This is a genomic window from Streptomyces sp. NPDC001634 (assembly GCF_040298185.1).
Taxonomy (GTDB): Bacteria; Actinomycetota; Actinomycetes; order Streptomycetales; family Streptomycetaceae; genus Streptomyces.
On record NZ_JBEOZU010000023.1, the window covers coordinates 1 to 113,801 of the forward strand.

Sequence of the window (113,801 nt, forward strand, 5' to 3'; positions counted from 1 at the left end):
GGGTCTGGCTCGGGGCAGCCGGAGCCGACGGCGGTGCCGTGAACTCGGGCGCACCCGGGGCCGGAGTCACCGGGGCGGGACGCGGCGCGGGCTTCGGGCCCGGCGTCGGACGCGGACCCGGGGTCGGGGCCGCAGCCGCGGGCCGCTCGGCCACGGGAGGCTTGGGCGCCGGCGGGCGCGGGGCAGCCGGACGTGCGGCCTGCGCCGGGGAGGGCGCGGCCGGCTTCGCCGGTGCGGCCTTGCGCGGGGCGGCGGACTTCGCGCCACCGCCGCTGCCCTGCTGCAGGGCGTCAGTCAGCTTGCGTACTACGGGCGCCTCAATCGTGGAGGACGCCGAACGGACGAATTCACCGAGTTCCTGGAGCTTGGCCATGACGACCTTGCTCTCCACACCGAACTCCTTGGCGAGTTCGTAGACCCGGACCTTAGCCACTTCGCTCCTTTGAGGTCCGGGTTGCGGCCGGACCGTCGCTAGTTCATGGGCGTACTCATCGCGTACTCATCGAGTGCTCATCGCAATCTCGACCTGCTTTCGACTCGCGAGGTACCAGGCCGCACGGAGTTCCGTACGGCGCTTCTTACGGTGTTGCCTGCTCAGCAAGGTGCTGTTCAGCGACGTGCTGTTCAGCCACCTTCTGTCTGCTCGACGTACTGGCGCAACGCCTTTGTGTCGAGCGGTCCCGGGGCGCGCAACGCCCGTGGGAACGCCCGGCGGCGTACCGCCAGGTCAAGACAGGCCGACGCGGGGTGTACATACGCACCCCGGCCGGGCAGCGTACCGCGAGGGTCGGGGACGCAGGCGTCCTCGACCGCCACAGTGCGCAGCAGTTCGATCTTGGCCGCTCGCTCCCGGCACCCCACACAGGTGCGTTCAGGGCATACCCGGGCATGCGTCCGGCCAGACACGGTTAAGTCTACCTCCCCGCAGCGACCTCACCCCTTTGGGGCAAGAATCGAACAGTTGCTGCGCATAAAACTGTCGTGATCTCAGCACCGCCCGGCCGGGATCTATTCCCCGCCGAGGTCAGAGCCGAGCTCGGATGCCTCAGTCCCGCTTCTCGGCGGGCTGCTCGGTGTCGGGACGGATGTCGATCCGCCAGCCGGTCAGCCGGGCCGCAAGACGGGCATTCTGCCCCTCCTTGCCGATCGCCAGCGACAGCTGGTAGTCGGGCACCGTCACGCGCGCTGAGCGGGCCGCGAGGTCCACGACCTCCACCTTGGAGACGCGGGCCGGGGAGAGTGCGTTCGCCACCATCTCGGCCGGGTCGTCCGACCAGTCGACGATGTCGATCTTCTCGCCGTTCAGCTCGCCCATGACGTTGCGCACCCGGCCGCCCATCGGCCCGATGCACGCACCCTTGGCATTCAGACCCGATCGGGTGGATCGCACTGCGATCTTCGTACGGTGACCGGCCTCGCGGGCGATCGCGGCGATCTCCACGGAGCCGTCGGCGATCTCCGGCACCTCCAGCGCGAAGAGCTTCTTCACCAGATTGGGGTGGGTACGCGAAAGAGTGACGGACGGACCGCGCACACCCTTCGCCACCCGAACGACGTACGAGCGGATCCGCTTGCCGTGCTCATACGTCTCGCCCGGCACCTGCTCCTGCACCGGCAGGATGGCCTCCAGCTTGCCGATGTCCACGAGCACGTTCTTCGGGTCCCGGCCCTGCTGGACCACACCGGTGACGATGTCGCCCTCACGGCCCGCGTACTCGCCGAGGGTCGCGTCGTCCTCGGCGTCGCGCAGGCGCTGCAGGATGACCTGCTTGGCGGTGGTGGCGGCGATCCGCCCGAAGCCCGACGGGGTGTCGTCGAACTCGCGCGGCTCCTGCCCCTCCTCCAGGTCCTCGGGGTCCTCCTTCGCCCACACAGTCACATGGCCGGTCTCCCGGTTGAGCTCCACGCGCGCGTGGCGGCGGCTTCCCTCGGTGCGGTGGTAGGCGATGAGGAGGGCCGACTCGATCGCCTCGACCAGCAGGTCGAAGGAGATCTCCTTCTCCCGTACCAAACCCCGCAGGGCGCTCATGTCGATGTCCACGGCTACGCCTCCTCTTCCTTCTCGTCCTTCTTGTCCTTACGGCTGAACTCGACCTGGACGCGCGCCCTGGCGATGTCCGGGAAGACGAGTCTGCGGGCGGTGGCCTTGCGGCCCTTCACACCGGGCACTTCCAGGTCGAGGCCTTCGTCGTCGGCCTTCAGGATCCTGGCGACCAGTTCGCCGCCCTCGGCCAGCTGGAACTTCACCAGCCGGCCCGTGGCCCGAACGTAGTGCCGGTGTTCCTTGAGGAGGCGCTCCGCGCCCGGGGTGCCGACCTCCAGGTCGTACGCGCCCTCGCCCATCGCGTCCGTCTCGTCGAGCTTCGCCGAGAGCGCGCGGCTCACATCGGCGATCTGGTCCAGATCGGCACCGGTGTCGGAATCGACGACGACGCGCAGCACCCGCTTGCGTCCGACGGAGTCCACCGCGATCTCTTCGAGATCGAGTCCCTGGGAGTTGACGAGCGGTTCCAGCAGTTCTCGCAGCCTGTCGCTCTGGGTGGTGCTCATCCGGGTGACTCCTCGGCCGCGTGTGCTGTTGTGGTTGGGTCGCGTGTCAGGTCAAAGGGTATCCGGTCCCGGGGTGTGTTGCCGTCCACCTGCGCCGCCTTGCGGGGGACGTGCGATCGGCCGAGCCGATGGCGGGTGCCGGGGTGGCGCGCGGGTACGGTGATCACGGACGAGCCGCCCATGTGTTCGCCCATCCTTTCGTACGAAGTCTTCGAGGACGTCTGCCGTGCCGTTCCCCCCGCACCCGCGCAACCTCCTGCGCAGAAGGAGCCTGCTCGCCTCGGCCGCGGGTGCCGCGCTGCTCGCGGGCTGCTCCGGCGCCTCCGACTCGACCGCCACGGGCGGCAGCCCCTCGGCCGCCGACCGGGCACGCGCGCGTGCGGCCCGCGACAGTGAGGCGCTGGCCGAGCGGTACACGGCCGTGATCGCCACCCATCCCGCGCTTGCGGCGCGGCTGCAGCCGCTGCGGGCGGAGGTCGTCCGGCATGTGGAGGCGTTCGGCGGCGGCTCCGGTGCCACGGCGTCCCGTACGGCCTCGCCGTCCCCCTCGGCCTCGGCGTCGGCCTCCCCCAGTGCGTCTCCCGTGCCCACGGACCCCAAGGCCGCCCTCGCCGGCCTGGCCACCGCCGAGCGGACCCTGGCCGACCGGCGGGCCAGGGCGCTGCTGGACGTGCCCGGCGAGCTGGCGCGGCTGATGGCGTCCGTGGCGGCGGCCGGGGCCGCGCACGCATACCTGCTGACGGAAGGCGAGAAGTGAGCACGACCACCGGCACTCCGGGCACGACCACCGGCACTCCGGGCACGGCCGGCAGCACACCGTCACCGATGGCTCGGAGCAGCGAGCTGGCGGCCCTGCAGGCCGCGCTGCGTGCCGAGCACGCGGCGGTGTACGGCTACGGCGTCGTCGGCGGGCGGATCCAGCCGGACCGGCAGGAGGAGGCGCGGGCCGCGTACGACGCCCACCGCGCCCGCCGGGACGAACTGGCCCGGGCCGTACGGGACCTGGGCGGCACGCCGGACGCCGCCGCGGCCGCGTACGTGCTGCCCTTCTCCGTCCCGGACTCCGCCACCGCCGTGCGGCTCGCCGCCGAACTGGAGGAGCGGGTGGCGGGGGTGTACTCCGATCTCGTACGGGCCTCGACGGGCGAGCGGCGGGGCTTCGCCGCCGGGGCGCTGCGGGAAGCGGCGGTGCGTGCGGTGCGCTGGAGCGGCGAGAGCGTAGCCTTCCCTGGTCTCGCAGAGCGGGCGGCGGCCACCCCCACCGCGTCGGCGACACCGCGGATCTGAGTCGTACGCGCACACCGCACGCGTGCGAAGCCGACCTGGAAGGGAACAACTCGCGCATGGCTTTCGAACCGCCGCAGCGCCTCGTACGGGCACTTGGCGAGACGCAGCGGGACGGTGGCGCCGAGTGGCTGGACACGCTCTCCGGGCTGGCCCGACAAGCCCTTGATCTACGCGAGTTGACCGTGGAACGGGTCCAGGCGCCGGGCGGCCGCAGCAGCCTGGTGCTGCTCGTGCGGCAGGCCGACGGCACGCCCGCCGTGCTGAAGCTCGTGCCGCCCTGGGCCCGGCCCGAGGGCGAGCGGGCGGCCCTGGTGCACTGGGGCGGCTCCGGCGCCGTACGGCTTCTGGACGCGGATGCCGAGCACGGGGTGCTGCTGCTTGAGCGACTGCACCCGGAGATGTCCGTGCGCTCGTTGCCGGAGGCGAAGGCCCTGCTGGAGGCGGCCGACACACTGCGGCGGCTGTGGGTCGAGCCCCCTGCCGGTGCTGCCTTCGAGACGGTGGCCGCGCGGACCGGGCGGCAGGCCCGGGCGATGCGGGCGGGCGCGGAGACGGACCCCGAGGCCGCACCGCTGGTCGATGCGGCGCTGGCGGCCCGCGAGGAACTGCTCGCGTCCCCGCCCGAGGAGCGTCTGCTGCACGGCACCCTGCGGCAGAGCAAGATCCTCGCCGGCGAGCGGATGCCGTGGCTGGCCGTGGGGCCCGACCCGGTGGTCGGGGAGTGCGCCTTCGACCTGGCGCGGCTGGTGCGCGACCGGGTGGAGGACCTGATCGCGTCGCCCTCCGGTGCGTCGATCACCCGCCGCCGGGTGAAGCGGCTCGCGGAGTCACTCGACCTGGACCAGGAGCGGCTGCGCGGCTGGACGCTGTTCCGGGCGGTGGAGTCCGGCGTACGGGCCCGCCGGGTCGGCCGCCCGCAGGATGCCGAGCTGCTGCTGGAGTTCGCTACCTGGCTGTAGCGGTCTGTCCGGGACCGGCACGATGCCGTCTGCTGCCGGTGGCTGGTCGCGCCCACGCGGCGGAGCCGCATGATGCCTCAGCCTCGCGCCCCTGATGGGGCGCCGTCGCGCCTCCGGGGCGTGCGCGAGTAGCCGCCCCGCCGCCAGCGGCGGGCGGTCGTGCCGGATGTCGCCAGGCCGCCGCTGCGGATGCCGACCGTGGCGTACGAGCCCTGCGCGGGAGTCTCGTCCACCTGACCCGTGACGTCCTGGACGCGGACGCGCCAGCCGCCCGCCGGGGACTCCTGCATCGTGCCGATCAGCGCGAACACCCCGGCGGCCGCCGACAGCGTGATCGCCGCCGCGGCGGCCGCCGTACGCCGTGCTCCTCTGCGGACCGCTGCCGCGGCGCCTCGTTCCCTGGTTGTCATGACCGTTCCCCTCCGCAGTGACGCTCTGTCACGCCCTACGGTCGGGGAACGGCCTGAGAGAAGTCTGTGAGGCGCCCATACGCCTCGACAGAAGCCTCTGAGAGGTGCCTTTAATTACGCCGTCGGGCGAGTTGTCACGCCGTCAGGCGGGCGATCGCCTCGTCCACCGTCAGCTCCTCGCGCTCGCCGGTCTTGCGGTCCTTCAGCTCCAGTACGCCCTCGGCGGAGCGGCGGCCCGCCACCAGGATCTGCGGCACACCGATGAGCTCGGCGTCGGTGAACTTCACGCCCGGCGAGACGCCGGCCCGGTCGTCCACCAGGACGCGCACGCCGGCCGCGGCCAGCTTCTGGGAGACATCCAGGGCCAGCTCGGTCTGCAGGGCCTTGCCCGCCGCCACCACATGCACATCGGCCGGGGCGACCTCCTTGGGCCAGACGAGCCCGTGCTCGTCGGCGGTCTGCTCGGCGAGCGCGGCGACCGCGCGGGAGACACCGATGCCGTAGGAGCCCATGGTCACGCGGACCGGCTTGCCGTTCTGGCCGAGGACGTCGAGCTTGAGGGCGTCGGTGTACTTGCGGCCCAGCTGGAAGATGTGGCCGATCTCGATGGCGCGGTCGAGCTTGAGGCCCGTGCCGCACTTCGGGCAGGGGTCGCCCTCCTGCACCACCACGACGTCCACGTACTGGTCCACCTCGAAGTCGCGGCCCACGACGACGTTCTTGGCGTGCATGCCGTTCTTGTTGGCACCGGTGATCCAGGAGGTGCCGGGGGCCACGCGCGGATCGGCGATGTACTTGACCTTCTCCAGGCCCTGCGGGCCGACGTAGCCGCGGACCAGGTCCGGGCGGCCCGCGAAGTCGGCCTCGGTGACCATCTCGACGACCGCCGGGGCGAAGTGCGTCTCGACCTTGTCCATGTCGACCTCGCGGTCGCCGGGCACGCCCACGGCGACGATCTCGCCGTCGACCTTGACGAGGAGGTTCTTCAGGGTGGCGGAGGCCGGGACACCGAGGTGGGCTGCGAGGGTCTCGATGGTCGGGGTGTCCGGGGTCGGGATCTCCTCGAGCGCGGGCACGTCCGAGCCGTCGACCGGCTTCAGCTCGTACGAGATCGCCTCGGTGTTGGCCGCGAAGTCGCAGTTCGGGCAGTCCGCGAACGTGTCCTCGCCGGCTTCGGCCGGGGCGAGGAACTCCTCGGACTTGGAGCCGCCCATCGCGCCCGCGGTCGCGGCGACGATCCGGTAGTCGAAGCCGAGGCGCTCGAAGACGCGCTGGTAGGCCTGGCGGTGCAGGGCGTAGGACTGGGCGAGGCCCTCGTCCTCCAGATCGAAGGAGTACGAGTCCTTCATCAGGAACTCGCGGCCGCGCAGGATGCCCGCGCGGGGCCGGGCCTCGTCACGGAACTTGGTCTGGATCTGGTAGAGGATGACCGGCAGGTCCTTGTAGGAGGACGCCTGGTCCTTCACCAGCAGGGTGAAGATCTCCTCGTGGGTGGGGCCGAGGAGGTAGTCGCCGCCCTTGCGGTCCTGGAGACGGAACAGCTCCTGGCCGTACTCGTCCCACCGGCCGGTCGCCTCGTACGGCTCACGCGGCAGCAGGGCGGGGAGCAGCACCTCCTGGGCGCCGATCGCGTCCATCTCCTCGCGGACGATCCGCTCGACGTTGGCCAGCACCTTCTTGCCGAGGGGCAGCCAGGACCAGATTCCGGCCGCCGTACGGCGGACGTAGCCGGCGCGGACGAGGAGCTTGTGGCTGAGGACCTCGGCGTCCGCCGGGTCGTCACGCAGCGTCTTCGCCATCAACTGGGACATGCGCTGGACCGTTGCGTTCGCCATGATTCTCGTACTCCTGCTGCGTAAGGATGATGGCTAGGAGGTTAGCCGGGCAGCCTGTGCGGGCGGAAATTCATTCAGCGTCTGCGCAGGGGCAGCGGGGCACCCATCACGGCGTACGGCTTGGGTGCGCTGGGGAAGAGCACCTGCCGCGCCAGGTCCATATAGCCCAGTGAGCGGTACAGACCCCGGGCCGGGCTGTCGGTGTCGATCGCCGAGAGGATCGAGCGCGGTTCGGATGCGCCGTCGGTGATGGTCGTGATCAGGGAGCGGCCGATGCCCCGGTTCTGGTAGCGCGGATGGACGTGCAGCTCGGTGATCACGAAGGAGTTGTCCAGCCAGGCGTCGTGGCCCTGGGCCCGCAGATACGGTTCGACAACGGTGGACCACCAGTGGGCACGGTCGTTGGGCATGCCGTAGACGAACCCGACGAGCCGTCCGTCGGAGGTGGTGGCGCCGAATGCTCGGGCTCCCGGGAAGGTCATGTGCCGCAGGACGATCTGGCGGCGTACGGCGATCTCGTCGGCGCCGAGCCCGAACGCGACGGCCTGGACGGCGAGAGCCTCGTCGACGCGGGCGGGCAGGTCCAGAGGGCCGATCACGACGTCGTCGGCGTGGCGGTGACCGTGACCGGGAAAGCGCAGCATGTCCGGGAGCCTACCGGGGCGCTTCGCCGGATGACTCCGGGGAAGGCGGTCGTCAGAACAGCACGCTCATGAACGCGCCGATCTCCTGGAAGCCCACCCTGTGGTAGGTCCGCCTCGCGGCGGTGTTGAAATCGTTGACGTACAGGCTCACCAGCGGTGCCACGTCCGCCAGCGCATACCGCAGTACCGCTGCCATGCCGGGGGCCGCGATGCCCCGGCCGCGGTACTCGGGGGCCACCCACACCCCCTGGATCTGGCAGGCGAGCGGTGTCGCCGCGCCGATCTCCGCCTTGAAGACGACCTTGCCGCTGTCGTCGAGGCGGGCGAACGAGCGGCCGGAGCCGACGAGTTCGGCGACCCGGGCCTGGTAGAGGAGGCCGCCGTCGCCTGCCATCGGGGAGACGCCGACCTCCTCGGTGAACATCGCCACGCACGCCGGCATGATCGTCTCCATCTCGTCCTTGCGAATGCGGCGGACGTACGGATCCGGGGCGATGTCGGCGGGCATGTGGTCGGTGACCATGAGCGGCTGGTGGGCGCGGATCTCGCGGGCCGGTCCCCAGCTCGGCTCCAGCAGCCGCCACAGCTGGGCGGTGGCCTCGGCCGGGCCGACGATCGAGGAGCAGCGGCGGCCAGCCCGCCGGGCACGGTCGGCGAAGGCCCGCACGGCGCGCGGGTTCGCACAGATCGGGACGAGGTTGGCGCCCGCGTAGCAGAGCGAGGTCAGCATGCCGTCCTCGTACCAGCCCCACATCTCGCCGCCCAGACGCCAGGGGTCGAGGCCCGCGACCTGGACGCGGGACGTCACGAAGGCGTTCGTGACCGGCTCGCGGTCGAGGACGGCGAGCGCGGCGTCCAGGTCACTCGGTTCGAGGACCCGGGTGGTGGTCTGCGTCAACACGTGCGGGAACCTCACCCTGCGGTCTGCTGATCTCCGCACTGTACCTGGCGTGCCTTTGGCTCGCCGCCCGGCATCTCGGACCGTGGGTACGCCATCACTCAGGGTTGCCGGGTGGCGAACCCTATGAATGCGGTCCAGGCGGCGGGCGGGAGTGTGAGGGTGGGGCCGGTTCCGGGGGCTTGCTTGGAGTCGCGGACGTGGATGGTGGTCGGGGCGGTGGCGACCTCGACACATTCGCCGCCGTCCCCGCTGCTGTAGCTGGACTTGCGCCAGGTGAGGGCTACTTCGACGCACTGGCCTCCCTGTCCATCGCTATAGCTGCTCTTGAACCACTTCAGCTCGGACGGTTCTTGGAGGTTCATGTCTCTCCCAGCAACTTTTCGACGAAGGCTAGCGATTCGCGGGGCGTCAAGGCTTGGGCACGCAGGACGCCGTACTGCTCCTCAAGTTCTCTGACCGTCCCGCGATCGGTGAACAGGCGGCTGTGCTTATACGCCTCCACGTAGGCGATCCTGCGCCCTTCTTTCGTCTCGATCAAGGTGAAGGGACCGGTGAGCGCGGCGTGTTCTTCACGGTCCGTCGGCATGACCTGAATCTCAACGTGCCGCCGCTGGCCGATGAGCAGAATCTGCTCCAACTGCCCCCGGGTGACCGTCCGCCCACCGAGACGCCTACGTAGGACCGACTCCTCGATGACAAAGCTGGTGGTAGGCAACGGCTTCCTGGAGAAGAACTGTTGTCGGGCCAGGCGAGCTGCTACGCGCTGTTCAATCGTCTCCTCGTCCAGCACAGGGCGGTACATCGTGAACACCGCCCGCGCGTAGTCCTCCGTCTGCAAGAGCCCGTTGACGACTCGAGCGTCGTACACGTGCCACTCCACCGCCTCCTTCTCCAACTTCGCCGCATCCTGGAAGAACGCCGGATACTGCGCCCTCTCCATCTCCTCGACCAGCTCCAGCAACACACCATGCCCCCCGAGCAGTTCATCCGCCCGCCCGATGAACCCGGCCGACGGAATCCGTCGCCCCTGCTCGAACGACGCAATCGTCGACTCGGAGTACCCCGTATGCGAGCCGAGTTCCCCCCGCCCCATCCCCGCCACCGTCCGCAACCTCTTCAACTGCCGCCCGAAAATGTGCGGTACACCCGTCGCCTGATCCTCGCTCATACACCCCTCACCGCTCTCGCGCAGCCTCGGTTACGGCTCACCCCACGTACAAACGCATCCCGACCACGTACAACGTGCCGCCGTCCCGGCTGAGCCCCTGGTCAACGCTACGCAGAGTGCGCGACCGTGAGCGATATGAAGTCGGCAATCCCATCCAACTGGCATATGCAGAAGCGCACCGCGCCCGCACACGAGTTCGCCATGCGTTTCACTTCCACCCCACGCGGCGCACGGCTCGCCAGGCGTCTCGTCTCCCACCGCCTCCATGAATGGGGCCACCCCTACGACGGCCCCCTCAACGAAGCCGTCACCCTCATCGCCGCCGAGCTGGCCGCCAATGCCGTACGGCACGGGCACGTACCGGGGCGCGACTTCCACCTCCGGCTCACCGAGACCCCGGAAACCGTGCGGCTCGAAGTCTCCGACACCCGTACCGAACGGCTTCCCGAGCCCCGGCCCCCGCAGGACCCGGCGGACGACGAGTCCGGGCGCGGGCTGTTACTGGTCGAGGCGCTGGCCGACCGGTGGGGCGTCGAGCCGCGCAGCCCCGGCAAATGCGTATGGGCGGAAGTGCGCACGAACGACCGAGTCCCGCCACCGACAGGTGACGGGACTCTCGAAAAGGTGCGCGGAAGCGGACCGGATCAGCCGGCGACCGCGACCGACGGCTCGCCGGAGGCGACGCCCTCGGCCTCCATCTGCTCGGCCAGCTTCATGGCCTCCTCGATGAGGGTCTCCACGATCTTCGACTCGGGCACGGTCTTGATGACCTCGCCCTTGACGAAGATCTGACCCTTGCCGTTGCCGGAGGCGACGCCGAGGTCGGCCTCGCGGGCCTCGCCGGGGCCGTTGACGACGCAGCCCATGACCGCGACGCGCAGCGGGACCTCCATGCCCGTGAGGCCCGCCGTGACCTCCTCGGCCAGCTTGTAGACGTCGACCTGGGCGCGTCCGCAGGACGGGCAGGAGACGATCTCCAGGCCGCGCTGCTTCAGGTTCAGCGACTCCAGGATCTGGTTGCCGACCTTGACCTCCTCCACCGGAGGCGCGGACAGCGAGACGCGGATGGTGTCGCCGATGCCCTGGGAGAGCAGCGCGCCGAAGGCCACCGCCGACTTGATCGTGCCCTGGAAGGCGGGACCGGCCTCCGTGACGCCCAGGTGGAGCGGGTAGTCGCACTGGGCGGCCAGCTGGCGGTAGGCCTCGATCATCACGACCGGGTCGTTGTGCTTGACCGAGATCTTGATGTCGCGAAAGTCGTGCTCCTCGAAGAGGGAGGCCTCCCAGAGGGCCGACTCGACGAGTGCCTCCGGGGTCGCCTTGCCGTACTTCTGGAGCAGCCGACGGTCCAGCGAGCCCGCGTTGACGCCGATACGGATCGGGGTGCCGTGATCCCTGGCCGCCTGCGCGATCTCCTTGACCTTGTCGTCGAACTGCTTGATGTTGCCGGGGTTCACCCGGACGGCCGCGCAGCCCGCCTCGATCGCCGCGAACACGTACTTCGGCTGGAAGTGGATGTCCGCGATCACCGGGATCTGCGACTTCTTCGCGATCGTCGCGAGCGCGTCGGCGTCGTCCTGCGTGGGGCAGGCGACGCGGACGATCTGGCAGCCCGACGCCGTCAGCTCCGCGATCTGCTGGAGCGTCGCGCCGACGTCCGACGTACGCGTGGTCGTCATCGACTGCACGGAGACCGGGGCGTCTCCGCCCACTGCCACGGTTCCGACCTGGATCTGCCGGCTCTTCCGGCGCTCGGCGAGCTTGGTCGGAACGGACGGCATGCCGAGTGAAATCGCAGTCATCTGCTGTGCAACCCCAAGTTGTGGATCAAGGTCCGGTCCCGGAACGGCGGGCTCCAAGCCTTGAGATTACGCCACGGGCGTGGACCCCAGCACATCACCGTCCGTAAACCCACCCGATAGGGCGGCGGCCGGGAAGCAGTCTCCCCGGCCGCCGCCAACGCCTTATGGCTACGAGATTTTCACGGGGTTAACGACGTCCGCGATCAGGACCAAGATCGTAAAGCAGATGAACACACTGGCCACCACGTACGCCACCGGCATCAGCTTCGCCACATCGAACGGACCCGGGTCCGGGCGGCGCAGCACCTTGGCCACAGCGCGGCGCAGCGATTCCCACAGGGCGCCCGCGATGTGCCCGCCGTCGAGCGGAAGCAGCGGAAGCATGTTGAACAGGAACAGGGACAGGTTGAAGCCCGCGACGAGCAGCAGCATCATCGCGATCTGCTGGGACGGCGGGATGTCGAGGGTGAAGACCTCACCGCCGACCCGGGCGGCGCCGACCACGCCCATCGGGGAGTCGGGCCGGCGCGGGGCGTTGTCGAAGGCCGCGTCCCACAGGGCGGGGATCTTGCCGGGCAGGGAGACCAGCGACTCGATGCCGCTCTGCATCATGTCGCCCATGCGCTGCACGGACTGGTCGAAGGACTGCTGGACGATGCCGGTGGCGGGTGTGAAGCCGAGGAAGCCGGCGTACACGTACTTGCCCTCGACATAGCCGCCGTTGCCGTCCGTCTTGCTCACCTGGTTCTTGATCAGGTGGGCGTGCAGGTCGACCTGCTGCCCCTTGCGCTCGACGGTGATCGTGACGTCCTTGCCGGGGTTGGCGCGGATGTCGGACTGGAGGGCGGACCAGTCCTTCACCTGCGTCCCGTCGAACGCGACGATCTTGTCGCCCGGCTTGAGGCCGGCGGCCTGGGCGGGCGCGACCGGGTCGCCCTTCTCGCACCTCGCACGGTTGTCACTCTGCTGGATGACGCAGTCGGAGACCTTGCTGACCGTGGTGGTCTGGGACTGGACGCCGAAGCTCATCATCACACCGAGGAAGATCGCCACGGCGAGGACCAGGTTCATGAAGGGGCCCGCGAACATGACGATGACCCGCTTCCACGGCTTGCGCGTGTAGAAGAGGCGGTCCTCGTCACCCGGCTGCAGTTCCTCGAAGGACTGCGCCCGGGCGTCCTCGATCATCCCGCGCCACGGCGAGGTGGAGCGGGCCTCGATACGGCCGTCCGGGCCCGGCGGGAACATGCCGATCATGCGGATGTAGCCGCCGAGCGGGACCGCCTTGATGCCGTACTCGGTCTCGCCCTTCTTGCGCGACCAGATGGTCGGGCCGAAGCCGACCATGTACTGCGGCACCCGGATGCCGAAGAGCTTGGCCGTCGACAGATGCCCCAGCTCGTGCCACGCGATCGAGACAAGCAGGCCGAACACGAAGACGACTATGCCGAGGATCATCATCAAGGTCGTCATGCACGAGCCTCCGCGATTGCCGTCTGCGCCGTCTGCGCCGTAAGTTCCCTGGCCCGGGCGCGCGCCCAGGTCTCTGCTTCGAGGACGTCCGCGACGGTCAGGGAAGTTCCCGTACGGGGGGTGCCGTGCTCCTCAACCACCCGTGTGACCGTATCCATGATCCCGTTGAACGGCAGCGCGCCGTTCAGGAACGCGTCGACGCACTCCTCGTTGGCGGCATTGAACACCGCCGGGGCCGTGCCCGCGAGCTGCCCCACATGCCGGGCGAGTCCGACCGACGGGAACGCCTCGTTGTCGAGCGGGAAGAACTCCCAGGTCGACGCCGTGCTCCAGTCGAAGGCGGGCGCCGCGTCGGGCACCCGCTCGGGCCAGCCGAGTCCGATGGCGATCGGCCCCCGCATGTCGGGGGGCGTCGCCTGCGCCAGTGTCGATCCATCCGTGAATTCCACCATCGAGTGGACATACGACTGCGGATGCACGACGACCTCAATGCGATCGAAGGGAATGTCGTACAGCAGGTGCGCCTCGATCACTTCCAGGCCCTTGTTGACCAGGGTGGCGGAGTTGATCGTGATGACCGGGCCCATGGCCCAGGTGGGGTGCGCGAGGGCGTCCTTGGGTGTGACGTCCGCCAGCTCCGCCTTCGTACGGCCGCGGAAGGGCCCGCCGGAGGCGGTGACGACAAGTTTGCGCACATCGGCGCGGGTGCCGGAGGCGAGAGCCTGGAACAGGGCGGCGTGCTCGGAGTCGACCGGGATGATCTGGCCGGGCTTGGCCAGGGCCTTCACCAGCGGGCCGCCGACGATGAGCGACTCCTTGTTGGCGAGCGCGAGCGTACGGCCCGCCTCCAGGGCGGCGAGGGTGGGCGCGAGGCCGATGGATCCGGTGATGCCGTTGAGGACGGTGTGGCAGTCGGAGGCGGCGAGGCGGGTGGCCGCTTCGGGTCCGGCGAGTATCTCGGGCAGGGCCTCGCCGGGGCCGTACTGCGCGGTGAGCGCCTCCCGCAGGGCCGGTACGACGTCCTCGCGCGCGACCGCGACCGTGCGCACCCGCAGGCGACGGGCCTGCTCGGCGAGCAGTCCGACCCGGCCGCCGGCCGCGGAGAGACCGGTGACCTTGAACCGGTCGGGGTTGCGCAGCACGAGGTCGATGGCCTGGGTGCCGATCGAGCCGGTGGAGCCGAGGATCACGACGTCCCGCACTCCGTCCACGGGGTCGAAGACGAGATGGGGGTCGGCAAGAGGGGCTGGACTGTCGCTCATCCCTCCATTGTGGCCGTACGGCTCCGCCGCGAGGACAGGGTGTCGCTTTCCTCTCCGGCGGGTCGTTCCACAGGCTTGGATGTACAGGTCTCAACAGGAGCTCACCGCGAAGGGGCGGCACCGCCCGGCGGGCGCGGTCGACCTGCTCGTCGCCGCGCCCGCCGGGCTCCGGGGTCTCACAGCCTGTAGGTGCGGTTCACCGGATCGGCCGGTGGACGTTCTCCCGCCGGCTCGCACCCGGCGTCGCGTCCGCGATCCAAGGACCTTCGCCGGACGGGTCCACGACCCCCTGCTCCAGCCATTCGTAGGTGCCGGACAGGATGCCCTTGACCACCTTGCGGTCGAGGTCGTCGGTGTTGGTCCACAGCCTGCCGAACAGCTCGTCGACGCGGACGCGGGACTGCCTGCAGAAGACGTCGGCCAGCTGGTACGCCTCGCGTCCGTGCTCTCCGGTCCTGCGCAGGTGCTCGGCGCGCACGCAGGCCGCGCTCATCGCGAACAGTTCGGCGCCGATGTCCACGATCCGCCCCAGGAAGCCCTGTTTGGTCTCCATACGGCCCTGCCAGCGGGACATGCCGTAGAAGGTGGACCGGGCGAGCTTGCGGGCGCTCCGCTCCACGTACCGCAGATGCGCAGAGAGGTCGATCTCCTGGTGGAACTCGCCGTAGGCGCCCGGGATCCGGCCCGGTCCGGCGACCAGCTTCGGCAGCCACTTGGCGTAGAAGACACCGGCGTTCGCACCCGCCTTCGCCTTGTCGGCCAGGGACTTGTCCGGATCGATCAGGTCACCGGCCACGGACAGGTGGGCGTCCACCGCCTCGCGCGCGATCAGCAGGTGCATGATCTCCGTGGAGCCCTCGAAGATGCGGTTGATGCGCAGATCGCGCAGCATCTGCTCGGCCGGTACCGCCCGTTCGCCGCGGGCCTTGAGGGACTCGGCGGTCTCGAAGCCGCGGCCGCCGCGGATCTGGACCAGTTCGTCGGCCATCAGCCAGGCCATCTCGGAGCCGTACAGCTTGGCGAGCGCGGCCTCGATACGGATGTCGTTGCGGTCCTCGTCGGCCATCTGCGACGACAGGTCGACGACCGCTTCCAGGGCGAAGGTCGTCGCCGCGATGAAGGAGATCTTCGAACCGACCGCCTCGTGCAGCGCGACCGGCTTGCCCCACTGCTCACGGGCGCCCGTCCACTCGCGGGCGATCTTCAGACACCACTTGCCCGCACCCACGCACATCGCGGGCAGGGACAGGCGGCCGGTGTTCAGTGTGGTCAGGGCGATCTTCAGGCCCGCGCCCTCGGGGCCGATGCGGTTGGCCGCCGGTACGCGGACGCGGTGGAAGCGGGTGACGCCGTTCTCGAGGCCGCGCAGGCCCATGAAGGCGTTGCGGTTCTCGACGGTGATGCCTTCGGAGGCCGCTTCGACGACGAACGCCGTGATGCCGCCCTTGTGGCCCTCGGACTTGGGGACCCGCGCCATGACGACGAGCAGATCGGCGACCACGCCGTTCGTGGTCCACAGCTTCACCCCGTCGAGGACGTAGTCGTCGCCGTCCGGTACGGCCGTGGTGGCCAGACGGGCCGGGTCGGAGCCCACGTCCGGCTCGGTGAGCAGGAACGCGGAGATGTCGGTACGGGCGCAGCGCGGCAGGAACGTGTCCTTCTGCTCCTGGGTGCCGAAAAGTTTCAGCGGCTGCGGTACTCCGATCGACTGATGCGCGGACAGCAGCGCGCCGATGGCGGGGCTCGCCGAGCCGACCATGGCGAGCGCCTTGTTGTAGTACACCTGGGTGAGGCCGAGACCGCCGTACTTCGTGTCGATCTTCATGCCGAAGGCACCGAGGTCCTTGAGGCCGTTGATCGTCTCGTCGGGGATCTGCGCCTCGCGCTCGATGAGGGCGCCGTCGATCCGCGTCTCGCAGAAGTCGCGCAGCTTGGCGAGGAACTCCTCACCGCGCTGTACGTCCTCGTCGGCGGGCAACGGGTGCGGGTGGATCAGGTCGAGCCGGAAACGGCCGAGGAACAGTTCCTTGGCGAAGCTGGGCTTGCGCCAGTCATGCTCACGTGCGGCCTCCGCGACCTGGCGGGCCTCACGCTCGGTGACGGTGGGCTTGGGAGTCGGTGCTGGTGATGCGGGCATGAGGCTCACCTCGCCGCGAATCGGGATCTTTTGGATCGTACGCCGTTCAAGCGTTCCGTACAGCGATCAAGCATGTTGTACGGCGATCTTGCGGGCGTACGTTACTGATCGGTGCTACTCGATCGTTCGTACCCGATTCAGGGCGAGGTCACCAGTCCTCGCGCAGTCACCCGCGCGCCAAAAAACCTCAGCCGATGTCCACCGAGTACGCCTTCGTGTCAAGTCGGCCCGTGCCCTCGAAGACCTCGGTGCCCGACTCGATGCCGGAGACGTACTTGTCGTTGCTCAACAGCTTGCGGCGGACCAGGGCCTGGGTGAAGTCGTCCAGGTTGAGGGTGACCTTGGTGGTGTTGGCGCGCCGGACGAAGGAGTACACCTTCCAGCCGATGTCACCCTGGTAGATGTCCCACATGGCGCCGTCGAGGCTCGCCGTGAAGCGGAGCCGCACTGCACGAACACGTGTCCCATTGGTCGCTGAAGATGACTACGCTGCCACAAGCGGAACCTGGCAGCGGGTAGCGTCGTCACGTCAGTCCGCGAGCCCCTTGAAGGCACGAACCGGCGGAGGCCGGGGACACGGTTGTACGTGGCGTCGACCGGACTGTCGTCATCGGGTGCTGCCCGATGTGGGTGCCTGTCACCGTACCCGCACCTCCTGACTCGGGGGGGGTGGATGCGACCCGTGACCGTCCTGCCGTAGGGGGCAGTCGGGAGCGCGACGAGGTGTGAACAGCCGAGCCGACAAGCTCAGCCGTTCGCGGCCGAGAAGGTGACGTAGTACTTGCCGAGTGCGGCGAAGACCGTGCCCTTCTCGCTGCCCTCGTCGGCCTGCGCGACGGTGACGCCCGTGGCGGCCGAGGAAGCGACAAGCGTGATCGCCTACTGCGACAGGCGCGGTCGGCGGTGTTGCATCGGGGGTCCTTCCGGGGGGACGGTTCGTGTACGCCCCTCAGTGGCCGCCGGGCGCCCGGACGGTTGCCGTGCGCCGGAAATCCCCGAAGGACGCCTGGGCGGACCTCAAGAGGAACTTGATTGTCGAAGCGCTTCGACAACCTATGGACAGCCCTCCCCCGCCAAGCTACTGTCGAGCCACCCTCACACGCCCCTGTTCCGCAACGCGCGCACTGTCGAAGCGCTTCACTCACGCTTGGAGAGCTGGATGGTCACCCTCGCCGAGGTCGCCCAGCACGCCGGAGTGTCGGCGAGCACGGTGAGCTATGTCCTCAGCGGCAAGCGGTCCATCTCCGCGACCACCCGGCAGCGGGTCGAGCGGAGCATCCGGGAGCTCGGCTACCACCCCAACGCCGGGGCCCGCGCCCTGGCGAGCAACAAGTCGAACATCATCGCGCTGATGATCCCGCTGCGCACCGACATGTACGTGCCGGTGATGATGGAGATCGCCATCGCCGTGGCGACCACCGCGCGCACCCACGGGTACGACGTCCTGCTGCTCACCGGCGAGGAGGGTCCCGACGCCGTGCGCCGGGTCACGGGCAGCGGGCTCGCCGACGCGATGATCCTGATGGACGTCGAACTCGACGACGAGCGGCTGCCGTTGCTGCGCGAGACCGACCAGCCGTCGGTGCTCATCGGACTGCCCGCCAGCACCTCCGGACTGACCTGCGTAGATCTCGACTTCGCCGCCACGGGCGCGCTGTGCGCCGAGCACCTCGCGGTCCTGGGTCACCGTGACATCGCTGTCATCGGCGAGGCTCCCGCCGTCTACGAACGGCACACGGGCTTCGCGGAACGCACGCTCGACGGCCTCAGGTCCCGCTCGCGGGAGCTGGGGCTGAGGGTGCTGCACCGTCCCTGCGAGGGCGGGTACGACGTGATGGCCCTGACCCTGGCCCGGATCTTCGACGAGCGGCCGGGCACCACGGGATTCGTCGTGCAGAACGAGTCCGCGGTCGAGCCGCTGCTCGCGCTGCTGCGCCAGCAGGGCCGGGCCGTACCCGAGGACATCTCCGTGATCGCCGTCTGCCCGGACCAGGTCGCCACTCAGGCGTCGGTGCGGCTGACGTCCGTCGCCATCCCCGCTCAGGAGATGGGGCGGCGCGCCGTCGAGCTTCTCGTCGCGAAGCTGGAGGGCCGCGGGGCGGACGAAGTGGTGCTGCTCGCACCGGAGCTGACGCTCCGCGCGAGCACCGGTCCTGCTCCGTCCGCGGCCTGAGCCGGGGCTTCGGGCCGGTCCGCGGCGCCCCGCAGGGGCCCGCGCCCGCACTCCTCCAGGCACCTTCCCGTCTGCACTTTTCCAGGCACCTTCCTGTCTGCACTCCTCCAGGAGCACCCGTCGTGAACCAGCCTGCCGAAAACCAGTCCCAGGTCAGCCTCGCCCAGTCCTCCCCCACCGTGGGCACGTTCCGCGAGCGTGACGGCGCGCTGGAGTGGAGCGGCCGTCAGGAGACCGTACGGATCGAGCCGTGGGGGCCGGACGCCGTCCGGGTACGGGCCCGGCTCGGCGGCCCGGTCCTCGACGGACTGCCGGGCGCCCTGCTCGACGATCCGCCGGGCGCCGGGAGCACCGTCAAGATCGAGGAGGGGCGCGGCCGGCTGACGGTCGGCGCGCTCACCGTCGACGTGGACGCCGAGGGGCTGATCCGCTTCCTGCGGACCTCGGACGGTGGTGAACTGCTGGCCGAGGAACGCGCCCACTTCTGGTGGCCCGGCCCGCGCCTGTACACCGCGGTCGGCAACGGCCACCACCGTCTGGAGCAGCGCTTCGCCGCGTACGACGACGAGAAGCTGTACGGCCTCGGCCAGCACCAGCACGGGCGGTTCGACCAGAAGGGCACCGTTCTCGATCTGGTCCAGCGCAACGCCGAGGTCTCCATCCCGGTGCTCACCTCCAGCCGGGGCTACACGCTGCTGTGGAACAACCCGGCGATCGGCCGTGTGGAGCTGGCGGGCAACGGCACCCGCTGGGTGGCGGACTCGGCCCGGCAGATCGACTACTGGATCACCGCGGGCACCCCGGCCGACGGCCAGCGCCGCTACAGCGCGGTCACCGGCCGGGCGCCGATGCTGCCGGAGTGGGCGGCCGGCTTCTGGCAGTGCAAGCTGCGCTACCGCACGCAGGACGAACTCCTCGCGGTGGCACGGGAGTACAAGCGCCGGGGCCTGCCCATCTCCGCGATCGTCTGCGACTTCTTCCACTGGACGCACCTGGGCGACTGGAAGTTCGACCCGAAGGAGTGGCCGGACCCGGCGGCGATGGTGCGCGAGCTGGAGGAACTCGGCATCAAGCTGGTCGTGTCCGTGTGGCCGTCGGTGTCGCCGCTGTCGGAGAACCACCCGCTCATGGAGCAGCGCGGCTATTTCATCGGCACCCAGTACGGACCGATGGCGCACGCGGACTGGCCCGACAAGGAGGTCGCCTCCACCGTCCAGGTCGCCTTCTACGACGCCACGAACCCCGAGGCACGGGACTTCGTGTGGTCGCGGGTCAGGGAGAACTACCTGGACGCGTACGGCATCAGGGCCTTCTGGCTGGACGCCTGCGAGCCGGAGCTGAAGCCGGGCTTCCAGGAGAACCTCCGCTATTACGCGGGCCCGGGCCTGGAGGTCGGCAACCTCTACCCGCGCGAGAACGCCCGCACGTTCCACGAGGGCATGCTCGCAGCAGGCGAGACGGAAGTGGTGACCCTCAACCGCTCGGCGTGGGCGGGCAGTCAGCGCCATGGAGCCGCCCTGTGGTCCGGGGACATCGGCACCGACTTCGCGACCCTGCGCCGGCAGATCGCGGCCGGCCTCAACACGGCGCTGTCCGGCATCCCCTGGTGGAACACGGACATCGGCGGCTTCCACGGCGGCGACCCGGACGACCCGGCCTACCGCGAAGTCATGGTCCGCTGGTTCCAGTTCGGCACACTGTCCCCACTGATGCGTCTGCACGGCTTCCGTGACCCGGGCATGCCGCTCGGCCCGGCGATGACGGGCGGTCCCAACGAGGTCTGGTCGTACGGGGAGGAGGCCGGCGCGGTCCTGGAGAAGTACCTGCGGCTGCGCGAGCGCCTGAAGCCGTACGTCCTGAAGGTCATGCGGGAGGCCCACGAGGAGGGCCTGCCGGTGATGCGCCCGCTGTTCCTGGAGTTCCCGGAGGACCGGGCGGCCTGGGAGGTGGACGACGCGTACCTCTTCGGCCCCGATCTGCTGGTCGCGCCGGTACTCACCGCGGGCGCGACGGCCCGCACGACATACCTCCCGGCCGGCACGTGGTGGACGGACGCATGGACCGGTGACACATACGAGGGCGGTACGGCAGTGACGGTCGACGCCCCGTTGGACCGCATCCCGCTGTTCCTGCGGGACGAGGCGAAGCTGCCGATCACCGAGTAGCCGTGCGCGGCCGACCCCTCGCAAGGACCGGCCGCCGGATGAGTTCGACGAGGTGCCGATTCCTGCGCGGAACCGGCGCCTCGTCACGGCCGGGTCAGCTTCCGCAGACCGAGCGCAGGGACCTGGCCAGCGCCTTGGTGTGCAGATGATCCAGATCCCTCTGGTAGTGGACCTGGACGGCGGCGAGGACGAGTTCCGGCACACAGATGACCGCGGAGCGGTCCGTCGCCGTGTCGGCGAGGGCCTGGACGAGCGCCGCGTTGATGCGGTTGATCTCCTTGCGGATCACGCTCAGGTCCGGCCGGCTGGTCGGCGCCTGGTCCGGGTGGTCGGTCCACCACTGGAACAGGGCGCGCTGCACGGTCTTGTTCGCCTCGATCTGGTCGCGGAAGATCCGCCGGGCCTCGTCCGGGTCGGCGCCGAGCTGCTGCGCCTGGGCGGCCACCGAGTCGAGGACCTGCTGCTCGCGGGCGGGATCGTCGATGGGGCTGTCGGTGCCCCACTTCGCAGCGGCCACCAGGTCGGCGGTGGCCAGCCGCTCGGCGGACAGTTCGACGATCGGGTGCAGAGCCGTCGGATCGGGAGCGGATGCGGTGATCCGTGCGGCGGCGGGCCCGGAAACGGGAACCGCGACCGCGGTGCCCGTCGCCGTGAGGACGACGGCCGCGGTCGCGGTCAGGGTGGTCAGTATGCGGCGCAGCGGGGTGGCGTTGTTCGGCATGCCCGCCATGAAACCGCACACCTTCCGGTCAACTGCTGCTGACACTCTCACTGTTGGTGGTGAAGTTCAGACCGCCGGACGAGGACGTGATCTCGAACCCGAACTGGAAGTCGGCGATGGTCACGTTGCCGAACCAACCCTTGGTGTCCTTGATCCACTTGAGGATCGGCAGGACGTTGACGGTGCCGGAGGTCGAGTTCGAGGTGCGCACGAACGAGAAGACGTTGTTCGAGCCGTTGTTGCCCTTGTAGACGGTCCAGGTGGAGCCGCCGAGCGTCAGGGTGCCCTGGGAGGTGCCGAGGGGGCCCACGGCTCCGGTCTTGTTGACCCAGAGCATGATCTCGTAGGCGTGGTTGCTGTCCCAGATGTCGTACGACGTGTTGTACGAGCCGGAGGACGGCACCGTAACGTTGTAGCTGCTGGTGAGCGAGGAGAGGGAGGTGATCGACTTGTTGATCACCTTCTTGGCGTTGGGGTAGGACTTGATGCCGCCGGTGTTGGGGTGGTTGGCCCAGACCCCCCAGTTGGTGCCGGAGTTGGCCCAGATGCACTGGCTGCCGGCGCCGGAACCCCAGATGTTGTTGTAGAGGGTGTAGCCGTTCAGGGTGGTGTTGCCGTACTGGTCGCAGGAGTCCCAGACGGCGGCCTGGGCGGGCGCGGAGGCGAGGCCGACGGTGGCGCCGAGGGCGAGGGCGGGGGCGATCAGCGCCTTGGTGATCCTCTTCAGGGTGCGTGTTGCCATGGTGTCCCTTCCATGGGTGGGGGGAGTTGCACGATCTCCTGCGCCCCCAGGGTGAGGACGCAGTCTTCTCCGGCGACGAGGTCGAGCGGTCGTGCGCCGGCGGAAGTCCTGAGCTCGATACGGCAGTCGCGGGCCGGCCGGACGACGGCTCTTGCCTCTTGGGGACTCCAGGTGAGATCGACCTCGGCGCCGAACCGTGTGCGGATGCCCATGAGCCGGCCCTTCGGGTACGCCGCCGGCAGCGCGGGCAGCAGGACGAGCCGGCCGGGGGTCGACTGGACGAGCGCCTCGATGACCACGGCGGGGAGCGCGTGGGCCGCGTCGGCGTTGTAGACGTCCCGGTTCGGGTAGTGCGCACTCATCAGGGAGGCGTGGAAGTAGTCGCCTTCCAGGACCTGGCCGAGGGCGTGCGTGACCCCCCCGGCGTCACGCAGGCGGGCGGCGATGAGCGCGTGGTGGAGGTGCCCGTGCGCTGAGTCGTTCTCGGCGCCGCGCAGCTCGAGGGCCCGGTGGGCGGCCTTGGCGAGGTCCGGGGTGTCGTAGGGGTTGATCTCGTCGAGCGGCCACACGCCGTAGAGGTGGCTGAGGTGCCGGTGGTCGTAGGTGTCGTCGAGCCCCGGCCACGCCCATTCGGCGAGGGCGCCGTCGGCATTGACGCGGTGCGGCGGGAGGCGGTCGGCGAGGGCCCGCCAGCGGTCTGCCCGTTCCGGGTGGTAGGCGGCGGCCGTGAGCAGGGCGTGCCGGGCCGCCGAGAGGTCCATGGCGGCGTTGATGGCGCCCCAGCTTGCGTTCGCGGGCCGGTTCTCGGGCGAGTAGGAGGGGACGACGACCAGCCGGCCGTCGCGGTCGGTGCGGGTGAGGAAGTCCTCGTAGAAAAGGGCGACGTCGGCGAGTGCCGCGGCGGTGCGCGGGTCGTGTTCGCCGTGGGTCTCGTCGTGGTCGACGAGCGGTTTGAGGAGCCAGTCGGCGCCCGCGGTCCACAGCTGGTGCGGGTACTCGCGGTTGAAGTGGTAGGTGTACCCGGACTCCCCGTCGGTGTGCGTGGGCGCGACGACGCCCCGGGCGCCGAAGACGGCGCGGGCGTTCTCGCGCCAGTCGTCCAGCTGACGGTCCATCAGAGTGGCTTGCGCCGCGGTGACTTCGGGAAGGGCGGCGGCCACGGCTGAGGCGGTCTGGAGGTTGAGGTTGGCGTTGGTGGTGAACGCACCGGACCACGCCGTGTTCCAGTCGCCGGTCCACAGACCGGTCAGCCGGGGCGGAAGCATGCCGCTGGAGCCGAGGAGGTGGTAGCGGCCCGCGGCGAAGAGCCGCTCCAGGAGGGCGGGGCTCTTGGTGCGGCGCAGCAGCTCGGAGCCGGGCAGGGCGCGTTCGGTGTCGTCGGCGTCGAGGGTCAGGGTGGCGCGGAGGTAGGCGGGGCGGTGCAGAGTCAGATGACGGTCGAGCAGTCGGGCGTAGGGCTCCTCGCCGTCCGTCGTCAGCAGCGTGCGCAGGGCGCGCGCCTCCGCGAGGGGGTCCGGCTCACTTGTGTGACGGCGCACCCGGGTCAGCAGCAGCACCGACTCGGCGTCCGTGACGCGCACCCCCTGCGGGCACAGTGCCGTCCGGCCGCCGGTGGCCACCACCAGCGTCACACCGGTGTACCCGCTGTCGTGGTCCGGATAGCGGGCGCGCAGGGTCAGCAGGACGCCCTCGGTGGTGAGGGCCGCGCCCTGTCCGACGGCCAGATCCCGTGGGGCGCCGGGAAGCCTGTGGTCGAGGGACAGGTCGAGCATGCGGCCCGGAGACGTCACGTACTGCACGATCACGTCGTCCGCGCGTGAGACGAAGACGCGGCTGCTCCAGTCCGCGCAGAGCGCCGTGACGACTCCCGTGGTGAAGTCCACCGATCGCCGGTAGTGCCGCCGCTCCTCGGCCGGCCGCCGCAGCCGTATCTCGAACGCGGGGTGGAAGGGCTGCACCCACTGCAGCTCGCGCCCGTCGGTGAAACCCTCGGCAGCCGTGGTCTCGCCCGCGAGCAACCGGTCCTGTACGTCGGCGAGCCGGTCGGCCAGCTCCGGCGGCCGGGCGTGTTCGCTGCCGTTGGGGCGTACAAGGGTGTGGTGATTGACGATGATGCGATCAGTGTTCGGATCTCCGAACACCATGGCGCCATGGCGGCCGTTGCCGCTCAGGAAGGCGTCCTCCCAGCGGGTGGCCGGAAGCGGCTCCCAACTCCCGTGCACGGGACCGTTGTTCATGGCCGCAGCACCGCCACTCCGTACCGGCCGAGGAGGAGGTTGTCCGTGACCGTCTCGCCGGTGAGCAGGTTGCGGTGCGTGCCCGGCACCGCGACGGCGGCCGGCTCGCGCCCGTGGTTGAGCACGAAGAGCAGGTCGCCGCGCCGGACCGCCTCGACCCCGGTGGGCAGACCGTCGAGCACCGGCCCTGCGCCCGCGTCGGAGGCGATGCCCGAAAGCAGTTCGCGCAGCGCGTCCGGCTCGGGGAGTGTGGAGAAGTACCAGGCCCGGCCCCTCCTCAGCACCGCCGGGTAGCCGTCGAGCTCACCGCCCTTGTAGCGGGCTGCCATCGCTTCGGGCTCGGCCTCCAGTTCCTCGGACCACAGGGTGCCCCGGAAGCCGCTGCGGGGACCGTCGCACTCGACGGTCTCCCCCGCGGCCAGCGGCCACCACTCGTGCAGCGTGCGGATGCCGAAGAGGTCGCGCAGCCGCCCGTCCATGCCGCCTGGACGCACCCGGTCGTCCTGGTCCGCGACGCCGGTCAGGAAGCCGCAGACGAGGGTGCCGCCGCCACGGACGTACGCGAGGAGGTTCTCGATCGCCGCGTCGGTGAGCACGTACAGCTGCGGGACGACGACGAGCCGGTACGCCGAGAGGTCGTGCTCGGGGTGGGCGAAGTCGGTGGTGAGGTGGGCCTCCCACAGGGCGCGGTGCCAGGAGTGGAGGACGGCGGGGTGGTCGACCTCGGTGGAGGGGCGGCCGTCCTGGGTGGCGGCCCACCAGGAATGCCAGTCGTGCAGGATCGCGACATCCGCGCTGATGCGACTGCCCGTCACTTCCGCGCCGATCCGCGCGAGTTCCGCGCCGATCTGCTTGATCTCCTGGAAGGTACGGCCCTGCTCCCCCGCGTGGCCGACCATGCCGGAGTGGAATTTTTCCGCGCCCTGACGGGACTGGCGCCACTGGAAGTAGCAGACCGCGTCCGCGCCGCGGGCCACGGCCTGGAGGGACCAGAGGCGGCCCAGGCCGCGCGGCTTGGGGTGGTTCACACCGCGCCAGTTGACCGGACCGGCCGCCTGTTCCATGAGCATCCAGGGGCCGCGCGCCTGGGAGCGGGTCATGTCCTGGATGAGGGCGCCGTGCTGGGCGCCGAGGGGATCGCGCGGGTCGGGGTAGAGGTCGACGGAGACGACGTCCTCCTCCTCGGCCCAGCGCCAGGCGTCCTGGCCGATCCACAGCGGCATGAAATTGGTGGTGACCGGGATGTGCGGGGTGTACCGGCGGATGATGTCGCGCTCGGCGGTGCAGCACTCCAGGAGCATGTCCGAGGTGAAGCGCCGGAAGTCGAGCACCTGGGTGGGGTTCTTCAGGTAGTGGGCATGACGCGGCGGCAGGATGCCGTCCCAGCTGTCGTAGCCCTGGCTCCAGAAGGCCGTGCCCCAGGCGTTGTTGAGCGCGTCGAGCGTGCCGTACTTCTCGCGGAGCCAGCGGCGGAACGCGGCCGCCGCCTCGTCGCCGTAGTCGAAGGTGCAGTACTCGTTGTTGATGTGCCACAGAGTGAGGGCCGGATGGGCGGCGTAGCGGGCGGCCAGGTCCTCGGTGATGGCGGCGGCACAGCGGCGATAGGTGGCGCTGGAGTGCGAGAAGTGCTGGCGGCCGCCCCACCACTCGGTGCGGCCGTCCTCGTCGCGGGGCAGGGTGTCCGGGTGCAGTCGGCCCATCCAGGGGGGCGGTGAGGAGGTGGGGGTGGCGAGGACGACGCCGATGCCTCCCTCGTGCATCAGGTCCATCAGCCGGTCCAGCCAGCCGAACTCCCGTGCGCCCGGGTGCGGTTCGAGCTTCGCCCAGGAGAAGACACCGAGGGTCACGGAGTTGACGCCGGCGTCCTTCATCAGCCGGACGTCCTCGTACCAGGTCTCCTCCGGCCACTGCTCGGGGTTGTAGTCGCCGCCGAAGAGGATGCGGCCTCGGGTGGCGTCGGCGAGGGCCGGTGATGCGGGTACGGCCATCAGACCGGCTCCCCGTAATGGATGCCCTGGGCGGTGCCCCCAGCGGTGGTCCCGCCCGGCGTCACCGGCGTGACCTCGGTCCACGTGTCTTCCGCTGTACGCAGCTTGTGCACACTGCCGGTGGACTGGCCGTTGGGCCCGGGCGCGTCGGCGTACGTCACATACAACTCGCGGGCGCGGCGGTCGTACGCGGCCCTGATCGGGACCTTGGCCGATGCGCCGGAGGGCTGCCCGGGGACGGCCTGCCAGCTCGTGCCGTCCGTGGTCCGGTAGAGGTTCACCGTGCCCGGGGTGCCGTCGCCGTCGCCCCAGCCGGCGTAGACGGTGCGTCCGGCCGCGACGAGGAAGGTGATGCCCTGCCCAGAGGAGTGGGCGCTCGCCGGGAAGCCGGTGACGGCTGTCCAGGTGGCGCCGCGGTCGGCGGACTTGAGCAGCCCGTCGTGCCGGGTGCCCAGCCACACGGTGTCGCTGTCGCGCGGGTCGACGAGCAGCCGCTCGCCGGTACCCCGCCCGTCCTCGTTGGCGCCGAGCTTCACCGTGAGGTCGGTGCGCGTCCAGGTGGCGCCGCGGTCCTCGGAGCGCAGGACCGCGCCGTTGCCGGCCCAGGACTGGGCGTAGGTGCCGAGGGCGAGGTAGAGCCGGTCGGGGTGGGCGGGGTCGACGGCCAGGGCCTCCACCCCGAGGAGATTCCAGTCGTCCCAGCCGAGGTGGTCGATGAGCGGGGTCCAGCGGGCGGTGCGGTCGTCCCAGCGGTACGCGCCGCCTATGTCCGTGCGGGCGTAGGCGAGACCGCGCACGGACGGATGGAACAACACACCGGTGACGAATCCGGTACCGCCGATGACAACGTTGCGCCAGCGGTAGCCGGCGGCGGGCTCCGCGGCGTGCGCACGGCCCTGGAACGCGGGAAGGGCGGTGAGCGCGGCGGCGGCCGCGGTCCCGACGAGAACAGCACGCCGACTCAGACTGGACGCATACATGACATACCTCGTTCTGCGAGCGGGAGTTGAAGGGGGTGGGTGGGAGCGCCCCGTCAGGGGCGCGGAGCTCTGTCGATATGCGGCTCCGCCGCGATGGGGGTCCCCCCTGTTCGAGCGAACCCGAGAACTTGGGGGAGCGACCAGCCACGGACAACCCGCACACAACAGACGGCCGGCAGCCCTACGGCGCGAACTCCCCGCTCGGGCTTCAGCCCTTCACCGCTCCGGTGAGCATGCCCTTCTTGAAGTGCTTCTGGACGAAGGGCGACAGGACGGCGACCGGCAGCAGGGCCATCACCATGACCGCCATCTGCACGGCGAGCCCGGACAGCTGCCCGGTCCTGATGGCCTGGCCCAGGCCGACCGGGGCCTCCTGCTTCTGGACCAACTGGATCATGACGTTCTGCAGCGGCATCATGTCCTGGTCGTTGAGGTAGAGCGAGGCGTTGAACCAGGCGCTCCAGTAGCCGACGGCGTAGAAGAGCGTGATCACGGCGAGCACCGCACGTGACAGCGGCATGACGATCCGCCAGAGGATGCGGAACTCACCGGCCCCGTCGATACGGGCGCTGTCGATGAGCTCCTGCGAGATGCCCATGAAGAACCCGCGCAGCACCAGGATGTTGAAAACGCTGATCGCGCTCGGCAGGATCAGCGCGAGATAGGTGTCCGTCAGCCCCAGGCTCTGCACCAGCAGATAGGTGGGGATGAGGCCCGCGCTGAAGAACATGGTGGCCAGCAGCGTCATCAGGATCCAGCGGTGGCCCAGCGAGCCGGTACGGGAGAGGCCGTAGGCGCACAGGACGGACACGGTCATCGAGAAGAGCGTCCCGACCAGGGTGACGAGGATGCTGATGATCGCGGCGCGGGTGACCTGGCCGCCGCTGAGCAGTTCCTTGTAGGCGATGAAGGTGATGCCCTTGGGCACCATCACCAGACCGCCCGCCTCGTCGATGGTCTTCCTCGTGGACAGACTGGTGACGACGACGATCCAGATCGGGAAGAGGACCGCCAGGCAGGCGATCGACAGGACGACACCCTTGCTCGCAACGCCCGCCCCGCTGGGCTTCTCCTCCCACACCGGCTTGGGCGGGGCGGCCCACCAACGGGGCTCCGGCACCGGTTTGTCGATCACGGCGGTCACTTTTTGTACACCCCCTGCTCGCCCATGAGATGGGCCACTTTGTTGGCGGCGAGGACCAGGCCGATGCTGACGACGCCCTTGATCAGGCCGGCGGCGGCCGCGTAGCCGAAGTCCTGATTGCGGACGCCGTTCCACCACACGAACGTGTCCAGGACCTCCGCTGCCCCCGGTCCGACGGCGTCACGTTGCAGCAGGATCTGTTCGAAGCCGACGGTAAGGGCATCGCCGACGCGCAGCACCAGTAGCAGGGCGACCACCGGGCGCAACGCGGGCAGGGTGACGTGCCAGATACGGCGCCAGCGGCCGGCACCGTCCATCGCGGCGGCCTCGTACAGGTCCGGGCTGACCGAGGCCAGCGCGGCGAGGAAGACGATGATCCCCCACCCGGCGTCCTTCCACACGCTCTGTGCGGTGATGAGGAACTTGAAGGTGTTCGGATCGGTCATGATGTCGAGACCGTCGTACCCGTGCCGCCGCAGCAGCTGGGAGAGGAGCCCGGCGCCGCCGAACAGCTGCTGGAAGACCGCGATGACCAGCACCCAGGAGAAGAAGTGCGGCAGGTAGAGGACGGCCTGCGCGACTGCCCGCACCCGGGGCCTGACCACGCTGTTGATGAGCAGCGCGAGCAGGATCGGGATCGGAAAGTACAGCACGAGCTGGAGGAAGAACAGCACCAGGGTGTTCTTGACGGCACCCCAGAAGGCCGAGTCCTCGAAGATCCGCTGGAAGTTCTCCAGCCCCACCCAGGGACTGTGCAGGATGGAGACGACACCGTTGGAGCTGACGTACGGGTCGTAGTCCTGGAAGGCGACGACGTTGCCGAGGATCGGCACGTAGTTGAAGACCAGGACCATCACGACGGCCGGCAGTGTCATCAGGAGCAGGACGCGGTCCCGTCTGAACCGGAGCCTGAGGCTCAGCTTGCCCGAGTCCCGCTCCTCCCCGGAGCCTGTGGCGCCGCCGGACGCCACCGGGGTCTTCGCCGTCGGATCGGCCTCGGCCCTGCTCCGAGGCACCGTGCTGTGCGACACGGCCATCTCCTTGCCTCAGTGCCTGGTCAGCTCGTCGCCGAGCCGTTCTCGTCGAGGGTCTTCTTGTACCAGTCGCGCAGCTTGTCGCCGCCCTGCTTCTTCCAGTCGGAGACGGCCTGCTGCATGTCGCTGATCTTCTTGTGGCCGCGGACGATGTCGTCCTCGAGCTGCTCGAAGTTGTTGGAGAGGTTGGTGTAGCGGGAGGGCTCGGTGATCTGCAGGCCCCAGAAGGACGACTTCTTGGTGAAGGCGCCCATCCGCTGCTGCCACTCGACGCTGGCCTTGGTGATGTCCGGGAAGTCGGGGTGGGCGATGGTGGCGGCCGGGCTCGCGACCATGACGTAGGCGTTGACGACCTCGTTGTTGCCCTTGTCGTTCTTGACGGGCACGCCATTCTTCATCGTGTAGTGGGTGCCCTCGACGCCGTAGTTGGTCAGCATCCACTCCTTGGTGCCGTACGGCGCCGCGGTGACGTTGGCGACGGCCAGCACGTCACGGATGACCGACTCGGAGGCGTTCTTGCTGACGAAGGCGAAGATGCCGGCCGGCTGCTCGGCCCACAGGGTCGGGTTGCCGCCGTCGTGGCCGAAGATGTCCATGCCCCAGATCTTGAAGCTCGGGTTCTGGGTGGCCTGGGCGGCCTGCTGCCCGTACCAGTTGACGATGTTGTTGTTCCAGATCAGGAACTCACCGGCGGCGAACTTGGGGCTGGGGTCGGTGGCCTGGCTCTTGCCCAGCCTGGCGTCGGGGTGGACGTACCCGGCGGCGAACAGCTTGCGGGTCCACTCCAGCGCCTCGAGGTACTCCTGGGTCTCGATCCGGTAGATCAGCTTGCCCTCGACGAGGTTCCACCCGAGGGGCTTCTCCGAGCCGGAGAGCACGCCGAAGGCGTTGAAAGCGGTCCACTTCATGTCGCCGCAGGCCCACCGCTTGGCCTTGGCGTTGGTGATCTCCTTGCACAACGCCGTGAACTCGTCCGCCGACTTGGGGAGTTGGTAGCCCTCCTTGTCGAAGACGTCCTTGCGGTAGAGCGGCACGATACCCGTGACGTACGGCGCGGGCATCGGCAGGCCGCGCAGTTTGCCGCCGAAGATGGAGCGCTGCCAGGCGTCCGTGGGGATCGCCGCCAGGTTCGGGTACTCCTTGACCTTGTCTCCGGAGAGGTACGGGCCCAGGTCGGCGAACTTGCCGATGATGGCGCTGGGTATCTTGCCGTTCATGTTCCAGCCGGGGACGACCACCACGTCCGGAACGTCGCTGGAGGCCAGGACCGCGCCGAGCTTCTGCTCGTAGGTGTTGCCGTCCTGGTTCTGCCAGACGACGTCGACGCCGATCAGGTCGTTCATCGCCTTGTAGTAGGCGTTGTCGCCCTTGGGCGGGGAGCCCCAGAACGGCGACATGATGGTGACCTTGCCGCCCTTGCCGAGCTTCTTGGGGACCGAGGTCTTCAGTGTGGCGAGGTCGAGCTTGCTGGTGAAGCCGACCGCCGAGCCGTTCTTCGAGGGGATGTCGGGGGCGACCACGTTGCTCACCACATGGGCGGGCAGCAGCTTCTTCGCGTTCTTGCCCGACGTGGTGCCCCCGCCCGAGCCGCTGTCCGAACCGCCGCAGGCGGCAAGCAGCGGCATTCCGCCGGCGACCGCGGCGGCTGCGACCGCCGTGGAGGCGAGGAAGCTTCTCCGGCTCGGGGCGGCGGAAGCGGAGTTCGGCGTCATTGCGTCAACCCTTCGTGGCGCACCAGGACACCCGGCGGAAGAGCCGTCGGCTGCGGTGTCTCGAGTGGAACTTGGCTGAGCTGAAGCGGCGGTGGACATCGAAGGGGTGTGAGCACGCTGAGCGTCCCCTCCAGGAGTCGAAGCGCTTCGATGTTGCTGCGAGGTTAAGTGAACACCTGGGGGTGCACAAGGGTCGCTTCCAAGATTCCTCGGAGGTGTGAAGGACCGGACCTGGCTCTCCGAAAGGCTTGAAATCACTGCCGGGAAACGGAGTTGTCCGTCTGGGTGTCTTGACACCCACCCACGAGTCGAATGAGCATCGAAGCGCTTCGAAAGTGCCCCGCCGCTCCGCCTCAGAAGGATCACAAAGTGACCGCACACACGCCCCCCACGCCGCCTTTCCGTGATCCGCAACTGCCGTTCGCGAAGCGCATCGACGATCTTCTGACGCGACTCACGCTGGACGAGAAGATCGCGTTCCTGCACCAGTTCGTGCCCGCGGTCGAGCGCCTCGGCATCGCCGCGTTCCGCACCGGCCAGGAGGCACTGCACGGAGTGGCGTGGATGGGCCCGGCGACGGTGTTCCCGCAGGCCGTGGGGCTCGGGGCGACCTGGAACGACGATCTGGTGCGCCGTGTCGGCGAGGCGGTCTCCAAGGAGGCCCGCGCCATGCGCGCCCACGACGACCGCGTGGGCCTGAACGTCTGGTCCCCCACGGTGAACCTGCTGCGCCACCCGTTGTGGGGCCGCAACGAGGAGGGCTACTCGGAGGACCCGAAGCTGACCTCGGCGATCGCGACGGCGTACACACGCGGCCTGCGCGGCGACCATCCGACGTACTGGCGCACGGCCCCCGTCCTCAAGCACTGGCTCGCGCACAACAACGAGACGAACCGGGACACGACGTCCTCGTCGGTGCGTCCGCGCGTTCTGTACGAGTACGACCTGCGGGCCTTCCGCGAGGCGGTAGAGGCGGGCGCGGTGGCCGGTGTGATGCCCGCGTACAACCTGGTCAACGGCCGCCCCAACCATGTCTCGCCCTATCTGCGCGAGCATCTGCGCACCTGGACCGACCAGGAGCTGCTGGTCTGCTCGGACGCGGGCGCGCCCTCCAACCTGGTCGACTCCGAGCACTACTTCGACACGCACGAGGAGGCGATGGCGGCCGCGATCCAGGCGGGTGTCGACAGCTTCACCGATCACGGCACGGACGGTTCGACGATCACCGCACGCATCCAGGGGGCCCTCGTCCAGGGACTGTTGAGCGAGGATGACATCGACTCGGCGGTCCGCCGCCAGCTCGCGGTCCGCTTCCGGCTCGGCGAGTTCGACCCGCGCCTGGACCCGTACGCGGGCACCAAGGACTTCGACACCCCGGCCCACCGTGCGCTCGCCGGAGAGGCGGCGGAGCAGGCGGTCGTGCTGCTGAAGAACGACGGCCTGCTGCCCGTCGCAGACGGCGTGCGGGTCGCGGCGGTCGGCCTCCTCGCCGACGAGTGCAAGCTCGACTGGTACAGCGGCACGCTGATCCACCGGTCCACACCTCTGGAGGGCCTGTACGAGCGCTTCGGCGCCGACCGCGTGGACTTCGCGGAGGGCGTGGACCGCGTACGACTGAAGACCTCTGCCGGTACATATCTGCGGGTGCCCATGGGGGTACCTCCCGCTCGGGCGAAGTCGAGAGTGGGGGAGGACGCAGACAACGAGGTACGCGGTGCCGAGGGCGCCCTGGACCCGGCGCTGCTGCGGGGCCGCACCGACCTGCCGCCGCTCGGCGCCGACGCGGCCGGCAGCGAACTCGCGCTGATCGACTGGGGCGAGGGGCTGCTGACCCTGCGCGCGCCCGACGGCCGCTACCTGTCCGTGGCCGATGACGGCTACGTCCGTGCGTCCGCGGACCAGCCCGGCGGCTGGGTCGTCCAGGAGACATTCCGCCTGGAAGCCCATGGCAGCGGGCACCTCCTGAAACACGTGGGGACGGGCGGGTACGTGTCAGTCGCCGCCGACGGCGTGAAGGTTGCCGAGGGGAGTCCGTCCGACGCGGAGGTCTTCGAACTGGAGGTCACCGAGCGCGGCGAGGACGCGGTGACCCGGGTGGCGGAGCAGGCGGACGTGGTGCTCGTGTTCGCGGGCAACGACCCGCACCTGAAAGGCCGTGAGACCGAGCACCGTACGACGCTGCGTCTGCCCGCCCACCAGGAGCGCCTGCTGCGCGCGGCCCGCGCCGCGAACCCGCGTACGGCGCTGGTGCTGGTCTCCGCATACCCGTACGCGGTCGACCCCTCCGGCCTCCCGGCCGTGATGTGGACCGCGCACGGCGGGCAGGCCGCCGGCACCGCGCTGGCCGGGATCCTGTCCGGCGACGTCTCCCCCGCGGGCCGCCTGCCCCAGACCTGGTACGCGGACGACGCGGATCTGCCCGGTCTGCTCGACTACGACGTGATCGGCGGCCGTCAGACGTATCTGTACTTCGAGGGGACGCCGCTGTTCCCCTTCGGGCACGGGCTGTCGTACACGTCGTTCGCGTACGAAGGCCTCGCCGCCCGTGGGGAGGACGGCCGGCTGACGGTCGCCTTCACGGTGACCAACACCGGCGCGCGGGCCGCGGACGAGGTCGCCCAGCTCTACCTTCGCGCCGTGCACCCGTCCGTCCCGCGCCCGCGCCGCGAGCTGGTCGCGTACCGCCGCGTGCATCTGGCACCCGGCGCCTCCGCGGAGCTGGTCTTCGAAGTCCCCCTGCGAGCCTTCGAGTTCTGGGACGTGGCGCACGGCCGGGCGCGGATCGAGCCGGGCCCCTACGAACTCCTGGTGGGAGCGTCGAGCGAGGACATCCGGCTGCGGACGACGGTCGAGCCGCCCGGCGAGGCGGCCGGACCGCGCCCGGCGCGCGAACACGGCCTGAACGCCGCCGACTTCGACGAGCAGCAGGGCACCGCGATCGTCGACCGTACGAAGGTGTCCGGCGACGCGGTGACCCCCGTGGCCGGCGGATCGGGCGAACTGGTCTTCCGGAGCTGCGACTTCGGAGACGGGGTCACGCGGGTGTCGGCGCAGATCGCGGGCGAGGGGGTCGTCGAAGTCTCGCTGGGCGAGAGCGAGCCGTCGGCCGTACTGACACTGGGCACGCCCACCGGCCCGTACGACTACATCGGCGTGGACGCCGCCTTCACCGCCTCCGGTGTGCACGACGTCCGCATCGGACTGCGCGGCCCGCTGCGGCTCGCGCACGTCGGCTTCTCCGGTTGAGGGTCCGGACCGGGCCGACACACCGACGGCCGGAGCCCCCGCACAGCGGGTTCCTCGCAGCGCCCTGACCTGCGAAACCCCTCCGAGCTGCACAAACGCCCACCGCTTCGGCCCGTCTCGACCCGTTCCGGCCCGGCTCAAGCCGTTTCAGCCCGCCGCCGTGTTCCCGCGGGAACACCGGACAGGAACCGCGCGCGTCGCGGCGGCGGCGCAGCCTCGAAGCCCCCAGGAGGCGACGACTCGGCCGGACGCCGTGCGTTCCGTCGGCCTCCGCCGGCCTCGTCCTGAGCATCCACGGACGGCTCCGGCGGTTACGAGGCACGCCTCGACACCCTCTGCAGCACCGTCGGCCTGATCGACCGGACCTCCGGCGCCCCCAAAGGAAGTGCTGGTCGGCGCGGTCGCCGGAGGCGGGGTACCACCCCGGCGTCCGGTCAACCGGTGGCGAGGAACTCGAGCGTGTCGATCACGCGGTTCGAGAAGCCCCACTCGTTGTCGTACCACGCGACCACCTTGACGTGGCGGCCGTCGACGCGGGTGAGGGCCGAGTCAAAGATCGACGAGGCGGGATTGCCCGTGATGTCGGACGACACGAGCGGGTCCTCCGAGTACTCGAGGATGCCGGCGAGCGGCCCCTCGGCTGCGGCGCGGTACGCCGCCAGCACGTCGTCGCGCGTCACGTCGCGGGCGACGGTCGTGTTGAGTTCGACGATCGAGCCCACCGGCACCGGTACGCGGATCGAGTCGCCCGACAGCTTGCCCTCGAGGTTCGGCAGCACCAGGCCGATCGCCTTGGCGGCGCCGGTCGTGGTCGGCACGATGTTGACGCCGGCGGCCCGGGCGCGACGGGCGTCGCGGTGCGGACCGTCCTGCAGGTTCTGCTCCTGCGTGTAGGCGTGCACCGTCGTCATGAACCCGTGCTCGATACCGGCGAGTTCGTCGAGGACCGCGGCCAGCGGCGCGAGCGCGTTGGTGGTGCAGGAGGCGTTCGAGACGATCGTGTGCACGGCCGGGTCGTAGGCGTCGGTGTTGACCCCGAACGCGAGCGTGACGTCGGCGCCGTCCGACGGCGCGCTGACGAGTACCTTCTTCGCGCCCGCGTCGAGGTGGGCGCGGGCGGCCTTGGCCGAGGTGAAGCGGCCGGTGGCTTCCAGGACGATGTCGACGCCGAGTTCGGCCCACGGCAGCTGCGCGGGTTCGCGCTCGGCCAGCACCGTGATCCGACGGCCGTCGACGACGAGGGCGTCCCCGTCGACGGTCACCGGGCGCCCGAGCCGGCCGGCCGTGCTGTCGTAGGCGAGCAGCCGGGCGAGAGTGGCGGGCTCCGTCAGGTCGTTGACGGCGACGATCTCGAGGGCGCTGTCGCGCTCCAGGAGTGCGCGCAGCACATTGCGTCCGATGCGGCCGAATCCGTTGATGGCGATGCGAGTCATGAGTGATGTCCCTTCCCTTCGCCACCAGGGTCGCCCGCGGCTCGCGCCGCTGACAGTGGCGGGATCGCCATGGTTCAAAAGGATCCCGCCACACGGTGCCAGGCGGGTTACTCGCCCCGGGTGAAGGTGCGCCTGTACTCGCTCGGGGTGGTGCCGAGGATGCGCTGGAAGTGCAGGCGCAGGTTCGCGCCGGTGCCGAGCCCGACGTCGGCGGCGATCTGTTCGACGCTGCGCTGCGAGCGCTCGAGCAGTTCGCGGGCCAGGTCGATGCGGGCGCGCATCACCCACTGCATCGGCGTGTAGCCGGTCTCCTCGACGAAGCGCCGGGAGAACGTGCGCGGCGAGACCTCGGCCTGCCGCGCCAGTGTGTCGAGGGTGAGGGGCTCGCCGAGCCGGTGCAGCGCCCACTCGCGGGTGGCGGAGAACCGCTCGCCGAGTGGTTCGGGGACGCTGCGCGGCACGTACTGGGCCTGGCCGCCGCTGCGGTAGGGGGCGGCAACCAGACGCCGGGCCGCGTGGTTGGAGGCGGCCACTCCGAGGTCGCCGCGCAGGATGTGCAGGCACAGGTCGATGCCTGAGGCGGCGCCGGCCGAGGTGAGCACGCTGCCCTCGTCGACGAACAGCACGTTCTCGTCGACCTGGACGAGCGGGTGCCTGGCCACGAGTGCCCGTGTGTAGTGCCAGTGCGTCGTGGCGCGCCTGCCGTCGAGCAGGCCCGTGGCGGCGAGCGCGAAGGCGCCCGTCGAGATGGCGGCGAGCCGCGCGCCCCGGTCGTGGGCGGCGATCAGTGCGTCGACGACGGCCTGCGGCGGGTCGTCGCGGTCCGGAAACCGGTAGCCGGGGACGAAGACGATGTCGGCCCACGCAAGCGCGTCGAGGCCGTGTGCGACGTAGTACGCGAGGCCATCGCCGCCGGCCACGAGACCGGGTGTCGCCCCGCACACCCGCACCTCGTAGGGCATGCTCGCGCGGGTCGTGAAAACCTGCGCGGGAATTCCGACATCGAGCGGCTTCGCACCCTCGAGCACAAGGACGGCGACGCGATGCAGACGGGAGGGTGGCACAGGAAGAGGTTACGTGGGGCGTGACTTCCGCGCTCAGGAGGAACCTCTACCCTCGAATCCGACGGTTCCCGCAGGTGGACTGGATGTGTACGTCAACGGCCGGAGCCCCCGCACAGCGGGCTCCGGCCGTCGGCTCTTCGAAGGTGGGGTCAGAGGGCGAGGCCCGTCAGGACCAGAACACGCTCGTACGTGTAGTCGTCCATCGCGAACTTCACGCCCTCGCGGCCGACACCGGACTGCTTGGCGCCGCCGTAGGGCATCTGGTCGGCGCGGTAGGAGGGCACGTCGCCGATGACGACGCCGCCGACCTCCAGGGCGCGGTGGGCACGGAAGGCGACCTGGAGGTCGTGGGTGAACACGCCCGCCTGGAGCCCGTACTTGGAGTCGTTGACGGCGGCGAAGGCCTCGGCCTCGCCGTCCACCTTCTGCACGGTGAGGACGGGTCCGAAGACCTCCTCGCAGGAGATCGTCACATCGGCCGGCACCTCGGTGAGGACGGTCGGCGCGTACGAGGCACCGTCCCGCTTGCCACCGGTCAGAAGCTTGGCGCCCGCGCCCACGGCCTCGTCGACCCAGGACTCCACGCGCTTGGCGGCGTCCTCGCTGACCAGCGGGCCGACGTCCGTGGCGGCGTCGGACGGGTCGCCCGTGACCTGGGCCTCGACGGCGGCGACGATGCGCGGCAGCAGCCGGTCGTACACCGACGCGTCGGCGATCACACGCTGCACGGAGATGCAGGACTGGCCGCCCTGGTAGTTGGAGAAGGTGGCGATGCGGGTCGCGGCCCAGTCCAGGTCCTCGTCGCTTGCGTAGTCGGCGAGGACTACGGCCGCGCCGTTGCCGCCGAGCTCCAGGGTGAGGTGCTTGCGCGGCACCGAGTCCATGATCGCGTAGCCGACCTTGTCGGAGCCGGTGAAGGAGATGACCGGCAGACGCTCGTCCTGGACGAGGGCGGGCATGCGGTCGTTGGAGACCGGAAGGATCGACCAGGAGCCGGCGGGCAGGTCGGTCTCGGCGAGCAGGTCACCGATGATCAGGCCGGACAGCGGGGTGGCGGGCGCGGGCTTGAGGATGATCGGGGCACCGGCGGCGATGGCCGGAGCGACCTTGTGGGCGCACAGGTTCAGCGGGAAGTTGAACGGCGCGATACCGAGGACGACGCCCTTCGGGAAGCGGCGGGTCAGCGCGAGGCGGCCCTGGCCGCCGAGGTCGGTGTCGAGGCGCTGGGCCTCGCCGCCGTTGAAGCGGCGGGCCTCCTCGGCCGCGAAGCGGAACACGGAGACGGCGCGGCCGACCTCGCCGCGGGCCCACTTGACGGGCTTGCCGTTCTCGGCGGAGATGAGCTGCGCGATCTCCTCGGTGCGCTCCACGAGCCGCTTCGAGACATGGTCGAGGGCGGCGGCGCGGACGTGGGCCGGGGTGGCGGCGAACTCGTCCCGCACGGCGTACGCGGCGGCCACGGCCTCCTCGACCTGGGCCTCGGTCGGGACGCTGGCCTTGCCGACGAGACGGCCGTCCCACGGGGAGGTGACGTCGAAGGTGGTCTCACCGGTGGCCTGGCGGCCGGCGAGCCAGAAGGCGTGGGTGGCTGCCACATTTTCTTTTGGCATAGCTGAGTGCCGGCCCTTCCGAGGTTGGGTGTTCCTTGGGTGTTCCTGGTCCACGGTAGGGCCGGGGCGGCGCAGGGTCGTTTGTCCGGGGAGTAGTAGTGGGCTGCCAGGGTTCTACGGGATGTACAGCCGAAGGGCGGTGGGCCCTCACTCCCCCGCCGCGGCCGTGGCCTTGAGCGCCAGCCACAGCTCCATGCGTACGTCCGGGTCGTCCAGCGAGCGCCCGAGGATCTCCTCGACCCGCCGCATCCGGTAGCGCAGTGTGTGACGGTGGACACCGAGGTCGGCCGCCGCCGCGTCCCACTGGCCGTGGTGCGACAGCCAGGCCCGCAGCGAGGCCACCAGATCGCCCCGCCCCGTGGCGTCGTGCTCGCGCAGGGCGCGCAGCAGTCCGTCCGCGAAGGCGCGTACCGCGTCGTCCGCGAGCAGCGGCAGCACCGACCCGGCCGCCAGTTCCTCGTGCTCGACCAGCGACCGGCCACGCCGCCGGGCCACCGACAGCGCCTGTTCGGCCTGCTTGTAGGCCGCTGCGGTGGCGATCGGCCCGGCGGGCGCCGACATCCCCACCACCAGTTCGTCCTCGTCGGGGGCCGGCTGCTCCCGGGTCGCGGCCCGCGCCGCCTGCACCGCCGGCGCGTACTCCTGGCACGCGGCGACGGCCGCGCCACCATCCACGGCCAGCACGACGAGCCGCTCCCCGTCGGGCACGACGAGCACGGCCTCGCCGGCCCGGGCTGCGGCGGACTCCACGGTCTCCGCGAGCCCGCCCCGTGGATCGCCCTTCGTGCCGGCCGCCGCCGGCGCTACGGCGGGCGGCGGCGTGGGCGTCACGCGCGCGTGCCCGTCGGCGTGCGCCCGGGCGGCCGAGGCGGAGGCCGACTCGGCGAGGATCAGCCGGAACGGCGCGTCCAGCAGTTCGCCGTACAGCTCCCCCGCCACCCCCCGCGCATGGTCCGGCTGCCCGGCGAGGAGCATGCGCAGCACGGCCGCACCGAGCCGCTGCTCCGCGGCGTGCAGGGACCGGGACCGCTCGGTGGTGAGGGTCAGCAGGGCGATGGCGGAGTGGACCGCGTACCGCTCGGCGGTGCCCAGCGCGGTCGCCGTGCCCACGGCGAGCGCGGCACGCGGGCGCCGGCCGGTGCCGAGGGAGTGCAGTTCGACCCGGTCCTCGCCGCTCGGCCCGCCGACCACGGCACTGGCGGGTGCGGGCCGCTCCCGCAGTCGCTCGACGTCGACGGTGAGCCGGGCCGCACGCCTCATCGCCCATTCGGGTGCGGCCGCGACGACGGCGCCGGACGCGTCGTACAGGGCTGCCCAGCCGTCGACCTGTCCGGCGAGCGCGGCCAGCAGCCCTTCGGGGCCTTCGTTCAGGGCCTGCCTGGTCAGCTCGCGCTGGGCGGCGAACCCGGCGGTCACGGCTCGGTACTGGTCTGCGGCGATGGCGGCGGAGACGGCCTTGCTGATGGCGATGAAGGGGGTGCGCCGGGGCACCTCGAGGAGCGGGAGCCCCTCCTCCTCGGCCGCGTCCACGAGCGCCTTCGGGATCTCGTCGTAGTTGACGCCGACGGCGAACCCGAGCCCGACCACGCCCGCGCCCACCAGCCGCTTCACATAGCGACGCATGGCCTGCGGGTCCTCGGCGTCCAGCTTGAGCGCCGTGATCAGCAGCAGTTCGCCGCCCTCCATGTAGGGCACGGGGTCGGCGAGCTCGCTCACGTGTGCCCAGCGGACGGGGACGTCCAGGCGGTCCTCGCCCGCGCGCACGCTCAGCTTGAGCGCGGAGTGGTGGACGAGCGAGGCGAGCGTGGGGGGCATGAGGCCTTCGGGGCTGAGTTGTGATCCTTTGGCCGCCGTGTATGAACGACCTGTGTCGATTCTGCCTCACCGTACGGTCGTCTCGCGCCCGAATGTCCAGACGTCGTGTGCAGGACTGTTCAGGAACCTCAGCCGCGCAGGTCCACGAGGAGCGGGGGCGCGTGCTCGCCCTTCACATTGGTCAGTGAGAGCACCGCGTGCCCCGGCGGCACGGCGTGCGCCAGTTCGGACGCGGACCACCGCTCGCGCTCGACCTGGCGGACGGTCACGGCGCGCGCGGTCGGCGCATGCCCCGTGATCACCCGGCGCAGCATGTGCAGGGCCTTGCCCGCCGGGGTCTCCGCGATGATCTGCCGGTCGGTGACGTCCCGTGTCTCGGTCCACTCCTTGCCCCACACCTCGGCGAAGTCCTGCCCGTCCCAGGGGGTGAGCCCGGACAGCGCCATCCGGCAGCCGGTGGCGCCGAGGAGGGGTCCGCGCAGCGGCCGTGGAACATCGTCGAGGGTGCGCAGGGTCAGGACGGCTCCGGCGCCCGCGGACCGCAGCCGCTGGATGCCCCGGACGCTCTCGGGGGTCACCACGCCCGTGGCGTCGTCGAGCACCAGACACGCGAACAGCGACCGGTCCTCGCGCGTCGCGACACTGGCCGTGAACTGTGCGAGCACCAGCCGCGCAAGGATCCGCGAGGCGTCGGCGTGGCCGCGCTCGGGCAGGTCGATACGGACCCGCACCGGGTGGTCGAGGGCGCGCAGCGAGAAGGGCCGGGACTGCCCCGACGTATCGAAGAAATGGGCGAAGGCGGGCCGGTCGAGGAGGGCGACCCGGTCGGCGAGGACACCGGCCACATCGCCTCGGTGCCCCGACTGGCGCTCGCGGGCGTCCAGTTCCCGCAGCATCGCGTCCTGCCCGGAGTCCTCCAGTGCCTTGCGCAGCGCGGCGAGGGGGCCGGGCGCGCCGTCGAGGAGCTGCCGCAGCTCGGGCACGGACGGAAAGCGGCCGTGGACGGCCCGGTAGGGCCCGAGCAGCTGGGCGAGCACGGTGGTGGAGCGGCGGCTGTCCCCGCCGGGGTGCGGATCGGCGAGGTCGCCCACGAGCGCCTCGGCCAGCACGGCCGCCGCCTCGTCCGGGTCGGTGGTCCCGCCGTACAGGTCCAGGTCGTACACCGATTCGGGGTTTCCGATACGTACGACGACGTCGTACGCGTCCACCGGACCGAGCCCGGCACCGGCGGCGCCGACGACGACCACGGCGGCCCGGCCGGCGAGCGCGTGCAGGCACAGCGACTCGGCGAGCGGCCACACCAGCGAGCTGGTCTTGCCGGAGCCTGCGGGCCCGACGGCGACGAGGGAGGTGCCGAGCAGGTCGGGGCCGAGGGCGAGTCCGGTGCCGCGGTAGGCGTAGGGGTTGCGGGGGTCGTCGACGGTGGAGCCGAGCCGTACCTGCCCGGTGATCAGGTCGTGGCGGGCGAGCCGGACGGGCAGGTCACGTTCCCCGGAGGGGTGCAGACAGGCGGCGGCACCGTCCTTGAGGACCGCGCCGGTGAACGTGGCGAGGCTGTGACGGCCATTGAGCACGCCCTGCCAGGCACGGGCGATACGGGCGTGGTCGACGTCGCGCATGAGCCCGGCGCGCGCCTCGGCGGCAAGCCGGTCGGCGGCGTCCTGAGCCCCCGCCGCGCGCAGCTGGTTCCACTCGGCGGGGTCGTCCTCGGGCGCCGGGAGCCGCTCGCTCGCGGGGGCGGCCTGACGCCAGGCGGGCGGCCCGAAGCGCCGCCAGACCTCGCCCCAGCGGCCGAGCTTGCCGACGACGAGCATGATGGTGAGGGCGATGACCGTGTAGTAGCCGTACCAGAGAAAGGCGTTGCCGACGCGGTCGTTGCTGTGCCGCCAGGAGTCCGGGGTGAACAGCTCCAGGGGCACGACCCACCAGCCGCCGAGATAGCCGTTCCAGAGCAACGACCAGATCAGCCAGCCCACCAGGAACGCGATCAGTGCCCCGCTCAGCAGCTGGCGCGTCGGCGTCTGCTCGGGCTCCTGCTGGGGCCGTGGCCGGTGCGCGAAGCGCCACACTCCGGGTGCCGCCTGCGGCCGCGGCGCCCGTACCCAGGCCAGGAACGCAGAACCGTCCGGCAGCGGAGGCACCCCCGGTGCCTCCCTGGGCATCGGCGGCACCGCGGAGCGGTCCGGCGGCCCTGCCGGACGCGGCACGGCATCGGACCGTGTGCCCCGTGCGTCCTGCGTCCCGTCGCTGTCCATCGCCCTTGCCCCCTGACCAGCCGCTCCGTGCACCATCAGCGAGTCAATCTAACGCCCCCACAACGGGAGTTCACCGCATACGCGGCCGGGCTCGCGGCGATGCGTCCTGCTCCGCTATGTCCACCACGGACAAGCGGGTGCACCCAAGGCGCCCACATGGAGCATGCCCACCCTCCATGACCGGCTCTAGCCTGCGAGAAAAGAAGGCAAGCGTCCGAAAACACCCCCGCCCGGAACGCCCGGCCCACCGCAAGGCCGGTGCGCCGGAACCTCCGGTCCGGTTCGCACGATCATCAGGGAGCCCCCCATGACCGCACTTCCGCAGGAGCGCCGCGTCGTCACCGCCATCCCCGGCCCGAAGTCGCAGGAGCTGCAGGCCCGCCGTACCGCCGCGGTCGCGCAGGGCGTGGGCTCCGTGCTGCCGGTCTTCACCGCGCGCGCGGGCGGCGGGATCATCGAGGACGTCGACGGCAACCGTCTGATCGACTTCGGTTCCGGCATCGCCGTGACGTCGGTGGGCGCCTCCGCCGAGGCCGTCGTACGCCGCGCCTCGGCGCAGCTGCAGGACTTCACGCACACCTGTTTCATGGTCACGCCGTACGAGGGCTACGTGGAGGTCGCCGAGGCCCTCGCCGAGCTCACGCCGGGTGACCACGCCAAGAAGTCCGCGCTGTTCAACTCGGGTGCCGAGGCCGTCGAGAACGCCGTCAAGATCGCCCGTGCGTACACCAAGCGCCAGGCGGTCGTCGTCTTCGACCACGGCTACCACGGCCGGACGAACCTCACCATGGCGCTCACCGCCAAGAACATGCCGTACAAGCACGGCTTCGGTCCGTTCGCGCCCGAGGTCTACCGGATGCCGATGGCGTACGCCTACCGCTGGCCGACCGGCCCGGAGAACTGCGGTCCCGAGGCCGCGGCCCAGGCCATCGACCAGATCACCAAGCAGGTCGGCCCGGACAACGTGGCCGCGATCATCATCGAGCCGGTGCTCGGCGAGGGCGGCTTCATCGAGCCGGCGAAGGGCTTCCTGCCCGCGCTGCGCAAGTTCGCCACGGACAACGGCATCGTCTTCGTCGCCGACGAGATCCAGTCCGGCTTCTGCCGCACCGGCCAGTGGTTCGCGTGTGAGGACGAGGGCATCGTCCCCGACCTGATCACCACGGCCAAGGGCATCGCGGGCGGCCTTCCGCTGGCCGCCGTCACCGGCCGCGCCGAGATCATGGACGCCGCGCACGCGGGCGGCCTGGGCGGCACCTACGGCGGCAACCCGGTCGCCTGTGCGGGCGCACTGGGCTCGATCGAGACGATGAAGGAGCTCGACCTCAACGCCCGCGCCAAGGAGATCGAGGAGACCATGAAGGCCCGCCTCACGGCGATGGCCGAGAAGTACGACGTCATCGGCGACATCCGCGGCCGCGGCGCGATGATCGCGATCGAGCTGGTCAAGGACCGCACGACCAAGGAGCCGAACCCGGAGGCGACCGCCGCGCTCGCCAAGGCCTGCCACCAGGAGGGGCTGCTGGTCCTGACCTGTGGCACCTACGGCAACGTGCTGCGTTTCCTGCCCCCGCTGGTCATCGGCCAGGACCTGCTGAACGAGGGCCTCGACATCATCGAGCAGGCGTTCGCGCGGATCTGAGCCACAGGGGATCCGAGCCACCGGGCAGTGGCAGCCGGATCACAGGAAAACCGCAGCTGAGCCACAGGGAGAACACCTCTGGCGCCCCACCCGTCCCAGCCCTTGTGTCCGCCGTGATTCCGGGGCCGGGACGACGGAGGTCAGAGCGTGTGAAGAACGTGTGCGAGGTGCATGACGGGACGCGATTCCGGCTGTCGGAGCGGTTTTTCCTGCCGTAGGTTCTACCCAGATGAGAGATACACCCGCCCACAGGGGACTGTGGGCGGTGCCGGGCTGAGGCCTCCCCAGCTTCGACCTGGTCGTGCCCTCGCGCACACAACCGGAGCTTCCAGCTCCGAATCTCCTCACCGATCGGACGGCCGCACGCCCCAAACCCCCCGGGGCGGGCGGCACACCGATCCGGACGGCCGCCTCGGAACCACCCCCCCTGTTCCGGGGCGGCCGACCTGCCTTCCGGGTACTGGTCACCACGGCGATCGACGTCAAGAATCTCGCCATGGCCGACAGCAGCGAGGACGCGGACCGAATACTCGTCCGCAGCAAATGGGGGACCAACCGCTACGCCCACCACCGGCACAACCCCGTCGGCCGTGCCCTCATCGTCGGCTCGCTGCTGTTCGCCGCCGGCGGCATGTACCTGCTCCACCGCCCGGGGCTCCTCGGCGGCTCCGGCGGCTGGGACGGGGACGACCTGCGGTCCGCGGTGCAGTCGGCAAGCTCCGAATTGTCGCGAGACGCTCAGTTCGGGCCCGGGACCATGAACTACGAGGAGATCCTGCGGGCCGGCATCGCGCAGCACGGCCACGGTCCCCGGGACGCGCTGACCGTCAGGCTTTCCTCGCAGCGACCGAAGTCCGCCGTGAGCAACGGGGACACGGAACAGGCCGACTACACCGTCACGGCGGAAGGCACGGACACCGCCTTCTGCCTCCACGTCCGGGCCACGAAACGCAAGCCGACGATCGGCTACGACGCCGTCACCGTCTCAGTCCGCGAAGGCGCGTGCCCGGCCTCCTGATGCGCCACCCCGGCATGCCGGTCCTGGCTGAAGGAGGCGATGTGGGCAGCCGGGCTCCTGCACCGTGATGCATATGTCACATACTGTGGCTTTTGGTGCAGAGTCTCTGCGGACGGGATGGAGCTGGGGCCGTGGCGTTCGCGGAGTCGGCCGGTAGCGGTGAGTCCACGCCCTCTCCCGAGTCGGCCCCGGAGTCCGAGCAACGGTCCTGGGCACCGCTGCTGGCCGTGTGTGCCGGGTATTTCATGGTGATCCTGGATGTGACCATCATCAGCGTCGCCGTGCCGGTGATCGGCCGGGAGCTGTCGGCCTCGCTCACCGGCATCCAGTGGATCACCGATGGGTACACCATGGTCTTCGCCGGGTTCCTGCTGACCGGTGGCGCACTGGGCGACCGGCTGGGCAACCGTCAGGTCTTCTGCTCGGGCGTGGCGGTGTTCACGGTGTCCTCGGCCGCGTGCGCGCTCTCGCCGAGCGCCCCCTTCCTGGTTGCGGCCCGGCTGGTGGAGGGGCTCGGCGCGGCGCTGATCGTGCCCGGTTCCCTGGCCCTGCTCCAGCAGGCCTACCCAGCGCCGGCCGCACGCTCACAGGCCTTCGGGCTGTGGGGTTCGATGGCGGGCATCGCGGCCTCTGCCGGACCGTTGCTCGGCGGGCTGCTCGTCTCCACGGTGGGTTGGCGCTGGGTGTTCCTCATCAACCTGCCCGTCGGTGTGGCCTGTCTGGTGCTGACGCTGCGGCATGTGGCACGCTCGCCCCGGCGCGCCGCCCGGGCCCTGGACTGGCCGGCGCAGTGCGCGGTGGTGGCGGCGGTGGCGCTGCTGACCGCGGCGCTCAACGAGGCCGGACGGCGGGGCTGGTCCGATCCGGCTGTTCTCGCCGGGGCGGGCCTGGCCGTACTGGCCGCCGCGGCGTTCGCGGTGCGCGAGCGGCTGGCCCGGTCTCCTGCCCTTCCGCTGAGCCTGCTGCGCTCTCGTGCGATGAGCGGCGGAGCCGTCATCGGCCTCCTGTTCAACTTCGGCTTCTACGGCATGGTGTTCACCGCCAGCCTGGAATTCCAGCACCAGCGCGGCTTCAGCGCCCTCGGCACGGGGCTGGCGCTCTTCCCGGCGGTGGCGATGACCATGTTCGCCTCCGTCCTGTCCGGGCGGCTGACCCGCCGCACCGGCGATCGTCCGCTGGTGATCTCCGGCATGCTCCTGGCTGCTCTGGGGCTGGCCGGCTGGGCCGCAGCGGGAGCCGACCCCGCCTACCCTGTACTGGTGGCCCCGATGATGGCCGCGGGATTCGGTACGTCCTTCGCCCTCACCGGCTCGACCGCCACCGTGATGGGTGCCGCAACCCCGGCGTACTCAGGCTCCGCCTCCGCCCTGTTCAACACCACCCGCCAGATCGGCAGCGCCACCGGCGTGGCGCTCGGCGGCAGCCTGCTCGCCACGGCCACTGACTACACCACCGGGCTGCGTACCAGCATGGCCATCGGTGCGCTCGCCTACCTGACCGCCGCAGGCCTCGCGTGGCTGTGCGTGCCGGCGAAGTCCAAAGGGGCGTAAGGCGTCTTGAGACCGTCGGGCAGGCCGGGCACATGGCTGTCGGGGCAGGCCTCGACGATGTCTTCATGCGGGTGCACCCGGACAACGACAGAGCGCTCAGGTGCTACCAGGGTGCCGAATTCATGCCGGTCGACGCCGGCCTTGCCAAGAGCTGGAATGCCGCTCAGCCGGTCGACCACGTCTGGCTCCGGCATGATTCCGGTGCCGCGGACGACCAAGGACGCTGAGCTCCACAACACGGACCCGGGCGTCCTACGGCCCACCGCCCCTGCCAAGCTGTGCACCGTGTCGCCCTCCCGAGACCCGGACCTCAGGCATCCGCCTGCCTCGCAGGACGGAAGCCCCCTGGCTCCGAGGCGACCGGCTCGCGTCCTGTTCTCCGCGACCCTCCTCTTCCTCCTGATCACCTGGCAGGTGGTCGCCCACGGGCCGCTCGCGCGTGCGGACAGGCGATTGAGCGGGTCCCTCGTCCACCCGGACCGGATCTCCGGGCTTCTCGCCGACCTCGGCAACATCGCGGTCGCCGTCCCGGTCCTGGTGGTGGCCCTGATGTACGTCGCCTGGCGTGCGCGTGCCACTCGTACCCACCGTTGGTGGCTGCCCTCCGTCGCAGCGGCCGTCCTCATGGCGGCCGTGCCCGGGGTCATCGTGCCGATCAAAGAGCTGATCGCCCGGCCGGGCCCACCGGTCATGGGCCCGGGCACGGGTTACTTCCCGTCGGGGCACACGGCCACCGCCGCGATCGCCTACGGGTCCGCGGCACTCGTCCTGTGGCCCTGGCTGCGCACGGGGTACACCCGCCGCGGGGTCCTCGGCGGCTGTCTGGTCCTCAACCTCGGCGTCGCCTTCGGTCTGGTCCGCCACGGGTATCACTGGCCCCTGGACGTGCTGGCCAGTTGGTGCCTGTGCGCGGTCCTGCTGACCGGTCTCGCGGCGTTCCTCAGCCGAAGTAGCCGTCGAACGTCTTCTGGAACTCCCAGCTCCCGTACCGGTCCCAGTTGATCGACCAGGTCATCAGGCCGCGCAGGCCGGGCCAGGTGCCGTGGGTCGCGTACGAGCCGCAGTTCGTCCTCTTCGTCAGGCAGTCCAGGGTCTTGGTGACCTCCGTCGGGGATACGTAGCCGTTGCCGGCGTTCGTGGACGCCGGCATGCCGATCGCCACCTGGTCGGGGCGCAGCGGCGGGAAGACGCTGTTCGGGTCGCCCGCCACCGGGAATCCGGTGAGCAGCATGTCGGTCATGGCGATATGGAAGTCGGCGCCGCCCATGGAGTGGTACTGGTTGTCGAGACCCATGATCGGGCCGGAGTTGTAGTCCTGGACGTGCAGCAGGGTGAGGTCGTCGCGCAGGGCGTAGATCACCGGGAGGTACGCGCCGCAGCGCGGGTCCTGGCCGCCCCACTTGCCCGTGCCGTAGTACTGGTGGCCGAGCTGGACGAAGAAGGTCTCCGGGGCCATCGTCAGGACGAACCGGGAGCCGTACTTGGCCTTCAGGGTCCTCAGGGCCGAGATCAGGTTGACGATCACGGGTGTGGTCGGGTTCTTGAAGTCCGTGTCGTTGGTGTCCAGGGACAGCGAGTGGCCTTCGAAGTCGATGTCCAGGCCGTCGAGGCCGTAGTCGTCGATGATCTTCGACACCGATGAGACGAACGTGTCACGGGCTGCCGTGGTCGTCAGTTGCACCTGGCCGTTCTGGCCGCCGATCGAGATGAGCACCTTCTTGCCGGCCGCCTGCCTGGCCTTGATCGCCGCCTTGAAGTCGGCGTCGCTCTCCGCGTTCGGGCACTCGGTGACGGGGCAGCGGGTGAAGCGGATGTCGCCCGAGGTGGCGGAGGTCGGTTCGCCGAAGGCCAGGTCGATGACGTCCCAGCTGTCGGGGACGTCGGCCAGGCGGGTGTAGCCCGAGCCGTTGGCGAAGCTCGCGTGCAGGTAGCCGACCAGGGCGTGGGCCGGGAGGTCCGTGGAACCTCCTCCGCCCGGTCCGGCGGAGGTGGTCGCGGTCACGCCTGCCGACTTGGCGGACTCGCCCGCGTCGTTCACCGCCGTGACCTGGAAGCTGTACGCCGTCGTGGGCGACAGGCCGCTCACCGTGGCCGAAGTGCCGCTGGTCGTCCGGACCTTCACGCCGTCGCGGTAGACCGCGTAGCCCGTCGCACCGGTGACCGCCGACCAGGACAGGGCGACGCTGGAGGACGTGACCGTGCCCGCCTTCAGGCCGGTCGGCGCGGCGGGCGGCTGCCCCGTGGCCACGCCCGGTCCGACCAGCGAGATGTCGTCGGCGTAGTACGCGCCGGTGCCGTACCAGCCGTGCGTGTAGATCGTGACCTTGGTGGTGGAGGCCCCGGTGCGGAAGGTCGTGGTGAGCTGCTGCCAGTCCGGTGCGGACGGGCTCCAGGCCGAGACGTCCGTGGTGCCGGTGCCGCTCGCGCCCAGATAGACATAGGAGCCGCGGACGTAGCCGCTGAGCGTGTACTGGGAGTCCGGTTGCACCGTCACCGTCTGGGTGCACTGGGCGTTGTCGCTGCCGGCCGGGGTCGCCTGCAGCGCCGCCGTACCGCTGTGCACCGGGGAGTTGACGGTGGTGCCCGCAGTGCTGCAGGTCCAGCCGTCGAGGCCGGCCTCGAAACCGCCGTTCCCCGCGAGGTCCGCGTCGGCCGCACGGGCGGCCGACGCGGTTGCGGTCAGTCCGGACACGGCCAGCGCGGCGGCCGCGCACAGGGCCGGAAGCCGGTGCCGGGCGAAAGGTCTGGTGCGATCCACAAGTGCCTCCGGGCATGGGGGAATTGGAGGGTGGAGCGCGCCCAACTTGGTCCAGACCAATTCGGTTGTCAAGGCTTCCGGCTGCCTAGCCGTCCCCGTCCGTCGCCAGCCGCGCCGCCGCCTCGTGCATGGCGAGTTCCAGCCGCGCCGGATCCGTGAGGGTGCCGGAGCCGTCCGGCGGGATCAGCCAGCGGACCGTGCCGGTCGTCCGGCCCGGGTAGGGCACCACGATCCAGGTGCCGAGCCCTGCCGTGCGCACACCGGTGCCGAGCCAGCGGGCCGCGGTGCCCGGCGGCACGAAGAAGCCCGTCCGCCCGTCGTCGGCGTCGACCAGCACCGGGCCCGGCCGGTCGGTGATGCGGAACAGCACGTCCAGCGTGCGGTGGCCCAGCTCGCCCGGCACGATGAGTACGTCCCAGGCCTTCCCGGCGGGCAGCAGCGTGACGCCGAGGGGGTTGCGCTCCCACTCCCAGCGGCAGGCATCCGGATACGGAGCCACGGATGCCAGCCACTCGACCGCCGTCCTCTCCCCAGTCATGACGGTGCCCTCCCTCTCTCTCGCAAGACGCTGATCGCGTCACAAAAGAGAGCGAGGTCCCCCGGACGGCATTACGCGGGTCAGGGCCGATTTCGGTCCGGGGTCAGCTGTCGAACCCCAGCCCGAGCCTGTCCATGGTCCTCAGCCAGAAGTTGCGCCGGCCGCCGTGTGCATCGGCCCGCGCCAGCGACCACTTGGTGAGCGCGATGCCCGTCCAGGCGAAGGGCTCCGGCGGGAACGGCAGCGGCTTCTTGCGGACCATCTCCAGCTCCGTCCGCTCCGTGCGCTCGCCCGACAGCAGGTCCAGCATCACCTCTGCGCCGAAGCGGGTGGCCCCGACGCCGAGCCCGGTGTAACCGGCCGCGTACGCCACCTTCCCCTGGTGCGCCGTCCCGAAGAACGCCGAGAAGCGTGAGCAGGTGTCGATGGCGCCGCCCCACGCATGGCTGAAACGGACGCCCTCCAACTGCGGGAAGCAGCTGAAGAAGTGCCCGGCGAGCTTGGCGTAGGTCTCCGGGCGGTCGTCGTACTCGGCGCGCACCCGGCCGCCGTACGGGTAGATCGCGTCGTAGCCGCCCCACAGGATGCGATTGTCGGCCGAGAGCCGGAAGTAGTGGAACTGGTTCGCCGAATCCCCCAGGCCCTGGCGGTTCTTCCAGCCGATCGACGCCAGCTGGTCGGTGGTCAGCGGCTCGGTCATCAGCGCGTAGTCGTAGACCGGGACGGTGTACGAGCGCACGCGCCGCAGCAGGTTCGGGAAGATGTTCGTGCCGAGCGCGACCCTGCGGGCGCGGACCTGGCCGTACGGGGTGCGTACGGCCAGACCGGCACCGTACGCCTTCAACGTGAGCGCGGGCGTGTTCTCGTAGATGCGGACGCCGAGTTGGAGACAGGCGCGCTTGAGTCCCCAGGCGAGCTTGGCGGGGTGGACCATGGCCACGCCCCGGCGGTCGTACAGGCCCGCCTGGAAGGTCGGTGAGTCGACTTGTTCCCGTACCGCTTCGGCGTCCAGGAACTCGACGCCGTCGGCGAGGCCCCGGCGCTCCATCTCCTCGTACCAGTCGCGCAGTTCCCACGCCTGGTACGTCTCGGTCGCGACGTCGATCTCGCCGCTGCGCTCGAAGTCGCAGTCCAGGGAGTAGCGGGCGACCGCCTTCTCGATCTCGTCGAGGTTGCGGACGCCCATCTCCTGGAGCTTGTGGATCTCGTCCGGCCAGCGGGCGAGGCCGTTGGCCAGGCCGTGGGTGAGGGAGGCGGCACAGAAGCCGCCGTTGCGGCCCGAGGCGGCCCAGCCCGCCTCGCGGCCCTCCACCAGCACCACATCCCGCTTGGGGTCCCGCTCCTTGGCGATGAGCGCGGTCCACAGTCCGCTGTAGCCGCCGCCCACGACCAGCAGATCGCAGGTCTCGGCGCCGGTGAGGGCGGGCTCGGGGTGGGGCTTGCCGGGGTCTTCCAGCCAGTACGGGACGGGCTGGGCATCGGAAAGAGACTTGGTCCAACGGGTCATGGCGCTTGGGGCCATGATTTCAACTCCCTACAAGATAATTGCGTTACGCCTTCTGGCGATTTCGGCGGTTGCCGATGGCCATGGAGGCCAGGACGAACAGTACGGCGACGATGAACATGGTCGTACCGATGACATTGATCTGAACGGGTGTGCCGCGCTGTGCCGAACCCCAGACGAACATGGGGAAGGTGACGGTCGAGCCCGCGTTGAAATTGGTGATGATGAAATCGTCGAAGGAGAGCGCGAAGGCGAGCAGCGCGCCCGCGGCGATTCCGGGTGCCGCGATCGGCAGGGTGACCCGCAGAAAGGTCTGGGACGGGCCCGCGTAGAGGTCCTGGGCCGCCTGCTCCAGCCTCGGGTCCATCGACATCACGCGCGCCTTGACGGCCGTCACCACGAAGCTGAGGCAGAACATGATGTGGGCGATCAGGATCGTCCAGAATCCGAGCTGAGCACCCATGTTGAGGAACAGGGTGAGCAGCGAGGCCGCCATGACCACCTCGGGCATCGCCATGGGCAGGAAGATCAGCGAGTTCACGGCGCCGCGTGCGCGGAAGCGGTAGCGGACCAGCGCGAAGGCGATCATCGTGCCGAGGATCGTGGCGCCGATGGTCGCATAGACCGCGATCTGGAGGCTGATGGAGAGCGAGCCGCACATGTCCGCGACACCGCACGGATGCTTCCAGGCGTCCAGCGAGAACTGCTGCCATTCGTAGTTGAAACGCCCCTTCGGTTTGTTGAAGGAGAACAGCGTGACGATGACGTTCGGCAGCAGCAGATATCCGAGTGTCAGGAGTCCCGCGATGATGACGAGATGGCGCTTGAGCCAGTTGACGAAGGTCATTTAAACCAGATCCTCCGTGCCGGACCTGCGGATGTAGACCGTGACCATGATGAGGATCGCGGCCATCAGGATGAACGAGAGCGCCGCGGCCGTCGGATAGTCGAGGATCCGCAGGAACTGTGTCTGGATGACGTTGCCGACCATCCGGGTGTCGGTGGAGCCGAGCAGGTCGGCGTTGACGTAGTCACCGGCGGCCGGGATGAAGGTCAGCAGCGTGCCGGAGACGACGCCCGGCATCGACAGCGGGAAGGTGACCTTGCGGAAGGTCGTGAAGGGCTTGGCGTACAGGTCGCCGGCGGCCTCGTGGAGGCGTCCGTCGATGCGCTCCAGCGAGGTGTACAGCGGCAGGATCATGAACGGCAGGAAGTTGTACGTCAGACCGCAGACCACCGCGAGCGGCGTGGCCAGGACGCGGTCGCCCGCGGTCCAGCCGAGCCAGTTGGTGAGGTCGAGGATGTGCAGCGTGTTGAGGGTGTGCACGACCGGGCCGTTGTCCGCGAGAATCGTCTTCCAGGCGAGCGTGCGGATCAGGAAGCTGGTGAAGAACGGCGCGATCACCAGGATCATGATCAGGTTCCGCCAGCGGCCCGCGCGGAAGGCGATCAGATACGCCAGCGGGTAGCCCAGCAGCAGGCACAGGACCGTCGCCGCGGCCGCGTAGAGGACCGAGCGGAGGAACTGCGGCCAGTACTGGGACAGCGCGTCCCAGTAGGTGGCGAAGTGCCAGGTGACCTTGTATCCCTGCTCCAGGGAGCCCGTCTGCACGGACGTGGAGGCCTGGTAGATCATCGGCAGCGCGAAGAAGACCAGCAGCCAGAGGATGCCGGGCAGGAGCAGCCAGTACGGCACCAGGCGGCCCCGCTTGCGCGGGGGCTTCTTCTCTGGGGCGGCCGGCGCGAGCGGCGGCGGCGCCTCGGTGACGGTGGCCATCAGGCGGCGTCCTCCTCGACGGTCTCGACGCCGGCGTCGATGTCCTGCGCCGCGTCCAGTCCGAAGGTGTGCGCCGGGTTCCAGTGCAGGACGACCTCGGCGCCGGGCACCAGCCGGGCGTCGCGGTCGATGTTCTGGGCGTAGACCTCGAACTCGGAGCAGACGGGGCTGTCGACGACGTACTGCGTGGAGACACCGATGAAGCTGGAGTCGGCGATGCGGCCGGTGATGCGGTTGCGGCCCTCGGGTATCCCGCCCGCGTCGTCTGCGTGGGTGAGGGAGATCTTCTCCGGGCGGACACCGACCAGGACCTTGCCGCCGGCCGTCGTCGGCGCGGAACAGCGCGCCTCGGGGAGCACAAGCTTGCCCGCGCCCGCCTTGAGGACGATGTCCTCGCCGCTCTTGGTGTCGACCTCGGCCTCGATGAGGTTCGAGGTGCCGAGGAAGTTGGCTACGAACGTGGTCTGCGGGTTCTCGTAGAGGTCGGTGGGAGAGCCGAGCTGTTCGACGCGGCCCGCGTTCATCACGGCGACCGTGTCGGCCATCGTCATGGCCTCCTCCTGGTCGTGTGTGACATGGATGAAGGTGATGCCGACCTCGGTCTGGATGCGCTTGAGCTCCAGCTGCATCTGCCGGCGCAGCTTCAGATCGAGGGCGCCGAGTGGTTCGTCGAGCAGAAGCACCTTGGGGTGGTTGATCAACGCGCGGGCGACGGCGACGCGCTGCTGCTGGCCGCCGGAGAGCTGGTGCGGTTTCTTGCGTGCCTGCTCGCCGAGCTGGACGAGGTCGAGCATCTCCTCGACCTGTTTCTTCACCGACTTGATACCGCGTCGGCGCAGGCCGAAGGCGACGTTCTCGAAGATGTCGAGGTGCGGGAAGAGGGCGTACGACTGGAAGACCGTGTTCACCGGGCGCTTGTACGGCGGCAGGTGCGTCACGTCCTGGTCGCCGAGGTGGACGGTGCCGGAGGAAGGTTCCTCCAGACCGGCGATCATGCGCAGTGTGGTGGTCTTTCCGCAGCCGGAGGCACCGAGCAGGGCGAAGAAGGAGCCCTGCGACACGGTCAGTTCGAGCGGGTGTACGGCGGTGAAGGAGCCGTAGCTCTTGCTGATCCCGGAGAGGCGGACGTCGCCGCTGTTGTCTGTCGTCATCTTCGTCACGCCCCTGTGAGCTTCGCGAACTTCTGCTGGAAGGCCGTCTCTTCCTTCTGGCTCAGTGAGCGGAAGGCATGGGACTTGGCCTGCATGGCCTTGTCGGGAATGATCAGCGGGTTGCTCGCCGCCGACTTGTCGATCTTGGCGAGGTAGGACTGCACTCCCGCGACGGGGCTCACGTAGTTGATGTAGGCGGCGAGTTCGGCGGCCGGCTCGGGCTCGTAGAAGTAGTCGATGAGCCGCTCCGCGTTCGTCTTGTGACGCGCCTTGTTGGGGATGAGCAGGTTGTCGGTCGACGTCATGTAGCCGCTGTCGGGGATGATGTATCCGACGTCCGGGCTGTCCGCCTGGAGCTGGACAATGTCTCCGCCCCAGGCGATGCACGCGGCGAAGTCGCCCTTGGTGAGGTCGGACGTGTAGTCGTTGCCGGTGAAGCGGCGGATCTGGCCCTTGTCGACGGCCTTCTGCAGGCGCGCGATCACCGCGTCGAAGTCGTCGTCGGTGAACTTCGCCGGGTCCTTGCCCATGTCGAGCATCGTCATGCCGATGCTGTCGCGCATCTCGGTCAGGAAGCCGACCCGGCCCTTGAGCTTGGGGTTGTCGAGCAGGTCGGAGACCGACTTCACCTCGATGCCGTCGAGCGCCTTCTTGTTGAACGCGATGACGGTCGAGATGCCCTGCCAGGGGTACGAGTAGGCACGGCCCGGGTCCCAGTCGGGGGCGCGGAACTGGTCCGACAGGTTGGCGAAGGCATGCGGCAGGTTGGACGGGTCCAGTTTCTGGACGTATCCCAGGCGGATCATGCGGGCGGCCAGCCAGTCGGTGAGGACGATGAGGTCGCGGCCGGTGTCCTGGCCCGCGGCGAGCTGGGGCTGGATCTTGCCGAAGAACTCGTCGTTGTCGTTGATGTCCTCGGTGTACTTGACCTGGATGCCGGTCCGCTTGGCGAAGGCGTCGAGCGTGGGATGGTGCTTTCCGCTGTCGTCCACGTCGATGTACTCGGGCCAGTTGGAGAAATTGACGAGCTTCTCCTTGGCCGAGTGGTCGTCGGCGGACGTGCCGCCCTGGGTCTTGCCCGCCGCGGGGATCCCGCAGGCGCTCAGCGCCCCGAGGCCGCCGACCGCGAGCACGCCGCCCGCGGAGGCGCGCAGCAGCGAACGGCGGGCGAGGGAGGCCCTGCCGTTCCGGAAGCTGCGCCGCATGGCGGCCGGTTGGGCCGGGGAGAGGCGTTCGGGCTCGTACTGCTCCATGCGCGTGGTGCCCTTTCGGGAGGGGTCGGCGGCCGCGGGTCGGGCGGCCTGTCTGCTAGCGGTCCCCGAAGATGGTGCGGTGCCAGTCCTTCCGGGCCACCGCGGTGTTGTCGAACATGACGTGCTTGATCTGGGTGTACTCCTCGAACGAATACGCGGACATGTCCTTGCCGAAGCCGGAGGCCCGATAGCCGCCGTGGGGCATCTCGCTGATGATCGGGATGTGGTCGTTGACCCACACGCAGCCGGCTTTGAGCTCGCGGGTGGCACGGCCGGCCCGGTAGACGTCCCGGCTCCAGGCGGAGGCGGCGAGGCCGTACGGGGTGTCGTTGGCAAGCCGGATGCCGTCGTCGTCGCTGTCGAAGGGCAGCACGACCAGCACGGGCCCGAAGATCTCGGACCGCACGATCTCGCTGTCCTGGGGTACGTCGGCGACAAGGGTCGGCCGATAGTACGCACCGTTCTTGAGATCCCCTTCAGGGGCCTGACCGCCGGTCACCACGCGCGCGTAGGCGCGCGCCCGGTCGACGAACCCGGCCACCCGGTCGCGCTGGACGTGCGAGATCAGCGGGCCGAGGTCGGTGCCCGGGGCGAAGGGGTCCCCGAGCCGGACGGTCTCCATGAGGGCGGCGGTCCGCGCCACGAACTCCTCGTAGAGGGGGCGTTGCACATACGCGCGCGTGGCGGCCGTGCAGTCCTGGCCGGTGTTGATGAGCGCGCCCGCGACCGCGCCGTTGACGGCGGCCTCCAGGTCGGCGTCGTCGAAGACGACGAACGGCGCCTTGCCGCCGAGTTCCAGATGGAGCCGCTTGACGGTGGCGGTGGCGATCTCCGCGACCCGCTTGCCGACGGGGGTGGACCCGGTGAAGGAGGTCATGGCCACGTCCGGATGGCCGACGAGGTGCTCGCCCGCCTCCTTGCCGGTACCGGTGACGATGTTGATGACACCGTCCGGGATCCCGGCGTCCGTGGCGGCCCGGGCGAAGAGAAGTGAGGTCAGCGGGGTCAGCTCGGCCGGCTTCAGGACGATCGTGTTGCCCGCGGCGATCGCCGGGAGGATCTTCCAGGCGGCCATCTGGAGGGGGTAGTTCCAGGGCGCGATGGAGCCGACGACGCCGATGGGTTCGCGGCGGACGTAGGAGGTGTGGTCGCCGGAGTACTCACCGGCGGACTGCCCCTGCAGATGCCGGGCCGCACCGGCGAAGAAGGCGGTGTTGTCGATCGTGCCGGGGACATCGAACTCCCGCGTCAGCTTGAGGGGTTTGCCGCACTGGAGGGACTCGACGCGGGCGAAGTCCTCGGCGCGGTCCGCGAGGACGGCGGCGAAGCGGTGCAGCGCGTCGGAGCGCTCGCCGGGGGTGGCGGTGGACCAGCCGGGGAAGGCGGCGCGGGCGGCGGCCACGGCGCGGTCGACGTCCTCGGCGCCGGCGAGCTCGTAGGTGTAGACCTCGGTGCCCGTCGAGGGGTCGACCACCGCGTGGGTGCGGCCCGAGGTACCCCTGGCCGGTCTGCCCGCGATGTACTGCGCACCGTCCGCGAAACGTTCCCGTACGTCGTCCTGCGTCCTGAAGCGGGTCGTGTCGGCGTCGCCGGCGTTGCCCGGATTGTGCATGTCGCTCTCCTCCGCCGCCGACCCGCGATTTCCGCGGGGGCTGGCGTAGCTCCAGCCTGATTTGAGTGCCGATCCTGACAGAGCAGGCGTTCACCAACAAGGGATTCCGTTGTTGCCTTTTGGTTACGCGACGGAATCTGTCGACCAGGTGTCGAGTGCTCCCGATAAAGGGGGGACGGAGTGTCAGTGGTGCGTGCCAGACTCGCGTGCATGGGGAAGATCGATTCTTGGGAAGCCCTGATCGGGGCGGTCCACGCGGGGGCGAGGGTCAAGTACCTGCACTTCTGGGGCCACCGGCCGCGGCCGGACGGACAGATCGGGGCGAGCTGTCTGAGCCAGTGGTGGCCGTCGCCGTTCACCGTCGACGGAGTGGAGTACGCGACGGCGGAGCACTGGATGATGGCCTCGAAGGCGAGACTCTTCGACGACGCCGAGGCGGAGCGGAAGGCCCTTCAGGCACCGAACCCGGCGCTCGCCAAGAAGGCGGGGCGGCTGGTGCGCGGCTTCGACGAAGCCATATGGGAGCGTGAGCGCTTCGGCATCGTGGTCGAGGGCAGCACCCACAAGTTCGCCGCCCACGCCGACCTGCGGACGTTTCTGCTGGGCACGGGGGATCGCGTGCTGGTCGAGGCGAGCCCGATGGACCGGGTATGGGGCATCGGGCTCGCTGCGGACGACGAACGGGCGTCGGATCCGGAACGCTGGCGGGGGCCGAATCTGCTGGGATTCGCACTGATGGAGGCCCGGGAGCGGCTGGGCGCGCGCTAGGCCCTGTCGTCAAACTCCCTCCCCCAGCCTTCGGCCGGGAGGTGCCCCCAGCCCCGCGACGAGGGCCCGCCCTCCGGGCGGACGACGGGAGTTTGACGACAGGACCTAGGGCTGCCCGGGTACCACCAGCGATGTCGAGTAGCCGTCGTCGGTGCCGTTCCCGGGGGTGTCGAAGCTGTTGTAGGGGGCGGCGACGAAGACGATGAGCAGCACGACGCCGAGGACGAAGCCGACCGCTCCGCAGATGATGCCGGCCAGGGCCATGCCCCCGTTCGTCGCCTCGCCGCGGTGCGCCTTGCGCCGGCCGACGATGCCGAGGATCACGGCGAGCACGCCCATGAAGATGGACACCGGCCAGAGGCAGAACACCACGGCGGAGATGATCCCGATCACGAGCGAGGCGGTGCCCGTGCCGTTGTCCGGCGCGAGCGGCATCCCGGGCCAGCCGTAGCCGGGGCCGCCCTGGGGGCCGTACGGCGCGCCGTACCCGGGATATCCGGGGTACTGGGGATAGCCGTAGGGCACCCGCCCGGGCCCTTCGGGCCCGATGGGCGGCGGCGGCACGTGCTCACCGGCGGCGGGCGGCGCGAAGGGGTTGCCGGGAGCCGCCGGGGGCGGTGGGGCGAAGGGGTTCCCGGAGGCCGCGGGCGTCGGTGGGGCGAAGGGATTCCCGGAGGCCGCGGGCGTCGGTGGGGCGAAGGGATTCCCGGAGGCCGCGGGCGTCGGTGGGGCGAAGGGATTCCCGGAGGCCGCGGGATACGGTGGCGCGAAGGGGTTACCCGGTGTCGAGGGGGTGGGGCTCGGCGGGGCGAAGGGGTTGTTCCAGGGGCCCTGGGCCGCAGCGCCCGGTGCGTCGGAGCCCGGCCGGGAGACGACCGTGGGCTGGTCGTGCACGGAAGGGGTGTCCCGGGGGCCGACGGGGGTGCCCCCGGCCGGACCGGCGCCGTCCGGGCCGGGCACCGCGTCCTCGACGGGCGGCGCCCACGGGTCCCGCGCGGTGCGCGGACCGGACTTGTCGAACAGGACCTTGGGGGCCTGGTCGGCCGGAGCCCCCGGTGCCCGGCTGTCCGGAACAGTCGGTATGCCGGGTGCCCGTCCTGCCGCGCCTCCCGGTGTGCCGGGTGCCCGGTCCGTCCCGTCGACGGGCGGAGCCCACGGGTCCGGGGCCGCGTTCTCCGGCGCCCCCGGCGTCTGCGCGTCGTCGGACATGCGTGAGGTCCCCCCTCCGTCGTACGTTCCGTCATGCTACGGCTCACGTCCCCCCGACGTGAGCCGCGTCCTACGATGATCCCTGACTCACCGATCAGCCGATCACCCGCGTCCCGCCCGAACCCGGCGCCGGGACGCCGTTCCGGGGAGGAATCCTTGACCGACCACCGCGACAGCACAGCCGTGCGCGATCTGCACGCCTTCATCGCCGGACTGCCCAAGGCCGAACTGCACGTGCACCACGTCGGCTCCGCCTCCCCCCGCATCGTCTCGGAACTGGCCGCCCGCCACCCCGACTCCAAGGTCCCCACCGACCCCGAGGCCCTGGCCGACTACTTCACGTTCACGGACTTCGCCCACTTCATCGAGGTGTATCTGTCCGTCGTCGACCTCGTCCGGACCCCCGAGGACGTACGCCTGCTGACGTACGAGGTCGCCCGCGACATGGCCCGGCAGCAGGTCCGCTACGCCGAGCTGACCATCACCCCCTTCTCGTCCACCCGCCGCGGCATCGACGAGCACGCCTTCATGGACGCCATCGAGGACGCCCGCAAGGCGGCGGAGGCCGACTTCGGGACCGTACTGCGCTGGTGCTTCGACATCCCCGGCGAGGCGGGCCTCGAATCCGCCGAGGAGACGGCACGGCTCGCCACCGACGACCGGCTGCGCCCGGAGGGCCTCGTCTCGTTCGGACTCGGCGGACCCGAGATCGGCGTACCGCGTCCCCAGTTCAAGCCCTACTTCGACCGCGCCCTTGCCGCCGGCTTGCGGTCCGTGCCGCACGCGGGCGAGACCACCGGGCCCGAGACGGTCTGGGACGCCCTGAACGAGCTGCGCGCCGAGCGCATCGGGCACGGCACCAGCTCCGCCCAGGACCCGAAGCTGCTCGCCCACCTCGCCGAGCACCGCATCCCGCTGGAGGTCTGCCCGACCTCCAATATCGCCACGCGCGCGGTCCGCGCCCTCGACGAGCACCCGATCAAGGAGTTCGTGAAGGCCGGCGTGCTCGTCACCATCAACTCCGACGACCCGCCGATGTTCGGCACCGACCTCAACAACGAGTACGCCGTCGCCGCGCGGCTGCTGGACCTCGACGAGCGGGGGCTCGCGGACCTCGCCAAGAACGCGGTCGAGGCATCCTTCCTCGACGAGGCCGGCAAGGCGAAGCTGACGTCGGAGATCGACACCTACACCTCGGCGTGGCTCGCCCCCTGAGCACCGCTCCCCCGGGCACCGCCACAATGGGTCCCATGCGCCCCGTGACTGCCGTCGCCCATCGCGGCGATCCCTACCGCCACCGTGAGAACACGCTCGACTCCCTGCGTTCCGCGCTCCACCGGGGCGCGGACGCGGTGGAGATCGACGTACGGCTCACCCGGGACGGCGTCCCCGTGCTGCTGCACGACGCGACACTGAAGCGGCTGTGGGAGCAGGAGCGCCCGCTCGCCGCGCTCTCCTCGGACGAGGTACGGGGGCTGACGGCGGGCGGGGTCCCGACGCTGGCGGACGCCCTCGCGGCGACCGACGGGAGCCGGGTCATGATCGACCTGCCGGGCGGGCCCCCGGCCCGGGACGTGCGCCGGATCGTGGACGTGGTGAGGGAGTGCGGGGCCGAGGAGCGGGTGTACTACTGCGCGGGAGCGCAGACGATGCTGGCCGTCAGGGCCGCCGCGCCCTCGGCGGAGATCGCCCTGACCTGGACGACCCTCGCCCCGCCACGGCCCGCCCTGCTCGACGCGGTGCGCCCGCGGTGGCTGAACTACCGGTTCGCACTGGTGGACCGGGAGCTGGCCGCCCGGGTCCACCGGGACGGCTACCTGCTGTCGGTGTGGACCCCCGACACCCGTCGCTCCATGCGGCGCCTCCTCCGCATCGGGGTCGACTCGATCACCACGAACCGCATCGACGCACTGTGCGCACTGCGCGGACCGGCGGACGCGGTGAACGGCTACACGCTCGAGCGTTGAGGGACCGTGGCCGCGTCGGCCGGGGCCGAGCGGGTGACGTACTGGGGTACCGGCGCGGTGTCCTTGCCGTTGTCGCGGACCAGCCCGTAGCGGATGACGCCCTGGGCCGGTCCGGTCAGGATGTCCTTCTCCGCCTGGTCCCAGCTCGACGGAAAGACGATCAGGCCGTAGTCGCAGCCCCGCTCGTTCTGGGTGAGGGTGACGGAACCGTCGAGGTAGAAGTACTCGTTCTGCCACATCTGCTGAGTGCCGGCCGGCAGGACGGCGTATCCGATGCTCGGTCCGCCCATGCCGGTGGCGTAGCCGTCGGGGCTGCCCGCGAGGGGATCGTCCATCCGTCGGCCGCCACCCGACGCCACGTGGAACAGCTTCCCCTTGAGACCGGTCCAGCTCGGCGGGACCAGCGCGCCGGGCCGATTCCTGGGCGAGATCTGCCAGCGCACCAGGACATAGCCCTGCCCCTTGAGCGTCACGCTGTCCCCGCGGTGCTGCATGACGGTCTTCGCACCGCCGGAGCTGGTGATCCCCGACTCGGGGCGGTGGGGCAGCGTGCCGGGCCGGGCGCCAACCGCGGGCGCGCTGTCGACGGCGTCCACGACCGAGCCGTACACGTCGGTCTCCGTCTTCGAGGGGGACGGTGACGGCGAGGGCGGACTCGTCGGCGTCGCGGACGGTGTCCGGGACGGGCTCACCGACGCCGTGGGGGCGATGGCGGCCCGCGGGGGCGGATCGTGCGGGGGCCGGGTGACGACGTACGCACCGCCCGCGACGATCGTCGCCCCCGCCGTCACCACCACGGCGGGCTTGGTGAGCGCGCCCAGCACCTTGGCGGACCAGCCGACGGAGGCGGTCGCCGCGGACGTCTTGCCGCCGAGTGCCAGCGCCAGCGTGAAGCCGACCGGCACCGGGACGAGCGCCATCCCGACGAGCAGCCGTTCGGCGGGTACGACGCCCTCGTCCGCCCCCGCGCAGTACGCGCAGCCGCGGATGTGCCGGGCGAGCCGCTTGCGCCACACGGAGCCGGGCCGTCCGTCCCAGCGGTCGGTGAGGGCGCCCAGTTCCGGGCATGCCCCTTCCAGCGCCCTTACGATGCCGCGCGCCACCTCCAGCCGCTCCTTCATCCGCTGCACCCGTACGGCGGCGTGCTGCCGGCTGATGCCGACCGCGTCCGCCAGTTCGCGGCGGGTGAGTTCGCCCGCGACCTCCAGCCACCACAGCGACAGCAACTGGCGGTCCTCGTCGTCGAGCCAGCGCACCGCCTCCGCAACCTCACGCCGCTGGCCCTCCAACTGGAGCCGCAGCACGGTGAGTTCGGCGAAGTCGGCCGCCTGGTCACCCGCGTCGCGGGCCAGCGGCTCGGCCGTACGGCGGCGCGCCCGGTCCCGTATCTGCCGCATGGCGATGGCGACCAGCCAGGAGCGGAAGCTGTCCGGGTCGCGCAGCGTGCCGAGGTTGTCGACGGCCCGGAGCATCGTCTCCTGTACGACGTCGTCGACGTCCGCATGGCCGTTGAGGGCACGGCCGACGATGTTGTAGACGAGCGGCAGCCAGCCCGCGACCAGCTCGTCCAGTGCCTGTCGGTCGCCGGTCTGCGCCGCCGCGATGGTCGAGCGCCACTGCCGGGTGTCCACGTGCGTCCTTTCCACGGTCGTCGTACCGCGCTGCGGACGTCCAGTCTCAGCCACGGCTGTGGCATACGGGACGGGAGGCCCTCGACGGCCCGCACCAGGGTGCTGAGTACCGTCCGATACCGGGCGAAATGGCTTGCTGCGGCTCGCGGTCGAGGCGAGTGCGGTCATCGTGCCCGTGACTCACGCGATGCGCTCCTGTGCGTCGGAAACGGGGGGCGCTGAAGGAGACGGAGTGGCGGGCGGGGCGATAACAGTTTTTCGGGGATCCCGTCGAAGTCGCGGGCCCCTAGGGGCAACCCTCGGCCCGATGCCCGGGGCGGCGCCCTCCTCGGTGAGGATCCCCGGAGCGGGGACGGCCCGCAGGATGATCTTCGACATCCCACCGAACCCGGAGCAGAAGATGCAGATACGCCCGACCGCCGTCGCCCTCGCCGCCGCTCTGACCCTGAGCCTGACCGCATTGCCCCTGGCGGGAACCGCCGCCGCCCACTCCGCCCCGTCGTCGTGCACGGCACAGGCGGGCCCGCCGTCGGCGACCGGCGGGCCCGATACCGAGGCCCTGTGCGCGGCGATCGCCGGGCTGCCCGATCACGATGCGACCGCGGCCCTCCTGCGCGTGGGCGGCAAGGGGAGTTGGCGCGGTGTCGCCGGAGTGCGTGACGTCCGCAGCGGGGCGCCGGCCCTGGAGCACGCACGCTTCCGGGCCGGTTCGGTGACCAAGGTCGTGACCGCGGCGATTGTGCTGCAACTCGCCGCCGAGGGGCGGATCAGTCTCGACGGCACCGTGCAGCAGTATCTGCCGGGTCTGCTCACCAAGGACTTCCGGCCCATCACCGTACGGCAGTTGCTGACCTACACCAGCGGCCTGCAGTCGGGCCCGTCCCTCGGCGACACCGTCGAGGACGGCTACCCGCACCGCTTCGAGACGCTGACACCGCAGCAGGTCGTGGCGGCCTCGGTCGCCCTGGGCCCCGGGTACGAACCCGGAACGCAGCAGAACTACGACAACATCCACTACACCGTACTCGGCATGCTGATCGAGAAGATCACCGGTGACTCGTACGCGCACCAGGCGGCCGTACGGATCTTCCGGCCGCTCGGCATGCGGGACACCTCGTTCCCGCACGGGGCCGACCCCCGCATCCACGGTCCGCACAACCGTGGATACGACTGGATCGACGGCAAGTTGGTGGATGTGACGGACTGGAACATGTCCGACCGATGGGCGGCCGGAGACATGATCTCGACCACCAAGGACCTCGAACGGTTCCTGGTGGCGCTGTTCCGCGGCCGGGTCGTGCCCGAGCCGCAGCTCAAGGAGATGTTCACCGTCCCGAAGGTGCCCGGGGCGACGTACGCGGCGGCGCTGGAGCGGTTCGAGCTGAACGGCAAGGTGATCTGGGGCAAGACGGGTTCGCGGCCCGGCTACAGCACGGTCATCGCCGCCACCCGGGACCTGTCCCGGACCCTCGTCTATTCCGTCAACTCGACCGACGCGAAGAACGACGGCCTGACCGTCGCGAAGCGGTTCGCGTTCCCGGCGTTCAACCGCTGACGGCCGTGGCGGGAGGGGCCGACGGTGCCGGTGCCGTCAGCTCCTCCAGACGCTTGATCTTCTTCCGCACCATGTAGAGCGGCACCACGCCGAAGACCCCGAAGGACATGTCGATCACCGACCACCAGAAGGGGATACCGCGGATCGGCCCGCAGATCAGGGCGAGCGGGACGATGCCCGCGCAGGCGATCATGCCGAACTCGACGACCCAGATGTTGCGGACGGGATCGCGGTAGGGCCCGTAGAAGGCCACCGCGATCACCAGGTGCGCGAAGGCGAGCCAGTCCGTTCCGTAGAGGACGAAGGGGTACTCGGCGTCGGTGGCGTCGAGCCCGCGGCGCACCCGCTCGATCCAGTCCATGAGGGCGGGGAGGTGCTCCGGCACCGACAGGGACCTGAGCACGTCCTCGGCCCAGTGCAGTTCGTGCACCAAAGGGAAGGCCGTGGCACCGCTGAGCACCAGGCAGACGACGAACAGCACCAGCCAGACGCGGATGCCCTTCAACAGGGCGGCTCTGTCGCTCATGACGCGAGCGTACGCCTCGAATTGAACATGTTCAAAAGCGGCGCCGTCACAACCTGCGCGACCCACACACTTGCGCAACTGCTAAAGTATTCTGGTGAGTGGCGCACCTGCAGCGGCACACAAACCGCCCGGCGGCAGAGGCGAGGAGTGAGTGGCGAGTGTTCCCCGATGTGGGCCCCCTGGAGCTGGTCACCCTGGTGATCCTGGCCGTTCTGCTGTTCGGCCCGGACAAACTGCCGCAGCTCATCCAGAACGTGGCGGGGTTCCTGCGCAAGGTGCGGGAGCTCTCCGAGAGCGCCAAGGACGAGGTCCGCTCCGAACTGGGCCCGGAGTTCAAGGACTTCGAGTTCGAGGACCTGCACCCGAAGACGTTCGTGCGCAAGCACCTTCTGGACGGTGACGGGCTGGAGCTGCGCCGCGACCTCGGCATCGACGAGATCCGCGGCGCGCTCGACCCCACCAAGGAGCTGACCGAGACCGCCGAAGCGGTCCGCGAGGGAGCGGACCACGCCGTCGAGGCCCCCGCTGTCGACCCGGACGCCACCTAGGTCCTGTCGCCCAAGGGCGAGCCGCTGCGGTTCCGGCTTCGACGTGGCGAGCCCCCGGCTACCGCAGCCGGCTGCGACCGCTACGTACCGACCGCCTTGCCCGCCCGGGCCCAGTTGGCGTGCAGCCGGTCGAGGTACGACTGGGCCTGACTGCCGGGAGTCGCGCCGCGGGCGAAGGCGAGCATGTTGCCCGCGCCGGCGTTGTAGCCGAGGGCCAGCAGTTCGTTCCTGTTGCAGGAGGCGGGCCACCGGGCGGGCAGTTGGGCCGCGAGGTCGTGCAGATACCAGGCTTCGGCCTCGATGGCGAGGCCGCGGTCGTCGGGCAGTTCCTCCCACCTGCGGCCGGCGAAGTCCCGGCCCTTCTTGGTGTCGTCGAAGGTCGCGCGGTGCATGTTCGCGATGCCGAAGGAGGAGTCCGGCTTGTACCTCTGCCAGGCCCTCTCCAGGGCCGGGTCGTGCGGTTTGTAGGACTCGTTGTAGAGGATCGCCATCAGCAGCTGTGCGCTGACGCCCGTCTGACGGGCCCGGGTGCGGACCTGGGAGGCGTAGTCGGCGGGGTCGTACGACAAGGCGGTCGCCGACGTGGAGGGACTCACGGACCCTGTGGGTGAGGCCGAGGCGGAGGGACTCACGGGTCCCGTGGGTGAGGCCGAGGATCCGGCCGGGGGCGGTATGTCGGACTGCCGGGTGTCGGCCGCGTGGACGATGACGTACAGCGCCACGGCGAACACCGGCACGGCCAACCACCGCCGCCATGACCGGGCTTCGGCCATGTTCCGCCCTCTCTCGCACCCAGCTATCGGCAAGCCTCTTCTACCGCACGCGGTCCAAGACCTGCGTGAGGCGCCGCGAACGCCTCACAGGATTCAGCTCCGGAGAGCCACCGCGCCCGCAGGCGGGACACCAAGACCTCCGTGCGCCACGGACGTCTCCCCGGAGCGCGCCGCCAGCTGGCCGACCATGATCCGGACGACGGTGACGACGTCCGGGTCGTCGACGTAGTAGACCTGCCGACGGCCTTCGCGACGCGAGCGTACGAGGCCGGCGAGCTTCAGCTTCGACAGGTGCTGGCTGACCGCCGGGAGGGCTCCGCCCACACGGTCCGCGAGGTGGGTGACATCGCTCTCGCCCTGGGCCAGGGCCCACAGGAGGTGCAGACGCGGCGTCGAGGCCAACAGCCCGAAGGTGGCGGCCGCCTCCGCCAGGACCTCGGCGGACGGATCCTCGAAGCCACCGACGTTCTCCGCCACAGTCCTCTCCCGCCCCGTCACAGCAAACGCACGCGCGAGCACCCAGTGTAGGCGTGGGGTCCGGGCGTGCGCGCCCTCCGGTGCCCCGGCCCGTGCACCGGGGCCGGGGCCGTGGGAACCGGCCGGTCAGTCCTCTTCGTAGTAGTTGTTCACGACCACTTCCGGTTCGTCGTCGTCGAACGCCTCGTTGAGCAGTGCACCGCCGACCAGACCGGCCGCACCGGCGCCGATGAGCGCGCCTGCGCCGAAGCGGCGCCCGCCCTGCTGGTGGTCGTGGTGGTCACCGTACTGTTGCGGATATCCCTGCTGGGGATAGCCCTGCTGGGGATATCCCTGCTGCGGGTAACCCTGTTGCGGGTAACCCTGTTGCATCGGCTGCGGATACCCCTGCTGAGGCGGCGTGTAGAACGGCGGCGGCGTGCTCTGCACCCGCTGCGCGCAGCCGCCGCACGCCTGGACCGGCCGGGGCACACCCCACTGCGGGGACCATGTCACGGTCATCGTGCCGGGGCCGTGGTTGGGGTCGAAGAAGCACGTCACGGAGGAACTCCCTGTCGGTTGAGGTGGTGCTGCCGCCATCGGGGTCATCGGAGAGCCCGGTGCGGGTGTCGGGGCCGCGGGCACGGGCGGCACATATGTGCCGGTGCCGGCTTTGGTGACCGGCTGCGGAGCGGGCATGGAGGCCGGGCTCGCACTCTCGCGCAGGACCGCCACGCCGTAGTCCGTGGCGATGCCCGCGAGCCCGGAGGCGTAACCCTGCCCGACCGCGCGGAACTTCCACTCCGCGCCATGGCGGTACAGCTCGCCGAAGACGAGCGCGGTCTCGGTCGCAGGCCCTCCGGCCGCCAGGTCGTAGCGGGCCAGTTCGGTGCCGCTCTCCTGGTCCGCGACCCGGATGTGCGCGCCGCGCACCTGCCCGAAGCTCTGGCCCCGGACCGAGGCGTCGTAGAGGGACACCAGAAAGACGATCTTTGTGACCTCGCCCGGTACCCGGGTGAGGTCGACGTGGATCTGCTGGTCGTCCGGACCGTGGGGGCCACCGCCGCCGGAGTGGCGCACCGAGCCGTCGGGACTGCTGAGGTTGTTGAAGAAGACGAAGTGCTCGTCGGACAGGACCTTCCCCGACTCGTCGCACAGGAGCGCGGCGGCGTCCAGTTCACAGCCGGTGTTGGCCTGCCAGCCCAGTCCGACCGTCACGGCGGTCAGGCCGGGGGCCTGCCGGCTCAGCGACACGTTGCCGCCCTTGGTCAGGGCCACACTCATGACCATCCTCCGCTGCTGCTCCGTCCTACCGCCCTCATCATGATCAACGCGATTCGATCCCTTCCGGTTCCCCGATTGCGCAATACCTGAAGTAAAAGACGGCAAGATCCCGGCCTGCGCACCACGCGCCCCACCGTCCCAACGACCGTGGCGGGGCAGCAGATCCTGGAAGGTCCGGCTCTACCGGGCGGCGTGATCGCCCCGTTCCCCGACCGAGGCCTCCTCGAGCCGGCCCAGCAGGAACGGCACAACACCCCGCTCCAGCAGGGCCAGTTGCCACGCCTCCCAAGCCCTTCTCACCTCCCGATCGGTGTCGCCCGGCAGTCCATCCTCCCCTGCGGACCGGTTGCGCGCCGCGGACACCACCGACCAGACGAGATCACCGATCACCGCTCCGGCGGCGACGGCTGCCGCCAGTAAACCCGCCGTGATCAGGCCGTCGCCGATATAGGGCCGGCCCTCGACGGCCCGTAGCGCATACCCGGACAGCAGGAAAACGCCGGCGGCGACAGCCGACAGGCTCGGCACGAACATCGGCGGCACAGGCAGGATCCCACCCGCACCGCGTGCCGCCGCTGCCGATTGCCGTCGACCGCCCCGCTCGGCGGCCACCGCGCGCGCCTGGAGATAGTCCCGGTACTCGATGGCCGCGGTGGCGACGACGGCCGTACGGGCCTGGAGCGCCCGGGTGCGCAGTTGCTCGCGGTCGAGCACTCCCGCGGCGCGGTCGAGCGCCTCCCTGACCTGCCATGAACTCAGAGCCTGGTCGAGCAGCCGCTCGTACGTGACACCGATCTCCGGCCCTGACGTCTCAGGATCCGCCATCTGTCCCCCGATGCGTGAAAGCCTCGCGGTGTCCGCAGTCGTCTGCGGACGGGCCGCACGGCGTGCGGTTGAGGAGTGGCGAGTCTAATAGTTCCCGGCTTGCGCAACCTTTAAAGGCTCGGCGACGGGCACAGTGCGGCACCCGGGCGCCCGGTGACGAAGACGGGCACACTGGCGGCGTGGCGTGCTGCACGCCGGGTATCAGCTGACGGCTATGACCTCTACCGAACCCGTTCGCCGGAACCTACGTGGGGGCGTGAATGAAGAGGGCAGGTTGTGAGACGACGGCCGCGGAGGGCACTCGAACGGATCCCCTCGTGCAGCTGTCTCTTGAACAGCTCCAAAAGCGCACGAGCATGAAATGGCGCGCGCACCCCAAGGATGTGCTTCCGCTCTGGGTGGCGGAGATGGATGTGCCTCTGGCCCCTGCCATCGTCGAAGCACTCCACACGACGATCGACCTCGGCGACACCGGGTACCCGTACGGAAGCGCCTACGCCGAGGCACTCGCGGAGTTCGCCCGCGAGCGATGGGAGTGGGACGGCCTGCGCATCGAGCACACGGCGGTCGTGCCCGACGTCATGATGGGCATCGTCGAAGTGCTCCGCCTGATGACCGACCCCGGGGACGCCGTCATCGTGTGCTCACCGGTGTACCCGCCGTTCTACGCATTCGTCGCCCACGACGCCAGGGGAGTCGTCGAAGCAGGACTCGGGCAGGACCTGCGGATCGACCTCGGCACCCTGGAAGACGCGTTCGTGCGTGCACGACGCCACGGCCGCCGCGCGGCGTTCCTCCTCAGCAATCCGCACAACCCGACCGGTGTCGTCCATACCCGCGAAGAGCTGGCGGCGATCGCGGAACTCGCCCGCAGGCATGGCGTACGGGTGGTGTCCGACGAGATCCATGCGCCGCTGGTGCTGCCCGGGGCCGCCTTCACGCCGTTTCTCAGCGTTCCCGGCGCCGAGAACGCCTTCGCGCTGATCTCCGCGTCCAAGGCATGGAACCTCGCCGGTCTCAAGGCGGCTGTGGCGATCGCAGGCCCCGAGGCCGCCGACGACCTTCGGCTTCTGCCCGAAGAGGTCGGTCACGGCCCCAGTCATCTGGGGGTCATCGCCCACACCACGGCGTTCCGCGAGGGCGGGGACTGGCTCGACGAACTGCTGGTCGGGCTCGACGCCAACCGGAGTCTGCTGGGGCGACTCATCGAAGAACACCTCCCCGATGTGCTGTATCGCCCGCCCCAGGGCACCTATCTCGCCTGGCTGGACTGCACACGGCTGGAGCTGCAGGGCGAGCGGGAGACCGATGGCCCCGGCGTGGTGAGTGATCTGGCCGGACCCGCGAAGATGTTCTTCGACAAAGCCAGGGTCGCCCTCAGCTCCGGACACGTATTCGGTTCCGGCGGCGCAGGATGCGTGCGGCTCAACTTCGCGACATCACCGGTGATCCTGCGCGAGGCGCTGACCCGAATGGGGTGCGCGGTGCGTGAGCTGCGCCGGACGACGTCGCCGCATTCAGGTCCGAACCCTCGGCCGTGATTCCTCGCCAGACGCGCCGTGCCCTCGCAGCCGCCTACGGTCGGGTGTCGCTCGAGGGTGTGGCGGCTGCCGTGGTCGGATCCACCGACGGCTCGATACGCGCCGAGGTCGGTGTCGCCGACGGTGCGCGGGTGGGGAGCGCCGGGCTGCTCGGGGTCCGGGACTCGCCGGTGCGGGGCCTCGTGGTGGGACGGGAGGTGATGGACTCCGACGGCATCGACGGGGCGGGCGACGCCGAGGGGGTCGGTGACACCGACGGGGTGGGCGACGCCGCATGACTGCCCGCGGGCGGCGGTGCGAGTGGGACCGCCGGGGACGCGGGCGCCTGGGGTGTCGCCAGGTGGAGCGGCAGTGCGATGAGGAGGGCGACGGCGCAGGACAGGCCGGCCCCGGCCGCAGCGCGGAGCAGCCGGCGGCGGGCCGCGGTGCGGCGGATCTCCTCGTATCGGCCGGGGGGCGGGCCGAGGTGTTCGGTGGGGGGCCGCAGGATCACCGCGAGGAGGTCGTCCGGTTCGAACTCCGGGCCGTCGTCAAGGCGTGTGGTCAAGGCTTCTCCTCAGATGGACGCGGAGCAGTTCTCGGGCCGCGTGGAGGTCGGCCTTGACGGTTCCTTCCTTGCGCCCGGTCAGTTCGGACACCTCCCGGATCGGCATGTCAGCGTAGTAGTGCAGCAGGATCGGGACACGCAGTCGTTCCGGCAGCGACTGCACGAGCAGGCGTACCGACGGATCGGTCTGTTCGGTGTGGGGGCGGACTGCGGCTTCCGAGGTCGCGCGGCGTACGGCTCTGCGCTCGCGCTCCAGCTTGCGCCAGTGGTCCCGGACGAGGTTGGCCGCGGTGACGTAGAGGAAGCCGCGGGGCTCCTCCACCGACGTCCAGCGGGCCCAGAGCCGGGTGAACGCCTCCGAGGCGACCTCGTGGGCCGTCTCGTCGTCGTCGACGAGACGGCGGCACCAGCCGGCGAGGCGCGGGTAGAGGGCGGCGAACAGCTCGGACGCTGCCTTGTCACGGGACCGTTTCAACGCTCTCCATGGTCGTGATGGCACTCGTGGGGAAGGATGCCGGGCCGTCGGCGTACGTTCCGTGGGCCCGGGATCCGGGAGGGGGTCCCCCGCTCCCCGCTGCTCGCGCAAAGCCGGGAGCCCGGCAGAGGGTCAGGGGGTCGAGGAGCTCAGCGTGGCGAAGACGATCACGTTGTCGAGGTACCCGTCGCCGGTACGAGGGCCGCCACATGTGATCAGCCGCAGTTCCGGACGGTCCACGTCCCCGTAGACGTCGTTCACCGGGAAGTCGGCCTTGGTGACCGTCCGTACGGCGCTGACGGCGAACATCGCCGCCGTGCCGTTCTCCAGGCGCGCCACGATCCGGTCGCCCCGGTGCAGCCGCGCGAGGTGGCGGAAGACCCCGTCCCCGTAGGCGCCGACCGTGACATGGCCGAGGATGACCGACGGGCCGACCTGCCCGGGTGTCGGCGAGTGCCCGTACCAGCCCGCCCGGTCGTGCGCCGTGACCGGGGGAACCTGCACAGTGCCGTCGGGCGCCAACCCCAGCCGTATGACCTGGGTGTCGACCCCGATGGCCGGGATCTGCAGCCTGACCGGGGCCGAATGCCGCAGGGCATGCGCCGCCGTCGCGGGGGGCGGCGAAGACGCCGGCGCGCTCCCGGGGCGTACGGCCGCGCCCGTGCGGGGCCGGGGGTCGTTGCAGCCCGCGAGCAGCGCGGCCAGTGCCGCGGTGCCGAAGGCGCGCCTGGAGAGTGCGGTCATGCCCCGGTCGCCCGCCGACGCCGTACGGCGAAGACCGCCGCGCCGCCCGCGACGAGCACCGCGGCAGCGCCCCCGCCGATCAGCCCGGCCTCGGACCCCGAGGACGCCTCCGCCACCCCGGTGTCGGGCGCGCCCTTCGGAACGACGGAGACCTGGCCCCGGCCCGGGCTCGGTACGGCGCTCGGCGCCCGGGTCGGTGCGGCGCTGGACGCCCGGGTCGGTGCGGCGCTCGGCGCCCGGGTCGGTTCGGCGCTGGGGGTCGGGGCGATGGTGGCCGCGGGGACGGTGGGGGCCGGGCTCGCCCCGCCGGCGAACGCGGGCACGGTGCTCGCCAGTACGGCGGTGCACGCAAGTGCCATGGCGCTGAGGACAGTTCGGCGCATCGATTCGCTCTCTTTCGTCGGCCCGCCCGCTGATCGGCGGGCGGGTTACGGATCGAGCGGAGAGACGAGGCAGCCGCGGGGCGGGTTGCAAAGAGATGACAAAGCCGTCAGAGCCCGGCCGATATCGGCCGGGCTCTGAGTCGGCTTCAAAGCTCAGGCGCCTGCCGCCGTGACGACGGCGTCCGTGGCGAAGCCGAGCAGGAGGCCGACGAGGATGCACCAGGTGGTGAGGGTCTTCAGACCGGACTTGCGGGCAACGGCCAGCAGTTCGATGACCACATAGAGGATCGAGCCGGCGGCGAGGCCGAGGAAGGCGATCGACAGGGTGTCGTTGACCAGGTGCTGGCCGACGAGCGTGCCGAGGAAGGTGGGACCGCCGCCGATCAGGCCGAGCCACAGCAGCGTGGGCCAGGACGGGCGTTCGCCCTCGGCGGCCAGGGGGGCGACGATGCCGAAGCCCTCGGTGGCGTTGTGCAGACCGAATCCGATGATCAGCAGGACGGCGAGGGAGAGCTCGCCCTGGGCGGCGGAGTTGCCGATGGCCAGCCCCTCGGCGAAGTTGTGCAGGCCGATGCCGGTGGCGATCATCAGTGCGAGCGAGCCTGCCTGGCTGCGGGTCTTCGGGGCCAGCTCGGCCGTGGCGGCGGCACCGGGCCCCGCGGGCCGTGCGGCGGCACTGCGGCGGCGGGCGATCCAGCCGTCGTAGTGCACGAGCCCGGCCAGTCCGATGGCCAGGCCCGCGGCCAGGGTGCCGCCCCCGGACGCGACCGTTCCCCACTCGTGCTTGCCCAGCGCCTCGTCGACGGGTTCCCAGGCGTGGGTCAGTACGTCCCATACGAGGAAGATCAGGATGCCGATGGCCACGGCGTTCAGTCCGGCCCTGAGGCGCGGCGTGGGCGTGCGCAGGCGGCCGATGGGAAGGCCGAGGTAGATGGTGAAGCCTGCGATGGCGCCGAGCAGGGCGATGTTCGCGGTGGACATGAGGGACTCTCCGGTCTGACGTGCACAAGAAGCGCACAGAACGTAAGACAGGGAAGGCTTACCTAACAACCCAGGAAGTCCTACTTCAAGGAAGCTTGGTCAAGTCGTTACGTGATCGTGCGGCACGCCCGCTTGTGTACGTCCCCCCAACCCCCAGGCGGTGGCTCCGAGACTCGTCGCGCCGTGCCGCCCGTGAAGGTGGAGCATGGGAGGTGAGCGACGAAGGAGGCCCGTCATGAAATCCGGAGCCTCGGATTACCACACGTGGTACTCGGCCACGCCCTCGCAGGCCGAAGGTGAGCGCGACGAGGCGAGCGAGCGTTCGGCGATGGAGCAGCACCCGGACGTCCCCAGGACCGAGCCGTCCCAGGCGGAGGGCGAGCGGGACGACGAGGGCTAGCTAGGGCCTGTCTTACGGATGGTTTCCTGCAGCCGGCCTGATCCGAAAGACAGACCCTGGACCGGTCATTGGACGCGAAACGTGACCCGGCCCGGGGCCGGGCCGGTCGGCCGGAGGGCGGTGGCCTTGGGTGTCGTATGTCGCTGTCAGTGCGCTGAGCCACCCCGGCCTGGTGCGGGACAAGAACGAGGACAGCCTCGTCGTGGGTCCGTGGACACTGTGCGCGACCGTCACGGAGAATCCTCAGACGCTGGTGTTCCCTCTGGGTACGCCGCTGGTCGTCGCCGTGGCCGACGGGCTCGGCGGGCATCCCGGCGGTGAGGTGGCCAGTGCGCTGGTCGTCCGGCGGCTCGCGGCCATGGGGCCCGCGCTGAGCAGTGAGGACGCCGTCCGTGAGGCCGTCGAGTCCTGCAACCGCGCCGTGTACGCCGCCGCCGAGGCCAAGGGCGGGGACGGTGGCGAGCTCACGATGATGGGCACCACGCTCGCGGGGGTCGTCGTACTGCCCGAGTCGCTGCTGGTGTTCAACGTGGGCGACAGCCGGGTGTTCGCCGCGCCGCGGGAGGGGCCCCGGATGGTGAGCGTGGACGACAGCCCGCAACCGGCACCGGGGCGGCGTACCACCTCGCTGGTGACGCAGTGTCTCGGCGGTACCCCGCAGTACCTTGCCGTCGTCCCTCATGTGACGACCGAGCCGTTGTCGCCCGGCGACCGCTGTCTCGTCTGCACCGACGGCCTCACCGATCCCGTGCCGGACGACGCCATCGCCGATGTGCTGCGGGACCACGACGACGGCCGCGCCGTCTTCGAACTGTGGAGGGCCGCCATCGCCGAGGGCGGTCCCGACAACATCACTCTCGCCCTTCTGCGTGTCGCCGCGGATTAGGGGGTCTTCGGTCAGGCCGTTGGTACCGCGGTACCACTCGCCCGCCGAAGGGGGACATCCGCTGGACCAGCACCGAGATCGCCGAACGCACCTCGTCCTCACCGAGTCCACCGTCAACAAGCACGTCGGCCGCGTCCTCGCCAAGATCGGGGCACGCGACCGTATCCAGGCCGTGACCACGGCGTACGACGCCGGGCTGGTCCGGGCCAAGTCCTGGCCGTTCGCGTACTCCGGCTGTTCGCCTACTCCGCCTTTACGGGAGCCGCGGTACGCTGATGAACGAAACCGTTTCGTTCCGCATGGAGGCGGCCCCGCCTCCGGCAGGGAGAAAACAGGCATGGTCTCCGTACTCGTGGTCAACGACCAGTCCCTGCAGCGCCTCGCCCTGCGCATGCTCCTGGCCGCCGAGCCCGGTCTGAGCGTCGTCGGGGAAGCGGCGAGCGGGGCCGAGGCGGTCCACATGAGCGCCTCGCTCCGTCCCGACCTCGTCCTGGTGGACAGCCGCCTTTCCCTGGCGGACGGCATCGAGACCGTCCGGCGCATCGCACGGCCGTCACGCCTCCCCCGGCCTCTCGAACCGGCGGAAGCAGGTGTCCACACGCCCCGGGTCCTGGTGCTCACCCCCGCCGGCCACGAGGGGTACGCCTATGCCGCCCTGCGCGCCGGAGCCGGCGGGTTCCTCTTCGAGGACGCGGCCCCGGGCGAACTCACCGCGGCCATCCGCGTCGTGGCCGCCGGAGACGCCGTCATCACGCCCGGTCTGACCCGCGCGCTCATCGATGCCGTCCGGCAAGAGCACGCCGCCCGCCCCCTCCATCGCACCTCCGGGCTCGGCACCCTCACCCGACGCGAACGCGACGTCCTCATCGCGGTCGCCTCCGGCTGGTCCAACGCCGAGATCGCGGAGTGGCTCTCCATCGCCCCGACCACCGTCAAATCCCACGTCAGCAAGGTCCTCGGCAAGATCGGCGCCCGCGCCCGTGTCCAGGCCGTGGCCTTCGCCTACGAGTCAGGCCTCATACGGCCCGCGGCCTGATGCACCTGCACGACCACGTGCATCACCGCTCTGTTCGGTGCATCGAGGGAGCATGATCCGGAAGGTGGCGCCCCGGCCGGGGACTGAGTCGAACGGCCGGTCCTTCGGCGGTTGTACGCGAGCTCGGTGATGCCCGACTGCCAGGGCACCGTCACCTTCTCGGCCGTAAAGCGACCGAGCATGTACGCTCCTGCGCTTCACGCCTCGTCGCGCTCCTCGTCGCCGCCGGCTGCGGCACCGAAGTCGCATCCGCCCTGTCGGGCGCGGGACCGGTGACAAGGCCCCACACCGGGAAACCCGGTGACACCAGCCTGGTCAACACCGACTACAACCGTGTCCCCGGACAAGCCGGTTCGCGCCTTCCAGGGCTCGCAGACTGGCTCCGCCGGCCCAGAGGACGCTGCGGCGCTTCGCGTCGTCTTCTCGAGGATGCGATTCCTCCCGGATGTAGAGCGGCCAGTTCGCCCAGGTGAGCCGTTGGTCCCGGGCGGACAGGTCGTCGACGGCCCGGTCGCCGGGTGCCACGTACGCGGCGCACGCCACAGCCGGCGAGCGCGCCGAGCGCCGCGCCCCCGCCGAGGGCGCGCAACAGTGAACGGCGGGAGGGGGTCGGCGTCTTCGGTGTCCGGTGCATCCCGGCAGCATGACGCCGGTGGCGGTGGCCGGACAATGGACGCCCCGTCGAGCAGCCCCGCGGGAACCCGACACCTCGTCGCTCCGCCTCGCCGATCCGAACGGCCGAAGCCCGTGCTTCGGAACAGCGCGGCCCCGGACGGGACAACTCCCGTCAGGGGCCGCGGAGATGACGGACCGGCGCCTACGCGTCGAGCGACGTCATCACGTGCTTGATCCGCGTGTAGTCGTCGAAGCCGTACGCCGACAGGTCCTTGCCGTAGCCGGACTTCTTGAAGCCGCCGTGCGGCATCTCCGCCACCAGCGGGATGTGCGTGTTGATCCACACGCAGCCGAAGTCGAGGGCCTTGGACAGCCGCATGGCGCGGGAGTGGTCCTTGGTCCACACCGAGGAGGCGAGGGCGTACTCGACGCCGTTCGCCCACTCGATCGCCTGGGCCTCGTCCGAGAAGGACTGGACCGTGATGACCGGGCCGAAGACCTCCTTCTGGATGATCTCGTCGTCCTGCTTGAGGCCCGAGACGACGGTCGGCGCGTAGAAGTAGCCCTTGTCGCCGACCCGGTGACCGCCGGCCTCGACCTTGGCGTGCGCGGGCAGGCGCTCGATGAAGCCGGAGACCTGGCTGAGCTGGTTCGGGTTGTTCAGCGGGCCGTAGAGCACGTCCTCGTCGTCGGGCCGGCCCGTCTTGGTCTCGGAGGCGGCCTTGGCGAGCGCGGCCACGAACTCGTCGTGGATGGACTCCTGGACGAGGACGCGGGTGGCGGCCGTACAGTCCTGGCCGGCGTTGAAGAAGCCCGCCACCGAGATGTCCTCGACGGCCTTGGCGATGTCGGTGTCCTCGAAGACGACGACCGGCGCCTTGCCGCCCAGCTCCAGGTGGACGCGCTTGAGGTCCTTGGAGGCGGACTCGGCGACCTGCATGCCGGCGCGTACGGAGCCGGTGATGGACGCCATGGCCGGGGTCGGGTGCTCGACCATCATGCGGCCGGTCTCACGGTCGCCGGTGATGACGTTGAAGACGCCCTTGGGCAGGATCGAGCCGACGATGTCGGCGATCAGGACCGTGGACGCCGGGGTGGTGTCGGACGGCTTCAGGACGACCGTGTTGCCCGCCGCGATCGCCGGCGCGAACTTCCACACGGCCATCATCATCGGGTAGTTCCACGGCGCGACCTGGGCGCAGACGCCGACCGGCTCACGGCGGACGATCGAGGTCATCCCCTCCATGTACTCGCCGGCCGAGCGGCCCTCGAGCATCCGGGCCGCGCCCGCGAAGAAGCGGATCTGGTCGACCATCGGGGGGATCTCCTCCGACCGGGTCAGCCCGATCGGCTTGCCGGTGTTCTCGACCTCGGCCGCGATCAGGTCCTCCGCGCGCTCCTCGAATGCGTCGGCGATCTTGAGGAGGGCCTTCTGGCGCTCGGCGGGCGTGGTGTCGCGCCAGGCCGGGAAGGCCGCGGCGGCGGCCGCCATCGCGGCGTCGACGTCCGCCTGCCCGGACAGCGGGGCGGTCGCGTACGCCTCACCGGTCGCAGGGTTCACCACTTCGGTGGTCCGCCCGTCGGCGGCGTCACGGAATTCGCCGTCGATGTAGTTGCGCAGACGACGCAGCTCGGTGCTCACTGCCGGCCCTCCAAGTTCGGGTGTCCAATAACTGAGACACCCACCCTAGTCCGTGCATCCACGTTTTCAACACCCTCGGTTGCGCCATAGCTGCGAAATCCGCAGGCTTCAAACACGTAAACGACGAATTTCATCGATCCAGCCTTGCGGAACTGTCGAGACGTCGTGCACAGTGAGGTCGTGGCCAGTCGAAGCGCAGACCAGAGAGACTCCCGCGAGTCCAGGAACGGCGGTCCCCAGCTGGACGCCGTCTCCCTCGCCATCATCGAACAGCTCCAGGAGGACGGCCGCCGGCCGTACGCCGCGATCGGCAAGGCGGTCGGCCTCTCCGAGGCGGCCGTGCGCCAGCGCGTCCAGAAGCTGCTCGACCAGGGCGTGATGCAGATCGTCGCCGTCACGGACCCGCTCACCGTGGGCTTCCGGCGGCAGGCGATGGTCGGGATCAACGTCGAGGGAGACGTGGAGTCCGTCGCCGACGCGCTGAGCGCCATGTCCGAATGCGAGTACGTGGTGATGACCGCAGGCTCCTTCGACCTGATGGTGGAGATCGTCTGCGAGGACGACGACCACCTGCTGGACGTCATCAACAAACGCATCCGGGCCGTCCCCGGAGTGCGCTCCACCGAGAGCTTCGTCTACCTCAAGCTCAAGAAGCAGACCTACATGTGGGGAACCCGATAGCCGTGAGTACCAAGGACCTCAGCAAGACCGCGTACGACCACCTGTGGATGCACTTCACCCGCATGTCCTCGTACGAGAACGCGCCCGTTCCCACCATCGTCCGGGGCGAGGGCACCTACATCTACGACGACAAGGGCAGGCGCTACCTCGACGGTCTCGCCGGTCTGTTCGTGGTCCAGGCGGGCCACGGCCGCACCGAGCTGGCCGAGACGGCGTTCAAGCAGGCGCAGGAGCTGGCGTTCTTCCCGGTGTGGTCCTACGCGCACCCGAAGGCCGTCGAACTGGCGGAGCGGCTGGCCGACTACGCGCCGGGCGACCTCAACAAGGTCTTCTTCACGACGGGCGGCGGTGAGGCGGTCGAGACCGCCTGGAAGCTCGCCAAGCAGTACTTCAAGCTGGTCGGCAAGCCCACCAAGCACAAGGTCATCTCGCGTGCGGTCGCCTACCACGGCACCCCGCAGGGCGCCCTGTCCATCACCGGCCTGCCGGGCCTGAAGGCGCCCTTCGAGCCACTGGTCCCGGGTGCGCACAAGGTCCCCAACACCAACATCTACCGCGCCCCGATCTTCGGCGACGACCCCGAGGCCTTCGGCCGCTGGGCCGCCGACCAGATCGAGCAGCAGATCCTCTTCGAGGGCCCGGACACCGTCGCCGCCGTCTTCCTGGAGCCGGTGCAGAACGCCGGCGGCTGCTTCCCGCCGCCGCCCGGATACTTCCAGCGCGTACGCGAGATCTGCGACCAGTACGACGTACTGCTCGTGTCGGACGAGGTCATCTGCGCCTTCGGCCGCCTGGGCACGATGTTCGCCTGTGACAAGTTCGGCTACGTCCCGGACATGATCACCTGCGCCAAGGGCATGACCTCGGGCTACTCCCCGATCGGCGCGTGCATCATCTCCGACCGCCTGGCCGAGCCGTTCTACAAGGGCGACAACACCTTCCTGCACGGCTACACCTTCGGCGGCCACCCGGTCTCCGCGGCCGTGGGTCTCGCGAACCTGGACCTGTTCGAGCGCGAGGGCCTCAACCAGCACGTGCTCGACAACGAGGGCGCGTTCCTGTCGACGCTGCAGAAGCTGCACGATCTGCCGATCGTCGGCGACGTCCGTGGCAACGGCTTCTTCTACGGCATCGAGCTGGTCAAGGACAAGGCGACCAAGGAGTCCTTCAACGAGGAGGAGACCGAGCGCGTCCTGTACGGCTTCCTCTCCAAGGCCCTGTTCGAGAACGGCCTGTACTGCCGTGCCGACGACCGCGGCGACCCGGTCGTCCAGCTCGCTCCGCCGCTGATCTCCAACCAGGAGACGTTCGACGAGATCGAGCAGATCCTGCGCGCGACGCTGACGGAGGCCTGGACCAAGCTGTAGTTCCCCAGCTCTCCGGAAGACCACAGCCGGCCCCGCACCGCCCGTTCGAGTGAGAAACGGCGGTGCGGGGCCGTTGCTGTCCGGGCTCCCGGCGCCGTCTGCCTAGCGTGCAAAGTGACCGATCGACCCTGCCTTCGTTCCCCCGAACGGTTCCCCCGGACGGGGGAACGGCCTGGGAAAACGGATCTGAACCGAGGTGTACGCGATGGTGGCCCCGCCGGACAACGACGTGCTCTGGGCACGCGCCCTGCACTTCCAGCACAACGGCTCGCCCGCGCTCAGCGGCGTCTCACTGGGTGTGCGCGAGGGCGAGATCCTCGCCGTCACCGGCCCGCGCGGCAGCGGCAAGACAACCCTGCTCCAGTGCCTGGCAGGGCTGCTCCCGGCCCAGCGGGGCGAGGTCTGGTTCAACAGCACCCCCGTGCACACGATGGGCCCGCTCACCCGCGAACGGCTGCGCCGCGACCGCTTCGGCTGGATCGACCCGGCGCCCCTCCTCGTACCCGAGCTGAACGCGTGGGAGAACGCCGCTCTGCCGCTGATGCTGCGCGGCACGAGCCGCCGCCGGGCCAAGGCCGCCTCGCTGGAGTGGCTGGAGCGCCTCGACGTCGGCGAGCTCGCCCGCAAACGCCCCTGCGAACTGGTCCAGGCCGACCGGCAGCGGATCGCGGTCGCGCGGGCGCTCGCCGCCTGCCCGACGGTGCTCTTCGCGGACGAGCCGACCGCCTCGTTGCACCGCGCCGACGGCGCCCAGGTGCTGCGCACGCTCACCACGGCGGCCCGCTCGCACGGCATCACGGTCGTCCTCGCCACCCATCACACGGACTCCGCGGCCATCGCCGACCGCACGGTGTCCCTCCTGGACGGACGGCGCGTGAACACCATCCATCTGCCCCCGCTCACCGAGACGGAAGGCCGGGCCGCGTGCTCGCTCTCCGTCTAGCCCGCGGGGCGCACCCCCTCGTCCAGCTCCGCCGGTTCCTGGTCGCCGCGGCCTCGGCGGGCACGGGCTTCCTGCTGCTGTGCACGCTGGGATACGCGATGGGCCACCCGGAGGCGGCGGCCGGATCGATGCTGCGGCTGGCCTGGTGCCTTGCGCCGCTGGCCGCCACCGTGTACTTCGCGGTGGCCGTCGCCCGTACGGACCCCGGCACCCGCCCCCGGTCCGGCCTCGCGGCGATCGGCCTGGGACCGGCCAGGCTCATGGCCCTCTCGGCGGTGACCACGGCCCTGTCGACCACGCTCGGCTCGCTGCTGGCGCTGGTGGTCTTCCTGCACCTGCGCGGTGATCTGACGGGGTTGCCGTTCGACGGCGCGGCGGCGGGATTCCTCGCGGCGGACCAGGCCCTGCCGCTGCCCGCGGCGCTCACCCTGCTCGCTCTGGTGCCGGTGTCGGCGTCCATGGCGAGCGCGCTGGTCCTGCGGCCGAAGGACGGACGGCCGCGCCGCACGGGGTGGCGCGGCGGCCCGTCATCCGCGTCCGGCACCGGCGACGCCCCGGACGCACAGCTCGACGGCCTCCCCGGCGAGGCACTTGTTGCGGAGTCGCCCACCGCTCCCCGGCCCGCCCCGGGCGGCCTGCCCTGGGGGGTGGCCGCGCTCGCCGCGGGGCTCGCCGTGGAGACGTACGCGAGCCGCTCGGACCGGGCGCCGGGCCCCCATCTGCCCGGTGGACTCGCGGTCGGGCCCGCCGGAGTGCTGGCGGGCTGGGCGCTGACCGCGCTGGGGCTGGCGCTGGCCGCGCCCGCGATCGCACACGGGTGTGGCTGGCTGTTGCAGGCCGTGCGCCCCGGTGCTCTGCGTCTGCTCGCCGGGCGCGGCCTGCAGGAGGAGGCGCGACGGCTCGGGCGTCCGCTCGGGGTGGTGTGCGCGGTGGCGTCGGGGGCGTACGCGACGGCGGCGCTGTACGCAGGCGCTCGCCCGTCCTTCGGGCCGCTCACCGCGCTGGGTGCGGTGCTCGTGACGGGCTGCACGCTCGCGACGCTGGCGACGGCCGCGATCGAGGCGAAGCAGGCGCGCGCCGACACGGTCGCCGCGCTGGTGCGGCTGGGCGCGCCGGCCACGCTGCTGCGCACCGCGGCACTGCTGCGTGCGGGCGCGCTCGCCGCGGTGTTCGTGCCGCTGACGTGGCTGGTCGCGGAGCTGGCGGCGATGCCGCTGGCGGGCTGAGAAGAACCCGGGAAAATTCTTCGCGTCGCAGCGATGAGTTTCGTATCGGTCCGCCGTCCATCTCTCCGTACGACCCACGGCACACCACGACACCACTGGAGAGACCGCTCATGTACCAGCAGATGATCTTCGTGAACCTGCCCGTCGCCGACGTCGACGCGTCGAAGAAGTTCTTCACGGAGCTCGGCTACTCGATCAACCCGCAGTTCAGCACCGACGAGTGCGCCTGTGTCGTGATCAGCGACACGATCATCGCGATGATGCTGAGCAAGCAGCGCTACGCCGACTTCACGAAGAAGGAGATCGCCGACGCCACGAAGACCAGCGAGGTGGCGATCTGTCTGAGCGCGGAGAGCCGCGAGAAGGTCGACGAGCTGGTGGAGAAGGCGGTCGCGGCCGGCGGCACCGCGAACCCCGACGTCCAGGACCAGGGCTTCATGTACGGCCGTTCCTTCGACGACCTCGACGGCCACTCCTGGGAGATCGTGTGGATGGACCCGGCAGCCGTCCAGGGCTGAGCGCGAACAGATGAACGAGGGTGCGACTGCGAGGGGTTGAGCACGTTTCAGCGGCACTCAAACTTGTCAGCGGTTAATGTCCGGGCAAAGACGTCCGGCATCCCGGACATCGGCGTTGACAGCACTGAGCCACCGCTTATAGACCTGTGGGTCTCATGGGGGTGCTGTTGCTTGCGGCAACATCCCCGGAACCCCCCGCAGTTGCGCATCCCGTGAAGGGAAAACGTGTCCATATCCTCCCGCACCTCACGATCGGTGCGTATCCTCGGCGTCGCCTCCGCCACCGCCGCGCTCGCGCTCGGCGTCGCCGGCAACGCATTCGCCTGCAGCATCAAGGACTTCTCGGCCGCCGCGTCCTGCGCCAACGGGAAGGGTGTCATCACCGTCACCGACACGGACGCCTCGGGCAAGGAGGCGACCGTCTCGGTCTACCTCGAGTCGAACGGGGCGGACGCCAAGCACGTCGGCGACAAGACGGTCACCGGCACCAAGGCGGGCGCCATCGTCACGTTCTCCGAGGACTGGGCCCCGGGCGCCCAGTACCGCGTCCACATCAACGCCAACAAGGGCCAGGTCAACGACGACATCTCGCTCCTGATGACTCCGTCCAAGGCCTGCGCGACCTCGGAGACCACTCCCCCGGCCTCGGGGACCCCGACGCCGTCGGCCCCGGCCACGCCGCCGTCCTCCGCCACCCCGTCGGACACCCCGTCGGTGTCGGCCGGCACCACTGCCCCCGCGACCACGGGGGACAACTCCCCCTCGCCCGCGGCCGGCAACTCGAACCTCGCCGAGACCGGTGCAAGCTCGTCCACGCCCATGATCGCCGGTATCGCCGGCGGCCTGGTCGTCATCGGCGGTGCCGCGGTGTTCTTCGGCATGCGCCGTCGCGGCGCGTCGAAGTCCAACTGACGCCGCCACCACGACCGTACGAGTACAAGTACGACGGCCCCCCCTGCCGGGGTGCGGGCCGTCGTGCGTACTCGGGCGCCCCTCCCCGCGGCGGGCGTGGCGTCACTCACCCGAACGACGCCCGCTCCAGCCAGAACTCCAGCAGCTCCCGCTCGCCCAGGACCTCCAACTGGGGGGTGTCCAGGGGAAGCCGACGGTAGAAGGCGAGCAGGACCGACGTCAGCGGGCCGCGCAGGGCCACCGGCGCCTTCTCGTGGCCGCGGTGCCAGAGGACGCCGTCCCCGGTCAGCTCGATGAGCCATTCGGCGTTCAGCCCGGGTGCCGTGTCGGTGGCATGGAGGTGGATGCTGCGCCCCGGTCCGACCAGTTCCCGGGCCGCCCGGTTCGGGCGCGTCCGCTGCACGAACGCGACGATCTCCAGCCATTCGTCGAGCGCGTCGGCCGCCACATCCGCTGCGACCTCGTACGGCAGTTGGGCGTTGAGCGTCGCGTCCGCGCGGTGGACGGTCAGCTCGTGGGTCATGCGCCGGGCCCAGAAGCCCGCGTCGAACACCCCGGCCCAGGACCACACCCGCGCATCCGGCCCTGCCTCGCGCAGGGTGCGCACGAGCGCCTCGCCCGTCTCCGCCAGCCACGCGTCCAGTTCGGCGGCGGACTCCGGTCCTTCGTATCCGGGCACCTGTTCGTCGGGGATGTTCTCCTGGGCCCGGGTGCGCACAAGCAGTTCGGCCCAGCGCAGGGCCCCGCCCGTGTGCCGTACGAGCTGTTCGAGCGACCAGTCCGGGCAGGTCGGCACGGTCGCGGACAGATCGGCGCCCGAGGCCACCACATCCCGGAACCGGCCGACTTGGAGTTCGATCTCGTCGCAGTAGCGGTCATGGGCGAGCAGCGTCATGGCCCGCACCCCAGGGCGCCGGATCCGCCCCCGAGCACGACAATTTCTTCCGCGTCGAAGACGACCCCGACCTCGTCCCCGGGCTCCGGCGCCGTCCTCAGCGGGCATGCCGCCTCAAGGCCCTGTGCCTGCTCGGGCAACAGTCGTACGGCGACGTGCGTGCCGCGGAAGGTGCGTGCGGTCACGGTGCAGCGCAGGCCCTCGGACGCGTCCACCAGCCGTACGCCGGCGGGCCGGACGAGCAGCGTGCCGGGCCCCTGCGGGGTGCCCTCCGGGACCGGGAGCTTGCCCCACGGCGTGTCCGCGGCCTCTCCGGCGACGGTCGCCTCCACCACGTTGTCGAAGCCGAGGAAACGTGCCACGAACTCGTCCGCGGGCCGCTGCCACACCTGAAGGGGCGTACCCGACTGGGCGATCCGCCCGTCGCGCATCACCACGACCCGGTCGGCGAGCGCGAAGGCCTCGCCCTGGTCGTGGGTGACGGCGAGCACCGTCGTGCCCAACCGCCCGAACAGATCCCGGAGTTCGACGACGAGACGCTCGCGCAGCGACCGGTCGAGCTGGCCGAGCGGCTCGTCCAGCATCAGCAGCCGTGGCCGGGGCGCGAGGGCGCGGGCGAGCGCGACGCGCTGCTGCTCGCCACCGGAGAGCGCGGCGACGGCTCGGCGTGCGGCTCCGGGCAGCCCCACGAGGTCGAGCAACTCCCGTACACGGGCTTCCTGTTCGGCGCGCGAGACGCCATGCATCCGGAGCCCGAAGGCGACGTTCCCGCCCACGTCCCGCTGCGGGAACAGCTGGTGGTCCTGGAACATCAGCCCCACGCCCCGCCGGTGCGCGGGCACCCCGTCCAGGTCCCGGCCGTCGAGGAACACCCGCCCGGAGCCGAGGGGTTGCAGTCCCGCCACGGTCCGCAGCAGCGTCGACTTGCCGCTGCCGCTGGGCCCGAGCACACACACGATCTCGTGCTCGGCGACGTCGAGGTCCACCCCGTCGAGCGCGGTGCGCCCTGCGAAGCGTACGGTCGCCCCCTCCAGCCTGAGCATCGTCAGAACTCCCCCGTCCGATCCGTCCGCAGCCGTTCCAGGACCAGCAGCGCCACCGCGCACACCACCATCAGAATCGTCGACAGGGCCATCGCCTGGCCGTAGTTGAGGTCACCGGCCCGACCGAGCAGCCGCGCCACCGCGACCGGCAGCGTCGGGTTGTCGGGCCGGGCGATGAACACGGTCGCCCCGAACTCGCCCAGCGACACGGCGAACGCGAACCCGGCGGCGATCAGCAGCGCCCGCCGCACGATCGGCAGGTCGACCTCCCGCCACACCCGCCACGGCGACGCCCCGAGCACGGCGGCCGCCTCCCGCAGCCGCTCGTCCACGGCTCGCAGCACGGGCAGCATGGTGCGTACGACGAAGGGGGCGCCCACCAGCGCCTGCGCCAGCGGCACCAGGATCCACGACGCGCGCAGGTCGAGTGGCGGCTTGTCGAGGGCGATCAGGAACCCGAAGCCGACGGTCACGGCGGACACGCCGAGCGGCAGCATGAGCAGTGCGTCGAAGCCCCGTACGAGACGGCCGGCGTCCCTGCGGGCGAGGGCCGCGGCGGCGAGGCCGCCGATCACGACGGCGATGACCGTGGCGGCGACGGCGTACTGGAGCGAATTGCCGACCGCGTCGATCGGCGGGACGAGGAAGGTCCCGCCGTCGGCGTGCGTCAGCGCCTTGTAGTAGGCGAACCCGGGCGCGTCGAGCGAGCGTTGGACGAGCACGGCGAGCGGCAGTACGAGCAGGACGGCGACGGTTGCGAGGACCGAGCCGAGCAGCGCCCACTGGCCCGCCCCGCGCGGCCTGCGTGCCGTGCGGGACGCGTCCACCAGCCGAAGCGCGCTCTCGCGGCGGCGAACGGTCCAGGCGTGCACGACGAGGATCGCGCCCACCGCCGCGAACTGGACGATCGTCAGCACGGCGGCCGTGGACAGGTCGAAGATCTCCGAGGTCTGCCGGTAGATCTCGACCTCCAGCGTGGAGAAGGTGGGGCCGCCGAGGATCTGCACCACACCGAACGAGGTGAAGGTGAAGAGGAACACCATCAGCGCGGCGGCGGCCACGGCCGGGCTCAGCGCGGGCAGCGTCACCTTCCGCCAAGCCCCGAGACGGGAGGCGCCGAGCACACGCGCCGCCTCCTCCTGGCGCGGGTCCAGCTGCGCCCACAGGCCTCCGACCGTGCGGACGACGACCGCGTAGTTGAAGAAGACGTGGGCGAGCAGAATCGCCCACACGGTCGTGTCGAGCCGTACGCCCCACAGGTCGTCGAGGAGTCCGCCGCGCCCGACGAGCGCCAGGAAGGCCGTGCCGACGACGACTGTGGGCAGCACGAACGGGACGGTGACGACCGCGCGCAGCACCTGCTTGCCCGGGAAGTCGTAGCGCGCGAAGACATAGGCGCCGGGGAGCGCGACCAGCAGCGTGAGCGCGGTCGAGGCGAGCGCCTGCCAGGTCGTGAACCACAGCACGTGCCGGATGCCGGGCTGCGTGAGGACGTCCGCGAGGCGCCCGATGCGCCATACCCCGTCGACGTGGAGACCACGGGCGACGATCGCGGCGACGGGGTAGGCGAAGAAGACCGCGAAGAACGCGACGGGCAGGGCCATGAGGCCGAGCCGCGCCGCGTTGCCCCGGAAGACTCTTGTGGAGCCCCGGGGCTCTACTTCAGTACGAGTGACGTCCACGACTTGACCCACGGGTCACGGTTGGCGGCGATCTTCGTGGGTGCCATCGTCTCGGGGTCCTTGGCCGCAGGCCCGTACTCGGTGAACTCGGCGGGCACCTTGGCGCCCTGGACCACCGGGTAGACGAACATGTTGAGCGGCATGTCCTCCTGGAACTGCCTGGTGATCAGGAAGTCGATGAAGGCCTTCGCGCCCTTGGTGTTGTGCGCGTTGCTCAGCAGGCCCGCGAACTCGATCTGGCGGAAGCAGGTGCCGGTCGCGACACCGGTCGGCGCTGTCTTCGGCTGCGGCTGGGCGTAGATGACCTCGGCCGGCGGCGAGGAGGCGTACGAGACGACGAGGGGCCGGTCGCCCTTGGCCTTCCTGCCGCCGGCGGAACCGGAGAACTCCTGGTTGTACGCCTGCTCCCAGCCGTCGACCACCTTCACGCCGTTGGCCTTGAGCTTCTTCCAGTAGCCCTGCCAGCCTCCCCCACTCCCGGCTTCGCTCGAGCGGGAGGTGCCCCCATCCCCGTACTTCGCGGCGGAGCCGAGCAGGAAGCCGAGGCCGGGCGAGGACGTGGCGGCGTTCTCGGTGACGAGCAGGTTCTTGTACGCGGGCTTGATGAGGTCGTCGAAGGAAGCCGGCGGGGTCAGCTTGTGGTCGGCGAAGTACTTCTTGTCGTAGTTGACGCAGATGTCGCCGTAGTCGATCGGCGTGACCCTGTGCTTGTCCTTGTCGAGCTGGTACTGCGCACCGACCTGGTCGAGGCCCTTGGCCTCGTACGGCTGGAACAGCCCGTTGTCGAGAGCCCGCGACAGCAGCGTGTTGTCGACACCGAAGAAGACGTCGCCCTGCGGGTTGTCCTTGGTGAGGATCGCCTTGTTGACGGCCTGGCCCGCGTCACCGTCCTTGAGGACCCTGACGGTGTATCCGGACTGCTTCTCGAACGCCGAGATGACGTTCTTGGAGGCGGCCCACGAGTCGTGGCTGACGAGGGTCACGGTCTTGGAGTCGCCGCCGCTCCCGCTCGTGGAGCCGGACGACCCGCACGCGGACAACGTGACGATGCCCAGCCCGACGACCACGGCCGCGAACTGCTTACCTGTGATGCTCACTGAATTCCTCCTGGGGGTGACCAGGAAGAGACGCGGCCCTGCCCGGAAGCCTCGAAAGGTTCCGGGCAGGGCGCAACAGCTTGAGTTGAGACCGAACTTCCTACCCAGAATGACCTGGGCGAGGTTCAGAGGGTCTGCGGGCTCTCCCGCACTCTCAGCGCTGTGGCGCTCCCCTGTCGGAATATGAAGATGTACTGACCGGGCTCAGACTACCGCCCTAGCGCTCGCCCGCCGCCAGCTGCCCGCACGCTCCGTCGATCTCCTGGCCACGGGTGTCCCGGATGGTCACCGGCACCCCATGGGCGGCGATCGCCTCGACGAACGCCTTCTCGTCCTCGGGCCGCGAGGCGGTCCACTTGGAGCCGGGCGTCGGGTTCAGCGGGATCAGGTTGACGTGCACGGGCTTGCCCTTGAGCAGCCGGCCGAGCCGGTCGCCGCGCCACGCCTGGTCGTTGATGTCCCGGATCAGCGCGTACTCGATCGACAGCCGCCGCCCGGACTTCTCGACGTACTCGAAACCGGCGTCGAGGACCTCGCGTACCTTCCATCGCGTGTTGACGGGCACGAGGGTGTCGCGCAGCTCGTCGTCCGGCGCGTGCAGGGAGATGGCGAGGCGGCACTTGAACCCCTCGTCGGCGAAGCGGTGGATGGCAGGCACCAGCCCGACCGTCGACACGGTGATCCCGCGCTGCGAGAGCCCGAGTCCGTCCGGCGCGGGGTCGGTGAGGGCCCGGATGGCACCCACGACGCGCCGGTAGTTGGCGAGGGGCTCGCCCATGCCCATGAAGACGATGTTGGACAGCCGCGCGGCACCGCCGGGAATCTCACCGTCACGGAGCGCCCGCATACCGTCCACGATCTGGTGCACGATCTCGGCCGTGGACAGATTGCGGTCGAGGCCGGCCTGACCGGTGGCGCAGAAGGGGCAGTTCATGCCGCAGCCCGCCTGCGAGCTGATGCACATGGTGACCCGGTCGGGATAACGCATGAGCACGGACTCGACGAGCGTCCCGTCGAACAGCCGCCACAGCGTCTTGCGGGTCGTGCCCTGGTCGGTCGACAGATGCCGTACGACCGTCATCAGCTCCGGGAAGAGCGCCTCTTGGAGCCTGGCACGCGAGGAGGCGGGGATGTCGGTCCACTGCTCCGGATCGTGCGCGTACCGCGCGAAGTAGTGCTGCGCGAGCTGCTTGGCGCGAAACGGCTTCTCACCGATCGCGGCGACTGCGTCCTTGCGCTCGGCGGGCGTGAGATCGGCAAGATGCCGCGGCGGCTTCTTGGCTCCGCGCGGCGCGACGAAAGTGAGTTCTCCGGGCTTAGGCATGGCCCAACAAGTGTCGCAGATCCAATCGGGTGACCTGCGGCCGTCGATCCGGACAGCTGTCGCCCGTGGTCGTCACTCGGCGTCACCGATCGCCCCCGGGCGGCCCACGGACGGCCCAGCCGATGGGGCCTTGCACCCGCTCTCGTGATCAACGGAGTCTCCAGGAGGCCCAGCGGCAGGAGCCGGCCGCAAACGCAGTGAGCCCCCTTCCCGGCCGGGAAGGGGGCTCGATGAGCACAGGCTCACGCGGACCCGACGAACAACACCATCAGCAGCCACACCACCGGCGCAGTCGGCAGCAGCGAGTCCAGGCGGTCCATGATGCCGCCGTGTCCCGGCAGCAGAGTGCCCATGTCCTTGATGCCCAGGTCACGCTTGATCATGGACTCGCCGAGGTCGCCGAGCGTGGCGCTGGCCGCGACCGCGAGGCCCAGCAGGAGCCCCTGCCACCACGAGCCGCCGTCGATCAGGAACTGCATGCACAGCGCGCCCGCCGCCATGGCGAAGGTGACCGCCCCGATCAGGCCCTCGCGAGTCTTGCCGGGGCTGATGCGCGGGGCGAGCTTGTGCTTGCCGAAGCGCCAGCCGATCGCGTACGCGCCCGTGTCGCTCACAACCGTCAGCAGCAGGAAGGTCAGCACGCGCCGCGGGCCGTCCTCGGCCGTCAGCATCATGGAGACGAACGTGGCCAGGAACGGCACGTAGAAGGCCGCGAAGAGCCCCGCCGTGACGTCCTTGAGATAGCCGTCGGGCGGCTCCGTCATACGCCAGACCAGGACCGCGAGCGCGGTCAGTGCCATCGCCACCCAGGCGCCCTCGGCACCCCGCACATACCCGGCGACGATCATCGCCGCGCCGCCGACCGCCAGCGGCACGAGGGGCACCTTGATGCCCTTGCGCTCCTCCAGCCGCTTCGTCAGCTCCCACAGGCCCACCACGACGGCGACCGCTACGACACCGACGAACACGGCCTTGACGATGAACAACGACGCAACGATCACGACGCCGAGCCCGACGCCGACCCCTATGGCCGCGCCCAGGTCGCGGCCCGCGCTCTTCTTCTGCGGTGCGGCCGCCGGCTGCGGGGCGTCGGGCATGGGCTCCGGATTCTGCGACGCCGCCCAGTGGGGCGACGCCTGCGGCGTCTCGTCGCGGACCATGGGGCCGCTCAGCCGAGCGGCCCCATGGTCGTCATCCTGGTCTCCGCCTCGTGCGGGCACATCGGGCACGATGGGCATGGGGCGAGTCTGCTGGGCGTCATGCGCATCGTACGCGGGACCCGCCGGGCCGGCCCCCTGGACAGGCCCCTGGTCGGTGGGCCCCCAGTACCCGGGCTGTGGCGGCGCCCCCCAGGAAGATTCGTTCATCAGACCTCGAGCAGTTCCGCTTCCTTGTGCTTGAGCAACTCGTCGACCTGCGCGACGTACTTCGCGGTGGTGTCGTCGAGCTCCTTCTCCGCACGGCGGCCCTCGTCCTCGCCGACCTCGCCGTCCTTGATCAGCTTGTCGATGGCGTCCTTGGCCTTGCGCCGCACGGAGCGGATCGAGACCCTGGCGTCCTCGGCCTTGCCCTTGGCGACCTTGATGTAGTCGCGACGGCGCTCCTCCGTGAGCTCGGGGAACACCACCCGGATGATATTGCCGTCATTGCTCGGGTTGACGCCCAGGTCGGAGTCGCGGATCGCCTGCTCGATGTTGCGCAGCGCGCTCTTGTCGAACGGCGTCACCACGGCCATGCGCGGCTCCGGCACCGAGAACGAGGCCAGCTGGTTGATCGGCGTCGGTGCGCCGTAGTAGTCGGCCACGATCTTGTTGAACATCGCCGGGTGCGCACGACCGGTGCGGATCGCGGCGAAGTCCTCCTTGGCGACCACGACGGCCTTCTCCATCTTCTCCTCGGCCTCGAGGAGGGTCTCTTCGATCACCACTTGCTCCTGCGTGTCTTGAGTGGGCCCGGCATCCGTGGGCGGGCCGGCTGCGTCGCGTCTTCTTCCTGCACGGTTCCGGACCGACAGAACATTGTCCATCCCCCGGTCAGGGTCCGTCGCCCGGACGGGGTTCACCCCGAACGGGCCGGTCCGGTCAGTCCCGGCTGCCTTGGTCACCCACGAGTGTGCCGATCTTCTCACCCTTCACGGCCCGTGCGATATTGCCCTCCGCCAGGAGCTCGAAGACCAGGATGGGCAGCTTGTTGTCACGGCACAGCGTGATCGCGGTCATGTCGGCGACCTTGAGGTCGCGGGTGATGACCTCGCCATAGCTGAGCGAGTCGAACTTGACCGCCTCGGGGTTGGTCTTCGGGTCCGAGTCGTAGACCCCGTCCACGCCGTTCTTACCCATCAGCAGTGCCTCGGCGTCGATCTCCAGGGCCCGCTGGGCGGCGGTCGTGTCGGTGGAGAAGTACGGCATGCCCATACCGGCGCCGAAGATGACCACGCGCCCCTTCTCCAGGTGGCGCACGGCACGCAGCGGGATGTACGGCTCGGCGACCTGGCCCATGGTGATGGCGGTCTGCACGCGCGAGTCGATGCCCTCCCTCTCCAGGAAGTCCTGGAGGGCGAGGCAGTTCATGACCGTACCGAGCATGCCCATGTAGTCGGACCGGGCCCGGTCCATACCGCGCTGCTGGAGTTCGGCGCCGCGGAAGAAGTTGCCGCCGCCGATGACGACGGCGATCTGGGATCCGTCGCGCACCACGGCCGCGATCTCACGCGCGATGGCATGCACCACGTCCGGGTCGACGCCGAGTCCGGTGCCGCCGGAGAACGCCTCTCCGGACAGCTTCAGCAGAAACCGGCCGCGTACTTTGCCGTCGTCGCTCTTCTCGGCCTTGGTGGTCATGGAGATCTCCTCGTGGTGCACATACGAAGAAGGCCATTGCCGGTGGGGCGTGGTTCGCATCCCATGCTCGGCAATGGCCTCCTCGTCAGATCTGCTGTCGTCCGTCACGCGCGCGTGCGTGACGGCGTACCGGGACGACTGCCTTCGACCCTATCGGGGTCGAGCGTCGCTCGCGGCACGGACTCAGATGCCGACCTTGATACGCGTGAAGCGCTTCAGGGTGACACCCGCCTCGTCCAGAACCTTCTGGACGGACTTCTTGTTGTCGAGCGCGTACGGCTGGCCGAGCACCGTGGCGTCCTTGAAGAAGCCGTTGAGGCGACCCTCGACGATCTTGGCGATCGCGGCCTCGGGCTTGCCCTCGGCGCGGGTGGTCTCCTCGGCGATACGGCGCTCGGACTCGACGACCTCGGCCGGGACATCCTCCTTGGAGAGGTACTTCGGCGCGAAGGCGGCGATGTGCTGGGCGATGCCCTTGGCGACCTCGGCGTTCGGCTTGTCCAGCTCGACGAGGACACCGATCTGCGGGGGCAGGTCGGGCATCGTGCGGTGCATGTACGCGGTCACGTAGCCGTCGGCGAACTGCGCGAAGCGGTCCAGGACGATCTTCTCGCCCAGGTTGGCGTTGGCCTCGTCGACGAACGCCTGGACGGTCTTGCCGGCCTCGATCTCGGAGGCGAGCAGGGCCTCGAGGTCGGCCGGGGAGGTCTTGGCGACGTGCTCGGCGATCGCGTTGGCAACGGCCTGGAACTTCTCGCCCTTGGCGACGAAGTCCGTCTCGCACTTCAGCTCGACGAGGACACCGGAGGAGTTGTCGTCGGCGATGATGGAGACCACGGCGCCGTTCTCGGCGGAGCGGCCCTCGCGCTTGGCGACGCCCTTCTGGCCCTTGATCCGGAGCGCCTCGACGGCCTTCTCGACGTTGCCCTCGGCCTCGTCCAGCGCCTTCTTGCAGTCCATCATGCCGGCGCCGGTGAGCTCACGGAGCTTCTTGACGTCGGCGGCGGTGTAGTTCGCCATGATCTGTGAATCTCTTCTCGGAGTTCGAAGTCTCGAAGTCGGCGGCGGCCGCGGCTTGAGCGGGCCGCCGCCAAAGATCTACGGGCTACGAAGATCTAAGGGCTGCGGGTGAACGGCGGGTGGCGCGATCGGCGCCTCCCGCCGTCACTTCAGCCATACGGCCCTGAGGGTCAGGCCTGCTCGCCCTCGGCGGCCGGAGCCTCGGCGGCCTCGGCAGCCGGAGCCTCGACGGCCTCCGCGGCCGGAGCCTCAGCGGCCGGCGCAGCCTCTTCGGTCTCAGCCTTCTTCTCGCCCTCGAGCAGGTCGCGCTCCCACTCGGCGAGCGGCTCGCCCGCGGCCTTCTCGCCCTTGCCCTCGGCGGCGACGCCGGAGCGGGCGATGAGGCCCTCGGCGACGGCGTCGGCGATCACACGGGTGAGCAGGGTGACGGAGCGGATCGCGTCGTCGTTGCCCGGGATCTTGTAGTCGACCTCGTCGGGGTCACAGTTGGTGTCGAGGATGGCGACGACCGGGATGTTGAGCTTCCGGGCCTCGCCGACCGCGATGTGCTCCTTCTTGGTGTCCACGATCCAGACGGCGCTCGGCACCTTCTGCATCTCGCGGATACCGCCGAGGGTCTTCTCCAGCTTGGCCTTCTCACGGGAGAGGACCAGGAGCTCCTTCTTCGTCAGACCGGAGGACGCGACGTCCTCGAAGTCGATCTGCTCGAGCTCCTTGAGGCGCTGCAGACGCTTGTAGACGGTCGAGAAGTTGGTGAGCATACCGCCCAGCCAGCGCTGGTTGACGTACGGCATGCCGACACGGGTGGCCTGCTCGGCGATGGCCTCCTGCGCCTGCTTCTTCGTGCCGACGAACATCACCGTGCCGCCGTGGGCAACGGTCTCCTTGACGAACTCGTAGGCGCGGTCGATGTACGACAGCGACTGGAGCAGGTCGATGATGTAGATGCCGTTGCGCTCGGTGAAGATGAAGCGCTTCATCTTCGGGTTCCAACGACGGGTCTGGTGACCGAAGTGGACGCCGCTCTCCAGCAGCTCCCGCATCGTGACGACGGCCATGGCCGTTCTCCTTGAGTTTTCTCGGTTGTGCCGCGGGCGCCGGATGGCACTCGCGCCTGACGCCCGCAATGCGCCGTGCCGCAAAGGACCGAGGAGCGCTGACACCGGCCACGCAAGGGCCTGGTATCGGGGCGTGCGAAGTCGACCCGGTGACCCGGATCGCCACAAGAAGTGTACGGGACCCGCGAGGCCGCGGGTGACGCCGCTGTCCACAACCCGGCAGTTGTCCACAGATCCCGGCCATGATCGCCCGGTCTGCGGGACCGTTCTCCCATGCGAGCGAAACGATCTGTGCGGGCATGGCCTGCGGTGCTGCTGATGACGACGGTGAGCGTGCCGGCTCCCGTGTCGTGGGCGCGCGCGCCGGCAGGCACATATTCGGCCACGGCGCCGGCGCCGGTCCCCGACACGCCGGTGCCGGCCGTCGCCCGGGTCTGGCCGGTGGGCGCCCGTCCCGCGGTCGTACGGGGCTGGGAGCCTCCGGCGACTCCGTACGGCCCGGGCCACCGGGGCGTGGACCTGGCGGCGGCTCCGGGCGATCCGGTGCGGGCGGTCGCGGCCGGCCGGGTGATCTTCGCGGGCCGGGTGGCAGGGCGGGGCGTGGTCTCCGTCGACCTGACGGGCACGGGCGACCCGCCGCTGCGTACGACGTACGAGCCCGTACGCGCCTCGGTACGGAAGGGCGACGAGGTGGAGCCGGGCGAGGTAGTGGGCGTACTGGAACCGCCGACCGTCCACTGCACGGGCCCGTGCCTGCACTGGGGCCTGCGCAGAGGGGAGACGTATCTGAACCCACTGACCGTGCTGCCACCGTGGCTGCTGCGCGCGGGCCCGTCCCGGTTGCTGCCGGTGGACGGGGTGCCGTTGCCGTAGCCGGGTTGCTCGGGCTCGGCTGGGGGGGGGCTGGGGTGGGGTTGGCGGGAGGGGGAGGGGAGGGGGGAGGGGGAGGGGGTCAGCCCCGGATGCCTCGAAGAGCCATCGCGACCGCCGCCTCCGTGATGGCGGCCGGATCCTCCGCGGCGCCAAGCTCGATCCGCCGCACGGCCGCATCCACCACGCCCTGGAGCAGCATCGCCGCCAGCCGTGGCTCGTGGTGTCCCATCTCGCCGAGAGCCTCGACGATCATGGCGACGAGCCCGCCGTGCGCCGCGCGGATCTTCTCGCGCGCCCCGGCGTCCAGTTCGCTCGCCGAGATGGCGACCACGGCACGGTGCCGCCGGTCTCCGACGAGGGCCAGCTGTCGGCGCACATACGCCTCGATCTTCGCCTCGGGCCCGTCCGCCGCGGCCATCGCCGCCTCGACCTCCGCCGCCCAGACGGGGAAGTCGACCGCGCACAGCTCCTCGACGACGGCCGCGCGGGAACGGAAGTACTCGTAGACGGAGGACCGCGCCAGGCCCGTTCGCTCGGCGAGGGCCGGGAACGTCAGGGCCTCGGTACCGCCCTCGGACAGCAGGGACCGTGCCGCGTCCAGCAGGGCGGCTCGCTGCATCGACCGGTGCTCGGCCACGGAGGCCGCTCGAATCCTTGGCACGTCGACCACTGTACGGACGGACCGCGGCATACGGGAGCCACTCCCGCCAGGTGCGCCGGTCATGGACTCCGCCCGCCGGGGTGTGCGCGTCATCATGTCAGCGTCCGAATCCGGCCAGCTTGGCGCGCAGCTGCAGTACCGATTTCGTATGGATCTGGCTCACCCGGCTCTCGGTCACCCCCAGCACATTGCCGATCTCGGCGAGGGTGAGCCCCTCGTAGTAGTACAGGGTGACCACGGTCTTCTCCCGCGCGGGCAATGTGTTGATCGCCCGCGCCAGGAACCGCCGCAGCTCCCGGTCCTCGGCCACCTCCACCGGATTGTCCGCCGCGGTGTCCTCGAGGGTGTCCATGAGGCTCAGCCGCTCGCCGCCCTCGCCCCCCACATGCAGCAGTTCCTCCAGCGCCACGACGTTGGCCAGCGAGAGCTGGCTGAAGACGGCGTGGAGGTCTTCCACGCCAATCCCCATCTCCGCCGCGACCTCCCCCTCGGACGGCGTCCGCCGCAGCCGCGCCTCCAGGGTCGCGTAAGCCCGCTCCACGCTGCGCGCCTTCTGCCGCACCGACCGCGGGATCCAGTCCAGCGCGCGCAGCTCGTCGATCATCGCGCCCCGGATCCGCGTGATCGCGTACGTCTCGAACTTGATCTCCCGGTCGATGTCGAACTTCTCGATGGCGTCGATCAGCCCGAACACCCCAGACGACACGAAGTCCGCCTGCTCCACATTGGCCGGCAGTCCCACGCTCACCCGCCCCGCCACGTACTTCACCAACGGCGAGTAGTGCAGGATCAGCTGCTCCCGCAACCGTTCGTCCCCCGTCTCCTTGTACGACCGCCACAACTCGTCGAGCGTCGAGGGAGCGGGCGGGCGCACGCTGCCGCCGTCACGGGCGGCTGGGGGAAGCGCCGCCCGGTCGGGCCCGGAGGTGTGCTGGGGCATTCGTCGCCTTGTGCCGTTCTGCCGTGAACTGGGGTTGGCTGGGTGAGGTGTCGGTCTGATGTCGAGATGCCTGCCTGAGTCGGAATCCCCGTGAGCGTAGCGTGACTGTGGTGTCGCAGTGTGCGAAGGACAGCGGATCACCCGTGCGCGAACGGGTGCGGCGTGGGTCCCGCCGGAGCCGTGTCCGTAGCCCTGTGTGACCACCGGAAGCGGTCAACTACGGGAATTGCCAAGGCTGTCGGGGGTCGCCCGGACGGCCGAACACGCTCGGTCAACACGAACCACGATCGTGTCGGACGGCGATCACCGCCTGGCGTGTCAACTTCCAGCCGTCGCCGTGTCGTTCGACGAAACCAAGTGATCGGAGTTCGTACAGTCTCGCGACCGCGTCGTCGTACGAGGTCCCCGCCCCGCGGGCGATCTCGTCCGGCGCGGCCGTACCGCGGGCCGGCAGCGCGGCGAGCACGCGGGCGGCGGCGGGCTCCAGCAGATCGCGCGGGAGCACGGGCCCGCGCCGTTCCGGGGCCAGCTCGCCGATCTCCCCGATCAGCTCGACGACGTCCGCGGCGTCGGAGACGAGCACGGCGTCCCCGCGCAGCAGTTCGTGCACGCCGGCCGAGAGTGCGCTGGTGACCGGTCCTGGCACCCCCATCGTGTACCGGCCGAGCCGCTGCGCCGCGCGTGCCGTGACCAGGGCGCCGCTGCGGTAGGCGGCCTCGACGACCACGGTGCCGAGGGTGAGGGCCGCGATCACACGGTTTCTGAGGATGAATCTGCTCGGCGTCGGATGGTCGCCGGGTGGTAACTCTCCGACGACGAGCCCCTGGTGCGCGATCCTGGTGATCAACTCGGTGTGTCCGCGCGGGTAGGGCCGGTCCACTCCGCAGGCGAGTACGGCGACGGTGGCGCCGCCGGCGGCGAGGGTGCCCCGGTGCGCGGCCCCGTCCACGCCGTAGGCACCGCCGGAGACGACCACCCAGCCGTGCTCCGAGAGACCCGTGGCCAGTGTGGCCGCCACGTGAGCCCCGTATTCGGTGCAGGCCCGCGCGCCGACGACCGCGACGGATTTCAGGGCCCACATCCGCAGACTGGGCCGCCCGCGCACCCAGAGCCCGATGGGCCGGGTGTCGCCCAGGTGGTCGAGCTGGGCGGGCCACTCGGACGCTCCGGGGCAGACGAATCTCACCCCTGCCTCCCGGGCGACGGCCCAGTCCCGCTCGGGATCGGCCCGTTCGGCCCGCGCTCGCAGCCCGGCCCACCGCTTGTCCGTCGTCCCCGGCAGCGGTTTCCCGCCCTCTCGCAGCCGCTCGGCCACCTCCTCGGCCCCGCGTTCGCGCAGCCAGCGTCCTGCCGTTTCGTCCCCGGGTTCGATGACCCGGGTGAGGAAGATCCGGGCGAGGCAGTCACCGTCCGGGGCGCCGCCGCCGTTCATGCCAGGGCCCCGATGGCCATCGGCACGCCCCGGGGAATCCCGGTGCGCAGGTGCAGTGCCAGGGCGACGTCCGTCGCGTCCGGCCGGTCGTGGCCCACGAGGTCCGCGACGGTCCAGGCGACGCGCAGCACACGGTCGAGTCCGCGGGCGGTCAGCACGCCGCGCTCCAGGTTGCGCTCGGCCTCGTCCATCGCGCCGCTCGCCGCATGCCAGCGGTTGCGCAGTTCCCGTCCGGGCATCTCGCTGTTGGTCCGCCATGGGGTGCCTGCCAGGCGTGCTGCCGCTCTTTCCCGGGCCTCGCGGACCCGGTCGGCGACAATCGCGGTGGACTCGCCCGGACCGTCGCGTCCGGTGAGTTCGGCGCGGGTGACGGGGTCCACCTCGACGCGCAGGTCGACCCGGTCCAGAAGCGGGCCGGAGAGCCGGGCCTGATAGCGGCGGATCGCGGAGGGCGGGCACTCGCACAGGGTGTCGCGCTGTGAGAAGCGGCCGCAGGGGCAGGGGTTGGCCGCGAGCACCATCTGGAATCTCGCCGGGAACCGCACGACACCCGCGCTGCGTGCGATCACGACATGCCCGGATTCCAGGGGCTGCCGCAGGGCGTCCAGGGCGTGGCTGCTGAACTCGGGCGCTTCGTCGAGGAAGAGGACGCCCCGGTGGGAGAGCGACACGGCGCCTGGTCGTGCGACGCCGGGGCCGCCGCCGACGAGTGCCTGCATGGTGGCCGAGTGGTGCGGGGCGCAGTAGGGGGCGATGCCGATCAGGGGTTTGCCCGGGGGCAGCAGGCCGGCCACCGAGTGCACGGCCGTGACCTCCAGTGACTCCTGCCTGCCGAGCCTGGGCAGGATGGCGGGCAGCCGTTCCGCGAGCATCGTTTTTCCGGCTCCCGGCGGCCCCTCCAGGAACAGGTGGTGCCCGCCGGCCGCGGCGACCTCCATTGCTGTGCGCGCCGAGATCTGGCCCACGACGTCGGCGAGGTCATGGTCCTGGTCGTGTTGTGCGGCGCCCAGGCTGTGCATCCCGGTGGCGGCTCCGGTGCCCGGTACCCGCAGACCGGCGAGGAGCGGATCGGGGCGGCCTTCCTCGTCCGGTTCCTCGTCGGGCACGGGCTCGTCCGCGAGGACGGCGATCAGCTGGCGCAGGCTGCGGACGCCCAGCACGGAAATGCCGGGCACCAGCGAGGCCTCGGCGGCGGCGCATTCCGGGACGACCACCTGCTCGTAGCCCGCGTCCGCCGCGGCCAGGACCGCCGGCAGGATGCCTCTCACCGGTCGCACCCGGCCGTCCAGCCCGAGTTCGCCGATCATCACGATGTCGGCGAGCACCCGTGGATCGATCCGTTCGGCGGCGCCCAGCACCGCGCAGGCGACGGCGAGGTCGAAGCCGCTGCCGGCCTTCGGCACGGATGCGGGGCTGAGCCCGACCGTGAGCTTCTTCTGCGGCCATTCGCCGCCCGAGTTCACCACGGCCGCCCGCACCCGGTCGCGGCTTTCGGTCAGGCTCTTGTCGGGCAGTCCCACCAGCGTGAACGCCGCCACGCCCGGTTCGAGGTCGGCCTGGACCTCGACCACGACGCCTTCGACGCCGACCAGCGCCACGGAGCATGTGCGCGCGAAGCCCATCACGCCACCCCCCGCACGTGCTCGACCACGGGGGCGCCGCGTTCGGGCAGGACGACGCCGATCACGTCGATGCGCACCCCGCCCGGTGGTGCCCCGCCGTGTGCCTGGATCCAGCGCTCGGCGAGGCTGCGCAGCCGGTCTGCCTTCACCGGTGTGACGGCGGCCATCGGGTGCTCGAAGCAGCCGCCTCGGCGGGTCTTGACCTCGCAGACGACCAGGACGTCACTGTCCTGGGCGACGATGTCGATCTCGCCGCTCCTGCCGCAGCGCCAGTTGCGCTCCAGGACCGTCATCCCGGCTTCGGTCAGACGCCGGGCGGCCAGTTCCTCGCCGTACCTGCCGAGTGCACTGCGTGCCTGATGTGTGTTCATGTCGGCACCACCTCCGGCGCCAACCGTCACGCATCCGGCTCCACGGAGTGGATCTTGGTGGAGAACCCGGCGGTTGTGGACAACTTCGTCACCCACATGGGTGGGGGCCGTGCCCGTCACCCCCATGGGTGCGGGCTGTGCCCGTCACCCACTCGGCAACTCCAGATCGCTCTTGTTCAGCTCCTCGATGTTCACGTCCTTGAACGTCAGCACCCGCACCTGCTTCACAAAACGAGCGGGCCGGTACATGTCCCAAACCCAGGCGTCCGCCATGGACACCTCGAAGAACACCTCGCCCTGGACCGAGTGCACCTGCATCTCGTAGTCGTTGGTGAGGTAGAAGCGCCGTTCGGTCTCGATCACGTATTTGAACAGACCGACGACATCGCGGTACTCCCGGTAGAGCTTCAGCTCCATCTCGGTCTCGTACTTTTCGAGGTCCTCGGCGCTCATGGCATGTTCCCCTTCAACCGTGCGATCCCACCATTGTGCGCCAGTCCCGTAAGCCCCTAGACGATTTCGGTGTCGAGGACCTCGGGCCTGGCCGGGGGACCTTCGTCGAGCAGCGTGCGCAGCAGCTCGGCGAGTCTCGTCGGATACACCGTCTCATGCGCTTCGCTCAGTTCCCGGCACGTCCACCACCGTGCTCCGGCGACACTGCGCTTTTCCAGGTCCGTCAGGCTCAGCGCGGCCGTGGCCGTCTGGGTGGTGGTACGGGCCAGGTAGTACCACTCGTCCTGGTCCCAGCGGCGGCCTGCGAAGGGGAAGGAGCACTGGCGCTGCCACAGCACCGGGCCCAGCTCGACATCAGTGATGCCGGTCTCCTCGGCCAGTTCCCGCAGCGCGGCCTGCTCGCGCGTCTCGTCGCCCTCCACACCGCCGCCGGGCGTGAACCACCAGTCGTCGGCCGGATCGTCCGGCTCGTGCCCGTGCAGCAGCAGGATGCGGTCCTGCGGATCGAGAAGCACCACCCGGGCCACCTTGCGCAGACCGCCTTCGTGGGCGTTCTGCACGCCTGCCTCGCCGGCGGCGGCCTCGTACGACTCGGACGAGGCCCCGGACGGCGGTGAGGGCGACGACGCCTCAGCGGGCACCGGCCGGCTCCGTCCCCCGTACGGCGGAGGCGCGCTTGCGGCCCGCGAGCTTGGCGATCGGGCCGTACGCCCCGCCGCCCAGCACCAGCACCGCGCCCGCCACGATCACGCCGAAGATCAGCCGCAGGGGGCCGGGCGAGGAGAGAGTGCCCAGTGCCTCGAAGCCCGTCGGGCGGGCCAGCATGCCGTTCATCGGCCACACCACGGCGTCGACACGGGCGTCCACCGCGCTGCGCGGCACCGTGCCGCTGAAGGCCTCTGTGAGATGGGCGGAGGAGTCGAGGGAGCCGCTGCGCTCGTCGCCGAGGAGGAACAGCCGGTCCTTGGGGACGGTGATGGTCGGGATCGTCTTCGACTCGGCGGGCTGCCCCTTGGCGATGTACGACTCCTGGATCTGCTTGCCGTTGACGGTCAGCTTGCCGTCGGTGCAGCAGCCCACCGTGTCCCCGCCGACCGCCACCACCCTCTTGACCAGGGGCATGTCGCCCCAGCTCTTCTGCCGGAAGACGACGACGTCGCCCCGCTTGATGTCGGCGCCGTCGACACGCTGGGCGAGTACCCGGTCACCGGCGACGATGGTGGGCGACATGGAGTCGGTGGGCACGGTGTACGGCTTGTAGACGATCGCGCCCCAGACGAACCCGCCGAGGAAGAGCACACAGCCGAGGGCCACGGCCAGCCCCGACAGTGTGTTGCCGAGCCGTCCGCGGCCCTCTTCCGTACGACCAGTCCTGCTCATCCCAGTGCTCCCAGGTCGGAGAATCGACCCCGTGGCCCGCTGCCGGGCCACGGAAGATCGGCGATCTGGGACGGCACCCTACCCGGCGGTACCGCTGCCAGTAACCCTCGGGTTTCCGGCGGTAAGGCGCGCGGTGATCCGGCGCCTGCGCCACAGCACCAGCGGCACCGCGCCCGTCAGGCCGAGCGCTCCGGGGGCCGCCGCGCTCAGGCCCTGGTCGAAGGTGTCCGGGATCGGCAGCGTGTTCCAGCGGGTGGGCGGCCAGGCGACCACGATGGCGCGGCCCACGACGTTCCCCACGGGTACGAAGCCCTGGTACTTGTCCTGCTGGTGGTAGCGGGAGTCCAGCGAGTTCTGCCGGTGGTCGCCCATGACCCAGATTTTGCCCGGGGGAACCGTGACCTTGAACTGGCCGCCCTGGTCGTCGACGCTGCACGGGGTGTTGCCGGGGTACACATACGGCTCGTTGAGTGCCTTGCCGTTGACCATCAGCGGGCCGGTGCCCTTGCACTCGATGGTGTCGCCGGCGACGCCGACGACCCGCTTGATGAGGTCCTTCTCCTCCGCGGACGGCATCAGGCCGATCCAGCTCAGGGCCGTCTGGAGGGCGTTCGGGTTGGCGGTGGGCTCGCCCGCCAGCCAGTTGTCCGGGTCGTGGAAGACGACGACCTCACCACGCGAGGGCTCGGAGCCGAACCACGGGGTCAGCTTGTCGACGAGGACGCGGTCACCCTGCTGGAGGGTGTTCTGCATCGAGTCCGAGGGAATGGAGAACGCCTGCACCAGGAACGTCTTGATCAGCAGCGCCAGTACCAGTGCGATGCCGATGAGGAGCGGAAGTTCCTTCCAGAAGGAGCGCTGCTTCTTCGGACCGGAGCCCTGTCCGTCGCCCTCCTGGGCGCCGCCGTCCGGGGAGTCGCTCCCGGAGCCGGCGTGGTCCTCCGCGGCCGGGGCAGCCGTCTCGTCGGGTCGCTGCGGCCTCTCTTCGGGACCCTCGTGTCCGGACCGTGCGCCGACCGCCAAATCCCCCACGTCCACTCCTCACTCCGTACCGGCGCCGGCGCCTCAGCCGACGCAGGCCCACCACTCCCATAACGAGCGGGAGTTCCGCAGGGCTCGGGAGGGGGATCAATCCGTATCGATCCGTCGAGACCACCCTATGCGACGGACCGAGTGCGGTGGTCGACCCTCTCGGCACGGACGCGTATGTGTCCGGCTCCTTCAGGCTCGTCCAGTGCCCCAGCGGCCAGGCGATCACCATGGCGCGGCCGACGACGGACGTCTCGGAGACCGTACCGCTGTACGCCTCCGTACGGTGGTAACGCGAGTCGGCGGAGTTGGCGCGGTGGTCGCCCATGACCCACAGCCGGCCCGGAGGCACTGTCACCGAGAACGAGAAGTCGGAAGGTTTGTTCCCCGGGTGAATGTACGGCTCGTTCAGAGGCATGCCGTTGACGGTGACGCGGCCTTGCGTGTCACAGCACTTGACGGTGTCGCCACCGACCGCGACGACCCGCTTGATGAGGTCCTTGTCGTTGTCGGACGGCAGCAGACCGATCCAGGTGAGCCCTTCCTTGATCTGCTTGATGACGACGGGGTCGTTCTTCTTGGTCGTCTTCTCGCCCGCGAGCCAGTCGCCGGGGTCCTTGAAGACGACGACGTCCCCGCGCTGCGGCTTGGAGCCGAACCACGGGGTGAACTTGTCGACGAGGACACGGTCGCCGACCTGGATCGTGTTCTCCATGGAGCCCGACGGGATCACGAAGGCCTGCACGAGGAAGGTCTTGAGGACCAGCGCTATGAGAACGGCGACGCCGACGAGGAGAGGTATTTCCCTGACCGCGGACCGCCTCCTCTTGCGCTTGACCTTGCGCTGGAGCTTGCGCCGCTCGGCGCGACTGCGTCCGGTGGGGCCACTGCTGCCTGCGGCGCGCCGCGAGCCGGTGGGCAGGAGGTTCTGGGCGGCGGTGTCGACCGGCATGCCGCGCGGTTTGCCGCGGTTACCCATGGGCACCGTCCGCCTTTTTCGGCTCGTTCGCCCCTTCGGCGGTGTGCACGCGCGCGTAGGCGCCGGGACGGGTGAGGTGCCGCCAGTGTGCGGAGGGCCAGGCCACCCAGTCGGCCCTGCCGATCACGGCGCCCACGGGGATCATGCCCCCGCCCGGCGACCCCAGATGGTCGCGGGAGTCGCTGGAGTCGCTGCGGTGATCACCGAGCACGAACAGCGTGCCGTCCGGCACGACGACGTCGAAGGAGACGTCGGAGGGGCTGTCCCCGGGATACAGAAACGACGACTCGTCGACCGACCGGCCGTTCACCTCGAGCCTCCCCTTCTTGTCGCAGCAGACCACGTGGTCCCCGCCGACACCGACGACGCGTTTGACGTAGTCGGCGTTCCCGAAATACCCGGTGCCGTCGAAGACCACGACGTCTCCCCGCTGCGGCGTCGATCCGAAACGGTACGCCAACTTATTTACGAGCACGCGGTCCCCAACCCTCAATCCGCGCTCCATCGAGCCGCTGGGGATGTCGAACGGCTGCATCACAAACGTGCTGAGCGTGAGGAGGAACAGCAGACAGACCAGGACGGTCAGGGTGATCCGCCCGCCGGGGAGCCAGTCGGCGATCCGGTACACCAACGCGAAGCGCGACCGTCCCTCCGCACCCCCTGTGTCCGAGATCTCCTCGGATTCGGGCGGGTCGGAGGAGCAGTCGCGCTCCACGTGCTGTGCTTCGGTGTCCATCGGGGCCAGATGCTATCCGGCCCCTCTGTGAACCCCTTGTGACGGCTCGTTCGCCGTCGGGGCGAGAACTCAGTTCTCGCGCTTCTCCTTGATCTTCGCCGCCTTGCCGCGCAGCTCGCGCAGGTAGTACAGCTTGGCGCGGCGCACGTCACCCTTGGTGACGAGCTCGATCTTCTCGACGATCGGGGTGTGCACCGGGAAGGTGCGCTCGACGCCGACGGAGAAGGAGACCTTGCGGACCGTGAAGGTCTCGCGCACGCCGGAACCCTGGCGACGGATCACCACGCCCTTGAACTGCTGCACACGGGAGCGGTTGCCCTCGATGACGCGGACGTGGACGTTGACGGTGTCACCGGGGCGGAAGGCCGGGAGGTCGGTGCGCAGCGACGCGGCGTCGACGGAGTCGAGCAGGTGAGACATTTCGTCTGCTTTCTTCGCCAATGCCACAGGCCATCGGCGGGAAGTAGTGTTTCGGTAAAAGTGCTGGTGCCGCGTCGGGGCGGACGTCGTATCCCCCTGTGGCAGGGGCGCACGCCGGACGGCGGACAACAGCGGCCTATTCTTCCATGCCCTCTGGCCTGCGCCAAAATCGGCCGTGCGGCGCGCCCTCCGGGTCCGGTGCCCAGCCCAGGATGGACAGCATTTCGCGGTCCTTCTTGTCGAACGCCGAGGGGTCGCAGTGCTCGATGAGGTCGGGCCGGTTGGCCGTCGTGCGCTTGAGGGCCTCGTCGCGGCGCCAGCGGGCGATCCTGCCGTGGTGGCCGCTGAGCAGCACCTCCGGGATGTCCCGGCCTCGCCAGGCGGGCGGTTTGGTGTAGACGGGCCCCTCCAGGAGGTTCGCCATCGCGCCGGGCGCGAAGGAGTCGTCCCGGTGGGACTCGGCGTTCCCCAGGACCCCGGGCAGCAGGCGCGCCACCGCCTCCGTGATGACGAGGACGGCCGCCTCTCCGCCGGCGAGGACGTAGTCGCCGATGGACACCTCGTACACGGGTATCCGGGTCGCGTACTCGTCGATGACACGGCGGTCGATGCCCTCGTAGCGGGCGGGTGTGAAGATCAGCCACGGGCGCTCGGAGAGCTCGACGGCGAGCTTCTGGGTGAAGGGGCGGCCGCTGGGCGTGGGGACGATCAGGGCAGGGGCCGAGGAACCGGTCTCGTACCCGTCGGCCAGGACGTCGTCCAGTGCCTCGCCCCAGGGGTCGGTCTTCATGACCATGCCGGGGCCGCCGCCGTACGGCGTGTCGTCGACGGTGTTGTGGCGGTCGTGCGTCCAGGAACGCAGGTCGTGCACATGGACGTTCAGCTGCCCACGCGCGCGTGCCTTGCCGACCAGGGAGACGTTCAGCGGTTCCAGGTACTCGGGGAAGATGGTGACGACGTCGAGCCTCATGCGGTGTCGTCCCTCGACGAGGCGATCTCCGCCCGGTCGTCGATCAGGCCCGGCGGGGGGTCGATGACGGCCCGCTGTTCCTCGAGGTCGATCTCCGTGACGATCTCCTCGACGAAGGGGATCAGCGCCTCGGTCCCGTCCGGGCGCTCGACCACGAACAGGTCCTGGGAGGGCAGGTGCGAGATCTCGGTGATCCGGCCGACCTCGACACCGTCCCGGGTCACAACGTCCAGGTCGATGAGCTGGTGGTCGTAGTACTCGTCCTCGCCCTCGGGCAGTTCGTCCGGGTCGACGTCGGCGATCAGCAGGATGTTGCGCAGCGCCTCGGCGGCGTTGCGGTCACTCACGCCCTCGAACCGCAGCAGGAGGCGGCCGCTGTGCACGCGACCGGTCTCGATCGTCAGCGGTCCCGCCGAGGCCGGGTCGGTGGTCAGGACCGCGCCCGGCGCGAGCCGCAGCTCCGGCTCGTCGGTGCGTACCTCGACGGTGACCTCGCCCTTGATGCCATGGGCGCGGCCGATCCGTGCGACTACCAGCTGCACTGTGCTTGATCTCCTGTCATACGACTACGGGCCGGGGACGGCCCAGTGGCCCTCCCCGGCCCGAGCCGGTTGCGATAAGCGTCAGCGGACGTGGTCCACGTCGACGAGGTCGACACGGACACCGCGGCCGCCGATGGCGCCCACGACGGTGCGCAGGGCACGTGCGGTGCGGCCGTTGCGGCCGATCACCTTGCCGAGGTCGTCGGGGTGGACCCGGACTTCGAGTACGCGCCCGCGGCGCAGGTTGCGCGAGGCCACCTGCACATCGTCAGGGTTGTCGACGATGCCCTTCACGAGGTGCTCGAGAGCCTCCTCGAGCATGCTCAGGCCTCGGTCGACTCAGAGGACTCGGCCGCGGCCTCGTCCTTCTTCTCAGCCTTCTTCTTCTGGGTGATCGCCTCACCCTTGCCCTCGTCCTCACCGCTCAGGGCCTCGAACGACGGACGGGAAGCCTTGGGCTGGGCCACCAGCAGCGGAGCCGGGGCGGGCTCGCCCTTGAACTTCTGCCAGTCGCCGGTCTTCTTCAGGATGGCGAGCACGGGCTCGGTCGGCTGGGCACCGACACCGAGCCAGTACGCCGCACGCTCGGCGTCCACCTCGATGACCGACGGGTTGTAGGTCGGGTGGTACTTGCCGATCTCCTCGATGGCCCGGCCGTCACGGCGGGTACGGGAGTCGGCGACGACGATGCGGTAGTGAGGCGAACGGATCTTGCCCAGACGCTTCAGCTTGATCTTGACTGCCACGGGAGTGGGTTCTCCTGGATTTGACGTGGTTGGGCACGGCGGGACGGCCGCGTGGGGTTGCGGTACCCGAGTGCCCGATGGACGCGTCAGCCGGAGGAGAGAGGGGTCCTGTGCGGCTGTCGAGTACAGCTAGCCATTGTGCCACACCCTGGATGGGGCTTCGGCCGCGAGGGTGCGTCCGGGCATGACTGAGCTGCACCCGGCGCCGGGTCCCCCGGGCGTTGGTCACGCCCACCCGGCGCTCAGAGGTGCCGAACAGCGTCACAGCTGAGGTACGGCCGCCACGAGCAGCCGTCGGCTCAGCTCGCCGCCGCCCCTACCGGCTCCGGGATGCGGAACGGCTTGCCGCAGCCGCCGCACACGATCGGGGCCTGGGCCAGGACCGACGGGACGACGCGTACGTTGCGGCCGCAGTCGCAGACCGCCTTGACCCGGACACCGCCTCCGGAGGAGCCGTGGCGGGCGGCCGGACCCCGGAACGTACGGGCTGTGTCCGCGGCCGTCGCCGCCGAGTGGGCCTTCAGCGCACGCTGGAGCCGCTCCATCGTCGGGCGGTAGCGCCGCTTTGCCTCGGGGCTGAGCGTGACCAGGGAGAAACCGCTGCTCGGGTGCGGTTCCTCGGGGTGGTCCAGGCCCAGTTCCTCGGCGATCGCGAGGAATCTGCGGTTGTGATAGCGGCCGGCGCGGGAGGTGTCGCGTACGCCGCGGGCGGCGGCGATGCCGTGGACTGCCTCATGGAGCAGTCGCTCGAAGGAGAGTTCGTGCCCACAGGCGGACGACGACTCTCCGATCAGGGACTCGGGCGCGGCAAGATCCGGCAGTTCGGGGTGGTGCCGTTGAATGTCGGCCCACGCCTGTGCCAGCTCTGCGGCGAGAACAGGTGGTGTCTGTGTCGTGCTCACGTAATGACAACGAGCCTGAGGGCCCGCGTGTTCCGATTCCGGGCCATCCCAAATAATTTGCACGTACCCGTCAGTTGCCGCTGATGCGTCCTGACGAGGGCGCGTGCGCCGATTTGTGGAGAAGCCTCACAGCTCGTACCAAGCTGGTGCGTAGTGACGCGTACGCCCCGGCGCGTATACGAGATCCGCGCGCCGGGGCGCCTGTGGTCCACAGATGCGCAAGATGCGTTTCGGCCGCTCTCCTCGTATCTCAATAAGCGCGTGCGACGACCGCGACGTTACCCGGTGCGTCGTCGCGGTCCGGGACAGACCCGTCCTCGGTGACCAGACACCGTACGGTCACCGCGTGCTCGGCCGGCTCGGCCTCTCCGTCCTCGCCGAGCACGGACCGGGGGATACGCGCCCAGCCGCCGGCGACGGCCGCCTCGACGGCCTCGTCGATCGTCGACACATCCGAGGTACGGGAATCGCGGCGCTCGCGCGACTGCTTCAGGAGCAGCGCCTGATCCTCTTCGAGGATCCCGGGGGTCATGCCGACGAGTGAATCGATCGCCACCGGCTCCTTGCCGCCCGGGATGCGGCGGGCCGGCATCGCGGTGCCGTTCTCCAGGTCACGGGGTCCGATCTCGATGCGTACGGGCACACCCTTGAGCTCCCGGTCGACGGCCCGGCGGCCGAAGGGGATGCCGGCCCGGTCGTCCACCTGGACGCGGACACCGGCCGCCCTCAGCCGGTCGCCGATCTCGTGGACCTTGGCCAGAACCGCGTCGTCGCCCTTGATCGCGAGGACAACGGCCTGGATCTGCGCCAGGCGCGGCGGAATACGGAGGCCGTCGTCGTCGCCGTGCGTCATCACCAGGGCGCCGATCATGCGGGTGGTGGAGCCCACCCGGGGGTGGTTCAAGGGCGCACGAACGGCTCGCAAGGAGTGTGCCGCAACCCCTGGACGCCACGACGGGCGCGGAGTTTGCTGACATACGGGAATACCCACGGGGGAGTGCGAGCGCACGGCACGGGGGCCATGGATTCACAGCGGCAACTCTCGTCGGATTGGGGCGCTTTCGATGACACCTACGCTCGTGCGGCAGCACCCGACCCACGCCGGACCGGCTCCTGGCGTGGACCGGCGTGCACGCGCGCGTGACTGGGCCGAGATCCAGGAGCGGATGCTCGTACCGCTCTACGAGGCCGTGTACGAGCGGCTCGAAGTGGGCTCCGGGACGCGGTTGCTCGGGCTCGGGTGCGGTGCGGGCCTCGCCCTGCTGATGGCCGCCTCCCGCGGCGCCTCGGTCACGGGTGTCGACTGCGGCGCGCAGGAGCGGCTGGCCCTCGCCCGTGAGCGGCTGCTGCCCGAGACGTGGGGCACGCGCGCGCGTGCGGGCATCCGGATCGTCGACGGCTCCCCCGAGGACGCGGCGCCCGCTCCGGGAGAGCCGTCCTACAACCTGCTGACCGCCTTCGAGCCGATCGGGTGCGCGACCGGAGACTCGGAGGGCCTCGGGGAACAGCTCGCGGCGGCGGCTCCGCTGGCCGGGCGCGGGACGCCCGTGGTGCTCGTCGGATGGGGTCCGCCTGAACGTTGCAGCACCTCGGCCGTGCTCCGTGTCGCCACCGAACTGGCCGAACCCGTACGCGGTCCGGGCAGTTGGCGCCCCGCCCGGCGCGACGACCTGGAGGAGACCGCGCAGCGCTCGGGGCTGTGGCCGGACGGCTCGGGGCGGGTCGCCTGCCCCTTCGGGTACGCCGACCTGGACAGTGCGGTACGGGGGATGCTGTCGACGGGGTTCTTCGACGCGGCGATCGCCGCGACGGACCAGGAGCAGGTCGACAAGGAGCTGGCGGAGGCGCTGCACCCCTACCGGCGGGCGGACGGCACGGTCTGGATGCCCAATGTCTTCCGGTACCTGATCGCGCGCATCCCCTAGAGGACCGTCACTCACAGAAGATCGTCAGTCCCCGGAGGACCGTCAGTCCCCAAAGGACCGTCAGCCCGCAGAAGACCGTCAGTCCCCAAAGGACCGTCAGTCCGCAGAAGACCGTCAGTCCCCAGAGGACCGTCAGTCCGCAGAAGACCGTCAGTCGTCCTTCCGCAGACGCACGACGCCCGCGATCCGGTACGCCTCCGCCTCCTCCAGCGTCTCATTGATCAGGAGCGCCTCGGCCAGTGCGTCCAGCTGTCCCCGGTGGTCGCGGAGTTTGCGGCAGGCCTCCTCGTAGCAGTCGTCCACGATGCGGCGCATCTCGCCGTCGATCACGTCCAGTGTCTGCGGCGCGGCCGACAGCCCGTACGCCTGCTGCGCGTCGCTCGGGAGCGCCGACAGCCGGCCCACCTGCCCGCTCATGCCCCAGCGGGCGACCATGCCGCGGGCGATGTTGGTGACCTGTTCGAGGTCGTTCTCGGAGCCCGTGGTGACGACACCGAAGACCACCTGTTCCGCCGCCATGCCGCCCAGGGCTCCGATGATGCGGCCGCGCAGATACTCCTCCGTGTACGAGTACCTCTCGGCCTCGGGGGTCGACAGTGTCACCCCGAGCGCCCGGCCGCGCGGCACGATCGTCACCTTGCGGACCGGGTCGGCGCCCGGCTGCAGCATGCCCAGCAGAGCGTGCCCGCTCTCGTGGTACGCGGTGCGCCGGCGCTCCTCCTCGGGCATGACGAGCGGCCGTTCGGCACCCAGCTGCACCTTCTCCAGCGCCTCGGACAGATCCGACTGGGTGACCCGGTCCTGCTTGCGCTTGACGGCGAGCAGCGCCGCCTCGTTGGCGAGGTTGGCCAGATCCGCACCCGTCATGCCCGGGGTGGTGCGCGCCACCTGGGCCAGGTCCACGTCCGTGGCGAGCGGGATGTCCCGCGTGTGGATCCTCAGGATCGCCTCGCGGCCGCCGCGGTCCGGAGGGGACACGCTGACCACCCGGTCGAAGCGGCCGGGACGGGTCAGCGCCGGGTCCAGGATGTCGGCGCGGTTCGTCGCCGCGATGACGACCACGCCCTCCGAGCCGGAGAAGCCGTCCATCTCCGTGAGGATCTGGTTCAGCGTCTGCTCGCGCTCGTCGTGGCCGCTCACCGACGGGCCGCCACCCCGCTGCCGGCCGATCGTGTCGATCTCGTCGATGAAGATGATCGAAGGGGCCACCTTGCGGGCCTCCGCGAACAGCTCTCGGACCCGGGACGCGCCGACGCCCACGATCATCTCGATGAACTCGGAGGCTGAGGCGGAGAAGAACGGCACGCCCGCCTCGCCCGCCACCGCCCGCGCCAGCAGCGTCTTGCCCGTGCCCGGCGGACCGGTCAGCAGCACGCCGCGCGGCATCTTCGCGCCCATCCTGCGGTATTCGTCCGGGTGCTCGAGGAAGTTGACGACGTCGTCCAGCTCGCCCTTGACCTCGTCGATTCCGGCCACGTCGTCGAACGTGGTGCGCTGGGTGCCCGGCTGCAGCTCGACCGGTTTGGGCGGAGCCTTGCGGCCCAGCATGCCGCCCGCGCCGCCCAGGCCCGTCGTCCTCACCCGCCGCGCGATGAAGATCCACAACGCGATCAGGAACGCCATCGGCAGCAGCGAGAGCAGCAGGTTGGACAGATAACTGCGCTCCTGCACCACCGGCTGCGCGGTCACCGTGACGTTGCGCCTGCTCAGGTTCTGCCAGAGCTTGTCGTCCGCGAAGGCGGGGCGCTGTGTCTTGAACTTGGTGTACTTCCCGCCGCCCGGCTTCGGCTGCGCGGTTCTGAGCTGGCCCTGGATCGCGTCGCCCTTTGAGTAGATCTTGGTGACGTTGCCGTCGTTGACCTGCCTGCTGAACTCCGTGTACGCGATCGTCGGCTCATTGGCCCTGCTGAAGTAGGACAACGCGCCGTAGGCCACGAGGAAGACGATCACCGCGGCGGCGATCAGAGCCCACCAGCTGCCGCGCATCCTCCGGCCGCCCGGGCGCCTGGACGGCTCCTCCGGAGTGCCCTCGGTACGCCACGGCTGGTCCGGTGCCTTGCGTGGCGGAGCAGGGTTGCCCATATGTCGGACGTTACGGCACATGACGGACACCGGCACGCGCTGAGGGCGCCCCTCCGCAGAGGGACGCCCTCGGTGTGGTACAGCAGGGACCGTCGTGACGTCAGCCCATGAACTTCTTGAACTCGTCCGGCAGCTCGAACTCCTGACCGCTCTGCTGCGGCAGCCCGAAGGCGCCGCCGCCCTGGGCCGCGGCCGCGCGGCGCGCGGCCTCCTCCTGCTCCTGCTGCTTGCGCTTCATCGGGTTGCCGGAGCGTTGCTTGCCCTTGGCCTTCTTCGGCTGCTTCCTCGTCCGGCCGGGGCCCCCGCCCATGCCCGGGATCCCCGGCATGCCGGGCATACCGCCGCCCTGGGCCATGCGGGACATCATCTTGCGGGCCTCGAAGAACCGCTCGATGAGTCCCTTGACAGCGCTGACCTCGACACCGGAACCCTTGGCGATACGGGCGCGGCGCGAGCCGTTGATGATCGTCGGGTCCTGGCGCTCACCCGGGGTCATCGACTTGATGATCGCGGCGATGCGGTCGACGTCCCGCTCGTCGAGGTTGTTGATCTGATCCTTGATCTGGCCCATGCCCGGGAGCATGCCGAGCAGCTTGGAGATGGAGCCCATCTTCCTGACCTGCTCCATCTGGGCCAGGAAGTCGTCCAGGGTGAAGTCCTGGCCCTTCTTGGACGCCAGCTTGGAGGCCATCTTCTCGGCCTCTTCCTGGCTGAACGTCTTCTCCGCCTGCTCGATCAGGGTGAGCAGGTCACCCATGTCGAGGATGCGGGAGGCCATCCGGTCCGGGTG

General features: G+C 70.2%; 103 protein-coding genes and 7 pseudogenes (1 of these 110 running past the window's edge). 30 read left to right on the forward strand and 80 right to left on the reverse strand.

Features of this window, described 5'->3' with window-relative positions:
* The 4 genes from ABT186_RS17290 to rimP form a co-directional block, all read right to left on the reverse strand.
* On the reverse strand, positions 1-433 hold a 433-nt coding region (locus ABT186_RS17290; protein WP_351925641.1), incomplete at its 3' end, for a translation initiation factor IF-2 N-terminal domain-containing protein.
* A 191-nt stretch (positions 434-624) separates the two neighbouring features.
* Positions 625-906, reverse strand: coding sequence for a YlxR family protein (locus ABT186_RS17295; protein WP_351226073.1), 282 nt, complete (start codon positions 904-906; stop codon positions 625-627).
* A gap of 139 nt (positions 907-1,045) precedes the next feature.
* The gene (gene nusA, locus ABT186_RS17300; protein ID WP_351226075.1) at positions 1,046-2,041 is read right to left on the reverse strand and encodes a transcription termination factor NusA; all 996 of its coding nucleotides are present in this window, start codon (positions 2,039-2,041) and stop codon (positions 1,046-1,048) included.
* A gap of 2 nt (positions 2,042-2,043) precedes the next feature.
* Entirely contained in the window at positions 2,044-2,550 is a 507-nt protein-coding gene (rimP, locus tag ABT186_RS17305) for a ribosome maturation factor RimP (RefSeq protein WP_351226077.1), read from the reverse strand.
* Between the two features lie 226 nt (positions 2,551-2,776).
* On the opposite strand from rimP, the gene ABT186_RS17310 reads away from it, so the two are divergent.
* The 3 genes from ABT186_RS17310 (at position 2,777) to ABT186_RS17320 (ending at position 4,796) form a co-directional block, all read left to right on the forward strand.
* Positions 2,777-3,307 carry a hypothetical protein gene (locus ABT186_RS17310; RefSeq protein ID WP_351226079.1) on the forward strand — a complete coding sequence of 177 codons (531 nt, stop codon included), beginning with the start codon at positions 2,777-2,779 and terminating at the stop codon, positions 3,305-3,307.
* Positions 3,308-3,375: 68 nt separating this feature from the next.
* Positions 3,376-3,837: a ferritin-like domain-containing protein gene (locus tag ABT186_RS17315; protein WP_351226143.1), complete on the forward strand. Its 462-nt coding sequence runs from the start codon at positions 3,376-3,378 to the stop codon at positions 3,835-3,837.
* A 56-nt stretch (positions 3,838-3,893) separates the two neighbouring features.
* Entirely contained in the window at positions 3,894-4,796 is a 903-nt protein-coding gene (locus tag ABT186_RS17320; RefSeq protein ID WP_351226081.1) for an aminoglycoside phosphotransferase family protein, read from the forward strand.
* A gap of 77 nt (positions 4,797-4,873) precedes the next feature.
* Here ABT186_RS17320 and ABT186_RS17325 read toward each other — a convergent pair whose 3' ends face one another.
* From ABT186_RS17325 to ABT186_RS17350, 6 genes are all read right to left on the reverse strand, one after another.
* Positions 4,874-5,206 carry a hypothetical protein gene (locus tag ABT186_RS17325; protein ID WP_351925643.1) on the reverse strand — a complete coding sequence of 111 codons (333 nt, stop codon included), beginning with the start codon at positions 5,204-5,206 and terminating at the stop codon, positions 4,874-4,876.
* A gap of 134 nt (positions 5,207-5,340) precedes the next feature.
* A complete protein-coding gene (locus tag ABT186_RS17330) occupies positions 5,341-7,041 on the reverse strand; it encodes a proline--tRNA ligase (RefSeq protein ID WP_351226085.1) in 1,701 nt (566 codons plus the stop codon).
* Positions 7,042-7,115: 74 nt separating this feature from the next.
* Entirely contained in the window at positions 7,116-7,685 is a 570-nt protein-coding gene (locus tag ABT186_RS17335) for a GNAT family N-acetyltransferase (RefSeq protein WP_351226087.1), read from the reverse strand.
* A gap of 52 nt (positions 7,686-7,737) precedes the next feature.
* Positions 7,738-8,586, reverse strand: a complete 849-nt coding sequence (locus ABT186_RS17340) for a GNAT family N-acetyltransferase (RefSeq protein WP_351925645.1) — start codon at positions 8,584-8,586, stop codon at positions 7,738-7,740.
* A gap of 98 nt (positions 8,587-8,684) precedes the next feature.
* Complete coding sequence (locus ABT186_RS17345) at positions 8,685-8,948, reverse strand: DUF397 domain-containing protein (RefSeq protein WP_351925647.1); 264 nt, start codon at positions 8,946-8,948, stop codon at positions 8,685-8,687.
* Positions 8,945-9,754, reverse strand: coding sequence for a helix-turn-helix domain-containing protein (locus tag ABT186_RS17350; RefSeq protein ID WP_351925649.1), 810 nt, complete (start codon positions 9,752-9,754; stop codon positions 8,945-8,947). The genes ABT186_RS17345 and ABT186_RS17350 overlap by 4 nt, the downstream gene beginning before the upstream one ends.
* A gap of 201 nt (positions 9,755-9,955) precedes the next feature.
* On the opposite strand from ABT186_RS17350, the pseudogene ABT186_RS17355 reads away from it, so the two are divergent.
* Positions 9,956-10,309: pseudogene (locus ABT186_RS17355) on the forward strand (ATP-binding protein); the annotation flags it as partial.
* 89 nt (positions 10,310-10,398) lie between these two features.
* On the opposite strand, the gene ispG reads toward ABT186_RS17355, so the two are convergent.
* The 5 genes from ispG to ABT186_RS17385 form a co-directional block, all read right to left on the reverse strand.
* Positions 10,399-11,556, reverse strand: coding sequence for a flavodoxin-dependent (E)-4-hydroxy-3-methylbut-2-enyl-diphosphate synthase (gene ispG, locus ABT186_RS17360; protein WP_351226093.1), 1,158 nt, complete (start codon positions 11,554-11,556; stop codon positions 10,399-10,401).
* Positions 11,557-11,724: 168 nt separating this feature from the next.
* Complete coding sequence (locus ABT186_RS17365; RefSeq protein ID WP_351226095.1) at positions 11,725-13,029, reverse strand: M50 family metallopeptidase; 1,305 nt, start codon at positions 13,027-13,029, stop codon at positions 11,725-11,727.
* Positions 13,026-14,291: a 1-deoxy-D-xylulose-5-phosphate reductoisomerase gene (dxr, locus tag ABT186_RS17370; RefSeq protein WP_351226097.1), complete on the reverse strand. Its 1,266-nt coding sequence runs from the start codon at positions 14,289-14,291 to the stop codon at positions 13,026-13,028. Before dxr ends, ABT186_RS17365 begins: the two co-directional genes overlap by 4 nt.
* A gap of 196 nt (positions 14,292-14,487) precedes the next feature.
* Complete coding sequence (locus ABT186_RS17380; protein WP_351226099.1) at positions 14,488-16,428, reverse strand: acyl-CoA dehydrogenase family protein; 1,941 nt, start codon at positions 16,426-16,428, stop codon at positions 14,488-14,490.
* A 187-nt stretch (positions 16,429-16,615) separates the two neighbouring features.
* Positions 16,616-16,876, reverse strand: coding sequence for a GH12 family glycosyl hydrolase domain-containing protein (locus ABT186_RS17385; RefSeq protein WP_351925651.1), 261 nt, complete (start codon positions 16,874-16,876; stop codon positions 16,616-16,618).
* 711 nt (positions 16,877-17,587) lie between these two features.
* Here ABT186_RS17385 and ABT186_RS17390 point away from each other — a divergent pair.
* Positions 17,588-18,601, forward strand: coding sequence for a LacI family DNA-binding transcriptional regulator (locus ABT186_RS17390; RefSeq protein WP_351925652.1), 1,014 nt, complete (start codon positions 17,588-17,590; stop codon positions 18,599-18,601).
* Between the two features lie 122 nt (positions 18,602-18,723).
* On the forward strand, positions 18,724-20,766 hold the full coding sequence (locus ABT186_RS17395) for a glycoside hydrolase family 31 protein (protein WP_351925654.1): 2,043 nt from the start codon (positions 18,724-18,726) through the stop codon (positions 20,764-20,766).
* A gap of 94 nt (positions 20,767-20,860) precedes the next feature.
* Here the strand turns inward: ABT186_RS17395 and ABT186_RS17400 are convergent, their stop codons facing one another.
* The 8 genes and pseudogenes from ABT186_RS17400 to ABT186_RS17435 form a co-directional block, all read right to left on the reverse strand.
* Positions 20,861-21,496, reverse strand: a complete 636-nt coding sequence (locus ABT186_RS17400; protein ID WP_351226107.1) for a chorismate mutase — start codon at positions 21,494-21,496, stop codon at positions 20,861-20,863.
* A 19-nt stretch (positions 21,497-21,515) separates the two neighbouring features.
* Positions 21,516-22,229 carry a glycoside hydrolase family 12 protein gene (locus ABT186_RS17405; protein ID WP_351226109.1) on the reverse strand — a complete coding sequence of 238 codons (714 nt, stop codon included), beginning with the start codon at positions 22,227-22,229 and terminating at the stop codon, positions 21,516-21,518.
* Positions 22,211-24,466 carry a glycosyl hydrolase family 95 catalytic domain-containing protein gene (locus ABT186_RS17410; RefSeq protein ID WP_351925656.1) on the reverse strand — a complete coding sequence of 752 codons (2,256 nt, stop codon included), beginning with the start codon at positions 24,464-24,466 and terminating at the stop codon, positions 22,211-22,213. Before ABT186_RS17410 ends, ABT186_RS17405 begins: the two co-directional genes overlap by 19 nt.
* The gene (locus ABT186_RS17415) at positions 24,463-26,454 is read right to left on the reverse strand and encodes a beta-galactosidase (protein ID WP_351925658.1); all 1,992 of its coding nucleotides are present in this window, start codon (positions 26,452-26,454) and stop codon (positions 24,463-24,465) included. The genes ABT186_RS17410 and ABT186_RS17415 overlap by 4 nt, the downstream gene beginning before the upstream one ends.
* Positions 26,455-26,465: 11 nt before the next feature.
* Positions 26,466-27,434 (reverse strand): annotated as a pseudogene (locus ABT186_RS17420) (WD40/YVTN/BNR-like repeat-containing protein); the annotation flags it as partial.
* Positions 27,435-27,642: 208 nt separating this feature from the next.
* Positions 27,643-28,578, reverse strand: coding sequence for a carbohydrate ABC transporter permease (locus ABT186_RS17425; protein WP_351925660.1), 936 nt, complete (start codon positions 28,576-28,578; stop codon positions 27,643-27,645).
* A complete protein-coding gene (locus tag ABT186_RS17430) occupies positions 28,575-29,609 on the reverse strand; it encodes an ABC transporter permease (protein WP_351925662.1) in 1,035 nt (344 codons plus the stop codon). Before ABT186_RS17430 ends, ABT186_RS17425 begins: the two co-directional genes overlap by 4 nt.
* Before the next feature lie 26 nt (positions 29,610-29,635).
* On the reverse strand, positions 29,636-31,324 hold the full coding sequence (locus tag ABT186_RS17435; RefSeq protein ID WP_351226119.1) for an extracellular solute-binding protein: 1,689 nt from the start codon (positions 31,322-31,324) through the stop codon (positions 29,636-29,638).
* Positions 31,325-31,693: 369 nt separating this feature from the next.
* On the opposite strand from ABT186_RS17435, the gene ABT186_RS17440 reads away from it, so the two are divergent.
* The gene (locus ABT186_RS17440) at positions 31,694-34,570 is read left to right on the forward strand and encodes a glycoside hydrolase family 3 C-terminal domain-containing protein (protein ID WP_351925664.1); all 2,877 of its coding nucleotides are present in this window, start codon (positions 31,694-31,696) and stop codon (positions 34,568-34,570) included.
* Between the two features lie 434 nt (positions 34,571-35,004).
* Here ABT186_RS17440 and gap read toward each other — a convergent pair whose 3' ends face one another.
* The 5 genes from gap to ABT186_RS17465 form a co-directional block, all read right to left on the reverse strand.
* Positions 35,005-36,003, reverse strand: coding sequence for a type I glyceraldehyde-3-phosphate dehydrogenase (gap, locus tag ABT186_RS17445; RefSeq protein ID WP_351925666.1), 999 nt, complete (start codon positions 36,001-36,003; stop codon positions 35,005-35,007).
* A 107-nt stretch (positions 36,004-36,110) separates the two neighbouring features.
* The gene (locus ABT186_RS17450) at positions 36,111-37,067 is read right to left on the reverse strand and encodes a GlxA family transcriptional regulator (RefSeq protein WP_351226125.1); all 957 of its coding nucleotides are present in this window, start codon (positions 37,065-37,067) and stop codon (positions 36,111-36,113) included.
* A 149-nt stretch (positions 37,068-37,216) separates the two neighbouring features.
* Positions 37,217-38,662 (reverse strand): aldehyde dehydrogenase family protein, encoded by a 1,446-nt coding sequence (locus ABT186_RS17455; protein ID WP_351925668.1) that lies wholly within the window; start codon positions 38,660-38,662, stop codon positions 37,217-37,219.
* Positions 38,663-38,824: 162 nt separating this feature from the next.
* Positions 38,825-40,492 carry a PucR family transcriptional regulator gene (locus ABT186_RS17460; protein ID WP_351925670.1) on the reverse strand — a complete coding sequence of 556 codons (1,668 nt, stop codon included), beginning with the start codon at positions 40,490-40,492 and terminating at the stop codon, positions 38,825-38,827.
* Positions 40,493-40,620: 128 nt separating this feature from the next.
* Positions 40,621-42,747 (reverse strand): type IV secretory system conjugative DNA transfer family protein, encoded by a 2,127-nt coding sequence (locus ABT186_RS17465; RefSeq protein ID WP_351925672.1) that lies wholly within the window; start codon positions 42,745-42,747, stop codon positions 40,621-40,623.
* 307 nt (positions 42,748-43,054) lie between these two features.
* Between ABT186_RS17465 and gabT the strand changes: the two genes are divergently transcribed.
* The 5 genes from gabT to ABT186_RS17495 all read left to right on the forward strand — a co-directional run bounded on the left by gabT (position 43,055) and on the right by ABT186_RS17495 (position 47,959).
* Positions 43,055-44,389, forward strand: coding sequence for a 4-aminobutyrate--2-oxoglutarate transaminase (gabT, locus tag ABT186_RS17470; protein WP_351226133.1), 1,335 nt, complete (start codon positions 43,055-43,057; stop codon positions 44,387-44,389).
* Between the two features lie 496 nt (positions 44,390-44,885).
* A complete protein-coding gene (locus tag ABT186_RS17480; protein ID WP_351226135.1) occupies positions 44,886-45,407 on the forward strand; it encodes a hypothetical protein in 522 nt (173 codons plus the stop codon).
* Between the two features lie 131 nt (positions 45,408-45,538).
* Positions 45,539-46,957 (forward strand): MFS transporter, encoded by a 1,419-nt coding sequence (locus ABT186_RS17485; RefSeq protein WP_351925673.1) that lies wholly within the window; start codon positions 45,539-45,541, stop codon positions 46,955-46,957.
* 32 nt (positions 46,958-46,989) lie between these two features.
* Entirely contained in the window at positions 46,990-47,184 is a 195-nt protein-coding gene (locus ABT186_RS17490; protein WP_351925674.1) for a hypothetical protein, read from the forward strand.
* Positions 47,185-47,242: 58 nt separating this feature from the next.
* Positions 47,243-47,959: a phosphatase PAP2 family protein gene (locus ABT186_RS17495; RefSeq protein WP_502973231.1), complete on the forward strand. Its 717-nt coding sequence runs from the start codon at positions 47,243-47,245 to the stop codon at positions 47,957-47,959.
* Here ABT186_RS17495 and ABT186_RS17500 read toward each other — a convergent pair.
* From ABT186_RS17500 to ABT186_RS17535, 8 genes are all read right to left on the reverse strand, one after another.
* A complete protein-coding gene (locus tag ABT186_RS17500; RefSeq protein ID WP_351925675.1) occupies positions 47,898-49,715 on the reverse strand; it encodes a chitinase in 1,818 nt (605 codons plus the stop codon). The two genes, ABT186_RS17495 and ABT186_RS17500, sit on opposite strands and share 62 nt — an antisense overlap.
* Before the next feature lie 85 nt (positions 49,716-49,800).
* Positions 49,801-50,253 (reverse strand): hypothetical protein, encoded by a 453-nt coding sequence (locus tag ABT186_RS17505; protein ID WP_351234980.1) that lies wholly within the window; start codon positions 50,251-50,253, stop codon positions 49,801-49,803.
* Between the two features lie 103 nt (positions 50,254-50,356).
* Positions 50,357-51,775 carry an NAD(P)/FAD-dependent oxidoreductase gene (locus ABT186_RS17510; RefSeq protein WP_351234978.1) on the reverse strand — a complete coding sequence of 473 codons (1,419 nt, stop codon included), beginning with the start codon at positions 51,773-51,775 and terminating at the stop codon, positions 50,357-50,359.
* Between the two features lie 28 nt (positions 51,776-51,803).
* Positions 51,804-52,604, reverse strand: a complete 801-nt coding sequence (locus ABT186_RS17515; protein WP_351234977.1) for an ABC transporter permease — start codon at positions 52,602-52,604, stop codon at positions 51,804-51,806.
* The gene (locus tag ABT186_RS17520; RefSeq protein ID WP_351234976.1) at positions 52,605-53,534 is read right to left on the reverse strand and encodes an ABC transporter permease; all 930 of its coding nucleotides are present in this window, start codon (positions 53,532-53,534) and stop codon (positions 52,605-52,607) included.
* On the reverse strand, positions 53,534-54,685 hold the full coding sequence (locus ABT186_RS17525) for an ABC transporter ATP-binding protein (protein WP_351234974.1): 1,152 nt from the start codon (positions 54,683-54,685) through the stop codon (positions 53,534-53,536). The genes ABT186_RS17520 and ABT186_RS17525 overlap by 1 nt, the downstream gene beginning before the upstream one ends.
* Positions 54,686-54,690: 5 nt before the next feature.
* On the reverse strand, positions 54,691-55,938 hold the full coding sequence (locus ABT186_RS17530) for a polyamine ABC transporter substrate-binding protein (protein WP_351234972.1): 1,248 nt from the start codon (positions 55,936-55,938) through the stop codon (positions 54,691-54,693).
* A gap of 55 nt (positions 55,939-55,993) precedes the next feature.
* The gene (locus ABT186_RS17535; protein ID WP_351234970.1) at positions 55,994-57,550 is read right to left on the reverse strand and encodes a gamma-aminobutyraldehyde dehydrogenase; all 1,557 of its coding nucleotides are present in this window, start codon (positions 57,548-57,550) and stop codon (positions 55,994-55,996) included.
* Positions 57,551-57,760: 210 nt separating this feature from the next.
* Between ABT186_RS17535 and ybiA the strand changes: the two genes are divergently transcribed.
* Positions 57,761-58,318, forward strand: a complete 558-nt coding sequence (ybiA, locus tag ABT186_RS17540; RefSeq protein WP_351234968.1) for a riboflavin biosynthesis intermediates N-glycosidase — start codon at positions 57,761-57,763, stop codon at positions 58,316-58,318.
* Positions 58,319-58,423: 105 nt separating this feature from the next.
* Here ybiA and ABT186_RS17545 read toward each other — a convergent pair whose 3' ends face one another.
* On the reverse strand, positions 58,424-59,527 hold the full coding sequence (locus tag ABT186_RS17545) for a DUF4190 domain-containing protein (protein ID WP_351234966.1): 1,104 nt from the start codon (positions 59,525-59,527) through the stop codon (positions 58,424-58,426).
* Positions 59,528-59,628: 101 nt separating this feature from the next.
* Between ABT186_RS17545 and ABT186_RS17550 the strand changes: the two are divergent.
* Together ABT186_RS17550 and ABT186_RS17555 are read left to right on the forward strand one after the other, a co-directional pair.
* Positions 59,629-60,742: pseudogene (locus tag ABT186_RS17550) on the forward strand (adenosine deaminase).
* A 35-nt stretch (positions 60,743-60,777) separates the two neighbouring features.
* The gene (locus tag ABT186_RS17555) at positions 60,778-61,494 is read left to right on the forward strand and encodes a glycerophosphodiester phosphodiesterase (RefSeq protein ID WP_351234964.1); all 717 of its coding nucleotides are present in this window, start codon (positions 60,778-60,780) and stop codon (positions 61,492-61,494) included.
* Here ABT186_RS17555 and ABT186_RS17560 read toward each other — a convergent pair.
* Positions 61,476-63,125 (reverse strand): RNA polymerase sigma factor, encoded by a 1,650-nt coding sequence (locus ABT186_RS17560; RefSeq protein WP_351234984.1) that lies wholly within the window; start codon positions 63,123-63,125, stop codon positions 61,476-61,478. The two genes, ABT186_RS17555 and ABT186_RS17560, sit on opposite strands and share 19 nt — an antisense overlap.
* Before the next feature lie 400 nt (positions 63,126-63,525).
* Between ABT186_RS17560 and ABT186_RS17565 the strand changes: the two genes are divergently transcribed.
* The gene (locus tag ABT186_RS17565) at positions 63,526-64,680 is read left to right on the forward strand and encodes a serine hydrolase domain-containing protein (RefSeq protein WP_351925717.1); all 1,155 of its coding nucleotides are present in this window, start codon (positions 63,526-63,528) and stop codon (positions 64,678-64,680) included.
* On the opposite strand, the gene ABT186_RS17570 is transcribed toward ABT186_RS17565, so the two are convergent.
* Positions 64,670-65,206 carry a hypothetical protein gene (locus ABT186_RS17570; protein ID WP_351234962.1) on the reverse strand — a complete coding sequence of 179 codons (537 nt, stop codon included), beginning with the start codon at positions 65,204-65,206 and terminating at the stop codon, positions 64,670-64,672. The genes ABT186_RS17565 and ABT186_RS17570 overlap by 11 nt on opposite strands.
* Before the next feature lie 158 nt (positions 65,207-65,364).
* Here ABT186_RS17570 and ABT186_RS17575 point away from each other — a divergent pair, with 158 nt between their 5' ends.
* Entirely contained in the window at positions 65,365-65,754 is a 390-nt protein-coding gene (locus ABT186_RS17575) for a sec-independent translocase (protein ID WP_351925679.1), read from the forward strand.
* An 80-nt stretch (positions 65,755-65,834) separates the two neighbouring features.
* On the opposite strand, the gene ABT186_RS17580 is transcribed toward ABT186_RS17575, so the two are convergent.
* The 4 genes from ABT186_RS17580 to ABT186_RS17595 all read right to left on the reverse strand — a co-directional run bounded on the left by ABT186_RS17580 (position 65,835) and on the right by ABT186_RS17595 (position 69,092).
* On the reverse strand, positions 65,835-66,527 hold the full coding sequence (locus tag ABT186_RS17580; protein ID WP_351925681.1) for a transglycosylase SLT domain-containing protein: 693 nt from the start codon (positions 66,525-66,527) through the stop codon (positions 65,835-65,837).
* Positions 66,528-66,620: 93 nt separating this feature from the next.
* The gene (locus tag ABT186_RS17585) at positions 66,621-67,004 is read right to left on the reverse strand and encodes an ArsR/SmtB family transcription factor (protein ID WP_351925683.1); all 384 of its coding nucleotides are present in this window, start codon (positions 67,002-67,004) and stop codon (positions 66,621-66,623) included.
* A 126-nt stretch (positions 67,005-67,130) separates the two neighbouring features.
* A complete protein-coding gene (locus ABT186_RS17590) occupies positions 67,131-68,267 on the reverse strand; it encodes a TerD family protein (RefSeq protein ID WP_351223984.1) in 1,137 nt (378 codons plus the stop codon).
* Positions 68,268-68,447: 180 nt separating this feature from the next.
* The gene (locus ABT186_RS17595) at positions 68,448-69,092 is read right to left on the reverse strand and encodes a hypothetical protein (RefSeq protein ID WP_351223982.1); all 645 of its coding nucleotides are present in this window, start codon (positions 69,090-69,092) and stop codon (positions 68,448-68,450) included.
* 260 nt (positions 69,093-69,352) lie between these two features.
* Here ABT186_RS17595 and ABT186_RS17600 point away from each other — a divergent pair, with 260 nt between their 5' ends.
* Positions 69,353-70,633: a MalY/PatB family protein gene (locus tag ABT186_RS17600; RefSeq protein WP_351925685.1), complete on the forward strand. Its 1,281-nt coding sequence runs from the start codon at positions 69,353-69,355 to the stop codon at positions 70,631-70,633.
* Between the two features lie 34 nt (positions 70,634-70,667).
* Here the strand turns inward: ABT186_RS17600 and ABT186_RS17605 are convergent, their stop codons facing one another.
* The 5 genes from ABT186_RS17605 to ABT186_RS17625 all read right to left on the reverse strand — a co-directional run bounded on the left by ABT186_RS17605 (position 70,668) and on the right by ABT186_RS17625 (position 73,763).
* A complete protein-coding gene (locus tag ABT186_RS17605; RefSeq protein WP_351223978.1) occupies positions 70,668-71,180 on the reverse strand; it encodes a hypothetical protein in 513 nt (170 codons plus the stop codon).
* Positions 71,164-71,655, reverse strand: coding sequence for an RNA polymerase sigma factor (locus ABT186_RS17610; protein WP_351925687.1), 492 nt, complete (start codon positions 71,653-71,655; stop codon positions 71,164-71,166). Before ABT186_RS17610 ends, ABT186_RS17605 begins: the two co-directional genes overlap by 17 nt.
* Positions 71,656-71,787: 132 nt before the next feature.
* Positions 71,788-72,399, reverse strand: coding sequence for a class F sortase (locus ABT186_RS17615; protein WP_351925689.1), 612 nt, complete (start codon positions 72,397-72,399; stop codon positions 71,788-71,790).
* On the reverse strand, positions 72,396-72,782 hold the full coding sequence (locus tag ABT186_RS17620) for a sortase-dependent protein (protein ID WP_351925691.1): 387 nt from the start codon (positions 72,780-72,782) through the stop codon (positions 72,396-72,398). Before ABT186_RS17620 ends, ABT186_RS17615 begins: the two co-directional genes overlap by 4 nt.
* Positions 72,783-72,935: 153 nt before the next feature.
* Positions 72,936-73,763: a ZIP family metal transporter gene (locus ABT186_RS17625; RefSeq protein WP_351223970.1), complete on the reverse strand. Its 828-nt coding sequence runs from the start codon at positions 73,761-73,763 to the stop codon at positions 72,936-72,938.
* Positions 73,764-73,998: 235 nt separating this feature from the next.
* Between ABT186_RS17625 and ABT186_RS17630 the strand changes: the two genes are divergently transcribed.
* The 4 genes and pseudogenes from ABT186_RS17630 (at position 73,999) to ABT186_RS17645 (ending at position 76,085) form a co-directional block, all read left to right on the forward strand.
* A complete protein-coding gene (locus ABT186_RS17630) occupies positions 73,999-74,163 on the forward strand; it encodes a hypothetical protein (RefSeq protein ID WP_351223968.1) in 165 nt (54 codons plus the stop codon).
* Between the two features lie 130 nt (positions 74,164-74,293).
* Entirely contained in the window at positions 74,294-75,049 is a 756-nt protein-coding gene (locus ABT186_RS17635; RefSeq protein WP_351223966.1) for a PP2C family protein-serine/threonine phosphatase, read from the forward strand.
* A 62-nt stretch (positions 75,050-75,111) separates the two neighbouring features.
* Positions 75,112-75,254: pseudogene (locus ABT186_RS17640) on the forward strand (response regulator transcription factor); the annotation flags it as partial.
* A gap of 132 nt (positions 75,255-75,386) precedes the next feature.
* Positions 75,387-76,085: a LuxR C-terminal-related transcriptional regulator gene (locus ABT186_RS17645; protein ID WP_351925719.1), complete on the forward strand. Its 699-nt coding sequence runs from the start codon at positions 75,387-75,389 to the stop codon at positions 76,083-76,085.
* Between the two features lie 443 nt (positions 76,086-76,528).
* Here ABT186_RS17645 and ABT186_RS17650 read toward each other — a convergent pair.
* Together ABT186_RS17650 and ABT186_RS17655 are read right to left on the reverse strand one after the other, a co-directional pair.
* Positions 76,529-76,719: pseudogene (locus tag ABT186_RS17650) on the reverse strand (spermidine/putrescine ABC transporter substrate-binding protein); the annotation flags it as partial.
* A gap of 183 nt (positions 76,720-76,902) precedes the next feature.
* Complete coding sequence (locus tag ABT186_RS17655; RefSeq protein WP_351223964.1) at positions 76,903-78,342, reverse strand: gamma-aminobutyraldehyde dehydrogenase; 1,440 nt, start codon at positions 78,340-78,342, stop codon at positions 76,903-76,905.
* A 165-nt stretch (positions 78,343-78,507) separates the two neighbouring features.
* Between ABT186_RS17655 and ABT186_RS17660 the strand changes: the two genes are divergently transcribed.
* The 6 genes from ABT186_RS17660 (at position 78,508) to ABT186_RS17685 (ending at position 83,989) form a co-directional block, all read left to right on the forward strand.
* Positions 78,508-79,023: an Lrp/AsnC family transcriptional regulator gene (locus tag ABT186_RS17660; RefSeq protein WP_351223962.1), complete on the forward strand. Its 516-nt coding sequence runs from the start codon at positions 78,508-78,510 to the stop codon at positions 79,021-79,023.
* A gap of 2 nt (positions 79,024-79,025) precedes the next feature.
* Positions 79,026-80,390, forward strand: coding sequence for an aspartate aminotransferase family protein (locus ABT186_RS17665; protein ID WP_351223960.1), 1,365 nt, complete (start codon positions 79,026-79,028; stop codon positions 80,388-80,390).
* Positions 80,391-80,595: 205 nt separating this feature from the next.
* Positions 80,596-81,333, forward strand: a complete 738-nt coding sequence (locus tag ABT186_RS17670; protein ID WP_351223958.1) for an ABC transporter ATP-binding protein — start codon at positions 80,596-80,598, stop codon at positions 81,331-81,333.
* The gene (locus ABT186_RS17675; protein WP_351925693.1) at positions 81,315-82,559 is read left to right on the forward strand and encodes a hypothetical protein; all 1,245 of its coding nucleotides are present in this window, start codon (positions 81,315-81,317) and stop codon (positions 82,557-82,559) included. The genes ABT186_RS17670 and ABT186_RS17675 overlap by 19 nt, the downstream gene beginning before the upstream one ends.
* 110 nt (positions 82,560-82,669) lie before the next feature.
* Positions 82,670-83,077: a VOC family protein gene (locus ABT186_RS17680; RefSeq protein ID WP_351223954.1), complete on the forward strand. Its 408-nt coding sequence runs from the start codon at positions 82,670-82,672 to the stop codon at positions 83,075-83,077.
* 225 nt (positions 83,078-83,302) lie between these two features.
* Positions 83,303-83,989, forward strand: a complete 687-nt coding sequence (locus ABT186_RS17685) for an LAETG motif-containing sortase-dependent surface protein (protein WP_351925695.1) — start codon at positions 83,303-83,305, stop codon at positions 83,987-83,989.
* A 106-nt stretch (positions 83,990-84,095) separates the two neighbouring features.
* Here the strand turns inward: ABT186_RS17685 and ABT186_RS17690 are convergent, their stop codons facing one another.
* The 10 genes from ABT186_RS17690 to rpsB form a co-directional block, all read right to left on the reverse strand.
* Complete coding sequence (locus ABT186_RS17690) at positions 84,096-84,884, reverse strand: maleylpyruvate isomerase N-terminal domain-containing protein (RefSeq protein WP_351223950.1); 789 nt, start codon at positions 84,882-84,884, stop codon at positions 84,096-84,098.
* A complete protein-coding gene (locus tag ABT186_RS17695) occupies positions 84,881-85,927 on the reverse strand; it encodes an ABC transporter ATP-binding protein (protein ID WP_351925697.1) in 1,047 nt (348 codons plus the stop codon). The genes ABT186_RS17690 and ABT186_RS17695 overlap by 4 nt, the downstream gene beginning before the upstream one ends.
* A 2-nt stretch (positions 85,928-85,929) precedes the next feature.
* Entirely contained in the window at positions 85,930-87,531 is a 1,602-nt protein-coding gene (locus ABT186_RS17700) for an ABC transporter permease (protein WP_351223946.1), read from the reverse strand.
* 53 nt (positions 87,532-87,584) lie between these two features.
* Complete coding sequence (locus ABT186_RS17705) at positions 87,585-88,706, reverse strand: thiamine ABC transporter substrate-binding protein (protein WP_502973234.1); 1,122 nt, start codon at positions 88,704-88,706, stop codon at positions 87,585-87,587.
* 217 nt (positions 88,707-88,923) lie between these two features.
* Positions 88,924-90,030: a dual-specificity RNA methyltransferase RlmN gene (rlmN, locus tag ABT186_RS17710; RefSeq protein ID WP_351925699.1), complete on the reverse strand. Its 1,107-nt coding sequence runs from the start codon at positions 90,028-90,030 to the stop codon at positions 88,924-88,926.
* Positions 90,031-90,272: 242 nt separating this feature from the next.
* Positions 90,273-91,397, reverse strand: coding sequence for a phosphatidate cytidylyltransferase (locus ABT186_RS17715; protein ID WP_351223942.1), 1,125 nt, complete (start codon positions 91,395-91,397; stop codon positions 90,273-90,275).
* On the reverse strand, positions 91,397-91,954 hold the full coding sequence (gene frr / locus ABT186_RS17720; protein WP_067041614.1) for a ribosome recycling factor: 558 nt from the start codon (positions 91,952-91,954) through the stop codon (positions 91,397-91,399). Before frr ends, ABT186_RS17715 begins: the two co-directional genes overlap by 1 nt.
* Before the next feature lie 157 nt (positions 91,955-92,111).
* Positions 92,112-92,870, reverse strand: a complete 759-nt coding sequence (pyrH, locus tag ABT186_RS17725) for a UMP kinase (protein ID WP_351223940.1) — start codon at positions 92,868-92,870, stop codon at positions 92,112-92,114.
* Positions 92,871-93,053: 183 nt separating this feature from the next.
* Complete coding sequence (tsf, locus tag ABT186_RS17730) at positions 93,054-93,890, reverse strand: translation elongation factor Ts (protein WP_351223938.1); 837 nt, start codon at positions 93,888-93,890, stop codon at positions 93,054-93,056.
* A 170-nt stretch (positions 93,891-94,060) separates the two neighbouring features.
* The gene (gene rpsB, locus ABT186_RS17735) at positions 94,061-94,948 is read right to left on the reverse strand and encodes a 30S ribosomal protein S2 (RefSeq protein WP_351223936.1); all 888 of its coding nucleotides are present in this window, start codon (positions 94,946-94,948) and stop codon (positions 94,061-94,063) included.
* Between the two features lie 273 nt (positions 94,949-95,221).
* On the opposite strand from rpsB, the gene ABT186_RS17740 reads away from it, so the two are divergent.
* A complete protein-coding gene (locus ABT186_RS17740; protein WP_351925701.1) occupies positions 95,222-95,821 on the forward strand; it encodes a M23 family metallopeptidase in 600 nt (199 codons plus the stop codon).
* Between the two features lie 79 nt (positions 95,822-95,900).
* Here the strand turns inward: ABT186_RS17740 and ABT186_RS17745 are convergent, their stop codons facing one another.
* The 18 genes and pseudogenes from ABT186_RS17745 to ABT186_RS17830 all read right to left on the reverse strand — a co-directional run.
* Positions 95,901-96,458 carry a TetR/AcrR family transcriptional regulator gene (locus ABT186_RS17745; RefSeq protein WP_351223992.1) on the reverse strand — a complete coding sequence of 186 codons (558 nt, stop codon included), beginning with the start codon at positions 96,456-96,458 and terminating at the stop codon, positions 95,901-95,903.
* A 121-nt stretch (positions 96,459-96,579) separates the two neighbouring features.
* Complete coding sequence (gene whiG / locus ABT186_RS17750) at positions 96,580-97,422, reverse strand: RNA polymerase sigma factor WhiG (RefSeq protein ID WP_351223932.1); 843 nt, start codon at positions 97,420-97,422, stop codon at positions 96,580-96,582.
* A 271-nt stretch (positions 97,423-97,693) separates the two neighbouring features.
* Positions 97,694-98,854: a DNA-processing protein DprA gene (gene dprA / locus ABT186_RS17755; protein ID WP_351925703.1), complete on the reverse strand. Its 1,161-nt coding sequence runs from the start codon at positions 98,852-98,854 to the stop codon at positions 97,694-97,696.
* The gene (locus tag ABT186_RS17760; RefSeq protein ID WP_351223928.1) at positions 98,851-100,476 is read right to left on the reverse strand and encodes a YifB family Mg chelatase-like AAA ATPase; all 1,626 of its coding nucleotides are present in this window, start codon (positions 100,474-100,476) and stop codon (positions 98,851-98,853) included. The genes dprA and ABT186_RS17760 overlap by 4 nt, the downstream gene beginning before the upstream one ends.
* Positions 100,476-100,877, reverse strand: a complete 402-nt coding sequence (locus ABT186_RS17765; protein ID WP_351925705.1) for a YraN family protein — start codon at positions 100,875-100,877, stop codon at positions 100,476-100,478. The genes ABT186_RS17760 and ABT186_RS17765 overlap by 1 nt, the downstream gene beginning before the upstream one ends.
* A 114-nt stretch (positions 100,878-100,991) precedes the next feature.
* Positions 100,992-101,300, reverse strand: coding sequence for a DUF2469 domain-containing protein (locus tag ABT186_RS17770; RefSeq protein WP_003993268.1), 309 nt, complete (start codon positions 101,298-101,300; stop codon positions 100,992-100,994).
* Between the two features lie 56 nt (positions 101,301-101,356).
* Positions 101,357-101,860, reverse strand: coding sequence for an NUDIX hydrolase (locus ABT186_RS17775; protein ID WP_351223990.1), 504 nt, complete (start codon positions 101,858-101,860; stop codon positions 101,357-101,359).
* 70 nt (positions 101,861-101,930) lie between these two features.
* A complete protein-coding gene (lepB, locus tag ABT186_RS17780) occupies positions 101,931-102,680 on the reverse strand; it encodes a signal peptidase I (protein ID WP_351223924.1) in 750 nt (249 codons plus the stop codon).
* Between the two features lie 78 nt (positions 102,681-102,758).
* Positions 102,759-103,712 (reverse strand): signal peptidase I, encoded by a 954-nt coding sequence (gene lepB, locus ABT186_RS17785; RefSeq protein WP_351223922.1) that lies wholly within the window; start codon positions 103,710-103,712, stop codon positions 102,759-102,761.
* Positions 103,600-104,688 (reverse strand): annotated as a pseudogene (gene lepB / locus ABT186_RS17790) (signal peptidase I); the annotation flags it as partial. The pseudogene lepB (ABT186_RS17790) and the gene lepB (ABT186_RS17785), both read right to left, overlap by 113 nt.
* Positions 104,681-105,424, reverse strand: a complete 744-nt coding sequence (gene lepB / locus ABT186_RS17795; RefSeq protein ID WP_351925707.1) for a signal peptidase I — start codon at positions 105,422-105,424, stop codon at positions 104,681-104,683. The gene lepB (ABT186_RS17795) and the pseudogene lepB (ABT186_RS17790), both read right to left, overlap by 8 nt.
* Before the next feature lie 69 nt (positions 105,425-105,493).
* On the reverse strand, positions 105,494-105,844 hold the full coding sequence (gene rplS / locus ABT186_RS17800) for a 50S ribosomal protein L19 (RefSeq protein WP_234514565.1): 351 nt from the start codon (positions 105,842-105,844) through the stop codon (positions 105,494-105,496).
* A 136-nt stretch (positions 105,845-105,980) separates the two neighbouring features.
* Positions 105,981-106,814, reverse strand: a complete 834-nt coding sequence (gene trmD, locus ABT186_RS17805) for a tRNA (guanosine(37)-N1)-methyltransferase TrmD (RefSeq protein ID WP_351223917.1) — start codon at positions 106,812-106,814, stop codon at positions 105,981-105,983.
* Positions 106,811-107,356 carry a ribosome maturation factor RimM gene (rimM, locus tag ABT186_RS17810; protein WP_351223915.1) on the reverse strand — a complete coding sequence of 182 codons (546 nt, stop codon included), beginning with the start codon at positions 107,354-107,356 and terminating at the stop codon, positions 106,811-106,813. Before rimM ends, trmD begins: the two co-directional genes overlap by 4 nt.
* A gap of 81 nt (positions 107,357-107,437) precedes the next feature.
* Positions 107,438-107,677 carry an RNA-binding protein gene (locus ABT186_RS17815; RefSeq protein WP_003973401.1) on the reverse strand — a complete coding sequence of 80 codons (240 nt, stop codon included), beginning with the start codon at positions 107,675-107,677 and terminating at the stop codon, positions 107,438-107,440.
* Positions 107,678-107,679: 2 nt separating this feature from the next.
* A complete protein-coding gene (rpsP, locus tag ABT186_RS17820) occupies positions 107,680-108,102 on the reverse strand; it encodes a 30S ribosomal protein S16 (RefSeq protein WP_351223913.1) in 423 nt (140 codons plus the stop codon).
* A 299-nt stretch (positions 108,103-108,401) separates the two neighbouring features.
* Positions 108,402-109,004: a hypothetical protein gene (locus ABT186_RS17825; protein ID WP_351223911.1), complete on the reverse strand. Its 603-nt coding sequence runs from the start codon at positions 109,002-109,004 to the stop codon at positions 108,402-108,404.
* Between the two features lie 250 nt (positions 109,005-109,254).
* A pseudogene (locus tag ABT186_RS17830) lies at positions 109,255-109,890 on the reverse strand (His/Gly/Thr/Pro-type tRNA ligase C-terminal domain-containing protein); the annotation flags it as partial.
* Positions 109,891-110,068: 178 nt separating this feature from the next.
* Between ABT186_RS17830 and ABT186_RS17835 the strand changes: the two are divergent.
* Positions 110,069-110,929, forward strand: a complete 861-nt coding sequence (locus tag ABT186_RS17835) for an SAM-dependent methyltransferase (RefSeq protein ID WP_351925709.1) — start codon at positions 110,069-110,071, stop codon at positions 110,927-110,929.
* Between the two features lie 150 nt (positions 110,930-111,079).
* On the opposite strand, the gene ftsH is transcribed toward ABT186_RS17835, so the two are convergent.
* Both ftsH and ffh read right to left on the reverse strand, forming a co-directional pair.
* Positions 111,080-113,011 carry an ATP-dependent zinc metalloprotease FtsH gene (gene ftsH, locus ABT186_RS17840; RefSeq protein WP_351223907.1) on the reverse strand — a complete coding sequence of 644 codons (1,932 nt, stop codon included), beginning with the start codon at positions 113,009-113,011 and terminating at the stop codon, positions 111,080-111,082.
* Between the two features lie 100 nt (positions 113,012-113,111).
* Positions 113,112-113,801 carry the 3' end of a signal recognition particle protein gene (gene ffh / locus ABT186_RS17845; protein ID WP_351925711.1) on the reverse strand. 861 nt of this gene lie beyond the right edge of the window, so 690 of the gene's 1,551 nt are visible here — the last part of the coding sequence; the start codon falls outside the window, past its right edge; the stop codon is at positions 113,112-113,114.

Excerpts from the sequence above, each read along its gene's own strand:
- ABT186_RS17695 (WP_351925697.1), bottom strand. The coding sequence starts at position 85,927 with ATGCTCAGGCTGGAGGGGGCGACCGTACGCTTCGCAGGGCGCACCGCG.
- ABT186_RS17525 (WP_351234974.1), bottom strand. The coding sequence starts at position 54,685 with ATGACGACAGACAACAGCGGCGACGTCCGCCTCTCCGGGATCAGCAAG.
- ABT186_RS17645 (WP_351925719.1), top strand. The coding sequence starts at position 75,387 with ATGGTCTCCGTACTCGTGGTCAACGACCAGTCCCTGCAGCGCCTCGCC.
- ABT186_RS17590 (WP_351223984.1), bottom strand. The coding sequence starts at position 68,267 with ATGAGTGTGGCCCTGACCAAGGGCGGCAACGTGTCGCTGAGCCGGCAG.
- ABT186_RS17435 (WP_351226119.1), bottom strand. The coding sequence starts at position 31,324 with ATGACGCCGAACTCCGCTTCCGCCGCCCCGAGCCGGAGAAGCTTCCTC.
- ABT186_RS17380 (WP_351226099.1), bottom strand. The coding sequence starts at position 16,428 with ATGCCCGCATCACCAGCACCGACTCCCAAGCCCACCGTCACCGAGCGT.
- ABT186_RS17405 (WP_351226109.1), bottom strand. The coding sequence starts at position 22,229 with ATGGCAACACGCACCCTGAAGAGGATCACCAAGGCGCTGATCGCCCCC.
- ABT186_RS17460 (WP_351925670.1), bottom strand. The coding sequence starts at position 40,492 with ATGCCCCCCACGCTCGCCTCGCTCGTCCACCACTCCGCGCTCAAGCTG.
- ABT186_RS17520 (WP_351234976.1), bottom strand. The coding sequence starts at position 53,534 with ATGGCCACCGTCACCGAGGCGCCGCCGCCGCTCGCGCCGGCCGCCCCA.
- ABT186_RS17670 (WP_351223958.1), top strand. The coding sequence starts at position 80,596 with ATGGTGGCCCCGCCGGACAACGACGTGCTCTGGGCACGCGCCCTGCAC.
- ABT186_RS17815 (WP_003973401.1), bottom strand. The coding sequence starts at position 107,677 with ATGCTCGAGGAGGCTCTCGAGCACCTCGTGAAGGGCATCGTCGACAAC.
- ABT186_RS17325 (WP_351925643.1), bottom strand. The coding sequence starts at position 5,206 with ATGACAACCAGGGAACGAGGCGCCGCGGCAGCGGTCCGCAGAGGAGCA.
- ABT186_RS17480 (WP_351226135.1), top strand. The coding sequence starts at position 44,886 with ATGGCCGACAGCAGCGAGGACGCGGACCGAATACTCGTCCGCAGCAAA.
- ABT186_RS17740 (WP_351925701.1), top strand. The coding sequence starts at position 95,222 with ATGCGAGCGAAACGATCTGTGCGGGCATGGCCTGCGGTGCTGCTGATG.
- gap (WP_351925666.1), bottom strand. The coding sequence starts at position 36,003 with ATGACTCGCATCGCCATCAACGGATTCGGCCGCATCGGACGCAATGTG.
- ABT186_RS17390 (WP_351925652.1), top strand. The coding sequence starts at position 17,588 with ATGGTCACCCTCGCCGAGGTCGCCCAGCACGCCGGAGTGTCGGCGAGC.
- ybiA (WP_351234968.1), top strand. The coding sequence starts at position 57,761 with ATGGGGAAGATCGATTCTTGGGAAGCCCTGATCGGGGCGGTCCACGCG.
- ABT186_RS17595 (WP_351223982.1), bottom strand. The coding sequence starts at position 69,092 with ATGGCGGATCCTGAGACGTCAGGGCCGGAGATCGGTGTCACGTACGAG.
- ABT186_RS17565 (WP_351925717.1), top strand. The coding sequence starts at position 63,526 with ATGCAGATACGCCCGACCGCCGTCGCCCTCGCCGCCGCTCTGACCCTG.
- ABT186_RS17415 (WP_351925658.1), bottom strand. The coding sequence starts at position 26,454 with ATGGCCGTACCCGCATCACCGGCCCTCGCCGACGCCACCCGAGGCCGC.
- ABT186_RS17535 (WP_351234970.1), bottom strand. The coding sequence starts at position 57,550 with ATGCACAATCCGGGCAACGCCGGCGACGCCGACACGACCCGCTTCAGG.
- ABT186_RS17715 (WP_351223942.1), bottom strand. The coding sequence starts at position 91,397 with ATGAACGAATCTTCCTGGGGGGCGCCGCCACAGCCCGGGTACTGGGGG.
- ABT186_RS17545 (WP_351234966.1), bottom strand. The coding sequence starts at position 59,527 with ATGTCCGACGACGCGCAGACGCCGGGGGCGCCGGAGAACGCGGCCCCG.
- ABT186_RS17700 (WP_351223946.1), bottom strand. The coding sequence starts at position 87,531 with ATGGCCCTGCCCGTCGCGTTCTTCGCGGTCTTCTTCGCCTACCCCGTC.
- ABT186_RS17490 (WP_351925674.1), top strand. The coding sequence starts at position 46,990 with ATGGCTGTCGGGGCAGGCCTCGACGATGTCTTCATGCGGGTGCACCCG.
- rplS (WP_234514565.1), bottom strand. The coding sequence starts at position 105,844 with ATGTCTCACCTGCTCGACTCCGTCGACGCCGCGTCGCTGCGCACCGAC.
- ABT186_RS17690 (WP_351223950.1), bottom strand. The coding sequence starts at position 84,884 with ATGACGCTGCTCGCCCATGACCGCTACTGCGACGAGATCGAACTCCAA.
- ABT186_RS17835 (WP_351925709.1), top strand. The coding sequence starts at position 110,069 with ATGACACCTACGCTCGTGCGGCAGCACCCGACCCACGCCGGACCGGCT.
- ispG (WP_351226093.1), bottom strand. The coding sequence starts at position 11,556 with ATGACTGCGATTTCACTCGGCATGCCGTCCGTTCCGACCAAGCTCGCC.
- trmD (WP_351223917.1), bottom strand. The coding sequence starts at position 106,814 with ATGAGGCTCGACGTCGTCACCATCTTCCCCGAGTACCTGGAACCGCTG.
- ABT186_RS17345 (WP_351925647.1), bottom strand. The coding sequence starts at position 8,948 with ATGAACCTCCAAGAACCGTCCGAGCTGAAGTGGTTCAAGAGCAGCTAT.
- dprA (WP_351925703.1), bottom strand. The coding sequence starts at position 98,854 with ATGAACGGCGGCGGCGCCCCGGACGGTGACTGCCTCGCCCGGATCTTC.
- tsf (WP_351223938.1), bottom strand. The coding sequence starts at position 93,890 with ATGGCGAACTACACCGCCGCCGACGTCAAGAAGCTCCGTGAGCTCACC.
- ABT186_RS17555 (WP_351234964.1), top strand. The coding sequence starts at position 60,778 with ATGCGCCCCGTGACTGCCGTCGCCCATCGCGGCGATCCCTACCGCCAC.
- dxr (WP_351226097.1), bottom strand. The coding sequence starts at position 14,291 with ATGAGCGACAGTCCAGCCCCTCTTGCCGACCCCCATCTCGTCTTCGAC.
- ABT186_RS17515 (WP_351234977.1), bottom strand. The coding sequence starts at position 52,604 with ATGACCTTCGTCAACTGGCTCAAGCGCCATCTCGTCATCATCGCGGGA.
- ABT186_RS17620 (WP_351925691.1), bottom strand. The coding sequence starts at position 72,782 with ATGCGCCGAACTGTCCTCAGCGCCATGGCACTTGCGTGCACCGCCGTA.
- ftsH (WP_351223907.1), bottom strand. The coding sequence starts at position 113,011 with ATGGGCAACCCTGCTCCGCCACGCAAGGCACCGGACCAGCCGTGGCGT.
- ABT186_RS17680 (WP_351223954.1), top strand. The coding sequence starts at position 82,670 with ATGTACCAGCAGATGATCTTCGTGAACCTGCCCGTCGCCGACGTCGAC.
- ABT186_RS17465 (WP_351925672.1), bottom strand. The coding sequence starts at position 42,747 with ATGGACAGCGACGGGACGCAGGACGCACGGGGCACACGGTCCGATGCC.
- ABT186_RS17410 (WP_351925656.1), bottom strand. The coding sequence starts at position 24,466 with ATGAACAACGGTCCCGTGCACGGGAGTTGGGAGCCGCTTCCGGCCACC.
- rimP (WP_351226077.1), bottom strand. The coding sequence starts at position 2,550 with ATGAGCACCACCCAGAGCGACAGGCTGCGAGAACTGCTGGAACCGCTC.
- ABT186_RS17625 (WP_351223970.1), bottom strand. The coding sequence starts at position 73,763 with ATGTCCACCGCGAACATCGCCCTGCTCGGCGCCATCGCAGGCTTCACC.
- rpsB (WP_351223936.1), bottom strand. The coding sequence starts at position 94,948 with ATGGCCGTCGTCACGATGCGGGAGCTGCTGGAGAGCGGCGTCCACTTC.
- ABT186_RS17400 (WP_351226107.1), bottom strand. The coding sequence starts at position 21,496 with ATGGCGGGCATGCCGAACAACGCCACCCCGCTGCGCCGCATACTGACC.
- ABT186_RS17530 (WP_351234972.1), bottom strand. The coding sequence starts at position 55,938 with ATGGAGCAGTACGAGCCCGAACGCCTCTCCCCGGCCCAACCGGCCGCC.
- ABT186_RS17770 (WP_003993268.1), bottom strand. The coding sequence starts at position 101,300 with ATGAGCGCCGAGGACCTCGAAAAGTACGAGACCGAGATGGAGCTGAAG.
- rlmN (WP_351925699.1), bottom strand. The coding sequence starts at position 90,030 with ATGCCTAAGCCCGGAGAACTCACTTTCGTCGCGCCGCGCGGAGCCAAG.
- ABT186_RS17505 (WP_351234980.1), bottom strand. The coding sequence starts at position 50,253 with ATGACTGGGGAGAGGACGGCGGTCGAGTGGCTGGCATCCGTGGCTCCG.
- ABT186_RS17510 (WP_351234978.1), bottom strand. The coding sequence starts at position 51,775 with ATGGCCCCAAGCGCCATGACCCGTTGGACCAAGTCTCTTTCCGATGCC.
- ABT186_RS17365 (WP_351226095.1), bottom strand. The coding sequence starts at position 13,029 with ATGACGACCTTGATGATGATCCTCGGCATAGTCGTCTTCGTGTTCGGC.
- pyrH (WP_351223940.1), bottom strand. The coding sequence starts at position 92,870 with ATGACCACCAAGGCCGAGAAGAGCGACGACGGCAAAGTACGCGGCCGG.
- gabT (WP_351226133.1), top strand. The coding sequence starts at position 43,055 with ATGACCGCACTTCCGCAGGAGCGCCGCGTCGTCACCGCCATCCCCGGC.
- ABT186_RS17630 (WP_351223968.1), top strand. The coding sequence starts at position 73,999 with ATGAAATCCGGAGCCTCGGATTACCACACGTGGTACTCGGCCACGCCC.
- ABT186_RS17320 (WP_351226081.1), top strand. The coding sequence starts at position 3,894 with ATGGCTTTCGAACCGCCGCAGCGCCTCGTACGGGCACTTGGCGAGACG.
- ABT186_RS17570 (WP_351234962.1), bottom strand. The coding sequence starts at position 65,206 with ATGAGCGACAGAGCCGCCCTGTTGAAGGGCATCCGCGTCTGGCTGGTG.
- whiG (WP_351223932.1), bottom strand. The coding sequence starts at position 97,422 with ATGCCCCAGCACACCTCCGGGCCCGACCGGGCGGCGCTTCCCCCAGCC.
- ABT186_RS17315 (WP_351226143.1), top strand. The coding sequence starts at position 3,376 with ATGGCTCGGAGCAGCGAGCTGGCGGCCCTGCAGGCCGCGCTGCGTGCC.
- ABT186_RS17600 (WP_351925685.1), top strand. The coding sequence starts at position 69,353 with ATGAAGAGGGCAGGTTGTGAGACGACGGCCGCGGAGGGCACTCGAACG.
- lepB (WP_351223924.1), bottom strand. The coding sequence starts at position 102,680 with ATGAGCAGGACTGGTCGTACGGAAGAGGGCCGCGGACGGCTCGGCAAC.
- ABT186_RS17580 (WP_351925681.1), bottom strand. The coding sequence starts at position 66,527 with ATGGCCGAAGCCCGGTCATGGCGGCGGTGGTTGGCCGTGCCGGTGTTC.
- ABT186_RS17350 (WP_351925649.1), bottom strand. The coding sequence starts at position 9,754 with ATGAGCGAGGATCAGGCGACGGGTGTACCGCACATTTTCGGGCGGCAG.
- lepB (WP_351925707.1), bottom strand. The coding sequence starts at position 105,424 with ATGGACACCGAAGCACAGCACGTGGAGCGCGACTGCTCCTCCGACCCG.
- ABT186_RS17330 (WP_351226085.1), bottom strand. The coding sequence starts at position 7,041 with ATGGCGAACGCAACGGTCCAGCGCATGTCCCAGTTGATGGCGAAGACG.
- ABT186_RS17760 (WP_351223928.1), bottom strand. The coding sequence starts at position 100,476 with ATGGGCTTCGCGCGCACATGCTCCGTGGCGCTGGTCGGCGTCGAAGGC.
- ABT186_RS17335 (WP_351226087.1), bottom strand. The coding sequence starts at position 7,685 with ATGCTGCGCTTTCCCGGTCACGGTCACCGCCACGCCGACGACGTCGTG.
- ABT186_RS17615 (WP_351925689.1), bottom strand. The coding sequence starts at position 72,399 with ATGACCGCACTCTCCAGGCGCGCCTTCGGCACCGCGGCACTGGCCGCG.